The sequence below is a fragment of the Enterobacter sp. BNK-29 genome, from assembly GCF_048684785.1.
In the GTDB taxonomy this organism is placed as follows: domain Bacteria; phylum Pseudomonadota; class Gammaproteobacteria; order Enterobacterales; family Enterobacteriaceae; genus Enterobacter; species Enterobacter cloacae_M.
The window spans coordinates 288,358-400,888 of record NZ_JBLQTU010000001.1; the positions used below are offsets into that span (position 1 = coordinate 288,358).

The 112,531-nt window shown below is 54.0% G+C and carries 117 protein-coding genes, 3 tRNA genes and 3 pseudogenes (2 of these 123 running past the window's edge); 57 read left to right on the forward strand and 66 right to left on the reverse strand.

Annotated elements, in window-relative coordinates:
• On the forward strand, positions 1-725 hold the 3' portion of the coding sequence (gene pyk / locus ACMGGX_RS01345) for a pyruvate kinase (protein WP_008500455.1). Its footprint begins 718 nt before the window's first position; 725 of the gene's 1,443 nt are visible here — the last part of the coding sequence; its start codon lies beyond the left edge, outside the window; the stop codon is at positions 723-725.
• A gap of 46 nt (positions 726-771) precedes the next feature.
• On the opposite strand, the gene lpxM is transcribed toward pyk, so the two are convergent.
• The 3 genes from lpxM to znuA form a co-directional block, all read right to left on the reverse strand.
• A complete protein-coding gene (gene lpxM, locus ACMGGX_RS01350; RefSeq protein ID WP_023312230.1) occupies positions 772-1,743 on the reverse strand; it encodes a lauroyl-Kdo(2)-lipid IV(A) myristoyltransferase in 972 nt (323 codons plus the stop codon).
• Between the two features lie 121 nt (positions 1,744-1,864).
• On the reverse strand, positions 1,865-3,184 hold the full coding sequence (gene mepM, locus ACMGGX_RS01355; RefSeq protein WP_023312231.1) for a murein DD-endopeptidase MepM: 1,320 nt from the start codon (positions 3,182-3,184) through the stop codon (positions 1,865-1,867).
• 15 nt (positions 3,185-3,199) lie between these two features.
• The gene (znuA, locus tag ACMGGX_RS01360; RefSeq protein ID WP_063439346.1) at positions 3,200-4,144 is read right to left on the reverse strand and encodes a zinc ABC transporter substrate-binding protein ZnuA; all 945 of its coding nucleotides are present in this window, start codon (positions 4,142-4,144) and stop codon (positions 3,200-3,202) included.
• A 77-nt stretch (positions 4,145-4,221) separates the two neighbouring features.
• Between znuA and znuC the strand changes: the two genes are divergently transcribed.
• Positions 4,222-4,977 carry a zinc ABC transporter ATP-binding protein ZnuC gene (znuC, locus tag ACMGGX_RS01365; RefSeq protein ID WP_181593354.1) on the forward strand — a complete coding sequence of 252 codons (756 nt, stop codon included), beginning with the start codon at positions 4,222-4,224 and terminating at the stop codon, positions 4,975-4,977.
• Entirely contained in the window at positions 4,974-5,759 is a 786-nt protein-coding gene (gene znuB, locus ACMGGX_RS01370; protein WP_420297934.1) for a zinc ABC transporter permease subunit ZnuB, read from the forward strand. Before znuC ends, znuB begins: the two co-directional genes overlap by 4 nt.
• 70 nt (positions 5,760-5,829) lie before the next feature.
• Here the strand turns inward: znuB and ruvB are convergent, their stop codons facing one another.
• From ruvB to aspS, 6 genes are all read right to left on the reverse strand, one after another.
• The gene (gene ruvB / locus ACMGGX_RS01375) at positions 5,830-6,840 is read right to left on the reverse strand and encodes a Holliday junction branch migration DNA helicase RuvB (RefSeq protein ID WP_023312235.1); all 1,011 of its coding nucleotides are present in this window, start codon (positions 6,838-6,840) and stop codon (positions 5,830-5,832) included.
• An 8-nt stretch (positions 6,841-6,848) separates the two neighbouring features.
• Positions 6,849-7,463 (reverse strand): Holliday junction branch migration protein RuvA, encoded by a 615-nt coding sequence (gene ruvA, locus ACMGGX_RS01380; protein WP_348561377.1) that lies wholly within the window; start codon positions 7,461-7,463, stop codon positions 6,849-6,851.
• Between the two features lie 80 nt (positions 7,464-7,543).
• On the reverse strand, positions 7,544-8,065 hold the full coding sequence (ruvC, locus tag ACMGGX_RS01385; RefSeq protein WP_003859749.1) for a crossover junction endodeoxyribonuclease RuvC: 522 nt from the start codon (positions 8,063-8,065) through the stop codon (positions 7,544-7,546).
• Positions 8,066-8,099: 34 nt separating this feature from the next.
• Positions 8,100-8,840 carry a YebC/PmpR family DNA-binding transcriptional regulator gene (locus tag ACMGGX_RS01390; protein ID WP_008500447.1) on the reverse strand — a complete coding sequence of 247 codons (741 nt, stop codon included), beginning with the start codon at positions 8,838-8,840 and terminating at the stop codon, positions 8,100-8,102.
• A gap of 27 nt (positions 8,841-8,867) precedes the next feature.
• Positions 8,868-9,311 (reverse strand): dihydroneopterin triphosphate diphosphatase, encoded by a 444-nt coding sequence (nudB, locus tag ACMGGX_RS01395; RefSeq protein ID WP_032658557.1) that lies wholly within the window; start codon positions 9,309-9,311, stop codon positions 8,868-8,870.
• Between the two features lies 1 nt (position 9,312).
• Complete coding sequence (gene aspS / locus ACMGGX_RS01400; protein ID WP_023312238.1) at positions 9,313-11,085, reverse strand: aspartate--tRNA ligase; 1,773 nt, start codon at positions 11,083-11,085, stop codon at positions 9,313-9,315.
• A 263-nt stretch (positions 11,086-11,348) separates the two neighbouring features.
• Here aspS and ACMGGX_RS01405 point away from each other — a divergent pair, with 263 nt between their 5' ends.
• The 5 genes from ACMGGX_RS01405 to cmoB are packed head-to-tail and all read left to right on the forward strand — an operon-like array spanning position 11,349 to position 14,929.
• Positions 11,349-11,915: a hydrolase gene (locus ACMGGX_RS01405; protein WP_205916291.1), complete on the forward strand. Its 567-nt coding sequence runs from the start codon at positions 11,349-11,351 to the stop codon at positions 11,913-11,915.
• Complete coding sequence (locus ACMGGX_RS01410; RefSeq protein ID WP_348561378.1) at positions 11,912-12,730, forward strand: DUF72 domain-containing protein; 819 nt, start codon at positions 11,912-11,914, stop codon at positions 12,728-12,730. The genes ACMGGX_RS01405 and ACMGGX_RS01410 overlap by 4 nt, the downstream gene beginning before the upstream one ends.
• 51 nt (positions 12,731-12,781) lie before the next feature.
• Positions 12,782-13,177: an MAPEG family protein gene (locus tag ACMGGX_RS01415; RefSeq protein ID WP_021240443.1), complete on the forward strand. Its 396-nt coding sequence runs from the start codon at positions 12,782-12,784 to the stop codon at positions 13,175-13,177.
• Positions 13,178-13,217: 40 nt separating this feature from the next.
• Complete coding sequence (gene cmoA, locus ACMGGX_RS01420) at positions 13,218-13,961, forward strand: carboxy-S-adenosyl-L-methionine synthase CmoA (RefSeq protein WP_420297935.1); 744 nt, start codon at positions 13,218-13,220, stop codon at positions 13,959-13,961.
• Positions 13,958-14,929 carry a tRNA 5-methoxyuridine(34)/uridine 5-oxyacetic acid(34) synthase CmoB gene (gene cmoB, locus ACMGGX_RS01425; RefSeq protein WP_420297936.1) on the forward strand — a complete coding sequence of 324 codons (972 nt, stop codon included), beginning with the start codon at positions 13,958-13,960 and terminating at the stop codon, positions 14,927-14,929. The genes cmoA and cmoB overlap by 4 nt, the downstream gene beginning before the upstream one ends.
• A 262-nt stretch (positions 14,930-15,191) precedes the next feature.
• Here cmoB and cutC read toward each other — a convergent pair whose 3' ends face one another.
• A complete protein-coding gene (cutC, locus tag ACMGGX_RS01430) occupies positions 15,192-15,935 on the reverse strand; it encodes a copper homeostasis protein CutC (RefSeq protein WP_045355966.1) in 744 nt (247 codons plus the stop codon).
• Between the two features lie 78 nt (positions 15,936-16,013).
• Positions 16,014-16,574 carry a VOC family protein gene (locus ACMGGX_RS01435; RefSeq protein ID WP_181593361.1) on the reverse strand — a complete coding sequence of 187 codons (561 nt, stop codon included), beginning with the start codon at positions 16,572-16,574 and terminating at the stop codon, positions 16,014-16,016.
• A 239-nt stretch (positions 16,575-16,813) separates the two neighbouring features.
• On the opposite strand from ACMGGX_RS01435, the gene argS reads away from it, so the two are divergent.
• On the forward strand, positions 16,814-18,547 hold the full coding sequence (argS, locus tag ACMGGX_RS01440; protein ID WP_047647442.1) for an arginine--tRNA ligase: 1,734 nt from the start codon (positions 16,814-16,816) through the stop codon (positions 18,545-18,547).
• A gap of 57 nt (positions 18,548-18,604) precedes the next feature.
• Here argS and flhE read toward each other — a convergent pair whose 3' ends face one another.
• From flhE to flhB, 3 genes are read right to left on the reverse strand one after another with little or no spacing between them, the layout of a single operon-like run.
• Positions 18,605-18,997, reverse strand: a complete 393-nt coding sequence (flhE, locus tag ACMGGX_RS01445) for a flagellar protein FlhE (protein ID WP_202770794.1) — start codon at positions 18,995-18,997, stop codon at positions 18,605-18,607.
• Positions 18,997-21,075, reverse strand: coding sequence for a flagellar biosynthesis protein FlhA (gene flhA, locus ACMGGX_RS01450; protein WP_023312249.1), 2,079 nt, complete (start codon positions 21,073-21,075; stop codon positions 18,997-18,999). The genes flhE and flhA overlap by 1 nt, the downstream gene beginning before the upstream one ends.
• Complete coding sequence (gene flhB / locus ACMGGX_RS01455; protein WP_223604358.1) at positions 21,068-22,216, reverse strand: flagellar biosynthesis protein FlhB; 1,149 nt, start codon at positions 22,214-22,216, stop codon at positions 21,068-21,070. The genes flhA and flhB overlap by 8 nt, the downstream gene beginning before the upstream one ends.
• A 504-nt stretch (positions 22,217-22,720) precedes the next feature.
• On the opposite strand from flhB, the gene ACMGGX_RS01460 reads away from it, so the two are divergent.
• The 4 genes from ACMGGX_RS01460 (at position 22,721) to ACMGGX_RS01475 (ending at position 27,821) form a co-directional block, all read left to right on the forward strand.
• Positions 22,721-23,296, forward strand: a complete 576-nt coding sequence (locus ACMGGX_RS01460) for a fimbrial protein (protein WP_420297937.1) — start codon at positions 22,721-22,723, stop codon at positions 23,294-23,296.
• A 135-nt stretch (positions 23,297-23,431) separates the two neighbouring features.
• Positions 23,432-24,124 carry a molecular chaperone gene (locus ACMGGX_RS01465; protein ID WP_181593364.1) on the forward strand — a complete coding sequence of 231 codons (693 nt, stop codon included), beginning with the start codon at positions 23,432-23,434 and terminating at the stop codon, positions 24,122-24,124.
• A gap of 93 nt (positions 24,125-24,217) precedes the next feature.
• Positions 24,218-26,674 carry a fimbria/pilus outer membrane usher protein gene (locus ACMGGX_RS01470; RefSeq protein ID WP_420297938.1) on the forward strand — a complete coding sequence of 819 codons (2,457 nt, stop codon included), beginning with the start codon at positions 24,218-24,220 and terminating at the stop codon, positions 26,672-26,674.
• 4 nt (positions 26,675-26,678) lie between these two features.
• Entirely contained in the window at positions 26,679-27,821 is a 1,143-nt protein-coding gene (locus ACMGGX_RS01475; protein ID WP_420297939.1) for a fimbrial protein, read from the forward strand.
• A gap of 71 nt (positions 27,822-27,892) precedes the next feature.
• Here ACMGGX_RS01475 and cheZ read toward each other — a convergent pair whose 3' ends face one another.
• The 11 genes from cheZ to ACMGGX_RS01530 form a co-directional block, all read right to left on the reverse strand.
• Positions 27,893-28,537 (reverse strand): protein phosphatase CheZ, encoded by a 645-nt coding sequence (gene cheZ / locus ACMGGX_RS01480; RefSeq protein WP_023312251.1) that lies wholly within the window; start codon positions 28,535-28,537, stop codon positions 27,893-27,895.
• 10 nt (positions 28,538-28,547) lie between these two features.
• Positions 28,548-28,937 carry a chemotaxis response regulator CheY gene (gene cheY, locus ACMGGX_RS01485; protein ID WP_008500431.1) on the reverse strand — a complete coding sequence of 130 codons (390 nt, stop codon included), beginning with the start codon at positions 28,935-28,937 and terminating at the stop codon, positions 28,548-28,550.
• Between the two features lie 17 nt (positions 28,938-28,954).
• Positions 28,955-30,004, reverse strand: coding sequence for a protein-glutamate methylesterase/protein-glutamine glutaminase (locus ACMGGX_RS01490; protein WP_023312252.1), 1,050 nt, complete (start codon positions 30,002-30,004; stop codon positions 28,955-28,957).
• Positions 30,001-30,867: a protein-glutamate O-methyltransferase CheR gene (gene cheR / locus ACMGGX_RS01495; protein WP_023312253.1), complete on the reverse strand. Its 867-nt coding sequence runs from the start codon at positions 30,865-30,867 to the stop codon at positions 30,001-30,003. The genes ACMGGX_RS01490 and cheR overlap by 4 nt, the downstream gene beginning before the upstream one ends.
• A 19-nt stretch (positions 30,868-30,886) precedes the next feature.
• Positions 30,887-32,488: a methyl-accepting chemotaxis protein IV gene (gene tap, locus ACMGGX_RS01500; protein ID WP_420297940.1), complete on the reverse strand. Its 1,602-nt coding sequence runs from the start codon at positions 32,486-32,488 to the stop codon at positions 30,887-30,889.
• Between the two features lie 44 nt (positions 32,489-32,532).
• Positions 32,533-34,200 (reverse strand): methyl-accepting chemotaxis protein II, encoded by a 1,668-nt coding sequence (gene tar / locus ACMGGX_RS01505; protein WP_063439368.1) that lies wholly within the window; start codon positions 34,198-34,200, stop codon positions 32,533-32,535.
• Between the two features lie 84 nt (positions 34,201-34,284).
• Positions 34,285-35,247: a spore coat U domain-containing protein gene (locus ACMGGX_RS01510; protein ID WP_032658592.1), complete on the reverse strand. Its 963-nt coding sequence runs from the start codon at positions 35,245-35,247 to the stop codon at positions 34,285-34,287.
• Positions 35,244-37,628, reverse strand: coding sequence for a fimbria/pilus outer membrane usher protein (locus ACMGGX_RS01515; protein WP_420297941.1), 2,385 nt, complete (start codon positions 37,626-37,628; stop codon positions 35,244-35,246). Before ACMGGX_RS01515 ends, ACMGGX_RS01510 begins: the two co-directional genes overlap by 4 nt.
• Entirely contained in the window at positions 37,604-38,359 is a 756-nt protein-coding gene (locus tag ACMGGX_RS01520; protein ID WP_181593371.1) for a molecular chaperone, read from the reverse strand. Before ACMGGX_RS01520 ends, ACMGGX_RS01515 begins: the two co-directional genes overlap by 25 nt.
• A 16-nt stretch (positions 38,360-38,375) precedes the next feature.
• A complete protein-coding gene (locus ACMGGX_RS01525; RefSeq protein WP_181593372.1) occupies positions 38,376-38,924 on the reverse strand; it encodes a spore coat U domain-containing protein in 549 nt (182 codons plus the stop codon).
• A gap of 12 nt (positions 38,925-38,936) precedes the next feature.
• Complete coding sequence (locus tag ACMGGX_RS01530) at positions 38,937-39,509, reverse strand: spore coat U domain-containing protein (protein WP_023312260.1); 573 nt, start codon at positions 39,507-39,509, stop codon at positions 38,937-38,939.
• A 429-nt stretch (positions 39,510-39,938) separates the two neighbouring features.
• Between ACMGGX_RS01530 and ACMGGX_RS01535 the strand changes: the two genes are divergently transcribed.
• Complete coding sequence (locus tag ACMGGX_RS01535) at positions 39,939-41,204, forward strand: dicarboxylate/amino acid:cation symporter (RefSeq protein ID WP_039263672.1); 1,266 nt, start codon at positions 39,939-39,941, stop codon at positions 41,202-41,204.
• 104 nt (positions 41,205-41,308) lie between these two features.
• On the opposite strand, the gene cheW is transcribed toward ACMGGX_RS01535, so the two are convergent.
• From cheW to flhD, 6 genes are all read right to left on the reverse strand, one after another.
• Positions 41,309-41,812 (reverse strand): chemotaxis protein CheW, encoded by a 504-nt coding sequence (gene cheW, locus ACMGGX_RS01540; RefSeq protein ID WP_023312262.1) that lies wholly within the window; start codon positions 41,810-41,812, stop codon positions 41,309-41,311.
• A gap of 19 nt (positions 41,813-41,831) precedes the next feature.
• On the reverse strand, positions 41,832-43,868 hold the full coding sequence (gene cheA / locus ACMGGX_RS01545) for a chemotaxis protein CheA (protein WP_087822798.1): 2,037 nt from the start codon (positions 43,866-43,868) through the stop codon (positions 41,832-41,834).
• 4 nt (positions 43,869-43,872) lie between these two features.
• Entirely contained in the window at positions 43,873-44,802 is a 930-nt protein-coding gene (motB, locus tag ACMGGX_RS01550) for a flagellar motor protein MotB (RefSeq protein ID WP_032658606.1), read from the reverse strand.
• Complete coding sequence (gene motA / locus ACMGGX_RS01555) at positions 44,799-45,686, reverse strand: flagellar motor stator protein MotA (RefSeq protein ID WP_008500417.1); 888 nt, start codon at positions 45,684-45,686, stop codon at positions 44,799-44,801. The genes motB and motA overlap by 4 nt, the downstream gene beginning before the upstream one ends.
• A gap of 123 nt (positions 45,687-45,809) precedes the next feature.
• Positions 45,810-46,388 (reverse strand): flagellar transcriptional regulator FlhC, encoded by a 579-nt coding sequence (flhC, locus tag ACMGGX_RS01560; protein ID WP_013096051.1) that lies wholly within the window; start codon positions 46,386-46,388, stop codon positions 45,810-45,812.
• A gap of 2 nt (positions 46,389-46,390) precedes the next feature.
• Positions 46,391-46,741, reverse strand: coding sequence for a flagellar transcriptional regulator FlhD (gene flhD / locus ACMGGX_RS01565; protein WP_023336137.1), 351 nt, complete (start codon positions 46,739-46,741; stop codon positions 46,391-46,393).
• 794 nt (positions 46,742-47,535) lie between these two features.
• Here flhD and uspC point away from each other — a divergent pair.
• Positions 47,536-47,964 carry a universal stress protein UspC gene (gene uspC / locus ACMGGX_RS01570; protein ID WP_023312265.1) on the forward strand — a complete coding sequence of 143 codons (429 nt, stop codon included), beginning with the start codon at positions 47,536-47,538 and terminating at the stop codon, positions 47,962-47,964.
• 15 nt (positions 47,965-47,979) lie between these two features.
• On the opposite strand, the gene otsA is transcribed toward uspC, so the two are convergent.
• The 5 genes from otsA to araF all read right to left on the reverse strand — a co-directional run bounded on the left by otsA (position 47,980) and on the right by araF (position 53,935).
• The gene (otsA, locus tag ACMGGX_RS01575; RefSeq protein WP_029741334.1) at positions 47,980-49,404 is read right to left on the reverse strand and encodes an alpha,alpha-trehalose-phosphate synthase; all 1,425 of its coding nucleotides are present in this window, start codon (positions 49,402-49,404) and stop codon (positions 47,980-47,982) included.
• Positions 49,379-50,182, reverse strand: coding sequence for a trehalose-phosphatase (gene otsB, locus ACMGGX_RS01580; RefSeq protein WP_033145880.1), 804 nt, complete (start codon positions 50,180-50,182; stop codon positions 49,379-49,381). The genes otsA and otsB overlap by 26 nt, the downstream gene beginning before the upstream one ends.
• 176 nt (positions 50,183-50,358) lie before the next feature.
• Complete coding sequence (gene araH / locus ACMGGX_RS01585) at positions 50,359-51,345, reverse strand: L-arabinose ABC transporter permease AraH (protein WP_029742191.1); 987 nt, start codon at positions 51,343-51,345, stop codon at positions 50,359-50,361.
• Between the two features lie 14 nt (positions 51,346-51,359).
• Positions 51,360-52,874: an L-arabinose ABC transporter ATP-binding protein AraG gene (gene araG, locus ACMGGX_RS01590; protein ID WP_420297942.1), complete on the reverse strand. Its 1,515-nt coding sequence runs from the start codon at positions 52,872-52,874 to the stop codon at positions 51,360-51,362.
• A gap of 71 nt (positions 52,875-52,945) precedes the next feature.
• Positions 52,946-53,935 carry an arabinose ABC transporter substrate-binding protein AraF gene (gene araF / locus ACMGGX_RS01595; protein WP_003859687.1) on the reverse strand — a complete coding sequence of 330 codons (990 nt, stop codon included), beginning with the start codon at positions 53,933-53,935 and terminating at the stop codon, positions 52,946-52,948.
• 787 nt (positions 53,936-54,722) lie between these two features.
• On the opposite strand from araF, the gene ACMGGX_RS01600 reads away from it, so the two are divergent.
• On the forward strand, positions 54,723-55,226 hold the full coding sequence (locus tag ACMGGX_RS01600; RefSeq protein WP_023312270.1) for a non-heme ferritin-like protein: 504 nt from the start codon (positions 54,723-54,725) through the stop codon (positions 55,224-55,226).
• Between the two features lie 557 nt (positions 55,227-55,783).
• The gene (locus ACMGGX_RS01605) at positions 55,784-57,127 is read left to right on the forward strand and encodes an anaerobic C4-dicarboxylate transporter (protein WP_420297943.1); all 1,344 of its coding nucleotides are present in this window, start codon (positions 55,784-55,786) and stop codon (positions 57,125-57,127) included.
• A gap of 42 nt (positions 57,128-57,169) precedes the next feature.
• On the opposite strand, the gene ACMGGX_RS01610 is transcribed toward ACMGGX_RS01605, so the two are convergent.
• Positions 57,170-57,421, reverse strand: a complete 252-nt coding sequence (locus ACMGGX_RS01610; protein WP_008500405.1) for a DUF2766 family protein — start codon at positions 57,419-57,421, stop codon at positions 57,170-57,172.
• 110 nt (positions 57,422-57,531) lie between these two features.
• The gene (azuC, locus tag ACMGGX_RS01615; protein WP_014884364.1) at positions 57,532-57,615 is read right to left on the reverse strand and encodes a stress response protein AzuC; all 84 of its coding nucleotides are present in this window, start codon (positions 57,613-57,615) and stop codon (positions 57,532-57,534) included.
• A gap of 234 nt (positions 57,616-57,849) precedes the next feature.
• Here azuC and yecR point away from each other — a divergent pair, with 234 nt between their 5' ends.
• Positions 57,850-58,188: a YecR family lipoprotein gene (gene yecR, locus ACMGGX_RS01620; protein ID WP_023336145.1), complete on the forward strand. Its 339-nt coding sequence runs from the start codon at positions 57,850-57,852 to the stop codon at positions 58,186-58,188.
• Positions 58,189-58,392: 204 nt separating this feature from the next.
• The gene (gene ftnA, locus ACMGGX_RS01625) at positions 58,393-58,890 is read left to right on the forward strand and encodes a non-heme ferritin (RefSeq protein ID WP_014884366.1); all 498 of its coding nucleotides are present in this window, start codon (positions 58,393-58,395) and stop codon (positions 58,888-58,890) included.
• A gap of 35 nt (positions 58,891-58,925) precedes the next feature.
• On the opposite strand, the gene ACMGGX_RS01630 is transcribed toward ftnA, so the two are convergent.
• Positions 58,926-59,267, reverse strand: coding sequence for a hypothetical protein (locus ACMGGX_RS01630; protein ID WP_045404419.1), 342 nt, complete (start codon positions 59,265-59,267; stop codon positions 58,926-58,928).
• 229 nt (positions 59,268-59,496) lie between these two features.
• Between ACMGGX_RS01630 and tyrP the strand changes: the two genes are divergently transcribed.
• Positions 59,497-60,708 carry a tyrosine transporter TyrP gene (gene tyrP / locus ACMGGX_RS01635; protein WP_420297944.1) on the forward strand — a complete coding sequence of 404 codons (1,212 nt, stop codon included), beginning with the start codon at positions 59,497-59,499 and terminating at the stop codon, positions 60,706-60,708.
• Between the two features lie 32 nt (positions 60,709-60,740).
• Here the strand turns inward: tyrP and ACMGGX_RS01640 are convergent, their stop codons facing one another.
• Positions 60,741-61,409: a YecA family protein gene (locus ACMGGX_RS01640; protein WP_029741940.1), complete on the reverse strand. Its 669-nt coding sequence runs from the start codon at positions 61,407-61,409 to the stop codon at positions 60,741-60,743.
• Positions 61,410-61,834: 425 nt separating this feature from the next.
• On the opposite strand from ACMGGX_RS01640, the gene ACMGGX_RS01645 reads away from it, so the two are divergent.
• From ACMGGX_RS01645 to ACMGGX_RS01690, 10 genes and pseudogenes are all read left to right on the forward strand, one after another.
• Positions 61,835-62,956, forward strand: coding sequence for a branched-chain amino acid ABC transporter substrate-binding protein (locus ACMGGX_RS01645; RefSeq protein WP_420297945.1), 1,122 nt, complete (start codon positions 61,835-61,837; stop codon positions 62,954-62,956).
• A gap of 99 nt (positions 62,957-63,055) precedes the next feature.
• Positions 63,056-63,970, forward strand: coding sequence for an ABC transporter permease subunit (locus tag ACMGGX_RS01650; RefSeq protein WP_023312278.1), 915 nt, complete (start codon positions 63,056-63,058; stop codon positions 63,968-63,970).
• Between the two features lie 11 nt (positions 63,971-63,981).
• Positions 63,982-65,256 carry a high-affinity branched-chain amino acid ABC transporter permease LivM gene (gene livM, locus ACMGGX_RS01655; protein ID WP_032666630.1) on the forward strand — a complete coding sequence of 425 codons (1,275 nt, stop codon included), beginning with the start codon at positions 63,982-63,984 and terminating at the stop codon, positions 65,254-65,256.
• Positions 65,253-66,128 (forward strand): ATP-binding cassette domain-containing protein, encoded by an 876-nt coding sequence (locus ACMGGX_RS01660; protein WP_348561393.1) that lies wholly within the window; start codon positions 65,253-65,255, stop codon positions 66,126-66,128. Before livM ends, ACMGGX_RS01660 begins: the two co-directional genes overlap by 4 nt.
• Entirely contained in the window at positions 66,125-66,853 is a 729-nt protein-coding gene (locus tag ACMGGX_RS01665; protein ID WP_420297946.1) for an ABC transporter ATP-binding protein, read from the forward strand. Before ACMGGX_RS01660 ends, ACMGGX_RS01665 begins: the two co-directional genes overlap by 4 nt.
• A gap of 143 nt (positions 66,854-66,996) precedes the next feature.
• Complete coding sequence (locus ACMGGX_RS01670) at positions 66,997-67,479, forward strand: Hcp family type VI secretion system effector (RefSeq protein ID WP_061097831.1); 483 nt, start codon at positions 66,997-66,999, stop codon at positions 67,477-67,479.
• Positions 67,476-67,955, forward strand: a complete 480-nt coding sequence (locus ACMGGX_RS01675; protein ID WP_420297947.1) for a DUF2778 domain-containing protein — start codon at positions 67,476-67,478, stop codon at positions 67,953-67,955. Before ACMGGX_RS01670 ends, ACMGGX_RS01675 begins: the two co-directional genes overlap by 4 nt.
• Before the next feature lie 354 nt (positions 67,956-68,309).
• A pseudogene (locus ACMGGX_RS01680) lies at positions 68,310-68,792 on the forward strand (phage portal protein); the annotation flags it as partial.
• A 463-nt stretch (positions 68,793-69,255) separates the two neighbouring features.
• Positions 69,256-71,157, forward strand: a complete 1,902-nt coding sequence (locus ACMGGX_RS01685; protein WP_420297948.1) for an NACHT domain-containing protein — start codon at positions 69,256-69,258, stop codon at positions 71,155-71,157.
• 265 nt (positions 71,158-71,422) lie between these two features.
• Complete coding sequence (locus ACMGGX_RS01690; protein ID WP_420298740.1) at positions 71,423-71,797, forward strand: helix-turn-helix domain-containing protein; 375 nt, start codon at positions 71,423-71,425, stop codon at positions 71,795-71,797.
• A 115-nt stretch (positions 71,798-71,912) separates the two neighbouring features.
• Here the strand turns inward: ACMGGX_RS01690 and ACMGGX_RS01695 are convergent, their stop codons facing one another.
• From ACMGGX_RS01695 to ACMGGX_RS01725, 7 genes are all read right to left on the reverse strand, one after another.
• Entirely contained in the window at positions 71,913-74,354 is a 2,442-nt protein-coding gene (locus ACMGGX_RS01695; RefSeq protein ID WP_420297949.1) for a replication endonuclease, read from the reverse strand.
• 9 nt (positions 74,355-74,363) lie between these two features.
• Positions 74,364-74,537 (reverse strand): hypothetical protein, encoded by a 174-nt coding sequence (locus ACMGGX_RS01700; RefSeq protein ID WP_171860840.1) that lies wholly within the window; start codon positions 74,535-74,537, stop codon positions 74,364-74,366.
• Complete coding sequence (locus ACMGGX_RS01705) at positions 74,537-75,499, reverse strand: Dam family site-specific DNA-(adenine-N6)-methyltransferase (RefSeq protein ID WP_420297950.1); 963 nt, start codon at positions 75,497-75,499, stop codon at positions 74,537-74,539. The genes ACMGGX_RS01700 and ACMGGX_RS01705 overlap by 1 nt, the downstream gene beginning before the upstream one ends.
• On the reverse strand, positions 75,492-75,659 hold the full coding sequence (locus ACMGGX_RS01710) for a hypothetical protein (protein WP_164712080.1): 168 nt from the start codon (positions 75,657-75,659) through the stop codon (positions 75,492-75,494). Before ACMGGX_RS01710 ends, ACMGGX_RS01705 begins: the two co-directional genes overlap by 8 nt.
• A gap of 80 nt (positions 75,660-75,739) precedes the next feature.
• Complete coding sequence (locus ACMGGX_RS01715; protein ID WP_420297951.1) at positions 75,740-76,021, reverse strand: hypothetical protein; 282 nt, start codon at positions 76,019-76,021, stop codon at positions 75,740-75,742.
• Positions 76,021-76,203, reverse strand: a complete 183-nt coding sequence (locus tag ACMGGX_RS01720) for a hypothetical protein (RefSeq protein ID WP_039268409.1) — start codon at positions 76,201-76,203, stop codon at positions 76,021-76,023. Before ACMGGX_RS01720 ends, ACMGGX_RS01715 begins: the two co-directional genes overlap by 1 nt.
• A gap of 29 nt (positions 76,204-76,232) precedes the next feature.
• Positions 76,233-76,436, reverse strand: coding sequence for a DNA-binding protein (locus tag ACMGGX_RS01725; protein WP_126533636.1), 204 nt, complete (start codon positions 76,434-76,436; stop codon positions 76,233-76,235).
• A 310-nt stretch (positions 76,437-76,746) separates the two neighbouring features.
• Between ACMGGX_RS01725 and ACMGGX_RS01730 the strand changes: the two genes are divergently transcribed.
• From ACMGGX_RS01730 to ACMGGX_RS01750, 5 genes are read left to right on the forward strand one after another with little or no spacing between them, the layout of a single operon-like run.
• Positions 76,747-77,130, forward strand: a complete 384-nt coding sequence (locus ACMGGX_RS01730) for a helix-turn-helix transcriptional regulator (protein ID WP_320732749.1) — start codon at positions 76,747-76,749, stop codon at positions 77,128-77,130.
• A 9-nt stretch (positions 77,131-77,139) separates the two neighbouring features.
• Positions 77,140-77,769, forward strand: coding sequence for a hypothetical protein (locus tag ACMGGX_RS01735; RefSeq protein ID WP_320732750.1), 630 nt, complete (start codon positions 77,140-77,142; stop codon positions 77,767-77,769).
• Between the two features lie 28 nt (positions 77,770-77,797).
• Positions 77,798-78,676: a BRCT domain-containing protein gene (locus ACMGGX_RS01740; RefSeq protein WP_420297952.1), complete on the forward strand. Its 879-nt coding sequence runs from the start codon at positions 77,798-77,800 to the stop codon at positions 78,674-78,676.
• The gene (locus ACMGGX_RS01745; RefSeq protein WP_420297953.1) at positions 78,673-79,704 is read left to right on the forward strand and encodes a phage integrase; all 1,032 of its coding nucleotides are present in this window, start codon (positions 78,673-78,675) and stop codon (positions 79,702-79,704) included. The genes ACMGGX_RS01740 and ACMGGX_RS01745 overlap by 4 nt, the downstream gene beginning before the upstream one ends.
• A complete protein-coding gene (locus ACMGGX_RS01750; RefSeq protein ID WP_420297954.1) occupies positions 79,685-80,416 on the forward strand; it encodes a hypothetical protein in 732 nt (243 codons plus the stop codon). The genes ACMGGX_RS01745 and ACMGGX_RS01750 overlap by 20 nt, the downstream gene beginning before the upstream one ends.
• A gap of 219 nt (positions 80,417-80,635) precedes the next feature.
• Here the strand turns inward: ACMGGX_RS01750 and ACMGGX_RS01755 are convergent.
• From ACMGGX_RS01755 to uvrY, 6 genes are all read right to left on the reverse strand, one after another.
• Positions 80,636-80,722: transfer RNA gene (locus tag ACMGGX_RS01755), tRNA-Leu, on the reverse strand.
• Positions 80,723-80,733: 11 nt separating this feature from the next.
• Positions 80,734-80,807: transfer RNA gene (locus tag ACMGGX_RS01760), tRNA-Cys, on the reverse strand.
• Positions 80,808-80,853: 46 nt separating this feature from the next.
• Positions 80,854-80,929 (reverse strand) — tRNA-Gly (locus ACMGGX_RS01765).
• Positions 80,930-81,081: 152 nt separating this feature from the next.
• Positions 81,082-81,630, reverse strand: coding sequence for a CDP-diacylglycerol--glycerol-3-phosphate 3-phosphatidyltransferase (gene pgsA, locus ACMGGX_RS01770; RefSeq protein WP_023312285.1), 549 nt, complete (start codon positions 81,628-81,630; stop codon positions 81,082-81,084).
• A 56-nt stretch (positions 81,631-81,686) separates the two neighbouring features.
• A complete protein-coding gene (gene uvrC / locus ACMGGX_RS01775) occupies positions 81,687-83,519 on the reverse strand; it encodes an excinuclease ABC subunit UvrC (RefSeq protein WP_085841651.1) in 1,833 nt (610 codons plus the stop codon).
• On the reverse strand, positions 83,516-84,172 hold the full coding sequence (gene uvrY, locus ACMGGX_RS01780) for a UvrY/SirA/GacA family response regulator transcription factor (RefSeq protein WP_013096026.1): 657 nt from the start codon (positions 84,170-84,172) through the stop codon (positions 83,516-83,518). Before uvrY ends, uvrC begins: the two co-directional genes overlap by 4 nt.
• 372 nt (positions 84,173-84,544) lie before the next feature.
• On the opposite strand from uvrY, the pseudogene ACMGGX_RS01785 reads away from it, so the two are divergent.
• Together ACMGGX_RS01785 and ACMGGX_RS01790 are read left to right on the forward strand one after the other, a co-directional pair.
• Positions 84,545-84,613, forward strand: a pseudogene (locus ACMGGX_RS01785) (hypothetical protein); the annotation flags it as partial.
• A 25-nt stretch (positions 84,614-84,638) separates the two neighbouring features.
• On the forward strand, positions 84,639-84,863 hold the full coding sequence (locus tag ACMGGX_RS01790) for a DUF2594 family protein (protein WP_008500345.1): 225 nt from the start codon (positions 84,639-84,641) through the stop codon (positions 84,861-84,863).
• A 66-nt stretch (positions 84,864-84,929) separates the two neighbouring features.
• On the opposite strand, the gene sdiA is transcribed toward ACMGGX_RS01790, so the two are convergent.
• From sdiA to ACMGGX_RS01835, 9 genes are all read right to left on the reverse strand, one after another.
• Positions 84,930-85,652, reverse strand: coding sequence for a transcriptional regulator SdiA (gene sdiA / locus ACMGGX_RS01795; protein WP_045356857.1), 723 nt, complete (start codon positions 85,650-85,652; stop codon positions 84,930-84,932).
• Between the two features lie 221 nt (positions 85,653-85,873).
• Positions 85,874-86,626, reverse strand: a complete 753-nt coding sequence (gene tcyN, locus ACMGGX_RS01800) for an L-cystine ABC transporter ATP-binding protein TcyN (RefSeq protein WP_008500343.1) — start codon at positions 86,624-86,626, stop codon at positions 85,874-85,876.
• Positions 86,623-87,291 (reverse strand): cystine ABC transporter permease, encoded by a 669-nt coding sequence (gene tcyL, locus ACMGGX_RS01805; RefSeq protein ID WP_063439354.1) that lies wholly within the window; start codon positions 87,289-87,291, stop codon positions 86,623-86,625. The genes tcyN and tcyL overlap by 4 nt, the downstream gene beginning before the upstream one ends.
• 21 nt (positions 87,292-87,312) lie before the next feature.
• The gene (dcyD, locus tag ACMGGX_RS01810) at positions 87,313-88,299 is read right to left on the reverse strand and encodes a D-cysteine desulfhydrase (RefSeq protein ID WP_063408389.1); all 987 of its coding nucleotides are present in this window, start codon (positions 88,297-88,299) and stop codon (positions 87,313-87,315) included.
• Positions 88,300-88,405: 106 nt separating this feature from the next.
• Entirely contained in the window at positions 88,406-89,206 is an 801-nt protein-coding gene (tcyJ, locus tag ACMGGX_RS01815; protein ID WP_420297955.1) for a cystine ABC transporter substrate-binding protein, read from the reverse strand.
• Positions 89,207-89,292: 86 nt separating this feature from the next.
• On the reverse strand, positions 89,293-89,844 hold the full coding sequence (fliZ, locus tag ACMGGX_RS01820; RefSeq protein ID WP_023312292.1) for a flagella biosynthesis regulatory protein FliZ: 552 nt from the start codon (positions 89,842-89,844) through the stop codon (positions 89,293-89,295).
• A 54-nt stretch (positions 89,845-89,898) separates the two neighbouring features.
• Entirely contained in the window at positions 89,899-90,618 is a 720-nt protein-coding gene (locus ACMGGX_RS01825) for an RNA polymerase sigma factor FliA (RefSeq protein WP_014170714.1), read from the reverse strand.
• Positions 90,619-90,747: 129 nt separating this feature from the next.
• The gene (gene fliB / locus ACMGGX_RS01830; RefSeq protein ID WP_252046396.1) at positions 90,748-91,953 is read right to left on the reverse strand and encodes a flagellin lysine-N-methylase; all 1,206 of its coding nucleotides are present in this window, start codon (positions 91,951-91,953) and stop codon (positions 90,748-90,750) included.
• 62 nt (positions 91,954-92,015) lie between these two features.
• Positions 92,016-92,840 carry a flagellin gene (locus ACMGGX_RS01835; RefSeq protein ID WP_033145896.1) on the reverse strand — a complete coding sequence of 275 codons (825 nt, stop codon included), beginning with the start codon at positions 92,838-92,840 and terminating at the stop codon, positions 92,016-92,018.
• 401 nt (positions 92,841-93,241) lie between these two features.
• On the opposite strand from ACMGGX_RS01835, the gene fliD reads away from it, so the two are divergent.
• Genes fliD through amyA form a run of 4 tightly spaced genes read left to right on the forward strand, consistent with a single transcriptional unit; the run spans position 93,242 to position 97,011 of the window.
• Positions 93,242-94,666 (forward strand): flagellar filament capping protein FliD, encoded by a 1,425-nt coding sequence (gene fliD, locus ACMGGX_RS01840; protein WP_033145897.1) that lies wholly within the window; start codon positions 93,242-93,244, stop codon positions 94,664-94,666.
• A gap of 21 nt (positions 94,667-94,687) precedes the next feature.
• Positions 94,688-95,092, forward strand: a complete 405-nt coding sequence (fliS, locus tag ACMGGX_RS01845; protein WP_033145898.1) for a flagellar export chaperone FliS — start codon at positions 94,688-94,690, stop codon at positions 95,090-95,092.
• A 5-nt stretch (positions 95,093-95,097) separates the two neighbouring features.
• Positions 95,098-95,472: a flagella biosynthesis regulatory protein FliT gene (gene fliT, locus ACMGGX_RS01850; protein ID WP_033145899.1), complete on the forward strand. Its 375-nt coding sequence runs from the start codon at positions 95,098-95,100 to the stop codon at positions 95,470-95,472.
• Positions 95,473-95,523: 51 nt separating this feature from the next.
• Positions 95,524-97,011 (forward strand): alpha-amylase, encoded by a 1,488-nt coding sequence (amyA, locus tag ACMGGX_RS01855; protein ID WP_048981003.1) that lies wholly within the window; start codon positions 95,524-95,526, stop codon positions 97,009-97,011.
• Positions 97,012-97,113: 102 nt separating this feature from the next.
• On the opposite strand, the gene yedD is transcribed toward amyA, so the two are convergent.
• Positions 97,114-97,527 (reverse strand): lipoprotein YedD, encoded by a 414-nt coding sequence (gene yedD / locus ACMGGX_RS01860; protein WP_023312299.1) that lies wholly within the window; start codon positions 97,525-97,527, stop codon positions 97,114-97,116.
• A 74-nt stretch (positions 97,528-97,601) separates the two neighbouring features.
• Positions 97,602-97,916, reverse strand: coding sequence for a flagellar hook-basal body complex protein FliE (fliE, locus tag ACMGGX_RS01865; RefSeq protein WP_008500329.1), 315 nt, complete (start codon positions 97,914-97,916; stop codon positions 97,602-97,604).
• Between the two features lie 228 nt (positions 97,917-98,144).
• On the opposite strand from fliE, the gene fliF reads away from it, so the two are divergent.
• The 14 genes and pseudogenes from fliF to rcsA all read left to right on the forward strand — a co-directional run bounded on the left by fliF (position 98,145) and on the right by rcsA (position 109,682).
• The gene (gene fliF / locus ACMGGX_RS01870; RefSeq protein ID WP_202770778.1) at positions 98,145-99,824 is read left to right on the forward strand and encodes a flagellar basal-body MS-ring/collar protein FliF; all 1,680 of its coding nucleotides are present in this window, start codon (positions 98,145-98,147) and stop codon (positions 99,822-99,824) included.
• Entirely contained in the window at positions 99,817-100,815 is a 999-nt protein-coding gene (fliG, locus tag ACMGGX_RS01875) for a flagellar motor switch protein FliG (RefSeq protein ID WP_023312301.1), read from the forward strand. The genes fliF and fliG overlap by 8 nt, the downstream gene beginning before the upstream one ends.
• Positions 100,808-101,515 (forward strand): flagellar assembly protein FliH, encoded by a 708-nt coding sequence (gene fliH / locus ACMGGX_RS01880; protein ID WP_023312302.1) that lies wholly within the window; start codon positions 100,808-100,810, stop codon positions 101,513-101,515. The genes fliG and fliH overlap by 8 nt, the downstream gene beginning before the upstream one ends.
• Positions 101,515-102,885, forward strand: coding sequence for a flagellar protein export ATPase FliI (fliI, locus tag ACMGGX_RS01885; protein WP_023312303.1), 1,371 nt, complete (start codon positions 101,515-101,517; stop codon positions 102,883-102,885). Before fliH ends, fliI begins: the two co-directional genes overlap by 1 nt.
• Positions 102,886-102,906: 21 nt before the next feature.
• Positions 102,907-103,350, forward strand: coding sequence for a flagellar export protein FliJ (gene fliJ, locus ACMGGX_RS01890; protein ID WP_420297956.1), 444 nt, complete (start codon positions 102,907-102,909; stop codon positions 103,348-103,350).
• Positions 103,347-104,582 (forward strand): flagellar hook length control protein FliK, encoded by a 1,236-nt coding sequence (gene fliK, locus ACMGGX_RS01895; RefSeq protein WP_420297957.1) that lies wholly within the window; start codon positions 103,347-103,349, stop codon positions 104,580-104,582. The genes fliJ and fliK overlap by 4 nt, the downstream gene beginning before the upstream one ends.
• Before the next feature lie 106 nt (positions 104,583-104,688).
• Positions 104,689-105,159, forward strand: coding sequence for a flagellar basal body-associated protein FliL (gene fliL / locus ACMGGX_RS01900; RefSeq protein ID WP_023312306.1), 471 nt, complete (start codon positions 104,689-104,691; stop codon positions 105,157-105,159).
• 4 nt (positions 105,160-105,163) lie between these two features.
• Positions 105,164-106,168: a flagellar motor switch protein FliM gene (fliM, locus tag ACMGGX_RS01905; protein WP_023336184.1), complete on the forward strand. Its 1,005-nt coding sequence runs from the start codon at positions 105,164-105,166 to the stop codon at positions 106,166-106,168.
• On the forward strand, positions 106,165-106,578 hold the full coding sequence (gene fliN, locus ACMGGX_RS01910) for a flagellar motor switch protein FliN (protein WP_023312308.1): 414 nt from the start codon (positions 106,165-106,167) through the stop codon (positions 106,576-106,578). The genes fliM and fliN overlap by 4 nt, the downstream gene beginning before the upstream one ends.
• A gap of 2 nt (positions 106,579-106,580) precedes the next feature.
• A complete protein-coding gene (gene fliO / locus ACMGGX_RS01915) occupies positions 106,581-106,955 on the forward strand; it encodes a flagellar biosynthetic protein FliO (protein WP_202770776.1) in 375 nt (124 codons plus the stop codon).
• Positions 106,955-107,692, forward strand: coding sequence for a flagellar type III secretion system pore protein FliP (gene fliP, locus ACMGGX_RS01920; RefSeq protein WP_008500316.1), 738 nt, complete (start codon positions 106,955-106,957; stop codon positions 107,690-107,692). Before fliO ends, fliP begins: the two co-directional genes overlap by 1 nt.
• Before the next feature lie 9 nt (positions 107,693-107,701).
• On the forward strand, positions 107,702-107,971 hold the full coding sequence (gene fliQ, locus ACMGGX_RS01925; RefSeq protein WP_008500315.1) for a flagellar biosynthesis protein FliQ: 270 nt from the start codon (positions 107,702-107,704) through the stop codon (positions 107,969-107,971).
• Positions 107,972-107,978: 7 nt separating this feature from the next.
• Positions 107,979-108,771 (forward strand): annotated as a pseudogene (fliR, locus tag ACMGGX_RS01930) (flagellar biosynthetic protein FliR); the annotation flags it as partial.
• A gap of 287 nt (positions 108,772-109,058) precedes the next feature.
• Positions 109,059-109,682 carry a transcriptional regulator RcsA gene (rcsA, locus tag ACMGGX_RS01935; protein WP_008500313.1) on the forward strand — a complete coding sequence of 208 codons (624 nt, stop codon included), beginning with the start codon at positions 109,059-109,061 and terminating at the stop codon, positions 109,680-109,682.
• A gap of 101 nt (positions 109,683-109,783) precedes the next feature.
• Here the strand turns inward: rcsA and dsrB are convergent, their stop codons facing one another.
• The gene (gene dsrB / locus ACMGGX_RS01940) at positions 109,784-109,972 is read right to left on the reverse strand and encodes a protein DsrB (protein ID WP_013097741.1); all 189 of its coding nucleotides are present in this window, start codon (positions 109,970-109,972) and stop codon (positions 109,784-109,786) included.
• Positions 109,973-110,101: 129 nt separating this feature from the next.
• Here dsrB and yodD point away from each other — a divergent pair, with 129 nt between their 5' ends.
• Together yodD and ACMGGX_RS01950 are read left to right on the forward strand one after the other, a co-directional pair.
• Positions 110,102-110,329 (forward strand): YodD family peroxide/acid resistance protein, encoded by a 228-nt coding sequence (gene yodD / locus ACMGGX_RS01945; RefSeq protein WP_008500310.1) that lies wholly within the window; start codon positions 110,102-110,104, stop codon positions 110,327-110,329.
• Positions 110,330-110,630: 301 nt separating this feature from the next.
• Complete coding sequence (locus tag ACMGGX_RS01950; RefSeq protein WP_420297958.1) at positions 110,631-111,431, forward strand: mannosyl-3-phosphoglycerate phosphatase-related protein; 801 nt, start codon at positions 110,631-110,633, stop codon at positions 111,429-111,431.
• On the opposite strand, the gene dgcQ is transcribed toward ACMGGX_RS01950, so the two are convergent.
• A protein-coding gene (gene dgcQ, locus ACMGGX_RS01955) for a cellulose biosynthesis regulator diguanylate cyclase DgcQ (RefSeq protein ID WP_420297959.1) crosses the window boundary here: on the reverse strand, positions 111,428-112,531 show its 3' portion. 585 nt of this gene lie beyond the right edge of the window; only the last 1,104 of its 1,689 coding nucleotides appear in the window; its start codon lies off the right edge, out of view — the gene reads right to left on this strand; it ends in the stop codon at positions 111,428-111,430. The genes ACMGGX_RS01950 and dgcQ overlap by 4 nt on opposite strands.

Genomic DNA, 112,531 nt, shown 5'->3' on the forward strand with positions numbered 1-112,531 from the left:
TCCTCGCGTCCGACGTGGTGATGGTTGCGCGTGGTGACCTGGGCGTGGAAATTGGCGACCCTGAGCTGGTAGGGATCCAGAAAGCGCTGATCCGTCGCGCACGTCAGCTGAACCGCGCGGTGATCACAGCCACTCAGATGATGGAATCGATGATCACCAACCCAATGCCAACCCGTGCAGAAGTCATGGACGTGGCTAACGCCGTGCTGGACGGTACCGATGCGGTGATGCTCTCTGCTGAAACCGCTGCAGGCCAGTATCCGGCAGAAACCGTGGCCGCCATGGCGCGCGTCTGCCTGGGCGCTGAAAAGATCCCAAGCATCAACGTCTCTAAACACCGTCTGGACGTGCAGTTTGACAACGTGGAAGAAGCGATTGCGATGTCAGCGATGTACGCGGCAAACCATCTGAAGGGCGTTACCGCGATCATCACCATGACCGAATCTGGCCGCACCGCGCTGATGACCTCTCGTATCAGCTCTGGTCTGCCGATCTTCGCCATGTCCCGTCACGAACGTACGCTGAACCTGACCGCGCTGTACCGCGGCGTGACGCCGGTTCACTTCGACAGCACCAATGACGGCGTAGCTGCGGCGCACGATGCCGTAAACCTGCTGCGCGACAAAGGCTATCTGGTATCCGGTGATATCGTCATTGTGACCCAGGGCGACGTGATGAGCACCATCGGCTCAACCAACACCACGCGCGTTATGACCGTCGAGTAATAACGGCTGTGTTAAAAAGCCCTCTCCATATGGAGAGGGCTTTTTTTTATTTCCTCGGATAAAGCTCTTTGCGTTTATAGGGCTCTGTTTCACCCGGCTTACGCGTTTTAAGCAGCTTCAGGATCCACGTGTACTGTTCGGCATGCGGCCCCACCAGGATTTCCACCTCTTCGTTCATCCGACGCGCGATCGTGTGGTCGTCAGCGGTCAGCAGATCATCCATCGGCGGACGGACCTCAATGCTCAGACGATGCGTTTTGCCATCATAGACCGGGAATAGCGGGATCACGCGGGCACGACAGACTTTCATCAGGCGGCCAATCGCGGGGAGCGTCGCTTTATAGGTCGCAAAGAAGTCGACAAACTCGCTGTGCTCGGGGCCGTGGTCCTGATCCGGCAGATAGTATCCCCAGTACCCCTGACGCACCGACTGAATGAAGGGTTTAATGCCATCGTTACGCGCATGCAAACGTCCGCCAAAACGACGACGCACCGTATTCCAGACAAAATCGTAGATTTTGTTTCCCTGGTTATGGAACATCGCCGCCATTTTCTGGCCCTGAGACGCCATCAGCATCGCCGGAATATCAACACCCCAGCCGTGGGGGACAAGGAAAATGACTTTCTCGTCATTGCGGCGCATCTCCTCGATAATGTCCAGACCTTTCCAGTCAACGCGATCGACGATTTTATCCGGCCCTTTCAGCGCCAGTTCAGCCATCATAGCCATTGCCTGCGGGGCGGTGGTATACATCTCATCAATGATTGCCTCGCGCTCGGCGTCGCTTTTCTCAGGAAAACAGTAGTAAAGGTTGATCTGCGCGCGGCGGCGGGCGCTCTTGCCCAAACGCCCGGCCAGACGGCCAATTTTCCCCAGAACGGGATCGCGAACAGAGGCAGGCAGCATCGCCATCCCCGCAAAAGCGTAAACACCAAGCCAGGCGCCCCAGTTGCGCGGATGGCGGAAGGATTTTTCAAACTCAGGAATGTATTCAATATTGTTTTTTTTGGTTTCCATGCTGGATCCAGGGTCTGATGACGCAAAATTTTATTCAGATAGTGTAGCGAGGCAGTCGTCCACGCACAAAAGAAAAAGCCGGCGTCAGTATGCGCCGGCTTTTTTAACAAAAACAGAGGGCTTAGTTTAAGCTCAGCTGCGGCATCACCTCTTTCACCTGCGCCAGATAATCAGTACGATCTTTACCTGTCAGGCCTTCGGTGCGCGGCAGTTTCGCCGTCAGCGGGTTCACGGCCTGTTGGTTGATCCACACTTCATAGTGCAGGTGCGGGCCGGTAGAGCGTCCGGTATTGCCGGAGATCGCGATACGGTCACCACGCTTCACCTTCTGGCCCGGTTTGACCAGCAGCTTACGCAGGTGCATGTAGCGGGTCGTATAAGTGCGGCCATGACGTACCGCGACATAATATCCGGCGGCACCGCTACGCTTGGCCACCACCACTTCGCCATCCCCTACCGCCAGTACCGGCGTGCCCTGCGGCATGGCAAAGTCAACGCCACGGTGCGGCGCGACGCGGCCGGTTACCGGGTTCAGACGACGCGGATTAAAGTTAGAGGAGACGCGGAACTGTTTTGCCGTCGGGAAGCGCAGGAAGCCTTTTGCAAGGCCCGTACCGGTGCGGTCATAGAACTTACCGTCTTCGGCACGAATCGCGTAGTAATCTTTGCCCTCGGAGCGCAGACGTACGCCCAGCAGCTGGCTTTGCTCGCGCTTGCCGTCCAGCATTTCGCGGGACATCAGGACGGAGAACTCATCGCCCTTCTTCAGCTTGCGGAAATCCATCTGCCACTGCATGGCTTTGATCACCGAGCTGATTTCAGCGCTGGTCAAGCCTGCATCGCGCGCGCTGGAGACAAAGCTCGCGCCCACGGTGCCTTTCAGAACGCTGTTAACCCAGTCGCCCTTCTGCATTTCGCTGGTCATCTTGAAACCGTTTGCAGTGCGATCGTAGGTACGGGTTTCGCGGCGGGACATTTCCCAGGTCAGACGCTGGAGATCGCCATCCGCCGTTAGTGTCCAGGAGAGCTGTTGTCCGATTTTCAGGTTGCGAAGATCTTTATCCGCAGCCGCCAGCTGGCTGATATTGCCCATGTCGATGCCGTACTGGTTCAGCACGCTGCTCAGCGTATCCCCGGTAGAGACAACATATTCGTGGATACCCGCCTCGTTCTCGGTTTTATCGTCCAGCTCATCCTGCGGGATAGCTTCATCTTCCTGAGCCGCCTGGTCGATAGGCTCACTGGCTTCAGGCAGCAAAGAACGGATTTCGCTCTTTTCAAGCTCAATGGTTTTAATGATAGGGGCAGAACTCGGGTGGTAAACATAGGGCCGCCAGACGGCGACCGCTAAGGTGAGAACTGTAAGCGACCCCAGCATAACGCGGTGGGGTCGTGGCAGATTGTTAAATGCCAGGGCGACAGAGCGGGCTATCTGTTGCACGTATTCACTTCCTCGTTAATCTCCTTTCAGGCAGCTCGCATACTGGTTCGCCAGTTGGCTGAGGAACTGCGAGTAGCTCGCTTTGCTCAACTGGATATTCGTACCTAGCGGGTCAAGGGTTCCCATGCGCACGGATGTTCCCCTGGCCACGGCTTCTACGACCGCTGGCCTGAACTGTGGCTCAGCAAAAACGCATGTCGCTTTCTGCTCAACCAACTGTGTTCTGATTTCATGTAAACGCTGCGCACCAGGCTGAATTTCAGGGTTGACGGTGAAGTGGCCCAGTGGGGTCAAACCGTAGTGTTTTTCGTAATAGCCGTAGGCGTCATGAAAAACGAAATACCCTTTACCTTTCAACGGTGCGAGCTCATTACCAACCTGCTTATCGGTTGCGGCTAATTGTGCCTCAAAATCCTTCAGGTTGGCGTCTAGTTTGGCTCGACTTTGCGGCATAAGTTCCACTAATTTGTCGTGGATTGCAACCGCTGAAAGCCGCGCTATCTCTGGGGATAACCAAAGATGCATGTTGTACTCGCCGTGATGGTGATCTCCATCACCTTTTTCGCCGTCTGCGGCATGATGGTCATGTTCGTCGCCGTCGTCATCCGCCCCTTTCATGAGCAACGGTTTCACGCCGGCGAGTTCGGCAATCGCGACCTGTTTTTCGCCAGCAACCTGTTTTGCTGACTTCTGCATGAACGCTTCCATTTCCGGACCAATCCAGACAACTAAGTCCGCGTTTTGTAAGCGTTTTACATCTGACGGACGCAGGGAATAGTCATGCTCGGATGCACCATCAGGGAGCAGAACCTGGGTTTCCGTTACCCCGTCGGCAATGGCGGACGCGATGAAACCGAGTGGTTTAAGCGAAGCGACAACCGCAGCGTTAACATCTTGTGCGGTTGTACCCCAAAGGGCAGCGGATAATGCTGCGAAAAGAAGCGTATTTTTATGTAACATAATGCGACTAATCATCGTAGTGAATGCGTGGAATGTGATATTATAACATTCGTTGACTTCTTCAAGCTTAAAATGACATGACGACATTGGTTTCTCTTGAAAATATTTCGGTCTCATTCGGGCAGCGCCGCGTCCTCTCTGACGTGTCGCTCGATCTGAAGCCCGGCAAAATTCTGACGCTGCTCGGCCCCAATGGCGCAGGCAAATCCACCCTGGTGCGCGTGGTGCTGGGTCTGGTCGCACCCGATGAAGGCGTGATTAAGCGCGAGGAAAAATTGCGTGTTGGCTATGTGCCGCAAAAACTTCACCTCGACGCCACGCTGCCGCTGACAGTCAGCCGTTTCCTGCGTCTGCGCCCCGGCACCCGTAAAGCCGATATTCTCCCGGCGCTGAAACGCGTGCAGGCGGGCCATCTTGTCGATGCGCCACTGCAAAAACTGTCCGGCGGTGAAACTCAGCGTGTTTTACTTGCCCGCGCGCTGCTGAGCAGCCCGCAGCTGCTGGTACTGGATGAGCCAACTCAGGGTGTGGATGTGAATGGTCAGGTAGCGCTTTATGATTTGATCGACCAGCTACGTCGGGAGCTTGATTGCGCCGTGCTGATGGTGTCTCACGATCTCCATCTGGTGATGGCAAAAACCGACGAAGTGCTGTGTCTTAACCACCATATCTGCTGCTCCGGTACGCCTGAAGTGGTGTCAATGCACCCGGAATTTATCTCCATGTTCGGCCCCCGCGGCGCTGAACAGCTGGGTATTTACCGTCATCATCATAATCATCGCCATGATTTACAGGGACGAATCGTACTGCGCCGGGGAAATGGACACTCATGATTGAACTGTTACTGCCCGGCTGGCTGGCCGGGATTATGCTTGCCTGCGCCGCGGGTCCACTCGGCTCGTTTGTTGTCTGGCGCAGAATGTCCTATTTTGGCGATACCCTGGCGCACGCGTCTCTGCTGGGCGTTGCCTTTGGTCTGCTGCTGGATGTAAACCCCTTCTACGCGGTGATTGTGGTCACGTTGCTGCTGGCCGCCGGTCTGGTCTGGCTGGAAAAGCGCCCTCACCTCGCCATTGATACGCTGCTTGGCATTATGGCGCACAGTGCCCTGTCTCTGGGCCTTGTGGTGGTCAGCCTGATGTCGAAAATCCGCGTGGATCTGATGGCCTACCTCTTCGGCGACCTGCTGGCCGTGACGCCGGAAGATCTTATCGCTATCGCCGTTGGCGTGGTGGTGGTGCTCGCTATACTGCTCTGGCAGTGGCGGAATTTACTGGCCATGACCGTCAGTCCTGATCTGGCCTTTGTCGACGGCGTGAAGCTGCAGCGCGTAAAACTGCTGCTGATGCTGGTGACGGCGTTAACGATTGGTGTCGCAATGAAGTTTGTCGGCGCGCTGATTATTACGTCGCTGCTGATCATCCCTGCTGCCACGGCGCGTCGTTTTGCCCGTACGCCGGAGCAGATGGCCGGCATAGCCGTGATTATCGGAATGATTGCGGTAACGGGTGGGTTAACCTTCTCGGCGTTCTATGACACGCCTGCGGGGCCGTCAGTGGTGCTAAGTGCAGCGGTATTGTTTATCTTCAGTATGATGAAGAAGACCGCACAGTAGCGGGTATGTCCCCGGTGGCGCTTCGCTTACCGGGGCTACAAAACCATCCGAAACCGTCATCCGGCACGATTTACGGCATTGCCGGTGGCGTAATGCCGAAATGATTCCACGCCCTCACCGTTGCCATACGTCCACGCGGGGTGCGTTGCAGAAAGCCCTGCTGAATCAGATACGGCTCCAGCACATCTTCAATCGTCTCACGCTCTTCCCCAATAGCCGCAGCCAGGTTATCCAGCCCGACCGGGCCGCCAAAGAACTTATCCAGCACCGCCAGCAGCAGTTTACGGTCCATATAGTCAAAGCCTTCGGCATCAACGTTCAGCATATCCAGCGCCTGAGCGGCGATCTCCGCGGAAATCGAGCCATCGTGCTTCACCTCGGCAAAGTCACGCACGCGGCGCAGCAGGCGGTTGGCGATACGCGGCGTACCGCGGGAACGCTTCGCCACTTCAAACGCGCCCTCTTCGCTCATTTCGAGCCCCATATAGCGGGCGCTACGGCCAACGATGTGCTGGAGATCCGCCACCTGGTAAAACTCGAGACGCTGCACGATGCCGAAACGGTCGCGCAGCGGAGAGGTCAACGAGCCGGCGCGGGTGGTGGCGCCAATCAGGGTAAACGGCGGCAGATCGATTTTGATAGAGCGCGCGGCCGGGCCTTCACCGATCATGATATCCAGCTGGTAATCTTCCATCGCCGGATAGAGCACTTCCTCCACCACCGGTGACAGGCGGTGGATCTCATCGATAAACAGCACGTCATGCGGTTCGAGGTTGGTCAGCATCGCCGCGAGATCGCCCGCCTTCTCCAGCACGGGGCCGGAGGTGGTGCGCAGGTTGACGCCCATCTCATTGGCGACGATATTCGCCAGCGTGGTTTTGCCTAAACCGGGAGGGCCAAAAATCAGCAGGTGATCGAGCGCATCGCCGCGCAGCTTTGCCGCCTGGATGAAAATCTCCATCTGGGAACGAACCTGCGGCTGGCCGATATACTCATCAAGCAGTTTTGGGCGGATCGCGCGGTCCACCACGTCATCTGCCTGAATAGTGCCTGCCGACACCAGGCGGTCTGCTTCAATCATCCTTTACCTCACAATGCAGCGCGCAGCGCTTCACGAATCAGGGTTTCACTGCTGGCGTCCGGCCTGGCAATTTTGCTCACCATACGGCTGGCCTCCTGAGGTTTATAGCCCAGCGCCACCAGCGCGGCAACCGCTTCCTGCTCGGCGTCATCATCGGTCGCAGGGCCGCCAGGAGAGGTCAGTACCAAATCGGCAGCCGGAGTGAACAGATCGCCATGCAGACCTTTAAAGCGGTCTTTCATCTCGACAATCAGGCGCTCGGCGGTTTTCTTACCAATGCCCGGGAGCTTAATCAGCGCCGCAGGATCTTCGCGCTCAACGGCATTCACAAACTGTGGTGCCGACATGCCGGACAAAATCGCCAGCGCCAGCTTCGGACCAACGCCGTTGGTTTTAATCAGCTCGCGGAACAGGGTCCGTTCCTGTTTGTTATTGAAGCCGTACAGCAGCTGGGCATCTTCACGCACCACAAACTGGGTAAAGACAATCGCCTCTTTGCCCGCGTCCGGCAGCTCGTAGAAGCAGGTCATCGGCATATGGACTTCATAGCCCACGCCACCCACTTCCAGCAGCACTAACGGGGGTTGTTTTTCAATGATGATGCCTCTGAGTCTGCCTATCACGTGACGCTCCTGCGTTCTGGGAGAAATTAACTGCCGACATAATAAAAAAAGGCTGGATGTTTATCCAGCCTGATTTCTGATTATCGTAACCTGCCTCGCGCCAGATTGAGCCGCGACTCGCTCATTTGCATCGCATTCTGGCTGACGTGACAGTGGGTAATCGCAATAGCCAGCGCATCGGCGGCATCGGCCTGCGGGTTCGCGGGAAGCTTCAGCAAGGTACGCACCATATGCTGCACCTGGCTTTTCTCCGCGCTCCCAATGCCCACCACCGTCTGCTTGACCTGACGTGCCGCGTATTCGAATACCGGCAAATCCTGGTTCACGGCAGCGACGATGGCGACACCGCGCGCCTGACCGAGCTTTAGCGCTGAATCGGCGTTTTTCGCCATAAAGACCTGCTCGATGGCGAAATAGTCCGGCTGAAACTGGGTGATGATTTCCGACACGCCCGCATAAATGAGCTTCAGGCGCGAAGGAAGATCGTCCACTTTGGTGCGAATACAGCCGCTGCCCAGGTAGGTTAACTGGCGTCCCACCTGACGGATAACGCCATAACCGGTGACGCGTGAGCCTGGGTCAATCCCGAGAATAATCGACATCACGCGTCTCCCGTAAACGATTTACAGGCTCTCATCAGAGAGTCGCTGCAACCTCATCAGAGATTTCACCGTTGTGGTACACTTCCTGCACGTCGTCGCAGTCTTCGAGCATGTCGATCAGACGCAGCAGTTTCGGTGCCGTTTCCGCATCCATGTCCGCTTTGGTAGACGGGATCATGGACACTTCAGCGTTGTCCGCTTTCAGGCCAGCCGCTTCCAGCGCGTCGCGCACGGCACCCATCTCTTCCCACGCGGTATAAACGTCGATAGCGCCGTCATCGAAGGTCACTACGTCTTCCGCACCGGCTTCCAGCGCCGCTTCCATGATCGCATCTTCGTCGCCTTTCTCGAAGGAGATGACGCCTTTTTTGCTGAACAGGTAAGCCACGGAACCGTCGGTGCCCAGGTTGCCACCGGTTTTGGTGAACGCGTGGCGCACTTCCGCAACGGTACGGTTACGGTTGTCGGACAGACACTCAACCATCACCGCAGTACCACCAGGGCCGTAACCTTCATAAATGATGGTTTCCATGTTCGCGTCTTCATCACCGCCGACGCCACGTGCGATAGCACGGTTCAGGGTGTCACGCGTCATGTTGTTTGACAGCGCTTTATCTACCGCCGCGCGCAGACGCGGGTTAGAAGCCGGGTCGCCGCCGCCCAGACGCGCTGCCGTCACCAGCTCGCGAATGATTTTGGTAAAGATCTTACCGCGCTTGGCATCCTGTGCCGCTTTGCGGTGTTTGGTGTTGGCCCACTTACTATGACCTGCCATAAAAAGTTCTCCAAAAATCGCGCCTTCTCAGGCTGCGTTAATTACAAATTCTTCAATCGCCTGCCGGTTGCTCCACGACTTGGTCAGTGCGGCGGCGTCCGCCGCATTCACCCAGCGGTAGGTCAGGTGTTCGGTAAACACGATCTCCCGTTCATGGGGGAGCGCGAGACAGAACCACGACTCCGTATTGCGCTCGGTACCCGGCGCGTAGCGATGACGTAAATGGCTAAAAATTTCAAACTCCACCGTGCGCTGGCAGTCCTTCAGGGTCAGTTGCTCGCGGGCAACGTCAATGGTGACCTCTTCCTTTACTTCGCGCGCGGCGGCCTGCAACGCGGTTTCCCCCTCTTCCAGACTGCCTGTTACCGACTGCCAGAAATCAGGGTCATCGCGCCGCTGCAACATCAGCACCCGCTTCGTGTCTTCTGCATAAATGACCACCAGGACCGAAACGGGAAGCTTATATGCCATATCAGTTTTTCTCTTCCTTCTTCACCACTTCAATGCCCAGCTCGGCCAGAGAGGCCGGGTTGGCAAAGCTTGGCGCTTCGGTCATCAGACACGCTGCGGCAGTGGTTTTCGGGAAGGCAATAACATCACGAATGTTATCGGTGCCGGTCAGCAGCATGGTCAGTCGGTCAAGACCGAAGGCCAGACCCGCGTGCGGCGGCGTACCGTATTTCAGGGCGTCCAGCAGGAAGCCAAACTTCTCGCGCTGCTCCTGCTCGTTGATGCCCAGAATGCCGAACACGGTCTGCTGCATTTCGCCGCTGTGAATACGCACGGAACCACCGCCCACTTCGTAGCCGTTGATAACCATGTCATAAGCGTTCGCGACCGCATCTTCCGGTGCCGCTTTCAGCTCTGCCGCCGTCATGTCTTTTGGCGAGGTGAACGGGTGATGCATTGCGGTCAGGCCGCCTTCACCGTCGTCTTCAAACATTGGGAAGTCGATAACCCACAGCGGCGCCCATTTGTTTTCGTCGGTCAGGCTCAGGTCTTTGCCGAGCTTCAGACGCAGCGCGCCCATCGCATCCGCCACGACTTTCTTGTTGTCTGCGCCGAAGAAGATCATGTCGCCGTCCTGCGCGCCGGTGCGCTCAAGGATCGCTTCCACGATGTCCGCGTTCAGGAATTTCGCTACCGGGCTGGTGATGCCTTCCAGACCTTTCGCGCGCTCGGTCACTTTAATATAGGCCAGACCTTTCGCGCCGTAGATCTTGATGAAGTTGCCGTAGTCGTCGATCTGCTTGCGGCTCAGGGCAGCACCACCCGGTACACGCAGCGCTGCTACGCGGCCTTTAGGATCGTTAGCCGGGCCAGCGAAGACAGCAAACTCAACGCCTTTCACCAGGTCTGCTACGTCCACCAGCTCCATCGGGTTACGCAGGTCTGGTTTGTCGGAGCCGTAACGACGCTCGGCTTCAGCGAAGGTCATGATAGGGAAATCGCCCAGCTCAACGCCTTTCACGTCGTTCCACAGGCTACGCACCAGGGCTTCCATCACTTCACGCACCTGCTCGGCGGTCATGAAGGAGGTTTCCACATCGATCTGGGTAAATTCTGGCTGGCGGTCAGCGCGCAGGTCTTCGTCGCGGAAGCATTTAACAATCTGATAGTAGCGATCGAAGCCGGACATCATCAGCAGCTGTTTGAACAGCTGTGGAGACTGCGGCAGCGCGTAGAATTTGCCTTTATGAACGCGGGATGGGACCAGGTAATCGCGCGCGCCTTCCGGCGTGGCTTTGGTCAGCATCGGGGTTTCGATGTCGAGGAAACCGTGGTCATCCATAAAGCGACGCACCAGGCTGGTGATTTTCGCACGGGTTTTCAGGCGCTGAGCCATTTCCGGACGACGCAGATCCAGGTAGCGGTATTTCAGACGCGCTTCTTCAGTGTTGACGTGGTTGGAGTCCAGCGGCAGCGCTTCTGCACGGTTGATGATCACCAGATCGGACGCCAGCACTTCGATGGCACCCGTCGCCATGTCGGCGTTGACGTTTTTCTCGTCACGCGCGCGCACGGTGCCGGTAACCTGAATGCAGAACTCATTACGCAGCTCGGAGGCCAGCTTCAACGCATCTGCGCGATCCGGATCGAAGAACACCTGAACGATACCTTCGCGGTCGCGCATATCGATGAAGATAAGGCTACCAAGATCACGACGACGATTGACCCAACCACACAGGGTTACCTGCTGTCCGACGTGGGACTGACGCAGCTGCCCGCAATATTCTGTACGCATGAGATATCCCTTAATTAGCCGCAGGCTAAATGTCGCCTGGTATGCAGGCTACTATGTCGCAGCTTTCTGTATGTCACAACTGGATGAAAAAAGGCGGCTATTATACTGGAAATTCCGCCGGACGATAAGAGCGAACCACGGCCAGGCGGTCGTTTGCTGCACTCTTATTGCGCATTCTCACAAAAATTAACAAAATTATCCGCCCAGGAACAGGCCATCACGTCGTAAGGTGTCTGGAAGTGATTCATTTAACGGGAGTAACGATGTTAACACTTGATGCCAGTAAAACCGCACTTGTTGTGATTGATTTACAGGAAGGCATTCTGCCCTTCGCCGGTGGCCCGCATACTGCGGATGATGTGGTCAGCCGCGCTGCTCGCCTGGCGGAAACATGTCGTGCCAGCGGTGCGCCTGTTGTCATGGTGCGCGTCGGCTGGTCCGCTGATTACGCCGAAGCGTTAAAACAGCCCGTTGATGCCCAGGTCCCTGCACGCGCCCTGCCGGAAAACTGGTGGACGTACCCGGCCGCACTCGGCAAACGCGACAGCGATATTGAAGTGACCAAACGCCAGTGGGGCGCATTTTACGGTACCGATCTCGAGCTACAGCTCCGCCGTCGCGGCATCGACACCATTGTCCTGTGCGGCATTTCCACCAACATCGGCGTGGAGTCTACCGCCCGCAACGCGTGGGAGCTGGGCTTTAACCTGGTGATTGCCGAAGATGCCTGCAGCGCGGCCTCCGCGGAACAGCACCAGGGCAGCATGACCCATATCTTCCCGCGCATCGGCCGCGTGCGCAGCACGGATGAGATTGTCAGCGCGCTATGATGTATGTCGGCCTGCCCCAGTGGTCGCACCCGAAATGGGTGCGCCTTGGCATCACCAGCCTTGAGGAGTATGCCCGGCACTTCAACTGTGTCGAGGGTAACACCACCCTGTATGCGCTCCCCAAAGCCGAGATTGTTGCGCGCTGGCGGGAACAAACGACCGACGACTTCCGCTTCTGCTTCAAGTTTCCGGCCACCATTTCCCACCAGGCCGCGCTGCGCAACTGCGGGGATTTGACCGAAGAATTTTTTACGCGCATGTCGCCGCTGGCGAACCGCATCGGTCAGTACTGGATCCAGCTACCCGCCACGTTTGGCCCGCGCGATTTGCCTGCGCTCTGGCAGTTCCTGGATGCCCTGCCCCGCGAATTCACCTACGGCGTTGAAGTCAGGCATCCTGAATTTTTTGCGAAGGGCGAAGCAGAAAAAGCGCTCAACCGCGGCCTGCTTGAGCGTTCCGTTAACCGGGTGATCCTCGATAGCCGGCCGGTGCACAGCGCTGTCCCCCATAGCGAAGCCATCGTTGAAGCTCAGCGTAAAAAACCGAAAGTGCCGGTCCACGCCATCGTGACCGCGCATAACCCAATGGTCAGGTATATCGGCAGCGATAACATGCAGCAAAATCAGGCGATGTTCGCCGTCTGGCTGCAAACGTTAGCGAAGTGGGAACACACCACCACGCCGTATCTCTTTTTGCATACGCCGGATATCGCCCAGGCGCCCGAACTGGTCGATGCTCTGTGGCAGGCCTTGCAGGCTGCGGTGCCGTCCGTGGGCAGCGCCCCTTCCATCCCACAACAATCTTCTCTTTTCTGATATCACCCCCTATCATAGTGAAGTGCCATCTGCCAAAAACAGGGAGTTTGTATGGTCAGCGCGCTGTATGCGGTGTTAGGTGCATTACTGCTGATTAAGTTTTCATTTGATGTTGTGCGCCTCAGAACGCTGTACCGCGTCTCTTACGGTGACGGCGGATTTTCCGAGCTACAAAGCGCTATCCGTATTCATGGCAACGCGGTCGAATACATCCCCGCAGCCTTAATCCTGCTGCTGTTTATGGAGATGAATGGCGCAGAAACCTGGATGGTGCACATCTGTGGCCTGCTTCTTATTGCTGGCCGCCTGATGCACTATTATGGTTTTCACCACCGCTTAATCCGCTGGCGTCGTTCCGGCATGAGTGCGACCTGGTGTTCGCTTTTGCTGATGGTGCTGGCTAACCTGTGGTATATGCCGTGGGAGTTGGTTTTCTCCCTCCATTAGCGCACAATACGCCACTTTATTTTTCCCGGATTTTTACGTTATGTCAGATCGCGACACGCTTTTTTCCGCGCCTATCGCCAGCCTGGGCGACTGGACCTTCGATGAACGGGTAGCCGAAGTCTTCCCGGATATGATCCAGCGCTCTGTTCCCGGTTATTCCAATATTATCTCTATGATCGGCATGCTGGCTGAGCGCTTCGTTCAACCCGGCACGCAGGTCTATGACCTGGGCTGCTCGCTCGGCGCGGCAACGCTGTCGGTTCGTCGTAACATTCACCACGAAGGCTGCCGAATCATTGCCGTCGATAACTCCCCGGCGATGGTTGAGCGCTGCCGTCGCCATATTGATGCGTATAAAGCCCCTGTTCCGGTAGACGTGGTGGAAGGCGATATCCGCGAGATTGAGATCAATAACGCGTCGATGGTGGTGCTGAATTTCACCCTGCAGTTCCTGGTGCCTGAAGACCGTCAGCTGCTGCTGGACAAAATTTATCAGGGGCTGAATCCCGGCGGCGCGCTGGTGCTCTCGGAGAAATTCAGCTTCGAAGATGCCGAGGTTGGCGAACTGCTGTTCAATATGCACCACGATTTCAAACGCGCGAACGGCTACAGCGAGCTGGAGATCAGCCAGAAGCGCAGCATGCTTGAAAACGTAATGCTGACGGATTCCGTAGAAACCCACAAAGCGCGCCTGCGCAAAGCCGGGTTTGAGCACAGCGAACTGTGGTTCCAGTGCTTTAACTTTGGCTCTCTGGTGGCGCTGAAAGCGGGAGAATCCGCATGATCGAATTCAGCAACTTCTATCAGCTGATTGCCAAAAACCAGCTCTCCCACTGGCTGGAAACCTTGCCCGCGCAGATTGCCGCCTGGCAGCGCGATCAGCAGCACGGCCTGTTAAAGCAGTGGTCAAATGCGGTGGAGTTTCTGCCCGAACTGACCCCGCATCGTCTGGATCTTCTCCACAGCGTAACCGCCGAGAGCGAAGAGCCGCTTCCGGCCGGACAGATCAACCGCATCGAAACGCTGATGCGTAACCTGATGCCGTGGCGCAAAGGGCCGTTTTCACTTTACGGCGTGAACATCAATACCGAATGGCGCTCGGACTGGAAATGGGATCGCGTTCTGCCCCACCTTTCCGACCTGACCGGACGTACCATACTGGACGTGGGCTGCGGCAGTGGTTACCACATGTGGCGCATGATTGGCGCGGGGGCGCATCTGGCGGTCGGTATTGACCCGATGCAGCTGTTCCTGTGCCAGTTTGAAGCGGTGCGCAAGCTGCTGGGTAACGACCAGCGCGCGCAACTGTTGCCGCTGGGCATTGAACAACTCCCTGCCCTGAAAGCCTTTGATACCGTCTTCTCCATGGGCGTGCTGTACCACCGTCGTTCCCCGCTTGAACACCTGTGGCAACTGAAGGATCAGTTGGTCAGCGGCGGCGAGCTGGTGCTGGAAACGCTGGTGATTGAAGGCGATGAACATGCCGTTCTGGTCCCGGGCGATCGCTACGCGCAGATGCGCAACGTTTACTTCATCCCTTCCGCGCTGGCGCTGAAGAACTGGCTGGAGAAGTGCGGGTTTGTGGATGTGCGGATTGCCGACGTCAGCGTGACCTCGCTCGAGGAACAGCGCCGCACCGACTGGATGATCACCGAATCGCTGGAGCAGTTCCTCGACCCGGCCGACCACAGCAAAACCATCGAAGGCTATCCGGCCCCGATGCGTGCGGTGTTGGTTGCGACTAAGCCGTAGCCTTTTAGCCGGGTGGCGGCTACGCCTTACCCGGCCTACTCGTAGCACGTTTTCTCAGAAATAGTTCAAGTTGCAGCAAGGCGGCAACGCAGCGAATCCCCGGGAGCTTACATCAGTAAGTGAACGGGGTGAGCGAGGCGGCTAACGCAGCTGCGGCTTGAAACATGAAAGACAAAAAAAGGCCCCTGTTGAAATTGCAGGGGCCTGGTACAAGCAAGCATCATATTGGGCGACATGATGCGCGGTAAAAATCGGTACGTTGCTACACGTGATGGCGCTCAATCAGCGACTTCATTTCCGCAACCGACTCTCCCTCTACGCCATAGCGTGAATACTCATCCGCTTCAGCATCCGTCGACATTGACAATCCTGTATTGCGATAACGCATGGGCGAAGGTATCCATTTACCCGCGGAGCTGTGCAGCTCTTCTACCCCGGCGTTTAAAAACCGTTCCAGATTGCTGGCGCGGACTCCCGCACCCGCCATTATTATTGGAACACCGGAATGTGCTTTTAGTTCCGTAATTAATTGCAGTCCTTTTTCAGCTGACGCCTGCTGACCCGATGTCAGGATGCGCGCCACGCCAAGTTCTCCAAGCGTTTCAAAGGCCTGAAGCGGATCTTTACACATATCAAATGCGCGATGAAAAGTGACGGCCAGCCCCTGCGCGGCGCTCATAATCTGACGCATGCGCGGTATATCGATGTTGCCGTCTTCATCCAGCAGGCCGGTCACCAGCCCTGGAAACCCGAGGTCCCGAACGAGCGCGATATCATCAAGCATGGCACTGAACTCGCCCGCCGTGTAACAAAAATCACCGCCGCGCGGACGAATAATCGGGTGAACGGGAATGGTGACGGCCTGACGGGCAGACTTCAACACGCCGTAAGACGGCGTCAGGCCGCCCTCTTTGGGTGCCGCGCACAGTTCAATGCGGTCAGCACCGTGCTTTTGCGCGGTCACGGCACACTCCACGCTGTAACAACAAATCTCCAGCAGCGCCATTTAATCCTCCTGAAATTCCACTAAACGAAACATCATGACACGCCGTCCGTTTTCAGTCCCGGCGTGAACTCACATCTCTTACGCTTCGCTGGCAACGATCTGCTCAATGGTCCACGGATGAAACTTCACCGTGACCTGTCCGTCAGTGACGGCCAGCGTCGGGTTAGGTAACCGCTCGCGCTCGCCTTTGGGTGAACTCGTCTTCACAAAAATTCCCGGCTTGCTTAAGCCTTCGTCGGAAAGGAGGGCCAGCGCGCGCGCGTTCAACGTTTCCGGCTCACCCGGCAGGACAATTTCGATATGCTCCCAGCCTTCGTGCGGATAGCGTTTCTCGCCCGGCCACGGCAGTTCAACCACGCTGAACTGCCAGTGCGCCACGTTCACCGGATCATGCAACTTAAACAGGCAAATCGGGCGACCATTAATGATGTTCTCGGAGAGCAACTCGCCGCACCGTTCGAACCCGCGACGCCAGCGCTCGGCCGTGGCATTCTGATGACAGCGCAAAGAGATGTGATCGGCCTCAAGCGGCGCGATATCCAGACCGAGACGGGTGGCAAGATCTGTGAACGCCTGGGTGAAGCGCGGTATATCTGCGGAAATATCATGCAGTTCGTCAATGGATTGCCAGTTCGCCATAGGTCACTCTCTTTTCATGTCGCAAAGCCGCTAATTTACTCTGTTGCCCTGTTTTGACCAACCGCAGAATCTGGCTTTTTGCGACTGCATGATTATGCACACCTTCACCGCCTGGATTCTGAGCAATCTTCAGGCCCCGCAATGCTGACGCCAGAGGGCATTTGCAGTATACTCCCGCCCTAAATTCTTTAACTGGCGCGGGCGGTTGTAAGCCCGCATCAAAAACGTAAGGTATCCAGGTGAATATTCAGGCTCTTCTCTCCGAAAAAGTCAGTCAGGCACTGATTGCCGCAGGCGCGCCTGCGGATTGCGAACCGCAGGTTCGTCAGTCAGCAAAAGTACAGTTTGGCGACTATCAGGCTAATGGCGTGATGGCAGTGGCTAAAAAACTGGGCATGCCGCCGCGACAGCTCGCTGAGCAGGTACTGACGCATCTGGATCTTTCCGGCATTGCCAGCAAAACCGAAATCGCCGGTCCGGGCTTTATCAACATCTTCCTTGAGCCTGCATTCCTGGCAAGCCACGTTGACGCGGCGCTGAAATCTGACCGTCTGGGCGTTTCCCAGCCGGAGGCGCAGACCGTCGTGATCGACTACTCTGCCCCGAACGTGGCGAAAGAGATGCACGTTGGCCACCTGCGCTCCACCATCATCGGTGATGCCGCGGTGCGCACGCTCGAGTTCCTCGGCCACAAGGTGATCCGCGCGAACCACGTGGGCGACTGGGGTACCCAGTTCGGCATGCTGATTGCTTACCTGGAAAAACAGCAGCAGGAAAACGCCGGTGAAATGGCGCTAGCGGACCTGGAAGGGTTCTACCGCGAAGCTAAAAAGCACTACGACGAAGACGAAGCCTTTGCCGAGCGCGCGCGCAGCTATGTGGTAAAACTGCAGGGCGGCGACCAATACTTCCTCGAAATGTGGCGCAAGCTGGTCGACATCACCATGTCTCAGAACCAGCTGACCTATAACCGTCTGAACGTCACCCTGACCCGTGACGACGTGATGGGTGAAAGCCTCTACAACCCAATGCTGCCCGGCATTGTGGCTGACCTGAAAGCGAAAAACCTGGCGGTAGAGAGCGAAGGCGCAACGGTGGTGTTCCTTGATGAGTATAAAAACAAGGAAGGCGAACCGATGGGCGTGATCATCCAGAAAAAGGATGGCGGCTACCTCTACACCACCACTGACATCGCCTGTGCGAAATACCGTTACGAGACGCTGCATGCTGACCGCGTGCTGTACTACATCGACTCCCGTCAGCACCAGCACCTGATGCAGGCGTGGACCATCGTGCGTAAAGCCGGTTACGTGCCAGATTGCGTGCCGCTGGAACACCACATGTTCGGCATGATGCTGGGTAAAGACGGCAAGCCGTTCAAAACCCGTGCTGGCGGTACCGTGAAGCTGTCCGACCTGCTGGACGAAGCGCTGGAACGCGCCCGCCGTCTGGTGGCCGAGAAGAACCCGGACATGCCTGCCGATGAGCTGGAAAAACTGGCCAACGCCGTGGGTATCGGTGCGGTGAAATACGCGGATCTCTCCAAGAACCGCACCACCGACTATATCTTCGACTGGGATAACATGCTGGCGTTTGAAGGCAACACGGCGCCTTACATGCAGTACGCCTACACCCGCGTGCTCTCGGTGTTCCGTAAGGCGAACATTGATGAAAGCGTGCTGGCGAATGCGGCAGTGACCATCACGGAAGATCGTGAAGCACAGCTGGCGGCGCGCCTGCTGCAGTTTGAAGAGACGCTGACGGTTGTCGCGCGTGACGGCACGCCGCACGTGATGTGTGCTTACCTGTACGATCTGGCGGGTCTGTTCTCCGGCTTCTACGAACACTGCCCTATTCTGTCTGCGGAAAACGAATCGGTCCGCAACAGCCGCCTGAAGCTGGCGCAGCTCACGGCGAAGACCCTGAAGCTGGGTCTGGATACCCTGGGTATCGAAACAGTAGAACGCATGTAATACAAAAAACCCGGCAATCGCCGGGTTTTATTTTTTGCCATCCTGCTCATTCAAGCGTCAGCGGTAGTTCACGATGACAGAATTACTCTGCACTTTCAGCGCCGGGATTAAGCGTCCCCCGCCCGGCACTTCCCAGATGAAACGCAAAGGTTCAATAGCCGGTACGCCGTTGAATGCCTGCGTCGTGCCATTTTCGCCGTCGATTTCCGTGCAGCGCGTCTGAGAACAAAGGCGCACCCGCAGCCCTGCGGGCGTTGGGCCAATCAGCCGGTAATTCCAGACCACAAGACCCATCTGACCGGAAACGCCTTCAGAAGGCGACAGCGGGTTAGATGACATGGCGACGCCCCGGTTGCTGAGGGTCACCCCCATGCTGCTTGCCTGCCAGGTGCCCTCCCCGGCCGCGTGCGCCACCAGCGGGAAGAGCAAAATCCAGAGCCATTTACGCATTATTTTCCTCCAATCGTCGCGGTCATGCGGATATGACGGTTATCCGACAGCTCCATATTCGACAGCACGACCAGCTGATTCAGGCTACGACGCAGGAAACGCGACAGCAGCGGACGCAGCGCATGGTTAACCAGCAGCACCGGCGGTGCACCCAGCATCTCCTGGCGCGCCAGCGCCTCCTGCGTTTGCGCCAGCAGACGGTCCGCCAGCCCCGGCTCCAGGCCGCCTCCGCCCTGCAGGGCCTGCAGCAGCAGACGTTCAAGCGGAGTATCGAGGCCAATGACCTGAACTTCTCCGGTTCCCGGGAACCACTGCTGGGTGATCGCACGCCCCAGCGCCACGCGTACCACCGCCGTTAGCTCGTGCGGATCGTTTTGTATCGGCGCATGCTCGGCAAGGGTTTCCAGAATAGTGCGCATATCGCGGATCGGCACTTTCTCTTCGAGCAGGTTTTGCAGCACCTTGTGCAGCGTGGTTAATGTCACCACGCCCGGGACCAGATCTTCCGTCAGCTTCGGCATCTCCTGCGTGACGCGGTCCAGCAGCTGCTGCGCTTCCTGACGGCCAAACAGCTCTGCCGAGAATTGCCCAATCAGGTGATTAAGATGGGTCGCCACCACGGTACTGGCTTCAACAACCGTATACCCCTGGATTTGCGCCTGCTCTTTCAGAGCACTTTCAATCCAGATAGCGGCCAGGCCAAAGGCCGGGTCGATAGTTTGCTCGCCCGGCAGCGTGCCTGCGGCGGTGCCCGGGTTAATCGCCAGCCAGCGGCCCGGATAGGCATCACCGCTGCCGATTTCGACCCCTTTCATCAGAATGCGATAGCGCGCGGGCGGCAGGTCCATATTGTCGCGGATGTGTACAACCGGCGGCAGGAAGCCCATATCCTGCGCGAATTTTTTACGAATACTGCGGATACGGCCAAGCAGCTCGCCATCCTGCTGGAAATCGACCATCGGAATCAGGCGATAGCCCACTTCCATTCCCAGGGAATCTTCCAGCTGAACGTCGTTCCAGGTCGCTTCGACGGCCTGGGTATTCTCCGGCATTTTTACCTGAACAGGCTCCGCTGCCGGTTTGGTTTCACGGCCACGCATCCACCAGGCAAGCCCCAGCAGACCCGCCGTAAACAGCAAGAAGACGAGGTTTGGCATCCCCGGCACCAGACCGAGCAAACCCAGAACGGCAGCGGCCAGCAGCATCACGCGCGGGTTGCTGAAGAGCTGGCCCACCATCTGCTCGCCAACGTCCTGATCGGTACTCACGCGGGTCACAATCACACCCGCCGCCGTGGAGATAACCAGCGCCGGGATCTGCGCGACCAGACCGTCACCAATGGTCAGCAGCGTATAGCTTTCCGCCGCGTGGCCCATGTCCATCCCGTGCTGCAATACGCCCACCAGCAGGCCGCCGACCACGTTAATCACCATGATCAGAATGCCCGCGATGGCGTCACCGCGCACAAACTTACTTGCACCGTCCATGGAGCCGTAGAAGTCCGCTTCCTGCGTCACTTCCGAACGGCGTTTTTTGGCTTCATCTTCGGCAATAAGACCGGCGTTCAGGTCGGCATCGATCGCCATCTGTTTGCCCGGCATCCCGTCCAGCACAAAACGCGCGCCCACTTCCGCGATACGCCCTGCACCTTTAGTGATAACCATAAAGTTGATAATAACGAGGATAACGAACACCACGATACCGATAGCGAAATTGCCGCCCACCAGGAAGTGGCCGAACGCTTCAACCACTTTACCTGCCGCTGCCGCACCGGTATGACCTTCCATCAGGATGATACGCGTGGACGCTACGTTCAGCGCCAGACGGAGCAAGGTGGTAAACAGCAGAATGGTCGGGAACGCGGCAAACTCCAGGGTACGCTGGGTGAACATCGCTACCAGCAGCACCATAATGGACAGCGCAATATTGAAAGTGAAAAGCAGATCGAGGATGAATGCCGGGAGCGGCAGTACCATCATCGACAGAATTAGCAGGATCAGAATCGGCCCGGCAAGGATTTGCCATTGGGTCGATTTCAGGTTGCCGGGCAGGCGCAACATTGCCACCAGATTAGCCATCAGTGTCCTTCTCGTTCATAAAATCCAGCGCGGCAGGCACCGGAAGGTTTTCAGGTTTCACAGGCCGCTGACCGCCAGCCAGACGCCAGCGCTTCAACTGCCACACCCAGGCCAGCACTTCCGCCACGGCGGCGTAGAGTTGTCCCGGGATCTGTTGTCCGATATCCGCATGGCGGTACAGGGCACGCGCCAGCGGAGGGGCTTCCAGGATCGGCACGCGGTGCTCAGTGCCAATTTCCCGGATACGCAGTGCGATCAGCCCCGCCCCTTTCGCAACGACTTTCGGCGCGCTCATTTTGTTTTCGTCATAGCGCAGCGCAACGGAATAGTGCGTCGGGTTGGTAACAATGACGTCGGCCTTCGGCACATCGTCCATCATGCGGCGACGGGCGGCGGCACGCTGCATCTGGCGGATACGCCCTTTTACGTGCGGGTCACCTTCCATCTGCTTATATTCGTCACGGATATCCTGACGCGACATGCGCAGCTTTTTGAAGTGGGTATAAAGCTGGAAGATCACGTCAAAACCCACCATCGGGATAATGCTGAGCACCACCAGCAGCGCGCAAAGCCCAACCAGATTCAGCGCGTTGCTCATCGCGGTGAGCGGCGATTCGCTGATAAGACGCATCATTTCCGGCCAGTGGTACCAGAGGTAAAAGCCTGCGGAACTGCCCATCAGCACCGATTTGAGAACGGCTTTGAGCAGCTCAGCCCCGGTCTGGGCAGAGAACATTTTCGCAATACCCGGCAGCGGATTCAGTTTGGAAAATTTCGGTTGCAGCGATTTGGCACTAAAAACCAGACCGCCGAGCATCACCGGAGAGACCAGCGCGACCAGCACGACCCCGGTTATCAGGGGCAGCAGCGCGACCATGGCCCCTTTAATAAGCTGAATAATCTGGCTGAGGATCAGATTCGGATCGTTGACCATGCTGTGGTCAAAACGTAAGCCGGTGGACAACATTCCCGCCAGCTTTCGGGCGAGCGACTCCCCGCCCCACCAGATAATGCAAACCCCTACGATAAGGATCAGCAGGGAGGTTAATTCTCGGGATCGGGGGATCTGCCCTTCCTCACGCGCTTTTTCTAGTCGGTGGGGTGTGGGGGCTTCCGTTTTGTCGTCGTTCTCTTCTGCCACAGTGCATACTCAGCCCATTACGTCACGGGTATCATGCCAGCACCGCCTTTCATCAATGGGCTGATAAACCCCTATAACCGGGTCTTTTTATCCAGTTTAAAACTTTACTCCGTACGTTGAGCAAGCGAAGAGAGGACGCGTAATGTTCAAACAAACATTGTTCCGACTTTTGTGATGCGCTTCATATCACAAAATGAATTAAGCGAAGTTTTAAAATGTTTATTCAAAAATATCCTGAAAGAAAATTAACATAGTCGTCGATTTTAAACACTTAATATTGCAGGAATGATATAAGTATGTAAATTCAATAATTCAGACCGATTAAAAATCCATTTAGCCATTACCGGAGAAAATCCAAAAATGGATTAATCAATATAACATTACCCCTGAAGCTCACTTACCAGAAGAAATTTAAATGTTATAATTTAGCGTGACATAATTTACTTCTCACGAGAAAGCAAATTACATGCCAGATATTTCTTTTTACTTAAAGGAACATTTAAGATGAAATTGAAAAAGAATATTATTGCGGGCTTAACCCTTGCAACACTGTCGATGAATGGTTTCGCCGCAGAAATGAATGCTGGCACTATTCATTTCACGGGTGAAATTATCGAATCGAGCTGTACGATTCAGGGCGACGATGGCACGGACAGTACTATCCCACTGGGTACCTATCCTGTATCGTTGTTTACTGATGTTGGAACGGAGACCGCACTTATGCCATTCTCCGTTACGCTGGCGAATTGCCCGTTGAAAAGCGATGGGCTTCCGGCTGTACAGCTGACCTTTAACGGCCCAACAACCCTGACCGAGACCAATACGCTGCTGGACGTCAGTAAAATTACCACCACGGGCGAAACTGCGGCCACCGGTATTGGCGTTGCCGTCAGCCTGGCGGGTAAAGATGATAAACTCATCACTATGGACGGCGCTGAAGGGCAGGTCTATATCGAACTGGCGACAAAATCCGAAGATACGATTAAAGCTGATTTTAATGCTCGCTATAAATCATTTGCAGAAGCGGTTACTGCCGGTCCGGCAGATGCTGATATGACGGTAAATATTCTTTATCGTTAATAAATGCACCACTGATATTCACAATATATATATTTAGGCGTCATGACGTTTAAGGAGTCATGCTCTGATAATAGTCCGAATCCGGATTCGGACTATTATCATTCCCCCTCAACGTCCTTTATTAAAGGTTTCACCATGCGCATATCACTCCAGGTCTTATTATGTATTCCTGTCATTGCGAGTACCTTTTGTCACGCAGCAGGTGTTCAGATAGGTCGCACACGCATAATCTACGATGCCGCGAAAAAGGAAGTTGCCCTGCCCTTACAAAATAATGATAAAGAGCTTCCCTGGTTAATACAGTCATGGACGGATACGGGTGATGGTAAAACGCATGGACCGTTTATCGTGACACCCCCTCTATTTCGGCTCGATCCGCAAAAAGAGCAAAGCCTGCGCATTACCTGGAACGGGACAGCCTTAACAGGGGATAAAGAGTCGCTGTTCTATATGAACGTGCGAACCGTTCCTGCCACGGCTACAGATGAGGGTGACAGAAACGTCCTGCGGTTAATCTATAAAACGCGTCTGAAACTGTTCTGGCGCCCTGGCGGACTGAGCGGAACACCCTCTGAAACCTGCAAAAACCTGCGCTTCGCTCGTCATGGTCAGCAGCTCACTGTCATCAACGCGGGGGCGTTCTACAGCGTCTTTGATTCACTTGCGCTGGGCTCGCACAAAGTGGAGAAAGCAGATATGGCTGCCCCTAAATCCCGCGTTGACATTCCTCTCCCTGACAATGCTCAGGGGACAAGCGTCACCTGGCGCTGCATCACCGATTACGGCAATGCTTCAGAAAAATACACTTCCACACTTGCGCAGGATTAAAAGACCGCGATGATGACAGGACGTAATGATTTGTCATACGGGCGGCTCTTTAAACTGAATCCGCTTCTTCGCTGCCTTGGCGGTGTCTTACTCATGGCTAGCTTCTCGTCGCTAGCCCGTGAGTATCGTTTCTCTCCCTCATCGCTGGAAGGAGACATGCTGGCACAGCAGGATATCGACCTTTCACTCTTTTCAAAGTCGAATGCTCAGCTACCCGGCACCTATTCTTCACGAGTGCAGGTGAACGAACGCCGCCTGAGCACCACCAATATTGCTTACGTCAGCTCGCCGGAAGGGTCACTGATACCGCAGCTCACACCGGATATGCTGCGGGCATGGGGGATAGCTATCGACCGGTATCCCGCCTTGCTTACGTTACCCGCCAATAAGGCTTTGCCCAAAGATATCAGCAACTATATCCCCCAGGCCTCCGCGCGGCTTGATTTTTCAACCATGACATTAGCGTTAAGTATTCCTCAGGCCGCGTTAAGTGGGACCGGTCACGATTACATCGATCCCTCGCGCTGGGACGACGGTGTTCCCGTGTTGTTCAGTGACTACGCTTTTTCAGGATCAAAAAATAAGGACAGCGGCGACAGCAGCGCCACCAGTCAGTATCTGAATTTGCGCACCGGCGCCAACCTGGGTGGCTGGCGAGTGCGCAACTATTCTACGTGGAGCAATTCAGAGAGTGAAAACCAGTGGGAAAATATCAATACCTTCCTGCAGCATGACGTTGACGCCCTCAAGGCGCAGTTCACGGCCGGGGAAAGCAGCACGCGTGGCGAGGTATTTGATAGCTTACAGTACCGGGGCGTCAACCTTGCGTCAGATGAAGAGATGCTTCCCTATAGCCAACGCGGCTATGCCCCTGTCATACGCGGCATCGCCAGTTCAAATGCAGAAGTCTCGGTGCGCCAGAACGGCTATCTCATCTATCAGCAAAATGTCGCGCCGGGCGCGTTCGAAATCAACGATCTCTACTCCACGACCAACAGCGGCGATCTGGACGTTACGGTGAAAGAGGCTGACGGCACCGAGCATCGCTTTACGCAGCCCTACTCCAGTATCGCGGTTATGCTGCGGCCAGGGCGTATGAAGTATGAAATGACAGCAGGCCGTTATCGTGCTGAAAGCGGGAGCGACCAAAAGGAACCCGACTTTTGCCAGGGAAGCATGATTTACGGTTTAAATAACCTTCTCACCTGGTTTGGAGGGCTGACCCTCTCGAAAGACTATAACGCAGCCAATACCGGTGCCGGTCTGGCGCTCGGGCCGCTGGGCTCGCTGTCGGCTGACGTTACCCTGGCCGACACCCGGCTAGACGATAACAGCCAGCATACCGGCCAGTCATGGCGTCTGCTTTATACCGGTAAACTGGATTCGACCAATACCAACTTCAGCCTCGGCAGCTACCGATACACCAGCCGCGGGTATTACAGCTTTACCGACGCCAACCAAAGGCGTGACGGTCACGAAGACGATCTGCTGTTTCGTTACAATAAACGCAACCGCATTCAGGCCAGCGTGAGCCAAACCGTTGCTGGGGTGAGCCTGTATCTTAACGGTTATCAGCAGGATTACTGGGGCACCTCTAAAAAAGAGCGCAGCCTGTCGGTTGGATTAAATACCGTTGTTGCCGGCACGAGTTATCACATTGCCTATACGTACAGCAAAACCAACGACGAAGAGGCTGACAGAATGGTCTCTTTAGGGTTTAGCATTCCTCTCGCCAGATGGCTGCCACGCGCCTGGAGTAGCTATAACATCAGCAATACTAAAAATGGCTATACGCGGCAAAACGTGGGCCTCAGCGGCACGCTGCTGGACGACGAGCGTCTGAGCTACTCGTTACAGCAGAGCCATTCCAACCACGACGGGGAAGATATCAGCAGCGTCTACGGCAGCTACCGCTCGCAATACGCCAACCTGACCGCAGGCTATTACGCCTCCACTGATGACTCTCAGCAGCTTAACTACGGCATTAGCGGCGGTATTGTTGCCCATCCTCAGGGCGTCACGCTGGCTCAACCTTTAGGCAGCCAGTTTGCTATCGTCAACGCCAACGACGCGTCCGGCGTCCGTTTCCTGAACCAGCGGGGTATTCAGACCGACTGGCAGGGTAACGCAGTCATTCCATCGCTCACTCCGTACCAGGAGAACAATATTCGTATTGATACCGCGAGCCTGCCGGAAAATGTGGACAGCAGCGATACCGCCATCACCGTCATTCCCTCGCGCAACGCGGCGGTGCTGGCCAAATTTGACGCCCACACAGGCTATCGGATGCTGGTTACCCTGAAGCGTCCAAATGGCCTCCCCGTTCCGTTCGGCGCAATCGCGACCAGTAGCGACCCGGTGATGAGCGGCATTGTCGATGAAACCGGCACCGTCTATCTGGCAGGCATTGGAGAGACCGCGCAGATCAGCGTGAAATGGGGCAACGGCACGGGCCAGCAGTGCCGCGCCAGCATTACGCAACAGTCAGCCAACCAAACCGAAAGCCCTAACGGTATTCGCTCGGTTAGCGAGCTTTGTCAGCAGGATTAAGCACATGAAAACTATACTCACGAAACGGGCCGTCTGGGCTTTATTGGCTACGGCATTGAGCCTGACCGCAACCAGCCCGTGCAGGGCTGCCGTGACTTTACTTCGTAACTGCTTCGGTGCGCCGCAAGCCTACACCACGTCGTTCGATCATGAGTTTTCGTCCAGCGAAAATATTGCCAATCATGACTATGATGTGCCAAATCATCTGGTCGGCAATGGACCGGTGATAGTGGCCAACTGCAGCTGTCCCGGAAATATGTTTTCTTCGAGCATGGTCTATGAAAAAACGTTTGCCGGGAGCCCGCTGAATCCGGGAACAAACGGATACGGCTATTTGACCGATAAGATCGATGCCGATATCACCGCCTACGCTGATGCAATCAACTCTCCGGACGGTACTTCTCTGAACCCGTTAGCTATCAATGAATACCCGACGTCCAGAGCTAATATGCGTAACACTACCGAGAATGCACTCGCCAAAACGGAGGGAGATGCCAACGTTTGCAGTAGTGGCACCCAGCCGAGCAACGCCGCTACAGTAAAGCGTAATTTCCGCTGGAACGTCGTTGCGATACTGCTTCACGTTAAAAAACCTATCCTGGGTCAAGAGGTTATCCCTTCGACGATCGTCGCGCAAAACTATGCCTGTCTTTATTTCGGCTCGGGGGGAGGCTGCGATTCAGGGCTGGCAGAACAGGTCTCTGATATCTGGTTTAGCGGCACGCTTTCTGCGCCGCTAAGCTGCGTTATCAACGAAGGCAGCACCATAGAGGTTGAGTTCGGCAGCATCGTCAGCAAGCAATTCGTCATCAAGGGGCAACCGCCAAAACGTTATGCCATCAAAAACGTTGATATTGCCTACCACTGTGATGATAACGCAGTGGGAAACACGGACCGGATAAAGCTCACGCTGACAGCAGATCAGGGCGTCGCGGATAGCAGTACGCCGTACATTGCAAAACTTCTGGACAGGGACGATCTCGGGGTGCGCGTATATGATGAAAACAGTCAGAACGTTGCGCTGGATGGTACCTATGAGTTTCCGGTAACAATGGACGCGCAGGGAAACGGTGTGGTCAAAATTCAGGCTGTGCCGGTCAGCACGACGAATGCCCCCCGGCCCCGGGCCGCTTTGAAGGTAACGTGACGGTGAAGATGGATCTTCGCTAACCGAAATACCCTCAGGCTGACGCCGCAGCCTGAGGGTAATCAGAACAATCAGAAGCCGAGGCTGTCCAGCAGATCGTCGACCTGATCCTGGCTTGCCACAACGCCCGCCTTGCTGGCGTCGAGCTGTGGACCATTGAGCAGGCTTTCGTTCTCGCGTTTTGGACGGGCTGCCGGTTCCGGAATGTTCTCCAGCAGAACCATCAGCAGCTGACGCTCAATCTCCTGGATAACATCCATCATGCGCTTGATCACCTGACCGGTCAGGTCCTGAAAATCCTGCGCCATCATGATGTCCAGCAGCTGGGCGTTGGTGAAGCTGGTGTGGCCCGGCACATCACCCAGGTACTGACGGGTATCCGTCACCAGTTCGCGGGCATCCGCCAGCTCGATAGGATTTTCAAACCACTCATCCCAGCGTTTGCTCAGCGCTTTCGCCCCCTTTTCCATCGCATCCTGGTGCGGCTGTGACGCTTCAACGCTGTTCAGCGCACGTTCCGCGGCCTGAGCGGTCATCTGCACAACATAGTCCAGACGATCGCGGGCATCAGGAATGGCTTCCGCCGCTTCGGCAATCGCCTGATCCAGACCCAGCTCGCGCAGGCTGTCACGCAGCATGCGCGTCAGGCTGCCGATGCGGACGATGATATCGCTCGGCGAGTGTTCTTCAACGGGTTTCATAGCAGGTTGCAACATTTCCATCACCTCACATGCCGAGTTTCTCGAAGATCTTACCGAGCTTCTCTTCCAGGGTTGCCGCGGTGAATGGCTTCACCACATAGCCGCTTGCGCCCGCCTGTGCAGCGGCAATGATGTTCTCTTTTTTCGCTTCTGCAGTAACCATCAGAACCGGCATAGACGCCATTCCCGCATCGGCACGAATGGTTTTCAGCAGTTCCAGACCGTCCATGTTAGGCATGTTCCAGTCGGAGATAACAAAACCAAACCCGCCAGCCTGCAGTTTGTTCAGCGCATCAACGCCGTCTTCTGCTTCTTCAACGTTGTTGAAGCCCAGCTCTTTCAGCAGGTTGCGCACGATGCGACGCATGGTGGAAAAGTCATCCACAACCAAAAACTTAAGCTCTTTATCCGCCATAAAATAATACTCCTGAGTCAAATACGTATTGCCTGTCCGGCACTGATTTTCGCCAGCATCTGCTGGCTTACCTGGCTAAGATCGACCACTTCGCTCACGCCACCCATATTGATGGCCTCGCGCGGCATGCCGAACACCACACAACTTGCTTCATTCTGCGCAATCGTCCAGGCGCCAGCCTGGTGCATTGCAAGCATTCCGGCGGCACCATCGTTGCCCATCCCCGTCAGGATCACCCCAACGGCGTTGCGCCCCGCATGTTTCGCCACCGAATGAAACAGCACATCCACCGACGGACGGTGCCGGTTGACCGGCGGTCCGTCATGAATTTTGATTTGATAGTTAGCGCCGCTGCGCGCCAGCTCCATATGCTTGTCGCCCGGGGCGATATAGGCATGTCCCGGGAGCACGCGCTCGCCGTCTTCCGCCTCCTTCACGCTGATCTGGCACAGCTTGTTCAGGCGTTCGGCGAACGAACGGGTAAAGCCCGGTGGCATATGCTGAGTGATCAGAATACCCGGACTTGAAAGCGGCAATGGCTGGAGTACATGACGAATTGCCTCTGTTCCTCCGGTTGACGCCCCAATGACCAGCAGTTTTTCCGAGCTGAGTAAGGGGCCGGCCTTCAGGGTCGCAGGCGCGGCCAATGGCGTATGGGCAGCAAGCTTCGCACGCGACGCGGTGCGGATCTTCTCCGCGATCATTTCGCTGTAGGCCAGCATCCCTTCGCGTATGCCGAGCTGCGGTTTGGTGACAAAATCCACCGCCCCCAGCTCCAGCGCGCGCAGGGTGATTTCCGATCCTTTTCCGGTCAGGGAGGAGACCATCACCACCGGCATGGGCCGAAGCCGCATTAATTTTTCGAGGAAATCTATGCCATCCATGCGCGGCATCTCGACATCCAGCGTTAGCACGTCGGGGTTATATTTTTTAATTAAATCCCGCGCTACCAGAGGATCGGGCGCAGTGGCCACCATCTCCATGTCGCTGTGGCTATTGATAATTTCAGTCATGATCTGACGCATCAGCGCTGAATCATCGACAGACAACACCCTGATTTTACTCATGCTTTTTCCTTACTCAGCGCATATACCGTTTGCCCACGCAGGCTAAACTCACGCGCGAGGTTGCTGAAGTTTTCCGAGTGCCCGGCAAATAGTAAACCGTCAGGCTTGAGCAACGGAACAAACCGACGCAGAATGTCCTGTTGCGTCGTTTTATCAAAATAGATCATAACGTTACGGCAAAAAATGGCGTCGAACGGCCCCGGCACGTTGTACTGCTTATCCAGCAGGTTAACGGGCGCGAATTCGACGCAGTTCGCCAGCTCCTGGCGTACGCGCACCAGGCCTTCATGCGGGCCCGTGCCGCGCATGAAATAACGCTGCAGCTGCTGCGGCGACAGCGTTTTCAGTTCATCCTGGCGATACACGCCGTTACGCGCCTTCTCCAGCACCTCGGTATCGATATCGCTGGCGTAGACTTTCCAGCGTCCGGGCGTCATGCCCAGGGTGTCGGCAAGGGTGATCGCCAGCGAGTACGGCTCTTCACCCGTCGAGGCGGCCGCACTCCATACGCGATATTCCCCGGTGCGACGGCGGGCGTGCTCGGCCAGAACCGGGAAGTGGTGAGCTTCACGGAAAAACGCCGTCAGGTTGGTGGTTAACGAGTTAATAAAAGCCTGCCACTCTGCGCTGTTCTGGTTCGCCTCGAGCATGCTCAGATAGCGTCCAAAATCATCCAGCCCCAGCGTACGCAAGCGCCGCACCAGACGGTTGTAGACCATGTCCCGCTTATGATCCGCAAGCACGATCCCCGCACGCTGGTAGATTAACTGACATATCCGACGAAAATGCGCGTCGGACAGCGCGAGGCGCTGTGTCATCTGCAACAATAATGACGTTTGCCCAGGGGGCATTGGTGATGTCATAGCGCCTTCTTAATTACATTCAGGATACAACTGGCACGGCCTGCGACCGCCCGACTTCTGTTACTGCTTCAACGTGCTCTTTCACATTAAATACCGCGACCAGTCCGGTCAGACGATCCGCCTGGCTTGCCAGCTGATCGGTTGCCGCTGCCGCTTCCTCAACTAACGAGGCGTTCTGTTGCGTCACCTGATCCATCTGGCTGACGGCCTGGGCAACCTGTTCAATCCCGCGGCGCTGTTCGTCCGACGCAGAGGCAATTTCGCCCATGATGTCGTTCACCCGCGTCACGGAGGTGACGATCTCGTGCATGGTTTTCGCCGCCGTATCCACCAGCGTTGAGCCCTGCTGAACGCGCGAGACCGACTCTTCGATCAGCACCTTAATTTCTTTCGCCGCGTTGGCGCTGCGGCTCGCCAGGTTACGTACTTCCCCCGCCACCACCGCAAATCCACGCCCTTGCTCACCGGCGCGCGCCGCTTCCACGGCGGCATTCAGCGCCAGAATGTTGGTCTGGAACGCGATACCGTCAATCACGCTGATGATGTCGCCAATTTTCTGCGAGCTGGTGGCAATCTCCTGCATGGTGCTGGCGACATGGGACGCCTGGTCGCCGCCTTTCTTCGCCGTCATCGCCGCCTGTTTTGACAGGTCAGACGCCTGACGTGCGTTATCGGCGTTCTGGCTTACCGTCGCGGTTAACTGCTCCATGCTGGCCGCCGTCTGCGCCAGCGAGGCCGCCTGCTGCTCGGTGCGGGACGAGAGATCGTTGTTACCCGCCGCAATCTCAGAAATCCCGGTGTGCATGGCATAGCTGCCCTGCCGCACGTCGCTCACCGTTTCCCGCAGCGATCCCTGCATCGCCTTCAGGCTGGCAAAGATCGCCGAAATTTCGTTCTTGCCGAACACCGCTACCGGACGCGCCAGGTCCCCTTTCGCAATACTGTCGAAGTGGCTGCTGATGATTGCCAACGGCTGCACAATCATTCTGCGCGACCAGAGCAGCGCCCCGCCGGTCAGCAGCCCTGCCAGGATCACCACCACGGCAAAGATGACGCCCGACATGTGATAGCTTTGACGGCTCTGGTCGCCGGCACGCTGAACAGACTGGTTAATATCCTGCTGCCACGCGTTAAAGCTGCCGTCAAACGCCGCCTGAGACGCCTGAACCGGTGCGGTCATAAAATCCGAAAGCTGGTTGTTCTCTAGCCACGTCGCCTGGTGGTCCAGATCGCTGTACCACTGCTCAAAGTTCGTCTTCATGGCGGCCTTCAGCGCTTTCTCTTTCTCGCTGTCGGCGGCCTGCGCCGTAAAGGCTTTAAACTGTGCGTCAGCCTGCTTCAGGCTGTCGCGCGCGGTCGCCATCAGCGCCTTAATCTCATCCGGTGGATAGCTCAGCGCGGTTAAGGTTCCCGCCTTGTTCAGCGCAGTGCTTGCCTGCAACAGCACGGCACGCGTTTGCGCCAGTGCGGAGCGCTGCTGATTACTCGCCTCAACTTCCTGCAAATTCTGATAGCCATCGCGAAACGCCCAAAAAGACAACCCGTTACTGCCAACCTGCAACACACCGCAAAGGATCAGAATCAAAAACAGTGTGGTCGAGATACGAATACGATTTAACATCCACGCTCCCATCAAGCGGCAAGCAGCCGCGGTTTAATTGTCAGTCAAAATGTTTCCCAGTTTTCATCTTGTCCGGTCGTCGCGGTGCGCGTACGGTTTGCAGCCGATTCAGCGGCTGGCGCGCGATACGTCGCCTGCGGGGTGACCGAGTTTCCAGCGAGTGAAGCGAGACGAAACGCCGAGACGGCCATCTTCAGACGGCTCGCCTGGTCTTCCAGAGCAGCGGCCGCCGCAGCGGACTCCTGCACCAGCGCGGCGTTTTGCTGTGTCACGCGATCCATTTCCGATACCGCCAGGGCAACCTGGTCGATACCACGACTCTGCTCATCGGACGCAGAGGCGATTTCACCCATGATGTCCGTCACGCGGGTGACGGCATTCACGATGTCATTCATTGTCTCCCCGGCGCTTTCCACCAGCACGGAGCCGGTATCCACGCGGGAGACGGAATCTTCAATCAGGGACTTGATCTCTTTTGCCGCGTTGGCGCTGCGGCTGGCCAGGTTGCGTACTTCCCCGGCTACCACGGCAAACCCGCGCCCCTGTTCGCCCGCGCGCGCCGCTTCCACGGCGGCGTTCAGCGCCAGAATGTTGGTCTGGAAGGCAATGCCGTCGATGACGCTGATGATGTCGGCGATTTTCTTCGAGCTGTCGGCGATTTCGTGCATGGTTTTCACCACGCCATCCACCACGCGTCCGCCGCGCTGCGCCGTCTCGGAGGCGCTTTCCGCCAGCTGAGACGCCTGGCGGGCGTTATCGGCGTTCTGCTTCACGGTCGCGGTGAGCTGCTCCATGCTGGCGGCCGTCTCTTCCAGGGCGGAAGCCTGCTGCTCGGTTCGGGATGAGAGATCGTTATTCCCCATCGCAATTTCGCTGGTGCCGGTATAGATAGCCTCCGACCCGTTGCGCACGTTGGCGACGGTTTCGATTAACGAACGCTGCATATGGTCAACGCTGTTTGCCAGCTCGGTGATCTCATTGCGCCCGGAAACGGTCAGCGTTTTGGTCAGGTCACCGCCGGCAATTTCACGGATGTGGGCAATGACGCGGCCGAGAGGGTTCAGCAGGATGTGGCGAATGCCGTACCAGACCGCGATCAGCACAATGACCAGCGCCAGCGCCATCACGGCCATCTGCCATTTTGCAAAGCGGTAGTCATTCTGGCTTGCCGTAAAGGCCGAGTGATAGAGATCGCCACTGACCTTCGCGTATTCCCCCAGCGCCGCGCCGAGTGCGTTTTGCATCCCCTGCGTTGGCTGCGCGAAATAGGCGTCCATATTGCCGCTCTCCAGGAACTGAATCAGCTCTGTCAGGCCGGTATGGTAGGCATTGTATTTTTCATCGATATTCTGGCTCACCTGCTCCATAGCAGGCTGCGGGGCGATCTTTTTGAAGGCGTCGTAATGTTTCGCGGCGTCAGCGAGGGTGGCACGGGCATTTTTCAACAGATCCGTTTTCGCGCTGCTCTGCTGATTGTTGGGGTCCATCATCATGCGCGCGGACGAGCGGCTCAGGTTGATACGCGTTTGCAGCATCAGATCCCACGTCGACGTGAGTTCACTCTGCTGCAGGCGGAGATCGTTCGAGGCCGCGAAGCTGTCCTGGTTCTGTTTTAATGACGAGAAAAAAAGCCCGCCGGAGATAAGCTGAAGAAGTGCGAAAATGACCAGCACCATCATGAGCATTGTGACAACGCGGATACGGTTCAACATACAACACCTTCTCATAGATTTATTAACGGTGTTATCGGCACAGCCCACAGGAACTTTACATTTGCGAAAGGGAAAAGCGCGGGGTTAAAACGCCACGTCGACAATCAGCGTGTCTGTGTAGGTTCCGGCGGGCGGCGTGGCCTGATTGGTCAGGACTTTAGCGGTGTAGTTGTAGGTGCGCAGTAAACCGTCGGTACTGACCTGGGACGATACCGCGCTGGACCAGCGCTCGCTGCCGCTGCCGCCCCAGCGGTTACCGGTGGCTTCCTTATAGATGTCGTAGCTCATGGCGTTGCTGCCGCTCACCATCCGCCGCACGTTGTTCAGCGCGTTGGCCCCGTTATTAATGCCGATGGTATACGAACTTCCTTTGGTACAGGTGACGGCAATCGCCTGTGAGACAGTGGGGAAACTTTGTACCAGCGGCGCGCTGTTGAAGTTCACATCTGGCGTGGTCATGGCGCTGCAGTCGTTGGTGACGGTCATATCCAGCAGGATGGTGGTTGTCGCGGTTCCCGTCTGATTGATTGTGCAAACGCCAAGCGCGCCCACGGAGCAGACGCTGTAGTTAATGCTGAAGGTTAACTGCACCTGATATGGCCCGGCAGTGACGTTTTGCCCGGCGACGGTGCGGAAATAGAGCGGAATGTTGTACTGCTTTGATCCCAGCAATCCCAGCAGGGTATTCCCGCTCCAGGTATACGATTTACTTATCTGTACCTCGCTGCTGCTCGCGCATCCCGATAACCCGCACAGCCGGGTGGGGATCACGTCGGTGATGGCCGCATTATCCGTGCGTTTCATCGTGGCCCGGCTGCTGCCCGAAACCGATGCCGCGGTGTAGGTCAGCGTTACCGAGTCGCTGGTCAGCAGATTCAGCACGGCATCGCAGGCCACCACCAGCGTGCCGGTGGTTTGAACTTCCCCGGTTCCGCTGAGCGCGAACGAGGTGACGCTGCCAAACGATGCATTAACCGTGCTGACGGTACACGCCGCCCAGCCGCCGCCGGAGAACAGCAGCAGGATCAACAGCAGCAGGCGCGTCATGGCGCCTCCCGGCAAATCAGCGGCCCGTAGGTTTTCAGCTTGTGCTCCGGATTGGCCCCCACGGTCAGGGTAGTCTTACAGCGCCTCCCGTCAGGTGCGATCACCTCCAGCGGGTTCACATCGCTGAGATTTTCCAGCCAGGCGATGCCGTCATACCCCACCACCGCATTGCTGCGCGAGGCGCGTCGAACCTGGCTACCCACCGGCAACGCCTTCCCGCGCGCGTCATGCAGAATAACGCTTGCCACCCGCTCCTGCTCCATCGGGAAATCGACCAGATAGCCGCTGTGGCGCCGAATCGCGATCCGCCGCTCGGTCTCTTTCAGACGGGTATCCGCCGGCAGATTCAAAGTATCAATCCGGTAGCTTGCCGGGTAATACGCCGACACCCCGCTGACCAGCAGGTAGCCGTTGTTATTGGTTTTACCGACGGGCTGGTTCTCATAGCTGACGGGCACGTCCGGGTGGCCGTCGGTACTGATGACCACAAAAGCATCGTTGATCTTATTCGCCGCGAACAGCTCGCCGTCCATCAGCACAACGGCGCCCATCGCCTCGCCCCACCAGGTCATGGTATCCCTTTCGCCATAGCCGCCGCCCTGCAGCTCGATGTTGTTATTGCGCCAGCCCAGCGTACCCTGTTGATAATCACTGGATCTCGACTGGTTGGCCCAGGCCATGTTCCAGCTGAACCCACCGTCAGAAGGCATGGAGTGGTTGTAGTTAATGCGCTGGGTGCTGCCTGCATCCGGAGTGTTTTCGACGGTGACGGCAGCGCTGTCGCGCGCCCCCAGCGGCACCTGCAGCGACAGCGCGACCGTCCAGTCTCCCCGCTGCCGATCCCGGCTGCCGGCCAGGTAGATGCTGCTCGCTCCCCACAGGTTGCGGCTCCAGGAGAGATTAAGCAGCTCGGTTTTTTGGCTGTCAAAACTCTCCACGCCGATCCAGGCTGCACCGATGTTGCCGTACCGTCCCAGATTGAAGGTCAGCGAATACTGGTCCGTATTACGGCTAAAGCTGGCGATGGGCTTATCGTTTTCGTCATACACCGTCGGCTGGTCGTAGAGGGCGAGATTGCCAAAGCCGCGGTCGCGACGCGTGTGCTGGGTGGCGACGCTAAACTCGCTGGTACTGTACTGGTAACCCCAGTTGATTTGCCCGCCCGCATCACCGCGCATGCGGCTTTGCGAGTAAGAGGTATTCACCACGCCAAACTGGCCGAGTTTTATCACCGTCCCCGCGCCGCCCAGCGCCAGCTCCTGCGCCCCTTCCGCGTGGCCCTCGAGGGTTAGCCAGTCCGTCATCCCGTAGCGATACGAGCCGCTGCCGGCTGCCGGACCGTAGTCAAAATTCTTGATACCGTAATTGCGCCGCAGGCTGCCGAGCGTGACGGCGCCGTCGCTCAGCCCTTGCTTAAGCAGGTCGCTGGTGACGTAAAACGGTAGCGTGGTGCTTACCTGGCGCCCCAGCGCATCCGTCGTGACCAGCACCGCATCCCCGGCGCCGTTGATATAGGGCAGATTAGTCAGGGTGAAGGGGCCCGGCTGAAGCTGGGTTGAACCGGAGCGATAGCCGTTGATAAAGAGATCGACCGAGGTGGGTACCGCGGCTTCCCCCGCGAACTCGGGCAGCGGCCATGTCACCAGGTCAGGACGTAGGGAGAAATCCCGCCCGACGCTTATCCCCCCCATCCGCACGCTGGAGCTCCAGCTCAGGGCATCGCTGATGACATCCCCGGCGCTCCAGCTCATCGCGTCATCTTCGTTAGTGAACAGCAGGGTCGTGTCATAGCGGACATACCCTTCCTGCTGGCCGTGGTTGCCGGTGAAATTTTCCCGCGCGTAACCGGTCGAGGAAAACGAGCCGTTCTCGTTGAAGTAGCGGAACTCATGCCAGATCGACGCCTGACCGCCGATATGTTCCGTGTGGTTGGTGTAGAGATCGTAATTCAGCAGCGCCCCGCGCCCATAGTGAGGTTTGGCCTGCGCCGCTTGCGCGCTGAAAGGCGTCACGCGGGCCGTCACCCAGTCGCGAGGAACGGTCAGCAGCAGGCGCTGCGCGGCGCTGTCGTACTCCACCCGAACCTGAGCAAGCGAGGAGAGATTTACCTCGCCGGTGGGAACGTGCGCCGGGGGCAGCCCCGCGCGCAGCAAATCGGCGCTGGAGATAAAGAAAGCGCCTTTACGCTGCGTCACGGGCACGACCAGGCCGGTATCGTAGTGATTCACCACGATGGCCAGCTGGAAAACCGCCTCATCATTTACCGCCTGTGCGTGGGGAGGCGGCGGTAAACTGTCGTCGCCGGGCTCGGCCAGGGTCGCGGAACTGACGCATAGCAGTAACATCATCGCCGGCTTCAGTTGACGGGCGTCGACTGCCATTGTTCGTCCCTGGCATTAATCTGCGCGCTCATCCGCTCTGGCTGACGAACGCCAGCGGGTATAGGCCAGCTGCGGGTGCTGCCCGGCAGGACGTAACCCAGCAATCCATCCGCCACCGTGCGTTTCTGACCTCCCTGCTCCAGCGCCACCTGGCTCAGCCTGACGTGGACATCCCCCCGATTTTTGACCTCCAGCGCAGGCTTACCTTCAGCCTGCGTCACCCGCCAGCTCAGGTTGTGGGTCTCCGCCAGCGCGTGATGCGCGCCCTCTTTGATGGTCGGGATCCCCTGTCCATATACGAACAGAGGGATGGAGTAACGCATCTGCAATTTCAGGCCGATAGCGGGTTCGGCTTTGGCATCCGGCTGGGGGATTTCATCGACGATAATGCGATATGCCTGTTCGACCCCTGCAGGAACCGTAGCCTGTTTGATAAGGCGAATGAGCTGCTTGCTGCCCGTGCCAATCGTGACGATGGGCGGGCTGGCGACCACGTCCTGCTGCGCGGTATAGCGCTCGTGTCCGTCCTCCTGCTTCCAGCGCACGATGCGAACCTGCATCGTCGTGGCGCTGTTTCCCTGGTTCTGGATCCACAGCTCCGTGGCGTTGGCGTCCGCAGCAAGCCACGGATCGATGGGCCATAGCAGGATGGTGGCCGCCGCCTGCGCCTGGCCAGCAACCGCCATTCCCAACGCGCCCGCCAGACAAACCGGTCTGAAAAATGGCTTCATCAACACTCTCCCTTTATTACCATGACAAGGTCACGGTGAGCTGATCGGAATAGGTTCCCGCCGGGCTAAACCCGGTCAGTAGCGCCACGCCAAAAAGCGGCAGCGCGATGTTATTGCTGTTGGTATAGGTCACCGCTATCGCCTGGTTGACGCCAATTTCGCTGTTCGCGGCCAGCGAGCTGCTGCTGTAGAGCCGGTATGGCACCATATCGACGCCGTTCGCGCGCTTCATGCGGCGAACGGATGAATAATTTTGACCGCCATTAATGCTCATGCTCAGCGCCACGCCTGGCGTACAGGCAATAGACAACGCCCCGTTTGGCACAAAGCTGGTGCTGACCGGCGCGCTCTCGACGCCGTTATGGCTGCCAAAATCCAGCGTACCGAGAAGCCCTCCGCTACCGGTAGCCACCGCGCATCCCGGGACAATCGTCGCGCTGACCTTAAACGACTGGGATGTCACCGCATCCGCCGTGGGCATCATGAGCAATCCGACGATCAGCGTAAAAAAAGGCTGCACGCGTCCCTCTGCGCGTTTGCGCAGACCTGTGAGAGATGCCTTCATGGCGGTTCGGGACTAGTAGGTGACGCTGACGTTAATCGTGTCGGTGTAGGTTCCCGGAACGACCGTCACGCTGTTACCGCCGCCGGTAATTCGCCCGTACAGGGTGTAGCTGTCCACCCCGCCTGCCGTGGACGCGATCGGCAGCGCGGCGTTATTGGCAATCACGGTGTTAAACCCGCTGTCGCTGTAAAGGCTGTAGGCCACGCCCTGTGCCGCGTTGGCCGTATTCACCAGATAGCGTTCAGGCGTGCCCGGCGAACCGACAACCGAGCCGGGCGCGGTGGAGTGGGTATTACCGGTGATCGCGACCGTATAGCTGGCGGTCGTACATTGGATGGTGAAGGTGTTTCCGCCGCTGGCGCCGCTCAGCTGCGTCGTAAGCGTGGAAAAGGTTGCCGGATGGGTACCGAAATCGAGCGTACCAAAGTTAATGCCACTTTGTGCGGGCGAGCCGTTTATCAGACACCCGTTTGTCAGCGTCAGCGTTGCACCGATGGTGCCGCTGCTGGTGACGGCCAGCGCCTGATGAGCCGTTGTCGCAGCCAGTAAGGTGCCTGCGCAGATCAAAAGAAGTTTTCTTTTCATTTACCACCCTCCAGAAGACGTCTCCGTTCCCTTGCCACATTTTATTTTTGTCGTTCAAGATGTTAGCCCCGCTTAACGTTCCTCTGAGGGGGTTATTGAGAATTTAGTTTACGGATATCGCTTCGACCACCTGACCGTTAACGCATAAGGCATATGTCTTATTGACTCAATTTTCTTATAAATAACAGAAAGTTAAATTAATTCAGGCAGCAATTTTATTCTATTCGGGGAGAATATATCCATTAAAGTGTGACATTGATCACAATATATCGTCGGCGCATTAACAACAAAATTAATAAAACTTAAAAAGGAGTTGTATCCCCCTACACTTTGCGTCAATTTATGTGCCGAATAATTTCCCGCATCGTAATAAAAAATTTATATGTATCGACGCGGGCTACATCTGAAGCGCATAGAGGGTCTTTTTTCGTGGCAAGTGCAAACAAACTCACACTCTTCATCGTGATATTCATGCTGGCGGGTATTCTTTCAGGGGCAGCAATTCATGAGTATGCATCTGCGGATGCCATCACAGCCTGGTCGGATAATATTACGCTTCTGACCGATATTTTCCTCCGTTTAATCAAAATGGTCATTGCACCGTTGGTCTTCAGCACGCTCACCGTCGGCATTATGAAGCTGGGCGAAACCTCCACCATTGGCCGCGTTGGCGGCAAAGCGATGGTGTGGTTTATCAGCTCATCCGTGCTCTCAATTCTGGTTGGCCTGTTCATCGTCACGCTGGAGCATCCGGGAAGCGGTCTGAACCTGACGGTCCCGACAGAAGCGGTGGATACCGGCCTGGCCGTTGGCGGTATGACGCTGAAAGCGTTCCTGTCGCACACCATTCCGACCAGCATCGCGGGGGCGATGTCGAACAATGAGATCCTGCAGATTGTGGTGTTCTCGATGTTCTTCGGCATCGGCGGCGCGTCGCTGGGGCAGAAATTCAACGCGCCGCTGGTGGCCGCGCTGGATGTGGTTTCCCATATCATGCTGAAGGTAACGGGTTACGTGATGTACGTTGCTCCGCTGGCCATTTTCGCGGCGATTTCATCCGTCATTGCCACGCAGGGTCTGGGCATTCTGCTGAACTACGCCTCCTTTATTGGCGGCTACTATGTTGCCATTCTTCTCACCTGCATGGTGCTGCTGGCCGTGGGCTACATGGTGCTGAAAAAAGAGGTGTTTCGCCTGGTCAGCATGCTGAAAGATCCGGTCCTGGTGGCGTTTACCACCAGCAGCTCTGAAGCCGCCTATCCGAAAACGCTGGAGCAGCTGGAGCGCTTCGGCTGCTCGCGCAACATCGCCTCTTTCGTTCTGCCGATTGGCTACTCCTTCAACCTGGTGGGTTCGATGGTGTACTGCTCTTTCGCCTCGATGTTTATCGCTCAGGCGTACAACATTCACCTGAGCTTCTCTGAAGTGACGGTGCTGATGCTGACTCTGATGCTGGCGTCGAAAGGGATTGCGGGCGTACCGCGTTCATCCCTGGTGGTGCTGGCAGCGACAATCCCAAGCTTTAATATTCCGGTGGCGGGTATTCTGCTGCTGATGGGGATCGACCACTTCCTGGATATGGGCCGTTCCGCAATTAACGTGCTGGGGAATGGTATTGCGACCGCGATGCTGTCGCAGAATGAAGGCGCGCGGGAAGCGGAAGCGGAAGCTGAGCTGGTAAAGCAGGAAGCGTAAGGTGAAAAAAAGGGTGAGGCCTGATGCCCTCACCCCATCCCTCTCCCACAGGGAGAGGGAGCAAACACAAAAAACGGCAACCTGGGTTGCCGTTTTGCATTTACCTACGCTACGTGACTCGCGGCGATATCCAGCAGCGCCATCTCATCGCTGTTCAGCAGCTTCTCAATGTTCACCAGGATCAGCATACGCTCGCCGAGCGCGCCCAGGCCGGTCAGGTATTCGGTCGACAGCGTGACCGCAAACTCCGGCGCAGGACGAATTTGGTCAGAGGTCAGGGAAAGCACATCAGATACGCCATCCACCACGATACCTACCACGCGCTGCCCCAGATTCAGAACGATCACCACGGTGTTGTCGTCGTAGTCAACGTCGCCCTGGCTGAACTTCACGCGCAGGTCCACGATTGGCACAATGACGCCACGCAGGTTGGTGACACCTTTAATAAAAGCAGGCGTGTTAGCGATGCGGGTAACCTGGTCGTAACCACGGATTTCCTGCACTTTCAGGATATCGATGCCGTACTCCTCATCGCCTAAAGTGAATACCAGGAATTCCTGCCCTGATGGCTCGCCCGCCAGTTTCGTTACATTACTCATACCGGTCATGTTATTACCTTCTACTTAATCAGGCGGCTGTGTACGCCACACGTTGTTCACGATTTAATCCCTGAAGCGCCGACACATCGACGATCAGCGCCACGCTACCATCACCCAGAATGGTGGCGGCAGAAATACCCGGCACTTTGCGGTAGTTGCTTTCGAGGTTCTTCACTACCACCTGGTGCTGACCAATCAGCTGATCGACCAGCAGCGCGTAGCGACGGCCCGCGCTTTGCAGGATCACAACGATGCCCTGCGTGGCCTCTGTCTTCGCCCCGTCCACTTCGAACACTTTCCACAGTTCCACCAGCGGCAGGTATTCACCGCGCACTTCGAGCACGCGCTCGCCGCCCGCCAGAGGATGCAGATCTTCTTCACGCGGCTGCAGGGATTCCATCACGGCGTTCAGCGGCAGGATAAAGACTTCGTCCGCCACTTTGACAGACATGCCGTCGAGGATCGCCAGCGTCAGCGGCAGCAGGATGCGAATGGTGGTGCCGGAACCCTGTTTAGACTGGATCTCAACGTGGCCGCCCATCTCCTGGATGTTACGTTTCACCACGTCCATGCCTACGCCGCGCCCGGACACGTCGGTCACCTGCTCTGCGGTAGAGAAGCCCGGCGCGAAGATGAGCATGCCCACTTCTTCGTCGGTCATGTTTTCATTGACCGCCATCCCCTGCGAAATCGCTTTTGCAAGGATGCGCTCGCGGTTAAGACCCGCGCCGTCGTCGGTCACTTCAATGCAGATGTTCCCGCCCTGGTGTTCTGCAGAGAGGATCAGGTTACCGACCGGGGATTTTCCGGCGGCAATACGGTTTTCCGGCAGTTCGATACCGTGGTCGAGGCTGTTACGCACCAGGTGCGTTAACGGGTCGATAATGCGCTCGATCAGGCTCTTATCCAGTTCGGTTGAGCTGCCCATCAGGGTCAGTTCAATCTGTTTATTCAGCTTGCTGGCAAGGTCGCGGACCAGACGCGGGAAGCGGCTGAAGACATATTCCATCGGCATCATACGGATGGACATGACCGATTCCTGCAGGTCGCGGGCGTTACGCTGCAGCTGGCCCATGCTGGTGATCAGATCGCCGTGCGTGACCGGGTCCAGTTCGTTAGAACGCTGGGCCAGCATCGACTGGGTGATCACCAGTTCACCCACCAGGTTAATCAGCTGGTCGACCTTCTCAACGGCAACGCGGATACTGGTTGACTCGCTGGAGCGCGCGGCAGGTTTCTCACCACGGCCAGGTGCCGCGGCCTCTTTTGGCACGGCCTTCAGCGCCGGAGCCGCAGGAGCCACAGCCGGTGCGGCGGCCTGAGCGACAGCGGCCACCTCTTCCGCAGCGGCAGGGACGTCAACCGCGGCCGTTTCGGTTTCGAAGGCGATCTGGTCAGCTTCGATCACAAAGCACAGTACCGCCACGATATCGTCCTGCCCAATACCGTCATCAAGCGTCGCGGCAAGGCTGTCTTTGCCTTTTACCACGTTGCTTAATTTCGCAAGGTTACCCAGCTCTTCTTCCAGCAGGTTAACTTCACTCTCTTTAAGGCGAGACAGCACAACGCGCAGTTTGCCCGCTTGTGCAGCGGCTGGCGCGGCCTCGTCGGCAGCAACCGCATCGACAACGCTCAGTTTCGCCGCAGGGACAACGGCTGCAGCGACCTCACCTTTTGCTTCCAGGGCGAGCTGGCGCAGCGCGTTGCAGATGTATTCAAAGCTGGCGGCATCAGGCTCTGCCGAACTTTTATAGGCGTCGAGCTGTTCCTGCATAATATCTTTGGTTTCCAAAAACAGGTTGATAATGTCGGTATTGAGCTGCATCTCACCGCGTCGTGCTTCATCAAGCAGGTTTTCCATTAAATGGGTCGTTTCCTGCAGGATGGTAAATCCAAACGTTCCGGCTCCGCCTTTAATAGAGTGCGCCGCACGGAAGATGGCATTGAGCTGCTCGGAGTCCGGTGCTTCGGGCACCAAATCGAGCAAGTGTTGCTCCATATCGGCCAACAATTCGTCGGCTTCATCAAAGAATGTCTGGTAAAAATCGCTAATATCCATGCTCACGCTATCACCTCGGATTGGCTGGTGGCGATGTTGGAACGGCAGCCGAAGGAACGGCCCCAGGCTGTTTTAAATCGTCCAGTGACTCATTCTGACTTTCGGCGTTTTCATGCAGGATGGCCTGCTCCGCCTGCTGGTTCAGCACTAAAAGACTGATACGACGGTTGATGGCATCATCCGGCCCGCGGTCGGAAACGCGCATGGTTGCGGCCATGCCGACTACGCGCAGTACCTTGCCATCATCAAGCCCACCTACCACCAGCTCGCGACGCGAGGCGTTGGCACGATCGGCAGAAAGCTCCCAGTTGCTGTATCCCTTCTCCCCACTGGCGTACGGGAAATCATCCGTGTGTCCTGACAGGCTGATTCGGTTAGGAATGCCGTTCAGCACCGGTGCAATGGCACGCAGAATGTCGCGCATGTACGGTTCGACTTCCGCACTCCCGGTTTTAAACATTGGGCGGTTCTGGCTGTCGATAATCTGAATACGCAGCCCTTCCTGCACCAGGTCGATCTTCAGATGCGGGCGCAGCGCGCGCAGCTTCGGATCCGCCTCAATCAGCTGATCGAGATCGCCACGCAGTTTCTTCAGACGCGCCTGCTCCATCTTTCTTTTCAGCTCGTCGATGTTCGGCTCTTTTTTCACCTCACCCTTCTGCTGGGTGTAATCATCGCCGCCGCCCGGGATCGGGCTTTCGCTGTTAGAGATACGCGGCCCGCCGGCCACCGCCGTTGCCAGCGGCGTACGGAAATATTCGGCAATCTGGATCAGTTCTTTTGGGCTGGAGATGGAGATCAGCCACATCACCAGAAAGAATGCCATCATTGCGGTCATAAAGTCGGCGTACGCAATTTTCCACGAGCCGTGTGCGCCATGCCCGCCGCCCTTGTGCTTGCGTTTTTTTACGATGACGATCGGATGGGACTGGTTTTTCATGCGTCCTCAGTTGTCGTCTGTTGGTTTGGGTTTTTCACCGCACGCACGTGTTCTTCAAGCTCGATAAACGACGGACGCTCGCTGGAGTAAAGCGTTTTACGGCCAAACTCAACCGCGATCGGTGGCGCGTAACCGTTGAGGTTAGAGAGCAGCGTGATCTTCACGCACTGCATCATTTTGGTGGTTTCCGCGCTCTTCTGGCGCAGAACGCTCGCCAGCGGAGAGATGAAGCCGTACGCCAGCAAAATACCGAGGAAAGTACCCACCATCGCGTGGGCAATCAGCGCGCCCAGCTCGGCTGCCGGACGGTCCGCCGAGGCCAGGGCGTGAACCACGCCCATTACCGCGGCAACGATACCGAATGCCGGAAGCGAGTCGCCGACCAGCGCCAGGCTGTTGGCCGGCACTTCAGATTCGCTTTCGTGGGTTTCAATCTCTTCGTCCATCAGCGCTTCGATTTCGAAGGTATTCATGTTGCCGCTGATGATGAGTCGCAGATAGTCGACGATGAAATCCAGCATCATGGCGTCAGCAAGAATTCGCGGATAGCTGGCAAAAATTTCGCTCTCTTTCGGGTTTTCAATATCCCGTTCAAGCGAGAACATGCCCTGCTGACGCGACTTCGCCATCAGGCGATAGAGCAGTGCCAGCAGATCCATATACATACTTTTGGTGTATTTCGAGCGACGGAACAGCAACGGAATCGCTTTCAGCGTGCCCTTGATCGATTTACCGTTGTTACCAACGATAAAAGCCCCTACCCCTGCGCCGCCGATGATAATAAGTTCAGCCGGTTGATAGAGTGCTCCAAGGTGCCCGCCGGTCATCATGTAACCGCCGAAAACTGTACCGAGAACTACCAGGTAACCTAATAAGATAAGCACGACATCATCCTTCCGCTAGTGACTATGGCAAGGACGTTCAGCTCGCAGCGTTTACCGTTTGCGGGGTAAAAAAAAGCAGCGGTAATTGCTTACCGCTGCTGGAATCTTTCCCACACGTTCGGGTTAAACAGCTTGTTCGATCTGTTCATCCAGCAGTTGTGGAATAATATCGGCAGCATCCCGGGAAAGTTTACGTCTTTTTACTGCGCGGGATGGAGGCTGACATAAACTACAGGCGAAGCTGCCTGCAGGCTGATGAGCATGGGTAATAAAATTGCCGTCGCAGCAGTTGCAGCGCGACAGTTCAAGCATTCCGCTCTCAACAAAACGCACCAGCGTCCATGCGCGGGTCAGCGCCAGCAGAGGGCCTTCTTCCTGCTGTGGGCATTGTTCAAGGTAAAGTTTGTACGCTTTGATCACGGCGTCAACGCCGCTACACAAACCGGTTTTGAGAAGATACTGCCAGGCATTACAGAACATGGAAGCATGAATATTCTGTTCCCACGTCATAAACCAGTCGGTAGAAAACGGCAGCATGCCTTTCGGCGGGGGACTACCACGTAACTCTTTGTACAGTTTGATGAGACGACCACGGCTCAGCTGAGTCTCGCTTTCCAGCATTTGTAAACGAGCACCCAGTGTAATCAGCTCCATGGCCAACTGTATGTCACGCGCTTCCTGAACAATGCTTTTCTCGCTCATTGCTAGGCCCTTTTCTTACGGGCTGCGTCATCAGGCTGGCTGATTTCGTTAAGCAAGCGAGTGGAAAGAAGAATACCGGTATGGATCTGTTGAAGATCGTCCACACGGGAATCCTGCGTCAGACGCGTTATTGTCTGCGAATCATCGAAACGGAACTGGCAAACCAGTTGATTCGTTTCAGCCAGTTTAACCATTTGCGGGAGGGTTAATCCGCCCAGCATGGTTGCCATCTCTTCGTTAATACCCAGACGAAACATCGCGGACGCCTTGTCCTGACTAATCAAACGCTGCGCGAGCAGTAAATACGACAAATTGATGTCATAGATATGTTTTAGCAACTCGGATGTATGCATTGTTCCCATCCCGAATAACCAACTATTATTTTTATGCGGAAAGACCGCACCCCGTGATGTCGCCGGGAAATCACCCGGTATAAAAAAGAAAAGGCTAAATGCATAGTTGAATTTAGGTTTGTATTCACTAAAACCGTAAGAGAGAAACCGCGAATGCGTCTCTTACATGATTTATCATTTCTTACAAATAACTAAGATTTTTCCTAATTCGACGCAAACTCTACTCGTCAGTTTTGCCACATACAATCCAGCCACCCTCAAATTTAAAAAAAATGTGATCCACGTCACACAATTTAAGTGAATATGACCCATAAATCCATCAGTATGACTTGTAATTTGTTCAAAATTCATCCAATCGGTACTGTTTTGTATTCTTAATTGACGAATACTCATGCAGAAGGGTGATCCAAACTGGCATACAACGTGCTTTTCCTGCCGTAAGCGCCGCGCGGAAACATTTACATCAAGCTCCTCTCCTGGAAACATTTTTCTTACCGTGAAAAAACATATAGTTATGCAGGTAGCACAAAAAAGATGTTTCAGGACGTGATCATTCGAAATGAGTTTGTAACGCATCAAAACGATTTAACAGTCAAAGCGTGGATTTGTGTGATTTACGTTAAGTTGTTAATTTTTTTCATTTAGGCGCATTTTTCAGTTATTCTTCTTATAAGAATAATTAATGAATAATTATGATAAGCTTCACACTAATGTCGTAATCTGCTCTTGCAGAACCGGAGATTTCGCGGTAAAGGTGGTTAAACGCTGTCTTTCAGACATCTAAGGAGTGCGCCATGAGTTACTCCCATCTTCTTGTTTCCGTTGCAGTTTCCCCCGAAAGCCATCAGCTCGTCGCCCGGGCAGTTTCCATTGCCAGACCCCACAATGCCCGCATCAGCCTCATCACGCTCGCCGCAGAGCCAGAGATGTATAATCAGCTGGCCGCGCCCATGCTGGAGGATATTCGCGAGGTTCTACAGGAAGAAACGCAGCAATTTCTGCGCGAACTAGTGGAAAAGGCACAATATCCTGTTTATGAGACCGTTATTGCGACCGGGGAACTTAACGCCCATATTCTCGATATGTGTCGTAAACAAAATATTGATTTAGTGATTTGCGGGAACCATAACCACAGCTTTTTATCGCGGGCAGCCTGCGCGGCGAAATCTATTGTCGCGTCGAGCCAGGTCGATGTGCTATTAGTGCCGCTTGGGGGGCATTAACCCCCCAGCAGTAAATCAGGCGAGTTTAGGGAAGGTCGCGATCTTTTTTTGCAGATCGCCTTCATGACTTTGCGGAGCGATATCCCGGAGATCCTGAATAAAACGCGCCTGCCAGTGGTTAATATCGTTCTTCCGGATTGTTTCCATCATGTCAGCATGGCGGGAAATACGTTCCGTTAGCGGCATTGTCAGGGCGCGATTCAGCGCGTTAGCCACGTCATCCCTGTCGTAAGGGTTAACGATGAGTGCCGACGTGAGCTCATTTGCGGCCCCGGCAAACTGGGAAAGCACCAGGACACCCGGGTCGGCAGGATCCTGGGCCGCCACATACTCTTTCGCCACCAGGTTCATCCCGTCGCGCAGCGGCGTGACCAGCCCAACGTCCGCATAGCGGAAGACCTTCATCAGGATCTTACGGTCAAAGTGTTGATTCAGGTAAAAGAGCGGCGTCCAGCCCAGCTGGCCGTAGCGGCCATTAATGCGCCCTGCTTCTGTCTCCAGCTGATGGCGAATATCCTGGTAGGCCTGAACCTCACCGCGCGACGTCGGCGCAATCTGGGTATAGCGAATTTTCCCGTGATGCTGCGGGTATTTATCCAGCAGCGTTTCATACGCCAGGAATCGTTCCGGCAGCCCTTTGGAATAATCAAGACGTTCAACCGAGAAGATATTTTTCACGTGCTTGAGTTCATTCTTAAGCTGCGCCAGCTTCGGCGGCAGCGGGCCGGAAGCCTGCTCCGCGATTTCGTCAGGTTCAATCCCTATTGGATAGACCTCGGTGTGGAAGGTTTTCCCCCACGCCGTATGGGTTTTCCCGCCTTTGGTCACCAGACGCGCTTTGCCAGACACGGAGTCAAGGAACGCGAGGCGGTCATTTTCGGTCTGGAAGCCCAGCAAATCGTAATCGCACAGCGCCTCCAGCAGCTCTTCATGCGGCGGCAGCGCGGTAAAAATTTCCGGCGTCGGGAAAGGAATGTGCAGGAAGAAGCCAATCCGGTTATTCACCCCCCTCTTTCGCAGCTCGCGCGCGAAGGGCAACAGGTGATAGTCGTGGATCCATAAAATATCGTCTTCTTCGATTAATGGCAGCAGTTTATCCGCCAGGAGCGCATTCACGCGCGAGTAGCCTTCGAAGGATTCACGCTGGAATTTGACCAGGTCAAGACGATAGTGAAACGCAGGCCACAGGACGGCATTTGAGAACTGCGAGTAATACTCGTCATAGTCTTTCTCTTTCAATGCAAATGAAGCCCACGTAATGTTTCCGCGCGTCACCTTTTTGAGCGGTTTCTCTTCTTCACTGATTTCTCCACTCCAGCCAAACCACAGCCCGCCAGCGGCTTTTAAGGCACCTAACACCCCTACCGCCAGGCCACCTGCACTGGCTTTTTTATCGTCAGGCGGTGCGATTCGGTTAGAGACGACGACTAAGCGACCCATAATGGTTTCCCCCTTTGCTTTGCGCTATTTGTTGTTGTTGCTGGTTAGCGATGTCAGATATCCACTGCCAGACGCTGGCGACATCCGCCAGTCGCCATTCGGCAACGGTGTCACCAGGCCCCACCTTGACGGCGATCCCTCCGGCCTGATTCACCACGCGAAACCCGGCCTCGTCGGTCAGGTCATCCCCAATGAAAACGGGTGTTCGCCCTTTGAAAGGCGGCGACGCCATAAACGCGGCGATGGCCGCGCCTTTATTAATCCCTTTCGGTTTTAACTCCACGACGCATTTGCCGGGCTGCAACGCCAGCTGTGGATGGGCATCCGCTACCGTCTGAGCCAGCGCAAGCACGGCCTCCTCATGCTGCGGCGCCTGACGATAATGCAGGGCAAAGGCCATGCCTTTGGCTTCCAGCTCGGTGCCAGGCAGTGCTTCCAGCGCAGCAGAAAGCTGCTTCTGGAGCGTTTGCGTGAGTGCGTCAGGGAGTGAAACGATATGCGTGTGATCATGGATGTCGCGGCGCTCCGCTCCGTGTACACCGGCCAGCGGAAAGTGGTAAGGACTGGCGAGCGTATCCAGCTCGGCCATTGAGCGCCCTGATATCAATGCCAGTGCTCCCTCATTCATGAGCGAGAGCTGATGCAAATCCTGTAACACCGCATCCGGAATAGACACCTGGTCAGGGTGCGGTTTTATCCCGGCGAGCGTGCCGTCGAGATCGAAAAAGAAAGCATAGTGTCCGGGCAGTACAGGCGGTGCGGTTAACATGTCAGCCACCCTTTTCCTCCTTACGGTTTACGAGAGGTAAACGCCTTTACCTCTTTCATAGCCATGTAAGTATAGACAGTGTGACGTCGCTCGCCATTTGACAACCGCCCCGCCAGTTTTACTGGCGGGGCGGTTAAGGGGTCAACTATGGTTATAAGTTGAGCAATAAAAGATTGGAAAATGGGTTACAGGGTACGCTTCGCTTTTTGCTTGTAACGGTCGAAAATCACGGCTGCAAGCAGGATCAGACCACGCACGACGTACTGCGAGAACGGCGAAATATTCAGCAGGTTCATGGCGTTCTCTACGGTGCCCAAAATCAGGATACCGGCTACCACATATGAGATTTTTCCGATGCCGCCCTTGAGGGAAACGCCCCCTAAAACGCAGGCCGAAATGACGATCAGCTCGTAACCAATAGAGGTCATCGGCTGGCCGCTGGTCATACGCGAGGCCAGAATAATTCCCGCAGCGGCAGAAACCAGCCCTGAGAGCACAAAGATAATAATCTTGGTTCGCACCACCGGCACACCGGCCAGACGAGCGGCCTCCTCGTTACCGCCAATCGCCAGCGTATTGCGGCCAAAGGTGGTCCGGTTGAGCAGGAAGCCGAACAGGATCAGGCAGGCCACGGTCAGCCAGATTGGCGCAGGCAGACCCAGCCAGTTGGCGTAACCCAGGGTAAAGAAGCGCTCGTCTTCAATCCCCACCGCTTTACCGTCGGAGATGATATAGGCCAGCCCGCGGACAATTTGCATTGTCGCAAGCGTGGTGATCAGGGCGTTAATCTTCAGGCGTGCGATAACAAACCCGTTCACCAGACCGCTGATGACGCCGAGTAGCAGACCGGCCAGAACGCCAATCCACAGGCTCTCCGTCATGTTGATCACCACTGCCGTCGTGACGCCCGCACAGGCAATCACCGACGCTACCGACAGGTCAAAATCGCCGGAGGCCAGACAGAACAGCATCCCGCAGGCCACCATCCCGGACATGGAAATGGCCAGCCCCAGCCCCTTCATATTAATGAAGGTGGCAAAGTTAGGAACAAATATCGCGCAGGCGAGGAACAGCGCGGCAAAGACCACCAGCATGCCGTACTGATCCCAGATACGTCCAAAACTCAGCGCCGACTTCGACTTCGGCGCTCCGGATGTAGTAACAGAGGACATCATTAACTCCTTACTCAGGCGACAGCCTGGCTGACTTTAGGCATGGCGAGGTTCAACGCCTGTTGTTCATTCGCCTGTTCATGAAGTAATTCACCGGCAATTTCGCCTTCACGCATCACCACAATGCGGTCGGCCACGCCAAGCACCTCCGGCAGATCGCTGGAGGCGAAGAGCACCGCCACGCCGCGTTTTGCCAGTTCATAGATCACGTTATAAATCTCGTGTTTTGCCCCCACATCGATACCGCGCGTCGGCTCGTCGAGCAAAATGACCTTCATATCTTCCGACAGCCAGCGGCCTAAAATCGCCTTCTGCTGGTTTCCGCCTGACAGATTCATGATCAGCTGTTCCGGGCCCGGCGTTTTAATATTCAGCGAGCGAATATGGTGGTCGGCGTTGCTCGACTCCCAGCCATCGTTTATCAGGCAGCCTGCGCGAATAAACTTGCGGCGAGCGGAAATATTGATGTTGTCGCGTACCGAATGCACCGGAATAATCCCCTCTGCTTTACGGTCTTCCGGGCAGAGCATCATGCCCGCCCTGATCGCGTGGGCCGGTTTCTGGATATCGACCCGCTCGCCGTCAATAGAAACCTGCCCTTCGGTAATGCGGGTACCGCCGAACAGGCCTTTCATTAATTCACTGCGCCCCGCCCCCACCAGACCAAACAGGCCGACAATTTCGCCGCTGCGAACGGATAACGAAATCGGCGTGCGCACGCCCGGCGCTTTGACGCTGTCCAGGCGCAGACGTTCAGGGCCGTACTGACGCGGCTGCCAGTGATAAATATCACCCAGCTCGCGTCCGACCATCGCCTGAACAAGCTGGTCATGGTTAACCTGCCGCATGTCGGTAAAGGTGCGCACATAGCGCCCATCTTTAAAGACGGTGATGGCGTCGCTCAGGGCAAATATCTCTTCCATGCGGTGCGAGACATACAAAATCGTACGGCCTTCCTGACGCAATTCGCGGATCACGCGGAACAGATTTTCTATTTCACGCGCAGAGAGCGAACTGGTGGGCTCATCGAAGGCGATAATTCTGGCGTTACGCGCCAGCGCCTTGGCAATTTCAACCATCTGCCACTGGCCGATGGAGAGATATTTCAGCGGCGTCTGGGGATCGACGTCCAGACCCAGGTGTTTAAGCTGCAGCCCCGCTTCATAATTAAGTAGCGAACGATTTACCACGCCGCCTTTGTGCGGGAGCTGTCCTAAATAGATGTTTTCCGCCACGGTCATCTCAGGAATGAGGTGCAGCTCCTGATAGATGATCGCAACCCCGGCATTGAGCGCCGCCGTGGTATCGGCAAACGCCACCTCCTCGCCGCGAATGGCCAGCGTGCCGGTCGTAGGCGCGTAGTTGCCGCTGAGGATCTTCAACAGCGTGGATTTCCCCGCGCCGTTTTCCCCCATCAGGGCGTGAACCTGGCCGGCATAGCAGTCGAAGCTGATATCGGTCAGCGCGTTAACACCGGGGAAAGTTTTCCCGATGCCGCGAAAAGAGAGATACGGATCAGACTGTCGCATAACGTCTCCGTGATTCCTGTAGAGTGTACGTCTGGCCCCTCACGAAGCATGAGGGGCACAATCACAGCGTATTACTTACCGCCCAGCCCTTTTTTCGCCAGCTCCTCTTTGAAGTTGTCGCGGGTAATCAGCACCACGTCGGTCACTTCGGTAAATTTCGGCGGTTCGGCCCCTTTGGTTACCCAGTTGTAGAGCATCTCACTGGATTTGTATCCGTGAACGTCCGGGCTCGGCAGCAGAGAACCGTAGAAGCCGGTAGCCTGCGCTTTGGACAGCTCGCTGACGGCGTCAACGCCGTTGATGCCAATCCCGATCACGTCTGGTGCCTTGAAGCCCTGGCCTTCCGTCGCGCGTACCCCGCCCAGCACGGTGTTGTCGTTCATGCCGACCACCAGCCAGTGTTTGACCTCCGGATGCTGGACCAGCATAGAGTTCGCGGCGTCGAAAGCGCCCGGGATATCGTTGGATTTGGTTGGGACTTTATAGATCTGTTTTTCCGGGAAGCCGGCCGCTTTCAGCGCATCCATTGAACCGGTTGTACGACGACGCGCGGTGTCCAGCTCGTCAGCCGTGATTGCCATTACCGCGGTCTCTTTGACATCCCAGCCGCGCTTTTGCATCTCTTTATAGAGTTCCTGGCCCTGGCGTTCGCCGATTTTGGTCGCCGCCATCATGACCAGCGGGACGGTGTCCATCGGCTTGCCTTTGGCGTTAACGAACTGATCGTCAACCGCGATGACCTTCATATCGTAACCGCGCGCTTTCGCCGCGATTGCCGACCCCAGCTTTGGATCCGGGGTACAGATAACGAAACCTTTTGCACCGCTGGCCGCCAGGCTGTCGATGGCGTTCAGGGTTTTTTCGCCGTCAGGCACGGCGATTTTAATGACTTCAAAACCTAAATCTTTCCCGGCTTTATCTGCGAATTTCCACTCAGTCTGGAACCAGGGCTCTTCGGGCTGTTTTACCAAAAAACCGAGTTTTAAATTCTCAGCGATAGCGGATTGTGACATAACGGCAGCCAGACCGATGGCCGCCAGCGCTTTAGTAAATTTGTGCATGGTAAACTCCAGCTTTAGCATTCTTTTCTGTAGGGAATAAGTGCGTGCTTCTTATTTAATCGGACTTAAAACAAGGCATTAGCGCTTACCTCGTCATAAGCGTTATTGCTGGTGATAGTTTTAGCGGGAAATTAATCATCCATAAGAGAGCCCCATCACACCGCAGAATTACAGTAATTGCGTACATAAATTCAGCGAAAAATGACATAAAAAAGGCAGGATTTGTCAGACAAATAGAAAGGGGTTAAGCAGAATTATCCATAAGATTAGCCAAGATATCCCTGATGCCCCTCAGCGGGCAAAAACGCACCTGGCGTTAAAGGGGTTCAACATGTTTTTCATCAAGAATGTACAACGCACCTGTAAAAACGTTATTTCGCAGAATTTGATTTAGCGCAATTTTATTGACACATCATATATTCGAAACGATTAAACCGTATTTCTCTTTTTCCCGGAGTAATATTCCAACTTAATATTTCCGAAAGCGTAACAGTGTGCCTTAACGGTAAAAACCCTTAATTATTAGCTCATTAAGTCACATCCCATTCATGGCGAGCTAATTGTATTTCTGTACTATATTAAACTTTGTAATGTATGGTAAATACAGCCTGATTAAGAGTTTTCTTAGACTCAAGACAAGGGTATGCTTATTTATATCGAACACAGGAAGTGAATTTCGGTCGACTTCGGTAGCGGCAGAATGTCTATTTCTGCTCTTTTCTTCGTATTTGCCTGGCGCTCAGGTAAGCAACGGACATCACGTCCCACAGTCAATAAGGATATGAGTATGGCTACCCAAACGATGATGCAAAAACTTAACGCGCAGATGAACCTTGAGTTCTACGCCTCGAACCTGCACCTTCACTTAAGCGCGTGGTGTGCCGAGAATAGTCTTACGGGGTCTGCTACATTCTTTCGCTCGCAGGCGCAAAGTAACGTCACCCATATGATGCGTGTCTTTAATTTTCTGAAAGCCGCAGGGGCAAATCCTGTCGTTAAAGCCCTTGATGGGATCAACGAAAACTACTCCTGCCTGGAAGAACTGTTTCAGAAAACGCTTGAAGAGTACGAGCAACGCTGCAGCACGCTCAGCAAACTGGCCGATGAAGCCAAAGCGCAGCAGGACATTACGACGCTCAAATTCTTACGTGATATGGACAAAGAACAGCAGCAGGATGGCATGCTGCTGAAGACGCTGGCGGATGAGATCCATAATGCGCAGCAGGCGGGTTTATGTCCTGAGCAAACCGACCGTCATCTGCTCGACATTGTGGCGGTACAGCACCACTGAGTTTTTAATTTGCTCCTGCATGGGGTAAGGCACGAAATAATCCCCTCGCCCCTCTGGGGAGAGGGTTAGGGTGAGGGGAACATACGGCTGTAGTGGTCATTCCGTTCACTTTATGTTCCTTGCTACTCTGTAACGACATAACCGGTGAACGTGCCAGGGTGGCTCAATCGCCACCACTCTGGCAACCCGGGCTCCCGGCGGTAAATCGCCGCTTCGCGGTACCCTCAGCTTATTCCTTCAGGCTTTCGGGTCGGGCATGAGCCTGCATCCCTGCAGGCCACGCCCTCTCGGCGCATCCCTGCGCCTCGCCCCGGCCTTAAGGAAACGCTTCAGCGATTTACAGCCGGACCAGTACGTCGCTGTTAGTTTTTAATATGATTAAAACACCTTGGATTGCTGTTGAATGTGAATTTACGTCCCATAGGAGATGAAGTCCCCTTCCCATCTCCAACCTTCTGCTTTTCCTGAAATTTAACAAATCAGATCTGGCTCCCAATGATTAACCACACAACGTGTGATGATTTATTTAGTTACATAATCATTGACGAGGGAGCATCATGATCACCATTGAGTTTGTTGTCATTCTCCTCTGCCTGCTGACGGGTACGCGTTTCGGCGGTATGGGGCTTGGGTTAATCAGCGGTATTGGTCTTTTTATTTTATGTTTTGTCTTTGGACTGCAACCGGGTAAACCGCCGGTTGACGTTATGCTGACCATCCTTGCCGTGATAGGTTGTGCGGCTACGCTGCAGACTGCGGGCGGCCTCAACGTCATGATGCAGTTTGCTGAACGCCTGCTGCGCAAACACCCGCAGCACATCACCCTGCTCGCCCCTTTCACCACCTGGATGCTGACCTTTCTGTGCGGCACCGGGCACGTGGTATACACCATGTTCCCCATCATTGCGGATATCGCCCTGAAAAAAGGGATCCGCCCGGAGCGCCCCATGGCCGTGGCCTCGGTCGCGTCGCAGATGGCAATCACGGCATCCCCCGTTTCCGTTGCCGTAGTGTCGCTGGTCTCCATCCTGGCGGCCCAGCATGGGATCGGCCACGCGTGGGGGATCCTGGAAATTCTTGCGGTGTCGGTTCCCGCTTCGCTTTTCGGCGTCGCTATTGCGGCCCTGTGGAGTTTACGCCGTGGTAAAGATCTGGCTGACGACATGGAGTTTCAGGAAAAGCTGAAAGATCCTAAACAGCGCGAGTTTATCTACGGTGGAACGGAGACGTTAATGAATCAGCGTTTCCCTAAACAGGCCTACTGGTCCACGTGGATTTTCTTTGCCGGTATTGCCGTGGTCGTTTTGCTGGGGGCGTTCCCTGACCTGCGCCCCGCCTTTGAGCTGAAAGGCAAAATGACGGCGCTGTCGATGAACCTCGTCATTCAGATGATGATGTTAATTGCGGGCGCCGTGATGCTGATGGCCTGTAAGGTCAACGCGTCGGCGATTTCCAACGGCGCGGTGTTCAAGGCCGGTATGGTGGCGATCTTCGCGGTGTTCGGCGTGGCGTGGATGAGCGATACCTTCTTCCAGGCGCATCTCGACGAGTTGAAGCTGGCGCTGGAAGGCGTGGTGAAAAGCCACCCGTGGACGTATGCCATCGTGCTGTTTCTGGTGTCAAAACTGGTGAACAGCCAGGCGGCTGCGCTGACGGCCGTTGCGCCTATGGGCCTGATGCTCGGCATCGACCCGAAAATGCTGATCGCCTTTTTCCCGGCGTCATACGGCTATTTTGTCCTGCCGACCTATCCAAGCGATTTGGCCTGCATCGGCTTTGACCGTTCAGGCACCACACGCATCGGCAAATTTATCATCAACCACAGCTTTATTCTGCCGGGGCTGATTGGGGTAAGCTGCGCGTGCGCGGCGAGCTACCTGCTGGTCCAGACGTTCTTCTAACCGCATCAAAGGGCGACACGTGCCGTCGCCCATTTCCCTGCTTTAGTGGGACTCACCCTGCGGCGTGAATCGCAGCTCAATCAGCGCGATGGCTTTCTGGATCGCACGAAGCGTAACCGGGTCAGCGGCAGCAGGATGGCTGGCGAAATCGATGTTTTTCAGCTGCGTAGACATCTTCTCGCGCACTTCAACCGGCGCAATCACGTCCAGAACATCGAGGATTTGTTTGATAACCAGCTGACAGGCGACAACGTCAGAGACCAGTTCCTGATCGGCGCTCAGGTTTTGTGACATGGGGGCTTTCTCCTTATTTAAAGGCCGCCATAGTATCAAAACACACCCCCTGACATCTTCCCTTCATCATCAGCAGGTACAAAAAAACCCGCCGAAGCAGGTTTTTTTTATCAGAACATGGCGCCCGGCGGCACGTCTTTGAACGTGCGGCAGTAATTGGCCCACATACTTTTCAGGATTTTGCGCAGTTTCACGATGATGCTCCATTAACTTGTTATACAACTTTATTATCAACGTGCCTATAATATGACCACCATCACAAAAATCAACACTTTTGTGACTCATATCACACTTTTCTTGCGGTATGGACTGAAAGCGCTCAACGCTGACCCGTTGCGAAGAGTGAGGGCAGATTGTTCGGCTATTCCAGGCATTGCAGCGGGCATCTGCGGGTACGATAACGTATTTCCATCCACTCAGAGCGAACCATGAAAAGAGTCATTGTAGCCGGCACAATCCTGCTGCTCGCGGGGTGTAGCATTAATCGCCAGGCTGAAGTTAGCAGCCTCGACGCGCCGAACGGCATCGTCCGCCTCGACTACGGCCAGGCAGCGCTGCAAAATGCGTATTCCGATGAGTATGTAAATAACGGCACGGCGGCAAAAGCGTGTCAGAGCATGGGGTATGCCACTGCCTCAGCCTATGGTCAGCCCATTAAAACCTGCACCCTGACGAGCGGCTCTTTGTGCCTGAACGAGAGCGTGACCATCCAGTATAAATGTATGGGTTACGCCGTTAATCCTAAGTCAAATAATCCGTGGTATTAATCGAAGCTGCCAGCGCGTGCTGGCAGTTTATTTCATTACGAACAAAAATAATTCTCATTAATAAGTTTTAAAAATTGCCAATGCGTTTTATTCCCATTCGTATTTTAAATAAATAAAATAAAAATTTTACGTTTTGCAAATAATTAAATAACAAATTATAGTGTCGCTCATTGTGAACCAGAAATAATAATCCGGAGCGTCACCATGCTGAAAACTGAAATGATCGACAAGCTCAACGCGCAAATGAACCTTGAGCTTTTTTCATCCCTGCTCTACCAGCAGATGAGCGCCTGGTGCAGCTATCACAGCTTCGAAGGTGCGGCCGCGTTTCTGCGTCGTCACGCTCAGGAAGAGATGACCCACATGCAGCGTCTGTTTGATTATCTTACGGATACGGGCAGCCTGCCGCGCATTGAAACCGTGGCTTCACCTTTCGCTGAGTATAATTCTCTCGATGAACTGTTCCGCGCCACCTACGAGCACGAGCAGCTGATCACGCAGAAAATTAACGAACTGGTTCATGCCGCAATGACCAGCCAGGATTATCCAACCTTTAATTTCCTGCAGTGGTACGTCGCTGAACAACACGAAGAAGAGAAGCTATTTAAATCCGTACTGGATAAATTGTCTCTGGTGGGGAAATCCGGCGAAGGTCTTTACTTTATTGATAAAGAACTTTCCACTCTCGATACCCAGAATTAATTTCAGCGCGGTGCCGTTTCTGGCACCGCGCTAATTTACATACACCCCGCACAGCTGGTGCAGCGCCAGTCATGAGGATTCACCGCCTGGTAAAAATAGCGGTAGCTGGACGTCTCCAGCGGAATACCCACCTCGAAGAACATATCCGTTAACCAGTCGACATTCTCAACGATCCACTCATCTTCCTGTAAGCCTTGTGCAAAGGTTTCATCTTCAGGATCGATAACCGAATAGATTGCCCAGGTGCCCATATCCTTTTCGCGGCGGGACTCGGGAAGTATCAGGGGTTGGTTCTGCCAGCTGATTATCCAGTGCCCATGGCACAACAGGTTACCTCCCCGGCTCCATGCCGCGGTGAAGGGATTCTCCCCAGCCATAAAACCCTCACTTAATTTGATAATTTATATTTATTGTTTACGTTACGCCGGAATGTCGCGCAGCAACATTGCTCTTATGAAGTAGGCATCCACCTAAAAAGGATCAGATCGCCAATAATCCGTAAATTATTCATTACACTACTTGTAACGGTGATTTGACGAATTACGGCTTTTCCCTTACTCTGCGCCGCAGATTTTGTCGCGGTTAAGCATCGTTGTAGAGGAAAGCGTGAAAAACAGAACCCTGGGAAGTATTTTTATCGTCGCCGGAACGACGATTGGCGCAGGAATGCTGGCAATGCCCCTGGCAGCCGCGGGCGTGGGATTTGGCATGACTCTGCTGCTGCTGGGCACGCTCTGGGCGCTGATGTGTTACACCGCGCTATTACTGCTTGAGGTTTACCAGCACGTGCCCGCCGACACCGGTCTGGGTTCGCTTGCGGCGCGCTATCTGGGACGCTACGGCCAGTGGATAACCGGCTTTAGCATGATGTTCCTGATGTACGCCCTGACCGCCGCCTATATCAGCGGCGCCGGGGAACTCATCGCCTCCAGCGTCAACGACTGGTTTGGCTCTGACATTACCCCGGCGACGGGGGCTATCTTCTTTGCGCTCATCGGCGGCGGCGTGGTCTGCGTGGGGACATCGCTGGTCGATTTGTTTAACCGCTTTCTGTTCAGCGCCAAAATTCTCTTCCTGATTATCATGCTGGTGCTGCTGGCCCCGCACGTGCACAAGGTCAACCTGCTGACGCTGCCGCTGGAAAAAGGGCTGGCGCTTTCCGCGATCCCGGTCATTTTCACCTCGTTTGGCTTCCACGGCAGCGTGCCGAGCATCGTCAGCTATATGAACGGCGATATCCGCAAGCTGCGTCGCGTCTTTGTAATCGGCAGCGCGATCCCGCTGATCGCCTATATTTTCTGGCAGCTGGTGACGCTGGGCAGCATTGACTCTTCGACCTTTATTGGGCTGATGGCGCAACACGCTGGCCTGAACGGTTTTCTGCTGGCGCTGCGCGAGGTTGTTACCTCCCCGCACGTGGAGCTGGCGGTACATCTGTTTGCCGACCTGGCGCTGGCAACCTCGTTCCTGGGCGTGGCGCTCGGCCTGTTTGATTATCTGGCCGACCTGTTCCAGCGTCGCAATACCGCGGCTGGACGGTTGCAGACGGGGGCCATCACCTTCCTGCCGCCGCTCGCTTTTGCGCTGTTTTACCCACGCGGGTTTGTGATGGCGCTGGGCTATGCGGGGGTGGCGCTCTCTATCCTGGCCCTGCTGCTCCCTTCCCTGCTGGCGTGGAAAAGCCGCCAGCAGCATCCTCAGCAAGGATATCGCGTGGCGGGAGGGAAACCGCTGCTGTGCGTTATGTTTGGCTGTGGGGTGGTGATTATTCTGGTGCAGGCGCTGATTGCAGCCGGGATGCTGCCGGAAGTGGGTTAAATAAAAAAGGGGCTATCATCAGCCCCTTTTTATCAGTGCAAACAGCAGCTCTTAAACTTCTTCCCGCTGCCGCAAGGACACGGATCGTTACGCCCGACCTTCGTGCCGTTCACCGTCGGCTTCTTCACTTCAGGCTGCTGCGGGTTGTTAACCCAGTATTGATATAAACGCAGTGCCGCAGGCTGGATGCTTTCGATGCTGGCGATATATTCCTCTTCGGACAGTTCATCCAGCTTTTCGCTGTTCTCTTCCGTTCCGTGCAGGGCAATCACGTCAAGATCGGCCTTCAGGGCTTCCGGCAAGGCTGACCAGTCCGTCAGCGCCACGCCGCGCATATAGCCATAGCACCACTCTTCCACCACGGTATAGCTCTCACCGTCAACGTCGTTATAACCGAACATTGGTTCAAACTGATCCGGGTACTCGCTCAGGCGCTCGGCAATATCGTTCATATGCTTAAAGCAGAGATCGATAAAACGGTTCATCTCACGATCGTTTTTCCAGCGTGGAATGTACTTCTCGCCGCCCCACACCGCCACCAGCCAGGCGTCTGGCTCAACGACAACAGGACCGGAAAGCACTGCGGTAAGCATGCCGTCCAGTTCGGACACGTCAATCACGGACGCGTCATCATGACCGTAAGACATTAACGTCTCTTCAAGCCACGCCATTTCGCTTTCATTCAATGGGCCTTCAGTCATCGCTGATACTCCTGCAAAAAAGGAAACGATCCTAACACATAACTCACGCCTCTCCGGGCTGAAGTTTAGGTCTTTATTGCTGCAAAAACGTGCAAATCGTGACCTTTGCACAACTTATGGGCTTTATTGTTAACGATATGTGATCTCCGCTGTAATTTCTTCTCCTCCCGCAAGGCGGCATAACGCGGCGCTCTATACTCAAACATGTCGCATGCTCGTCAATGGGTTAACCATTCTGGCAACGTTTTTGCTAAACGTTCTTCGCGCGCCTCTGCGCAGGGAAATCTCGCCGTAATATGCAGGATGCCGTCTGTATCTTGTTCGTTTAGTGCATTTTGTTCTTGCTCGTGTTTCGGATTGGCTGCGCCGTCGGGCGTTCGGGTTTACGCCGTGGTGCAAAAACCTCTTTGCTAAGGAACATAATAATGTCGCTGAAATTAATCAGAACTCCTCTTTCTCTTGTGTTGGCCGGTTGCCTGGTGACGGCGTTTTCCGCCCGGGCAGATATTGTGATTGGCGTGGCCGGGCCGTTCACGGGTCCGAATGCCACCTATGGCGATCAGTACTGGCACGGCGCAACGCAGGCCGCTGAAGACATTAATGCCGCAGGCGGCATTAACGGCGAGAAGATCAAACTGGTTCAGGGAGATGATGCCTGCGAGCCTAAGCAGGCCGTGGCCGTTGCCAACCGTTTAGTTGACCAGGATAAAGTTAACGCCGTGGTCGGCCATTTCTGCTCCTCTTCCACAATGCCCGCCTCCGAGGTGTATAGCGACGCGGGCATTATTGCGATTACCCCCGGCTCAACTAACCCACTGATCACCGAACGCGGCATGAGCGATGTGTTCCGCATGTGCGGACGCGACGATCAGCAGGGTCAGGTTGCCAGCGACTTCATCATCGACAAGCTGAAAGCCAAGCGCGTGGTGATTATTCACGATAAAGACACCTATGGTCAGGGTCTTGCTGACGCCACCAAAGCGGCGCTGGCGAAACGCGGGGTTCAGGACGTGATGTATGAGGGGTTATCCCGCGGTGAAAAAGACTTTAACGCGCTGGTGACCAAGATCGGCGCGCAAAAACCGGACGTCGTGTTCTTCGGTGGCTGTCACCCGGAAGCCGGTCCGCTGGTTCGCCAGATGCGCGAACAGGGCGTGCAGGCGAAATTCTTCTCCGGCGACTGTATTGTCAACGAAGAGATGGTGACCGCCGCGGGGGGCCCGCAATACACCAACGGTATTTACATGACCTTCGGTAAAGATCCGCGTCTTATCCCCGACGGTAAAGCGGTTATCGAGAAATTCCGCGCCGGTAAATTCGAGCCGGAAGGTTACACCCTTTACTCCTATGCCTCCGTACAGGCCATTGCCGCGGCCTTCGAGGCCACCGGCGGCAAGGACTCCGCCAAAGCCAGCGAGTGGCTGAAAGCCAATTCCGTCGACACGGTGATGGGCAAAAAAGCCTGGGACAGCAAAGGCGATCTGAAAGTGTCTGACTACGTGGTTTATCAGTGGGACGACAAAGGCAAATATAAGGAAGTGCAGTAACGGGACGGAGTCACGCTCAACGTCGGCGGGCCTGCCCGTCGGCGCGTAATAAACATCAGGCTGCGCGCATCGCGCAGCCTATAAAACGAGCGCGCTAAGATGAGTACATTCTTCCTGCAACAGTTAATCAATGGCTTAACGCTGGGCTCCGTCTACGGTTTAATCGCCATCGGCTACACCATGGTGTACGGCATTATTGGGATGATCAATTTTGCCCACGGCGAAGTGTATATGATTTCCGCCTATCTCTGCGCCATCGGCCTGGCGCTGCTCTCGTTCTTCGGTCTGCAGTCGTTCCCGCTGCTCATTCTCGGGACGCTGGTGTTCACCATTGTGGTAACCGGTGTGTACGGCTGGACCATCGAGCGTATCGCCTACAAGCCGCTGCGCAACTCCACGCGCCTGGCGCCGCTGATCTCCGCCATCGGCATGTCGCTTATCCTGCAAAACTACGCGCAGCTGAGCCAGGGTCCGCGCCAGCAAGGGGTGCCGACCATGCTGGACGGCGTGATTCGCCTGCATCTGGGCGACGGGTTCGTACAGATAACCTACACCAAAGTGTTTATTCTGGTTGCCTCGTTTGCCGGCATGCTGGTGCTCACCTGGATTATCAACCATACCCGGCTGGGCCGGATGTGCCGCGCGGTACAGCAGGATCGTAAGATGGCCTCCATTCTGGGCATTAACACCGACCGGATTATTTCGCTGGTCTTTGTGATCGGTGCGGCGATGGCCGGTCTGGCGGGGGTGTTGATCACCATGAATTACGGCACCTTTGATTTCTACGTCGGGTTCGTGATCGGCATTAAAGCCTTCACTGCGGCGGTACTCGGCGGCATCGGCTCCCTTCCCGGCGCCATGCTCGGTGGCCTTATCCTGGGCGTGGCGGAAGCCCAGTTCTCGGGCATGGTGAATTCGGACTATAAAGACGTCTTCTCGTTCGGCCTGCTGGTCATGATCCTGATTTTCCGTCCCCAGGGCCTGCTTGGGCGCCCGATTGTGGCCAAAGTGTGAGGGAGAGAATGATGACATCACACGGTTTTTCACTTAAACGCTGCATGCTGGACGCGATTTTTTCCGGGCTGATAGCGCTGATTATTTTCGGCCCCATAGCGGGCGTGGTGCTGGACGGGTACAGCTTTAACTTTGCCGGGCAGCGGCTGGCCTGGATGGTCGGCATCGTCATGCTCGGGCGTTTTCTGTTGAGCGCCTTTTTAGGTACCGCCGCGGGCGCCCGTTTCCAGGCGCGCTTCGAAGCCGATAGCGCGGGCGTATATGTCCGGCCACCGGAATATAAAAGCCGCATGCGCTGGATTATTCCTCTGGTGATTACCCTTGCGATTTGCTTTCCGTTTGTCGCCACGAAATATGTGCTGACCGTCGCCATTCTCGGGCTGATCTACGTGCTTCTCGGTCTGGGGCTGAATATCGTCGTGGGTCTGGCCGGCCTGCTGGATCTGGGATATGTCGCGTTCTACGCAATTGGGGCGTACGGTCTGGCGCTGGGATACCAGTATCTCGGCTTAGGCTTCTGGAGCATGCTGCCGCTGGCGGCAATCATGGCCGCCGCCGCAGGCGCCCTGCTCGGTTTCCCGGTACTGCGCATGCACGGTGACTATCTGGCCATCGTCACCCTCGGGTTCGGGGAGATCATTCGCCTGATACTAAACAACTGGCTGACCTTTACCGGCGGCCCAAACGGCGTGTCGGCCCCTCCCCCCACCTTTTTCGGTCTGGAATTTGGGCGACGCGCGAAAGAAGGCGGCGTGCCCTTCCACGAATTTTTCCACCTGACCTACAACCCGAACATGAAGTTTATTTTTATCTACGCGGTTCTGTTCCTGGTGGTGATGCTGGTGCTCTACATCAAGCACCGCCTGACGCGGATGCCGATTGGTCGGGCGTGGGAAGCCCTGCGTGAAGACGAAATTGCCTGCCGCTCGATGGGGCTGAATCATGTTCTGGTTAAGCTCTCCGCCTTTACGCTGGGCGCGTCGACCGCGGGCATTGCCGGGGTGTTCTTCGCCACCTATCAGGGGTTCGTGAATCCCACCTCCTTTACCTTCTTTGAATCGGCGCTGATCCTCGCCATTGTGGTGCTGGGCGGGATGGGATCTACGCTTGGCGTGGTGCTGGCCGCCTTTGTGCTCACGGTAACGCCGGAACTGCTGCGCAGTTTTGCCGAGTACCGCGTCCTGCTGTTTGGCATGCTCATGGTGGTGATGATGATCTGGCGTCCGCGCGGTTTGATCCGCATTAACCGCAGCGGGTTTGCCGTGCGTAAGGGCGTCGCGCCATGAACGGAACGATATTACGCGTTGAACATCTGATGATGCACTTCGGCGGGATTAAGGCGCTAAACGACGTCAACCTGGACGTGCAGCGTGGCTCAATTACCGCCCTGATTGGGCCAAACGGGGCGGGAAAAACTACCGTGTTTAACTGCCTGACGGGCTTTTACAGAGCCTCCGGCGGCAATATTTTATTTAATACCCGCCATAAAACGACCAACGTTATTCAGGTGCTCGGACAAAAATTCCAGCCGGGAGACTGGATTAACCCCGCGCAGTTCGGGCAGCGTCTTTTCTACAAAATGTTCGGCGGAACGCATCTGGTCAACCGTGCAGGGCTGGCGCGCACGTTTCAAAATATCCGTCTTTTTCGCGAGATGTCTGTCGTGGAAAACCTGCTGGTTGCGCAGCATATGCGCGTTAACCGCAGTCTGCTAGCCGGGATCTTAAATACGCCGGCATACCGGCGGGCGGAAAGCGACGCCCTGGACAGGGCCTTCTACTGGCTGGAAGTGGTGGATCTGGTGGAGTGCGCCAATCGCCTGGCGGGAGAGATGTCGTACGGCCAGCAGCGGCGTCTGGAAATTGCGCGAGCAATGTGCACCGGGCCGGAAATGATCTGTCTGGATGAACCCGCCGCCGGGCTTAACCCGGTTGAAACGCATAAGCTCAGCAGTATTATTCGCTTTCTGCGGGATCATCATGACATCACGGTACTACTGATTGAGCATGATATGGGGATGGTGATGGAGATTTCGGACGACATTATCGTGCTCGACCACGGGGATGTTATTGCCAGGGGAAAACCCGAGCAGATCCAGCATGATGAAAAGGTCATTGCCGCCTACCTGGGTACGGATGAAAGCGAGGTCAACCTATGAGCGAACCGCTGCTGGCATTTCGCGAGGTGGATGTGTTTTACGGCGTTATTCAGGCGCTGAAGCAGGTCTCCCTCGAGGTCAATAAGGGTGAAACCGTGGCGCTGATTGGCGCAAACGGCGCGGGTAAATCGACATTGCTGATGTCCATCTTTGGCCAGCCCTGTATTCGCAGCGGACAGATCCTTTTCGGCGGTGAAGATATCAGCCATAAATCTACCCACTACGTCGCATCCGGAGGCATTGCGCAGGCGCCGGAAGGCAGACGAATCTTCCCGGATATGACCGTTGAAGAGAATCTGCTGATGGGTACCATCCCCATCGGCAGCCAGTTTGCCGCTGAGGATATGCAAACAATGTTCGACCTGTTCCCTCGCCTCAAGGAGCGGCGCAAGCAGCGCGCGATGACCATGTCCGGCGGAGAGCAGCAGATGCTGGCGATCGCCCGGGCGCTGATGAGCCGTCCGAAGCTGCTGCTGCTGGATGAACCGAGCCTCGGTCTGGCGCCGATTGTGGTGAAGCAGATCTTCCAGACGCTGCGCGAGCTGGCCCGCAACGGCATGACCATCTTTCTGGTGGAGCAGAATGCGCATCACGCGCTGAAGCTTTCCGACCGTGGGTATGTGATGGTTAACGGACAGATCCGGCTGAGCGGCAGCGGCGAGGAGCTGCTGGGAAATCAGGAGGTCAGGAAGGCGTATCTGGGCGGGGGGGGTGATTTGAAATAAAAGGAATCATTAAAATATTTTCATATAAATAACAACGAGATATTCATGGAAGGTATAGCACGCAATGCCTTGAGATAGCCTGAGTTTGTTGATTTATTAATCTCTGACAATCACGTCAAACTCACTGAAAAGGAGCGTTCAGAATGGCTATACCTGCATATCTTTGGCTTAAAGATGACGGTGGTACAGACCTCAAAGGGTCTGTTGATGTTGAGTACCGCGAAGGCAGTATTGAGGTTCTTGGATTTGGGCATGGTTTACATCTTCCGACTGACAGCGCAAACGGCAAAATTACAGGTACGCGTGTTCACTCCGCATTAAACTTTGAAAAGGAATTTGATTCATCAAGCCCTTACCTTTATAAGGCAGTGGCGCAAGGGCAGACGTTACAATCAGCGGAATTTAAGTGGTACAGGATTAACGACGCTGGGCAGGAAGTTGAATACTTCAATATGTTTCTAGAAGGAGTAAAAGTAGTTTCTGTGTGCCCCACCATGCATGATGTGAAAGACCCTGCGACTGAAAAGCACAATCATCTTGAAAGCATATCTTTGCGTTATGAGCGCATCACCTGGAAACACTGCGACGGTAACATACTATTTTCTGATTCGTGGGCTGACAGATGATTCGTTGTTATTTTCATATCAATAATGGACAACTCTCTTCTCTGAGCTGCCCAGGAGTCGGTTTTTTCGCTGCCTACTCAGGCAATAAAGGGAAACACAGAAACAATCCTGATTCGATCGCAATACCCAAAAGGGGGCCACTGCCGCCGGGGAAGTACTACATCGTCACCCGATCGCGCGGTGGATGGAAAACCAGACTGAATGATTTCTATAAATCACTGGAAAGTGGTTCAGATCGCAAGCTGTGGTTTGCCCTGTATCGTGAAGACGATCGGATTGATGATACTTCGTTTATTGGAGATGTCGAACGAGGATCATTTCGTCTACATCCCGCAGGCCATAACGGAAACAGTGATGGATGTATTTCAATTGTTTCGTTGTCAGACTATATGATCCTCTGGAGGGCGCTCGTTAAATCGCCACCAGTCATGGTTACAGCCCAGCTGAGGGCGTTTGGCACAATACAGGTATATTGATGAAACCTCTTTCACTGGTATTTGTCTGGTTAGCAGAGCTCGCAACTCTTTTCATCTCTTATTCGGTGCTTTGTTTCTTTTTGCCGGATTTGGAAATATACGATTGGTATGTAAAAAGATATAGCTATGTTATGGAAGAAGATTTCCTTGATTACTACACGCTGATTCTGTTTACCATTTCGATTATGTTTACCACTGTATTGATATGGATAGCAGCGATAGTGCATCAAAGCGCTCGAAGAAAACACGTTTAACAGCAGACTCAAAAATCATGTTTTAGCGATTATAAGAGCAAAAGATAAAAAGTCTTCTGGGCTTGCTCAGAAGACTTTTTTGTCAAAAAAAATACTGTAGGCTGATTTGGCCGATTCTGCTGACAAGTTCAGAAAGCTCTACTACGACAACGGCTCACACGCTGGCTGCATCGTCTACGTTAACAGCGCGATGGCCGACCAGGAGAGCCTTGATAAGCTCAAAAAGACGCTGACGGATACCCGGCGCGGCGGTGCGTTTAAGAACATCCTTCTGCACGCACCTAACGGCGGCAAAGACTCAGTGCAAATACTGCCATTCAGCCAGATATCGGCTAAGGATGAATTTGTGGGGGTGAAGTCTTCCACCCGCGATGACATGCTGGCAGCGCACCGGGTACCGCCGCAACTGATGGGCGCCATTCCGGAAGGGAACGGTTCATTCGGTGATATTGAGAAAGCGGCCCGCGTGTTCGCCGTCAACGAGCTGACACCCTGCATGGAAGCCATGAAGCATGTTAACGACTGGCTGGGTGAGGAGGTGATTCGCTTCAACCCTTACGCATTGCTTGAACCCACGAAGTGATCTCCTGGCCGCATCGTCATTTCTGGCGGTGCGGTACCACCCGCAGCACCATCATTTCCGGCCATATCGGCCACTCACTAAACACAAATAAATCACACCCTCTGCCAGACGCAGCCTGCGGGCTTCTGGCGCGACTTCTCTCGCGCTGCCGCTTCGCTCAACCATCAACATGAGCGCCCAGGAGGCGGCGAATGGCGAAGGATATGACCCCCTGCCAGCCCCCTTTGCGCGCCCTTGCTCCCCCGCCTCGCCTGCGCGCTAAACCGACCTCTTTTTGTGCACTTTGTGAAGTCCATCTAAGTCCCGCCAGTGCTGGGTTGGCCTGGATAAATCGTAGGGTTAAAAATCGTGCAAAATCATGCACAATTATGCGATATTGCTATCTGATTTCTTTTGGAATTATCAAAAACGGGTAGTGCATCCGTCTTGGTTTCTTTTAATTTAGAACTCACGAGGAAAGGGAATGACTTCTTTAGTAGAACTTAGTTTACCAGTAGTTATCAAGGCTATCGTAACAAGTTTAATATCAATTGGCGGTGAAGAGCTCAAAAAAAAGAAAAACAATATCCTCTTGTCATTCAACTCAGACAAGATAGTAGATAAATACATCCAGAACTCGATAAGTAAAGTTTTTGTATTTAGGACGTTGCTGCACGGTGATCGGAATGTATACTTGCATGAAGTATATTATCCATTAAACATTAGAAATACATCAAACAATAATATTACCTTAGTTGAAGATAACACTATACTTCCGGCTCACAGTCCTATATGCATAGTTGGTATAGCAGGGCAAGGCAAAACGACAATAATGAGGAAGCTATTCCTGGAGGAGTTATCAATCCAAGACAAATTTCCCGTCTTTATTAGTCTGAGGCAAGTAGAAGATTTTCATAACTTAAGCTGCGCTCAACTTTTATTAAATCATTTAAACTCTAAAGGTGTTGATGGAACTATTGAAGATGCAAAATACTTATGCGAAAAAGGTATGATCAGTTTCTTTTTCGATGGGTTTGATGAAATCCCCTTCAACCAAAGAATGAATGCTTTAAAAACTATTGGCGAGGCCCATGAGAAATATGGTTGCAAAGTAGTGGTTACTACTCGCCCTGACACAGAAATAACTAGAATACCCGGATATGATATATATAGTGTCGAATATTTAAAGCAAGGCATGCTGTATAGTGTCATTAATAATACAATAGACGATGTCGATACCGCAGTAAATTTGACAAACATGCTTAAAAATAAAGAGTTCATTCGTGATAGTATAAAAACCCCCATTCTATTGGATATATTCATTGTTACATCGCGAAATTTCACCAATGATCCAAAATCAATTACGGATTATTACAGCGGATTGTTTTCAGCCTTGCTTTACAGGCATGATTTAATTAAAAACCTGACTCGTGAGAAAAGATCTGGACTTGTCGATAGAGAATTGGAAAGATGTTTTTCACTTTTCAGTTTCTTATCATACTTCAATGAAAAAAGTGATTTCACGCGTAATGACTTACTTGGTTTATTTGATAAATCCATTAAGGGAAACAAGATTTCTTCAACTGCGGAAAAAGTTTCTGATGATATAGTAGATGGTACAAATCTAATTGTTAAAGACGGTTATGATCATTTCGTTTATATTCACAGATCAATACAAGAGTATTTTTCAGCTAAGTTCATATCTACAATGAAAAAAGATATGAAGCAAAGCATTTACGATAAATTAATAAAAAGAGATTCGAGTTACGAAAACACAAACTTATTGGTTATGTCTAGCTATTTAGATCCATTCTGCTTTTCTGAATTATATGTAATCAGACGTTTGCGCAATGCTGGTATTTTTGAAATGAATCAAATAAAAATTATCCCTTATGATTCCTACATTAATTCAGTATTAGAATGGTTTTTAATTTACCAAGAGACAGATGGTAATTATTCTTGTAATTCAATGATCTCTGGAGGAGGAGATATATGGTCTGATATACACTTGGTTTACTCTATTAACTCAATAATAACGAATGGTGAGAATCGAAACTACGCTACGGTTTTTGCAGAAAATTTCATGATGAAATTTTCTTCAAGAATACAACGAAAATTGAAAAGCGGTGAATTACAGCCAGATCATGATTCTGCGAAACTTGTAGCGGAATACTCATCAAAAGAAGAGAACGAAAATACATTCACCATAAAGTTCTCTTCTCTATTCCCTCACATTAAAGAGTCTGAAGCCATTACTAAAAAAGCATATAAAAGCTATATTGCACGCGTTGAAAACATAAATAAATTCTTAACTGACAATTACTTCAATAAAATTGAGGCTGAAGGAATTCTGGGTGAAATGGTTAATGATTTAGGCTTTGAATAATAAATACATTGTGGTTGTGATATTGCTTCACCATGTGGGTGCCACTTTCAATATCCAACCTGAACGTCCACGATATACTGATGTGTGGCGGGGGAAACCCCGCCCCGTCAACTCAAACGATAGATATTAAAGAGAAAAAATTTTTAATTTCAATCAACTACGGAGTAATCAAATGTCCAAAATCGTATCAGGTAGAGCCCTTAATTGCAGACAAATACGTTAAAAATCATTATTTTTTAACAACCTACATTAGGACTAAATAATGATGGCTAACATTCAATTCATCACAGACAGTAGAGGCCAAAGAATTTCTGCTGTCGTGCCGATTGAACTGTTCGAAAAATTGACCCGCGATAGTAATATTGCAGAGTTATACGAGCCTGTTCAAAGCGAAACCGGCAAATCTGATAACGTTCGACACCCAAACGAAGTTATCAACATTCTTTCTGAGAAGGGTTGCACCATGCAGGCTGCATGGCGTGTTTACAGAGGCTTGACGCAAAAACAAGTCGCTGAGGCATTGGGAATTAAGCAATCTACAGTTTCCGAGTTCGAAAGGTCTGAGCGTCCTCGCAAAGACAACCTTGAAAGGTTAGCTTCACTGTACAAATGTAGTCCCGAGCAACTAACGCTCGAGTAGGAAGTAAAAATGCCCCGGCAACGGGACATTACTATTTATCCTTTCAAACTCCATTGAACTGCCGAATCGCTCTTACCTCCGCCACCGCACAGACAACACTAACCTATTTCAAAACTCACTTAAACGCCTGAAGCCAGCGGCTAACTAATGTCTCTGCCTTGTGTCGTGCCAGCATCTTACGCCAGTGCATATCTGCACCGGTCACAATCAATTCACCCGTTACAGGGTTAGCCCGATATGTTGTATCAAGTGCCGTCACTTCTCCCCCTTGAGCCAGCTTCATCGCCTGTACCGGATTGATTGAGATTTTTCTCAACTTCGCCCACCCCATAATTTCCTTGGCCAGGAATTTAACTTCCTCGGTCACCGCGCTTTCTTCCTGGCGAAGAGCATGTGCTGCCTTCATATAGCTTTCAGCCCTAGCCCGGTCATAGTCGGTGCAATCACCGGCAGTAACGCTTAATGCGAGCTCCTCAAACTGATCAGCAGGTGAAACACGCTGATTTGATTTGTGGTTTCTGATGTCCTCCTCAATTTGTTTTCTCTGATCTCGACTTAAATGACCGATTTCAAATTGCTCTGGCTGCATTACGCCAGCTGGCACAGTCAGATCTGGCGGATAGACAGGCGGTGAATCTGTGTATTTTTTGTACTCAGTACAGTTATTGACACGAGTCCAAGAGGTCGCGGACGCGCCCTTAAGGTCAAAACCCGGATCGGCGCGGTCTGAAGATTTAGGCTTCATCTTCACAATGCGATAAGAATGGAGGCGCGTTTCTACGGGCGGAATGCTGGATGCTGGCATAACCAAACCCTTAATAGCTTTCCGATATTCGCCGTAGCTGGTCGGCTCGTTTTTGTATTGATACCAGGCGCGGAGGACAAGCCTGGAACGGGAAACAAAAGGGCCACCCTGTAAGGTGATGTAACCCTGCCAATCTCCTGCGTGAGCCGCGCGGTGCAGCTCACCAAAAACAGGACTAACCCTGTCGGCTAAATCCTGATTTTTCAGGCGGCGAAGTTCACGCCAGACTGATACCGGCGCTCCCCCTAAAAACTGAAATTGGCGTATCCCCCAGCATGACGCCCAGGCTGTTGCGTGCTTAGCGGTTTCCTTCAGAGGTCGTCCACTTTCATGATCGCTCTCGCCGTCCAGAGCGTAACCATCAATGTTTTTTGAGATGTATTTGACGACATAACCCGTAGCGCTACCCAAAGCCGGATCAATCGGCTTAAGTTCAAAGCGGGGCTGCTTACCAGACTTGCCAGTTAACTCTTCCGCATCCTCACGCGTTGCGTAGTCTTCCATGACCTCTTTCAACTCATCAGTGTGCTCTGGGGCTGTAAACAGCAGTCCATGCCAGTGCGGAGTACCGTCATGATGGGATTCAGCAACGCGAAGGCCGAATACAGGAATTTCGCGGCGTGCGAGTTCAGCGCGAATCTGTTGCCATATTTGATTGAGATACCGCTGTGATCGGCGTGGGCTTGCCCCATTCCACTTGTGGTTGCGGTGTCCAAACGCGGTATAGGCATGATATTTAGACGGGGCGGTGAGCGTGAAGAAACTTCCGGCATAACCGCTTTCCGTTGCCACCTTCTCAAAGCCACCAATACGCGTCATAAGTTCTACGCGGCGCTTTTCAGGGTTCGATACGCTTCTATCAATCTGCTCTATCAGCGACATGCGCTCACCCGTAACCTGATCTTCAAGTTCCAGGCGGCTCATGATTGCCCTGCTACGTTTGCGACGCGCATCCCACTGTTTAACGTGATTTTTGCTGCAATAGGGGGAAACATCGCGACGCACATCACCAAAGGCAATATGCAGATGTTCACGCCAGCGGCGCGCGTACTTTCGCAGCAGGCGTGACCAAAAACGATCATCAAGAATTTTTCGAATTGAAGCAGCCATTTCATCAAGTGGCATTTTGCGCCGTGAAGCCCAGGGCGCGATTAGCCCGAAGTAAGCAATCAGCCTTGAGCCTTCCCGCAGCATTCGTTTGCTGTACTCCACAGGGCTAAGTACAGCATAGGCTTCACTCACTTCAGCTAAGGCAGCATTTGCATAAATAGCGATATCCTGAGCAAGTAAATCAATATCTTCGTCCGTGCAGTCAGCCAACTGATTGAACCGGCGCGTTAGTTCGCGAAGGTTATCAAACGTATGAAAAAGTGGGTTTAATTCGGAAGAAATGATCCAGTCACTACCAACAGGCGCGGCATATTGCTCTGTAACTGCTCGCACGTATGGAAGGTCACGCGCCACGATATTGCGAAGAGTTAACTTTGCAATATGACGCCCTTTGTCAGCGTGTACGGCATTTATGCGGGATGAAACGCGGCGGCGAATAAATGTAGGTAATGGCTTGAGAGTATCTTCAACCCACGCGAAAAACTCCTGCTCTTGACCCAATTCATATAGATCAACAGCGGGAGTCTTATCAACGGCGATGGCCTGTTTTGGTTCATTCCACGGATAGGCGTACCGGGCCGACTCGTCAAAGTTGCCCGGTTTATCCGTAGTCATTGAGTGAACACGACGCGCCTGAGTCACCGGTTCACCTTAGATTGTCACAGTGTCGCCGAGCCTTACTTCCCGCGCGTCACGTTCGGTATAACTGATTATCTCGGTGTTGCTGTAACCACCCTCGCTGAGAACCTCAACGCGCGTGATCCAGAAATTACGGTAAGGGCGAACATCCAGAACCTTTGTTACTACCGCCTCAACTGTATTCATCAGAACACCTCCTGATCTTCAAAAGCACCAGAAGCGACCATTTCTGAATAAGTCGCATCGCCCATCACTGCCCCACAATCAGGACAGCCACCGCCCACACTCCCACAGTAATCGCAGACACGCAGAGTACCTATAACCTCGCCAGCAAGGTTGCGAGTTTTGGCCCCCACTGAGCGCCGAACGTCGAAGGCTTTTAGGTTGAACGGGTAATAGATTTGGTGTGTCTCTGGTGTGTCACTGCCAGATATGACAGATGGTATTTTTGCGTTGTTGTAGAGGCGTGAAAGCATCGCGACCAGGGTGCGGTGATCTTCATCAGTAAATGGCTTGCCGTAAGCCGTAAAATTCGCAGTTTCGCTGGCTGGAAGGTATGGCGGATCGCAATAAACCACGCAGCCCGAATGACCAATCGCCAGCGGGATTGTTGCTCTGAAATCACCATGCAGGAACATAGCACCCTTTTCCCACGCTCTTTTAGCAAAATGCTGAATGTCAGCCACAGGGAAAATTGGCTTCTTACGAAAACCAAAAGGAACGTTGAATTCATTTTTCAAATTAACGCGATATACACCGTTATAGCAATGGCGGTTTAAATAAAGGAACAGCGCCGCATATCTAACCAACGTTTCATCATTATATTTTTGGCGGTCATAATTAAAATCACGATTGATTACATTAAATTCGTCGCGATATTCATAATATATAGCCTCATTATTACCCTTCTCGAATATCTTTGCGGAAGCAGTTAAAAGCGCCTCAGTATTACGCTTAACCATTGAAAAGAAATTAATCAATGCTGCATTGCTATCGCAGAGAAAATAGGTTTTGTAATCAGTGTTCAGGAAGACGCTACCGCTTCCCACGAAAGGCTCAACCAGGCATTCACCTTGGGGCAAAGCATCAAGCACATGCGACATAGCGCGAGACTTGCCGCCCACCCAGATAAGAGGGGAGTTAACCATTTTTATGCTCCTTGTTTACTGCTACCTGTTCTCTATTGCCGATCCAATCTTCCAGGCTGCGGTAAATTTCATTAGTGGAAAGCTTTTCTTTCTTCATCAGGTTTAATTTGATACGCAACAACCCAAGCAGGTGCGCGCGGTCATTTGTTTGAATTGTCATGTTCAATCCTCTGAAAAAAGATAAAGCGAAGCCCCGGCAAAAATGCCGTATATAAATCAGTTCATAGTGCCGTTATTAAATCAGCGCGCGCCGCTATTCCAGTACGCTTCTAATTCTGCGGTGAATAATTCGCAAATTGAGCCACCTGGAAGAATTGAAAATTTAATGCCTGTTTCTTTACAACACACCTCAAAACCATTTCGCGCAATATCGGAAAGAGCCATCCCCTGAACAACATTACGCGATCTGCTGTATTGATGGTCGGGGCCGTAACCGCCACGCGATAAAGTGCGCGCACCATCTTGCCTGTTAGCATTCAAACGGTTTCGCGCTTCCATAACTGCTGCTGTTGAAGTTGTCATTAATGCCCCCGATGTAGCTGATCGATAGTCTGTCGAGCCTGAGACAATCCGAAGTCCAGCCCCAGATAATTACCATCTTTGGTGATTTGGTAACGCTGGCGCGAATACGGTTTTTTGCGTGGCAGCTTCAGGATTGTGAAGCCGCGATAGATTGCTGTTTTGCTGTTGAGTTGAACAAGCATGCGCCCTGCCCCACTGAATAATTGAACTGTTAGCTATTGGCTATTGCATCTTTGAGCATGGCGATCATGTTTACTTCCACCTTGCCCCCCGCCAGCTCTTTAGGTCTGACAATTATTCTTCCGTCACGAACCATTAATCGGCATGTTTCGAATGGAATTCCGGTTATTCTGGAATACTCCTTCAGAGATATATAAGGAGCTGCAACATTCATATTGATGGTTACGCCCGTCATTTTTACCTCGGTGTCCGATGTTAATTATCAGAATGCTGTTTCGGCTCATATTTCATGGATTCAAGGCCACGCAAAAAGACGATGCGTACCATGTTTGATGCTGAACGGCACTCAGCCTCTGCCATGGCCTCAATTTCTGAGCGTTCTTCAGGGGACAAACGCAGTGGCAGAGAACCGCCAGCTACGCTGTTTTTGGGCGTACGCGCCCGCTGTGTGTTTTGTACTTGTGTCATAGTGGTATATTGTGATCTGCTAAGTGTCTGTGATTTACATTCTGGTACTCAAATGAGTACCTGTCAAGGATTATTGAATGCAAACGAGTACAGGAGAACGTCTCAAAGAAGAGCGCATACGCTTGGGACTGAGTCAGGCTGCGCTTGGCGAGATAGGTGGTGTTAGAAAACAAGCTCAGCTTAATTATGAAAAAGGAGAGCGAAATCCTGATTCCACATACCTTTCCGCGATAGCAAAATTTGGTGCGGATATCCAGTACATCGTTACAGGGATAAGGTCTGCGGAGAGCCTTTCTCCAGATGAGCAGGAGTTGATTAATCTATTTAGACAAGCTCCGCTAGCGGTCAAAGCAGCGGCGCTGGCAGCGTTAAACGCAGGCAATGCCGCTTCGGATTCAATAACTGTTTCTGGTAGTGGTAACCGAGTGGCTGGCAGGGATTACAACGAAAACAATAAATAGGGAAGCAGTATGGAAGTGAATTCCTCAGGAGATCAAAACCGGACAGCTGGACGCGACTTCACAGAAAACCGCGTTCAAATAGATAAATTTGATGGTCGTCACACCATCAACATCGCGATCCCCTCAGATGCTCATGACGAGCGACCGCTCGTCAAGGCGCAAAGAAAAGAACTGAATGCCCTTGTCGCGGCAGTCTCTGAGACCTCTAATTCTGAAGCATATGAAGTCTGGCAAAAAGTACATGCTGAGATTGGTGTTTCAAGTATCGAAGAGATGACCGTTAATCAATATCAGACCGCTGTTAGCTACCTGCAAGCAATGGCTGATCGCGGTAAAGACAAAGATGCGAGCAAGGCTCTTGTTAGTTTACTACTGCGCAACAGCACAGATAACGATTTGCGCCAAAAGTTAATCCGTTTCTGTCACGTGAATTTCGGGACCGGCAGACTGAATGATCTTACCCGGCCACAACTTCAAATGACTCTTTCCTGGCTCGATCAACAAACTCAAGCGGCAACGCAAGTTACTGATGAGCTAACCACATCGAAGCTCAATTTCATTGAGTTTTTAAAAACTTATCCAAAAGAAATTGCTGCCTGCTTTATTGCTGGCTTCCTTGTGGGTTCCTTTTTCTTTTAATTTTCTACACATGCATAGAGGTCTTGATATGAGTGAGCACTCTAGTTTCCATTACTTCAGTAACAGGGATAAAGCTTTCACTAATCTCATCAGTATCATTGATGGAATACTTAGTGATGGCGAAGTGACCCAAAAAGAAATGCTTTATCTCGATACCTGGCTACTTGAATCACAGGAAATAAGTGATAACTACTGCGTTAAAGCCATACGGCATCGCATAGCTGATGTTCTCTCTGACGGTGTCATCGATCCGACAGAAATGAAATTCCTCAAAGCGGACCTCATTAAAATACAGAAAGACTTAATCGACCTCCCTTTCCTTCAACTCGACTCCATTGAATCAGACAGGCACTTGCTTGAAGGGTTATGCAAGGGGATCTTGGCTGATGCTCAGCTTAATGACGAGGAGATCAAATATCTTCGATGGTTTTTATCAGTCAATGGAGCGCTCAAAAACAACTACCCTGGCAAAGAGCTCTACACCCTCGTAGAAGATATCCTTCGTGACGGCGTTATCACCGAAGATGAAAGATCCCACCTCCGCCAGGCTCTTATCTCATTTACTGGATGCGATCTGGAATCAGGTATTGTGGATGGTCTATCGACTCAGCTCCCCATAGATACGATTGAATCTTTAAATCTTGCCGGAGCTAACGTTTGTCTGACGGGAGAATTTCTGCATGGTAAGCGCTCCGTTTGTGCTGAGGAGATCCGAAGTCATGGAGCTACTGTGATTGACAATATCACTCAAAAATTGGATTTCCTGATTGTAGGCACTCTGAGTTCAAAAGACTGGAGATACAAAGCACACGGTCGAAAAATTGAAAAGGCGGTGTCTTACAGGGATGAGAAAGGTATTCCATTGAAGATAATCAGCGAGGAGCAATGGAAGAGCTTTTATAAATGACCGTACGTAAACTTCCGTCTGGCAAATGGCTGTTGCAATGCTTCCCATACGGACGTGATGGGAAACGCATACGTAAGCAATTTGCTACCAAAGGCGAGGCGCTCTCCTATGAGCGCCGTTTAATGAATAACGCTACAAACCAGCCTGTAAATGACAATGCTGTGACTCTTTCGGCATTTGTGGAACGCTGGTACGAAATGCATGGCAAAACGCTCTCTTCAGGTGATGAGCGAAAAGTTAAGCTGTTGGCTATTTGTGAGCGACTTGGTGACCCCCTTGCCTCTCACTTCGATAAGAACACTTTCGCTGTATACCGGGAACGGCGTTTAAGCGGGGAATGGAATCCGAAAGGCAAGAAAAAACTGAGTGAGGCGACAGTTAACCGCGAGCAGTCATATCTGCATGCCGTATTCTCGGAAATGAAACGACTGGGTGAGTGGGAGGGAGATAACCCGCTTTCAGGTATCAGGCAGTTTAAGGAAGGAGATCAGGAGCTAGCTTTCCTTTACGAGGAGGAGATTGATCGGCTACTTGAAGCTTGTGACCAGTCAGCAAACAAAGATTTGGGAATTATCGTGCGTATCTGCCTGGCCACTGGTGCACGCTGGAGTGAAGCACAGGATTTAAAACAATCTCAAATTCTTCCCGGGCGTCTTACCTTTACGCAGACTAAAAGCAAAAAGAACCGAACAATTCCTATTTCACCACAGTTACAAGAAATGCTCCCCAAAAAACGCGGTTCACTCTTCGCCCCTGCATATGAGGCATTCAAAACAGCGCTTACACGGGCCGGGATAGAGCTGCCTAAAGGTCAGCGCACCCATGTGCTCAGACATACCTTTGCCAGCCACTTTATGATGCGTGGAGGAAACATTCTGGTATTGCAGCAAATTCTCGGGCACAGCACGATCATGATGACGATGAGATACGCTCACTTCGCTCCTAGCCATTTAGAAGCAGCAGTTTCTTTAAATCCCTTCGATAACAAAACAAATCACGAGTGTGACTATGGAATGTGTAAAAATTGAGCATAGCAATGGAATTGAAATAAGAACAATCCGTGATATAAATGGCAATTTTTCAAGACTTTACAGAGAAAAAGGGAAACTTCTACCTCGGCTAATACTCGAAGGGTACTACATTGAGCAAATGAAGGCTTTTCGCTCTCTTGATAAAGACTTAAGAAACATACTCTCTTGGGTGAAGATACTCAATGACCTGAACGACAGAAACGGCTTCAGAGAAAATCTTTATCCAGGTATGGATAATGAAGATGCAGTGATTTCTAAAGCTCTGTACTTCGCAATTTTAACTTTATATGGGAGATGCTTCACAGGCGCTCAGAGTCGCAAGTTTACTTTTGATAAAAAGCACGTCCCAGAAAAGTACCGAGAGCTTCATGAAGAACTGATGTACTCACGCCACAATTTTGCAGCCCACAAAGGTGATTTTGATGTCGAAGATTGTCAAATAGCGCTTGTTGTAAATATCAATAAGCATCAATTACGGCCTACTTTCTTCTCAGAGCTACAGCAACCCTACATAGCTCATAGCCTCTTAGGCACTGAAGATGGAAATGCTGTGGTCAATCTATGCGATGCCTTACGTAACATAGCCACAGAGAAATACTCAGATATATGTGACAAAATCTCTGAAGGATTTGTTCGTAAAACTCCGCTGGCGTTTTGGAAGCATGCAAATGGTAAAACTGTGAACATCGATTCGTATTTTAAAAAGTGAGCTTTACTGGATGACATCAAAGTAAATCCTTCAATGTCTGGTTGATACAGTCATCGACTTGAAACCAAGCAATACTGAAGAGGATAAGAGAACAGAGGTGTCAGTGCTGCCAGCATGCTGCCATTTTGCTGCCACTGCCCTAAATTTATGGAATAAAAAAACCACCTTTCGGTGGTTTATACGACACTGCTTATCATTGATTTTATTCTACTTTTCCCATGGTAGCCGGAGTGGGACTTGAACCCACACAGCGCGAACGCCGAGGGATTTTAAATCCCTTGTGTCTACCGATTCCACCATCCGGCCAGGGAAGAAAGTGGAGGCGCGTTCCGGAGTCGAACCGGACTAGACGGATTTGCAATCCGCTACATAACCGCTTTGCTAACGCGCCGTAAAACTTTTTAAACTGACACCCGCAACTGCGCATGTCTTTTATCTGGAGCGGGAAACGAGACTCGAACTCGCGACCCCGACCTTGGCAAGGTCGTGCTCTACCAACTGAGCTATTCCCGCATGTCATCAAGTAAACGTCTAACCACTTGATTTCACTATCGTCCGGCTTGCTGTGCCGCCGTTCGATGCGTTGCATTCTACTGATATGACGTTATGAGTCAACGTTATTTTTTGCATCCCCGGATCGTTTGCTGAAAATTACGGCGAAACGATCACTGATCAAGCAAATCCCCGCGCGCAGCGTTCAAATATTGCAGCATGGACCACAGCGTCAGCACTGCCGCCACCCAAAGCAGACCAATTCCCGCCCATTCAACCCAGGCGTTCGGACGCCAGAGCATCCAGACCAGCGCCGCCATCTGCGCCGTCGTTTTGACTTTACCAATCCACGAGACCGCCACGCTGCTGCGTTTACCCAGTTCCGCCATCCACTCGCGCAGCGCAGAGATAATGATCTCGCGGCCGATCATGGTTGCTGCGGGCAGCGTTACCCACCAGGTGTGATAGTGCTCGGCTACCAGCACCATGGCGATAGCGACCATCACTTTGTCTGCCACCGGATCGAGGAAGGCACCGAAACGGGTGCTTTGATTCCAGCGACGGGCCAGATAGCCATCAAACCAGTCGGTGACCGCCGCGATCAGAAAGAGCAATGCGCAGGCGAAAGGTGCCCAGACGACCGGCAGATAAAACGCCAGTACAAAGAACGGAATGAGTACAACACGAAAGAGAGTGAGCAACGTAGGGATATTAAATTGCATAATAACGGTAACTGTTTGTTGTCAGTAAAATTTAGCTCTATGTTGCTACAGAGCCCTCAATGTTTCAACGAGTAGTAGATCTTTTCTGCCAGCCCTTGCGAAATACCCGGCACTTTTGCAATTTCCTCCATGCTGGCGTTGAGTAATCCTTGCAATCCTCCCATATATTTCAGCAGCATCTGGCGACGTTTTGGACCCACGCCTTCGATCGTTTCCAGGCTACTGGTGTTTTTCACCTTCGCCCTTTTTTTGCGGTGACCGCTGATGGCATGATCGTGTGATTCATCGCGAATATGCTGGATGACGTGCAGCGCCGGGGAGTCCGGCGGCAGGCTGAAGCCCTCGCCTTCCGGCTCGAAGAACAATGTCTCCAGACCGGCCTTACGATCGGCCCCTTTTGCAACGCCCAGCAGCAGCGGATGGTTTTTATCCCAGCTGACATCAAGCGACTCAAATACCGCTTTTGCCTGGCCGAGCTGCCCTTTCCCGCCGTCAATCAGGATCACATCCGGGATTTTGCTCTCTTCTATGGCTTTACCATAGCGACGACGCAGCACCTGATTCATGGCCGCATAGTCATCGCCCGGCGTGATCCCAGTGATGTTGTAGCGGCGATACTCGGCGCGCAGTGGGCCATTCGCATCAAACACCACGCACGACGCCACCGTCTGTTCCCCCATCGTGTGACTGATGTCGAAACACTCCATCCGTTTCACTTCCGGAAGCTTCAGCAGCGTCGCCAGGGCAGTTAAGCGCTGGTGCACCGTCGACTGCTGCGACAGCTTAGTGGTGAGTGCCGTCGCCGCGTTGGTGCGCGCCAGCTTCAGATAACGGGCACGATCGCCGCGCGGTTTGGTTTGTACATTCACCCGACGGCCCGCCAGTTCAGAGAGCGAATCGGCCAGCAGGGTTTTATCGTCAAGATTAAAGTCGAGCAGGATCTCAGAAGGAAGCGTGCGCATCTGGCTTCCCTGCAGATAGAACTGGCCGACAAAGGTTTCTACCACTTCACCCAGTTCAGTACCGCCGGGCACTTTCGGGAAATAGCTGCGGCTGCCGAGCACTTTGCCCTGGCGAATAAACAGCACGTGCACGCAGGCCATTCCGGCGTCAAAGGCTACGCCGATGACGTCGAGATCGTCACCGGTATTCGAGACAAACTGTTTCTCAGTGACTCTGCGCACCGCCTGGATTTGGTCGCGGATACGCGCGGCCTCTTCGAACTCGAGTGCGGCGCTGGCTTTTTCCATGCGCGCGATCAGCTGCGTTAAGACCTGATCGTCTTTTCCGGCTAAGAACAGGCGCACATAATCCACCTGCTGGGCATACTCTTCTTCACTTACCAGCCCTTCCACGCAGGGCCCCAGGCAGCGTCCAATCTGGTACTGCAGGCACGGGCGCGAGCGGTTACGGTAAACGCTGTTTTCACACTGGCGGATCGGGAAGATTTTTTGCAGCAGCGCCAGCGTTTCACGCACGGCATAGCCGTTAGGGAACGGCCCGAAGTATTCGCCCTTGGCGTGTTTTGCACCGCGGTGCATGGCGAGGCGCGGATGGGTGTCGCCGCTCAGAAAAATAAACGGGTAGGATTTATCATCACGCAGCAGGACGTTATAGCGCGGCTGGTAGAGCTTTATATAGTTGTGCTCAAGCAGCAGCGCTTCTGTCTCGGTGTGCGTGACGGTGACATCAATATTCTGAATGAGTGAGACCAGCGCTTCGGTCTTACGGGAGGCCAGGTTGCTGCGAAAATAGCTGGAGAGACGTTTTTTAAGATCTTTTGCCTTCCCCACGTAGATAACCGTACCGCCAGCGTCATACATGCGATAGACGCCAGGCTGGCTGGTTACGGTTTTCAGAAATGCTTTTGAATCGAACACATCACTCACTGACTTAACAACGTCTCCGCATTACACAAACCGTGCCGGATGGCCAGGTGCGTCAGTTCGACGTCACCATGAATGTTCAGTTTACTGAACATCCGGTAACGATAGCTGTTCACCGTTTTCGGGCTGAGATTCAGCTGTTCCGAGATCTCATTCACCTTCTGACCTTTGGTGATCATCAGCATAATCTGCAATTCACGCTCGGACAAACTGGCAAACGGTGATTCGGTTTTCTCGGGCTCGATCTGACTCAGCGCCATCTGCTGGGCAATGTCGGACGCTATGTAGCGCTGTCCGGCAAACACGGAACGGATCGCATTGACGACTTCCTGCGGCGCAGCACCTTTACTCAGGTAGCCCGCTGCGCCCGCCTGCATCACTTTCGCGGGCAGTGGGTTTTCGGTATGCACGGTCAGCATGATGACTTTTGTATCAACAAAGGTACGTGCGATTTTGCGTGTTGCTTCAAGACCACCGATACCGGGCATATTCATATCCATCAGTACCACATCGGCCGAGTTTGTGCGGCACCATTTTACCGCATCTTCGCCGCAGCACGCCTCACCGGCAACTTTAATACCTTTAATATCTTCAAGAATGCGTCGTATCCCTGCGCGCACCAGTTCGTGGTCATCAACAAGAAGGACGTTGATCAAAGGAAATGTCTCCAGAATAGGGATAACGCTACTGAGTGATAATTTGGTTTATATTAACGGTTTTCCTCACAAGATTAAAACGTTAAAAAACCGGCTATTCGATTTTGCTCTCGTTTTTGGAAATTAGGCTGTACAGTCCGTGGAAAGAGAGACCATGCATTCAGGGCTTCTGCAGCTTTTTTTAAGCATCTGTATTCAAAAAGTTACAAAAAACTTGCAGGCTTTTCCTGCAAAAAAACAGATCTCAAATTTTTGTAACAATAATTAACGACAAGCGAACCGGGCACAAACAATTAATAGCCTTTCACGACGGTTCAGTTTACCGGTACGTTCTGTTTACGCAATTAAACACCCACGTAAAAGTACGAAAAACAACCGCTGCATTTTTTGCTGCAGCTTGTGGTATACTCCGCCGCCTTGACTTTCGTCGTCGCGCTTTAGCGCCGTTAAATAATGAGGAAAATAAATGAGCACACCTGAATTTGCCACTGCGGAGAATAACCAGGAACTGGCACAGGAAGTAAACTGCCTGAAAGCACTGCTGACGCTGATGCTGCAGGCGATGGGCCAGGCGGATGCCGGTCGTGTGATCATTAAAATGGAAAAACAAATCGCGGAGATGGAAGACCAGGCTGAATCTGCGGTATTTGCTAACACCGTTAAGCAAATCAAACAAGCCTACCGCCAGTAACAAAAAACGGCTGGATGCAGTGCATTCAGCCGTTTGTTCGTCTGTCACGCAGAACGTATTATCCTGTCAGATCAGTCCCGTTGCCGCCGCGTAGCACGCAATCTGGGTTTTGTTGGGCGCGTTGAATTTCTTCTGCATATTTTTCTGATGGAAGTTAACGGTATTCTCAGAGATAGAGAGAATGATCGCTATTTCCGCTGACGTCTTCCCTTCTGCAGTCCATTTCAGAATTTCGCGCTCGCGTTTGCTGAATTTCATTTCGGGTGGCATAACCATCCCATCTTCAAAACGCATCAGAGAAGTTAAGGCCATTTGCACCAGCATTTGCAGCCGCAGTTCTATTTCCTCACGGGCAAAAGGCCCTTCCTGTACACTAGTACGAGAAACAGACAGGAAGCCAAGCGCATGATTAGGCAGCATCAGGCACTGCGTTATTCCCGCGCGTAAACCGTGGTCCTGGGCGCTATGCCATAATTCCTGCGCCTCGGCAAATAATGCGTCTGTCCAGGGCAAATGACCCTGGATGAAATTTTCCGCTTTTAAAACAGGATCGATAGCGAAATAGTTCGCGGATTGATATTGCGCCATCCACGGCTTTGGATAAGTGGTCTGCAAAGAGATTTTAGGGCGCGTAAAGGGCACGGGATGTCGCACACAGAGCGCGTAATAATCGAATTCCAGCGCCTGAGTTTGCCGCTCTAGCTCTCGATATACCTCATCGGTATTCGTCAATTCCTGAAACCGGAGGGAGCAATCCCGTCGCCAGGTGAAAAAGTCTGAATCCTTCATACTTACTAAATGAAGCCTCTGAAAAGATAATCATTATTATGGTGAATATAACCTAACACATAAAACTTTTTTCTAACTACAAAATATTGGCATTAGCACAATTAACTTTACTATTGATAAGGTTTATCCGGGCCGGATGGAATAAAAAAACAAACGACTGCCCCCGAAGGGAGAATAATTTGCTCCAGCCTAACTTTCTGGAGCAAATTAGTGCAAAAATTCTACTGCATAAGGAATTTTTCAAGGAACTGACGGGTTCTCGGCTGTTGAGGGTTAGCGAACAGGCTTTTCGCCGGCCCCTGCTCCACAATCCGCCCCTGATCCATGAAGATGGCTCTGTCAGCAACATCGCGTGCAAAGCTCATTTCATGCGTCACGATCACCATCGTCCGTTTTTCCTGCGCCAGCTGGCGAATGGTGTTCAGCACCTCACCCACCAGTTCCGGATCGAGCGCAGAGGTCGGTTCATCAAACAGGATCACGTCAGGACGCATCGCCAGCGCGCGCGCTATCGCCACGCGCTGCTGTTGGCCGCCCGACAGACGGCGCGGATAGCTGGTCTCTTTCCCCGCCAGCCCGACTTTGGCGAGCAGTTCGCGCGCGCGCGCCGTCGCTTCCTCTTTTGGCTCACCTTTAACGATAACCGGCCCTTCGATAATGTTCTCCAGCACCGTACGGTGCGGGAAGAGATTAAAGTTCTGGAAAACGAAACCGACATGCTGGCGCAGGCGGCGAATTAACCCTTTCTGCTGGCTAATGGATTTCCCGGTATCAATCGTTATCTCCCCTACCCGAATGGTGCCGCCTTCCGGCTGTTCAAGCAGGTTAATACTGCGCAGCAGCGTCGTTTTTCCCGAACCGCTTGGTCCGATAATCGCCACCACTTCACCCTGCTCTACTTCAAGATCGATCCCGTGGAGCACCGTTTGACCGTGGAATTTTTTCACCAGGTTTTTGACGTCGATAGCACTCATTTTGGATCACGCTCCTGGCGGTTAAGCTGGTTTTCGAAGTAGTTTTGCAGAGCAGAAAGCACCGTTGCCATCACCCAGTAAATCAGCGAAGCGGCCAGATACATGGTAAAGACTTCAAGCGTGCGCGAAGTAATGAGCTGCGCCTGACGGAACAGTTCCGGTACCTGAATCGTTGCCGCCAGGGACGTATCTTTCACCAGGCTAATGAAGCTGTTGCTGAGCGGTGGAAGCGCCACGCGCGCCGCCTGCGGCAGAATGGCCCGACGCAGCGTCTGCCATGGCGTCATCCCGATACTGGCTGCCGCCTCCCACTGCCCTTTGTCAATGGAGGAGATAGCCGCTCGCAGGGTTTCTGACGTGTACGCCGCGGTATTGAGCGACAGACCAATCATCGCTGCGGGGATCGGATCCAGCTCGATACCAAACTGCGGCAAGCCGTAGTAGATCATAAAGAGCTGGGCGATAAGCGGCGTGCCGCGAAATACGGAAATATAAAAGCGCGCCAGCCAGCGTACCGGCAGGATGGGTGACATGCGCATTAATGCCAGCACAAATCCCAGCACCAGGCCGAAGAACATCCCGCCGATACTGAGCTGTAACGTAAATACCGCACCTTTCAGCAGATACGGCATAGAATCAATAACCAGTTGAATACTTTCTTGCATTATTATTTTTCGACCTGATTTTTAGACATGAGGATGGTAGGCAAACAGCGCAGGCGCCCCGCCGGTATGGACAAATAAAATCGGCCCTTCATCCTTAAAGCGTTTCTGCGCAATGCCGTCAATCAGTCCGGCCATCGCTTTGCCGGTATAGACCGGATCGAGCAGTATCCCCTCGAGGCGCGCCAGCAGCTTCACCGCTTCCATGCCCTCTTCGTTAGGCGTACCGTAACCCGGTGCAAAATAGTCATCCCAGAGCAGAATGTCGGCCCTGGCCTTCAGCTCCAGCTGCTCGGCTACCGCCTGCTGTAAGGTGACCACTTTCGGCTTCTGATCCGCGACGCTGCGGGACACCGTCACGCCAATCAGCTCGACGTCCGGCAGCAGTTGTTCCAGCCCCACCGCCAGCCCGGCATGCGTGCCCGCGCTTCCGGACGCGACAACCACGGAGGAGAGGCTTACCGCGCCCTCGCACTGCTGCGCAATTTCCAGCGCACTCTCCACATACCCCAGCGCGCCCAGCGCGTTCGAACCGCCGACGGGGATAACGTAGGGGCGGAACCCCTGCGCTTCCAGACGCGTCGCCAGCTCGTCGAGCTGGGCGGCCGGATCGGTCAACGCATCCACCATTTCGACCTGCACGTTAAACAGGTCCAGCAGCAGACGGTTGCCGTTGGTGAGATAGTTTTCTGCCCGCGTGCCAATCGGGTTTTCCAGCAATGCCACGCAGTGGAGCCCGAGCTTTGCCGCCACTGCCGCCGTCTGACGAACGTGGTTGGACTGGATAGCCCCGGCGGTAATGAGCGTATCCGCGCCTTCGCGCAGTGCATCAGCCGCCAGAAACTCCAGCTTGCGCAGCTTATTGCCCCCCATCGCCATTGGCGTCACGTCGTCACGCTTGATAAAAATATCGCGCCCTAAATAATCAGAAAATCGCGGCAGATACTCCAGCGGCGTCGGCGCGCCGATGAACTCCAGGCGGGGAAAGCGCGTTAAATTCTGTAGTGACATGGGTTCTCCGGTAACTCTGACAAAATGTGATATTTTTCATTATGCACGCAGACGCGAAAGAAATAAAAAAGGCGCTTTTAAAAGCGCCTTTTTTTACGGCAGAAGCTTATTTCGTGACGTCTGCACCGAACCACTTCTCGGAGAGCGCCTTCAGGCTGCCGTCTTTTTGCATGTCAGCAATCGCGGAATCAATCGCTTTGACCAGGTCTTCGTTACCTTTACGAACGGCAACGCCTGATTCCTGACGAGAGAACGCATCACCCGCTACCGCCAGGGTATTGTTGGTTTTCTTCACCAGATCCAGCGCGGCCAGGCGGTCAACCAGAATGGCGTCGATACGGCCCACGCGCAGATCCTGGTATTTCGTCGGGTCATCATCATAGGTACGGATATCCACGCCCTGCACGTTCTGGCGCAGCCACTCTTCGTAGTTGGTACCCAGACCGACACCGACTTTCTTGCCTTTCAGGTCCGCGGAAGTTTTAATTCCGCCTTCGTTGCCTTTCTTCACCAGCGCCTGAATACCGGACACGGTGTACGGCGTAGAGAAGTCATATTTCTTCTTACGCTCGTCAGAAATGGTCACCTGATTAATCACCACATCAATACGTTTGGAGTCCAGCGACGCCAGCATACCGTCCCATTTGGTCGGTTTCAGCGACGCTTTAACGCCGAGGTGCTTCGCCAGCTCTTCAGCAAACTCCACTTCAAAACCGGTCAGCTTACCGTCATCGCCCTGGAAGCTGAACGGAGGATAGGTTCCTTCCAGCCCGACCAGCAGCGTACCGCGCTCTTTTACTTTATTCAGCAGGTTTTCTGCGGCGAACGTTTTCACGCTCATGCCCGCAACCAGCGCAACGGCCATAACACCCATCAGCGCCTGACGACCCAGAAGTGCAAATTTCATAAATACCCCGATATAGTGGAATTTTTACGTAGTGTAGAGAAATCGCCTGCAACGTCAAAGGCGACTGCGCTACATCTTATTCTTTTTTAATATATATCAGAAGTTGTTCCGGCGTGGGCTTTCTGCTTTATGGCACCCGGCATTTGTACCTTGTATTGAGCATACTTCCGCAGCGCAATTCGGTAGTTGTTGGTGCTGGTCGCAGGCAGCCACGGCTCGAGATTTTCATCCAGATAACCGGTTTTCAGCAGATCGCGAGAAATATTGTTTACGGACAGATGTTGCCCAAGGCGGCGCAGGCGAACGACATATTCGCGAACGGTGCCGTGGCTCATCTCCGTTTGTTCAAACAGGAACTGCTTGAAGCCGATAATATCGAAGAAGTCGCTTTGCTCTTTGCAGTGGAGATCCCCACAGAAACGGCAAAGCGCCACCCACTCTTTTTGCTCTTCGAGCCATGCTGCTTCGTCCATCAACGTGTCGAGACGCGAAATCGCAATCTTATTGACGATTTCGCCCCGGCGAACCAGCGTGATACGATCGAGTAACTTGTTACAGTGGGCGCAATGCGTCTGGCTGTGTTTAAAGTCTTTCAGGTAGCGGCTTAAAGGCCGTCTTTTAGATTGCTGCACCGTCATGATAACTCCTGGTTGTCAATACGTTGTGCGGCATTTTTAAGGTGAATCAATCACCTATAACTTACCCAGCTTGGTTCGTAAGCGTTTAATGGCCTGGCTGTGCAGCTGGCTCACCCGCGACTCTCCCACCTCCAGAACAGCGCCAATCTCTTTGAGGTTAAGCTCTTCCTGGTAATAAAGGGTCAATACCAGCTGTTCGCGTTCAGGCAGAGCTTCAATAGCCTCCATGACGCGCTGGCGTAAATTCCCTTCCATTAAATGGTGTAACGGGTTTTCCTGCTGGTGCTCGTCCGTCACCAGCTCGATGCTATCGCCATGCTCTTCTCGCCACTCGTCATATGAGAAGAGTTGGCTATTATTGGTATCGAGCAACATCTGACGATACTCTTCAACAGCAATGCCAAGACGTTCCGCCACTTCGGTTTCCGTTGCGTTACGTCCCAGTTCCTGTTCCAGCTGCCCCATCGCATGCGCCACTTCGCGCGCGTTGCGGCGAACACTGCGCGGCACCCAGTCGCGGCTGCGCAGCTCGTCCAGCATCGCACCACGAATACGCTGAACTGCGTAAGTCGTAAATGCCGTTCCTTGCAGAGCGTCGTATCGGTCAACTGCATTCAATAACCCGATACCGCCCGCCTGTAGCAGATCGTCGAGTTCCACGCTCGCCGGCAAGCGCACCTGGAGGCGCAATGCTTCGTGACGCACCAGCGGGACATAACGCTGCCACAGCGAGTGTTTATCCATTACACCTTCAGCGGTATAGAGTGAATTCACGATAAACAGCCCTGCGTTAGTTGAGTTATCGGCATGATTATCCGATTCTGCAGGGCGTTCAATTGGATGAAAAAGGGGGATAAAGTGAGGTTATTCTGAGGTTGCCCACAACAGGGGCAACTTTTCTGGCTAAATTAACAGTTGTAACAATGAAAGATCGTCGCCCAGTTTGACGCTATCTATATGTTGATGAAAGAGCTTTCCCGCTTCCTGATTATGCTGGCTAAGGGAGTGGAAGCTGTAAATAACATCAATAATATTATCTTGTTCAATTTTCCCCGCCACGATCGCCTGACCGGCAAGTAATGTTTTAAGGAAATAGAACTCCGCGACGATTAAATAAAGATTATTCAACATGCTGCGGCCATTGTTCTGCGGGAAGCCCTGCTCCCAGAGTTTGTATTTAAAAAAGTTCTTGAATAAATGGTCATGGGTCGCCAGGTAACTTCCCGCCACATCGCGCCAGACGGACTCGATGTTCTCCATGACCTTCTCTGCCGGTACGGTGTCACCCGCAGTCTCAAATTGTTGATAAAGCTGAGTAAAATAACGGTTTAATACCGCACCGCCGCGGGCTGTCGCTTTCTTCGTGAAGTAGCTCTGGATGAGCGAAATTAACGCGAATTTCAGGCTGTAGTTCTGATTAAATCCGCCTAATTCCGTTTTGATTTTACCGCTCACCAGTTCGTTAACCAGCGAGAAATAGACCGTTTCGAGCGTGCCGATATTCTCTTCGAGATTATCGAGCTTTTCCGCCACCATGAGGAATTTCACCACGGCGTAAACCTGTTCTTCAACGCTGACGCCCTCAACGCTGAAAATATTCTGGCAGAAGAGATTGATGACCTTTGCCTTCAAATCAATCATCGGCGCATTATTGACGTCCTGCTGAACAATGACAGATTCCATCAACGACATAGACTCCCGATCGTTCAACAGAAGTCGGGTCACTTCCGGACACGAGAGGTTCAGCGATTTTTCGATTTCATTTTTATAGACCCGGTTTGTCCGCGGAAACGACGTACAGGTTGGGCTTAAGGCCTGGATGCCCATGGCGCTATGAACAGAACAGAGTTTTTCCGTATCCATAAACGGGCAGTTTTTACTTTCCGTATGGAAAATCACTTCACCCCAGTGGTCATAGTTTTTTTTGGTGACTTTTATCGCCGTTTTCGCCGTCTGACGAATGGCGGCATTTTTACTGTTCAGATAGCGATTAACGGAGGATTTATCAAACGCGATGGTCCAGCCCTGACAACAATGTTCACGGCATTCCCCACCGACACATGAAAAATCTGCGACCAGCTTTGGTTGAGTGACACTGATTTGTTTCACAGGCGGATTCTCAAATAGCAGAGATAAAAAAACCCCGCCGAAGCGGGGTTTCACGCGTAAAATTAACGCAGCAGAGACAGAACGGTCTGTGGAACCTGGTTTGCCTGAGACAGAACAGAAGTACCAGCCTGCTGCAGGATCTGCGCGCGGGACATGTTGGAAACTTCAGTTGCGTAGTCAGCGTCCTGGATACGGGACTGAGCAGCAGACAGGTTAGTTGAGGTGTTGTTCAGGTTGTTGATTGCAGAAGTGAAACGGTTCTGCACAGCACCCAGACCAGAACGTGCTTTATCAACTTTAGCGATAGCTGCGTCGATGGTGCCCAGGTCGGTAGCGGTCATAGTTTTCAGGTCGATAGCAGCAACACCCAGAGTCGTGGTGTCAGCTTTTGCACCGCTCAGGTCCAGATCGATGGTGTCGCCGTCGTTCACGCCAACCTGAATTTTAACCACACCAGCAGTACCTGCAGTGCCGTCCAGCAGTTTGATGCCGTTGAAATCAGTTTTGCCCGCAACGCGGTTGATTTCATTCAGACGCGCGGTAACTTCATCCTGCAGAGAGGCCAGGTCAGAGGTGCTGTTGGTGCCGTTGCTTGCCTGAACAGCCAGTTCACGAACGCGCTGCAAGTTGTTGTTGATTTCGTTCAGAGAACCTTCAGCAGTCTGCGCCATGGAGATACCGTCGTTGGCGTTACGCGCAGCCTGGTTCATGCCTTTAATCTGAGCGGTCATGCGGTTTGCAATCGCCTGGCCAGCAGCATCGTCTTTCGCGCTGTTAATACGCAGACCGGAAGACAGACGCTCGATAGCAGTGCCCAGAGAAGACTGAGATTTGTTCAGGTTGTTCTGAGTGGTCAGGGACAACAGGTTAGTATTGATAACTGCCATAATTTTGTTTCCTTCAAAAATTGGGTTTTAGGTCCGGTGCCTAACACTCACAGCGTCTCTCACCGTCAACAAGGTTATCGACGGGTCCCCAAAAGACTTTAGAATCAATTTCGAAAAAATTACAAAACATTGATTTTTAATCATTTTATTTTTAAAAAATCAATTAAGGTCCATCAGAGCGTTATTATTTATGCTTTTTTAACGCGCAAAGAGATGACAAAAAAGGCACACACTTATTCGTGTTTTCAATGCACGGATAATGACCCTAAAGTGCAATCCTTTCATTTACCCCGCCAGGACGTGCCTATTCTTTGGATTATTTTTTTCTCACCATCGTAAACTTTTACGTTGAGAGGCCGATAAGAGTCCTGAACTACTTTCGTATTTTAAGGAAAATATGCATGGCTACTATCAGTAACCTCGGGATAGGTTCTGCAGGACTCGGGGATTTATATAATCAGTTGGATGCAGCAGAAAGAACCAAGCTGACGACGATTACTTCCCAGCAATCAACGTATAACGCACAGTTAAGCGCTTACGGCAAACTGCAGAGCGCCATGACATCGCTGCAGACTGCGACCGCTGCGCTGGGTAAAGCAACCACCTGGAACTCAACGTCCGTTAGCAGCACCAACACGGCCTTTACCGCCACGACAACGGCTGACGCGTCCGTGGGTTCCTTTGTTGTCAACGTCAACCAGGTTGCAAAAGCACAGGCACTGACTACCGGCTCCTATGCAAACAACACGGATTTGCTGGGCGATACGACAGGTACGACGCGTAAAATCACCATCACCCAGCCGGGCACGAAAACGCCTTTAGAGGTCACCCTGGCGGATGGCGATACGTCTCTGGCCGGGATTGCGAGCGCCATTAATAAAGCGAACGGCAACGTCACCGCCAGCGTCATTAAAGCGAAAGACGGTGATTACCGCCTGATGCTGTCATCTAAAACCACCGGTACGGATGGTGAAATGACGATCAGCGTCACTGGCGACGATAAGCTGCAAAACGCAATTGGTTACAACTCCACCACAAAAACGGGCGCACTGACGGTTAACACCGGAGCTCAAAACGCAATTGTGGTAGTGAACAGCATTTCGATTGAGCGCCAGACGAATACCATTACCGATGCCCTGCCTGGCGTGACTTTCTCGCTGAAAGCAGAAAGCAAGGCAGATGAAACATTAGAGGTGACTCGCGCAACGGATGCTAACCAGAAGGCGATCACCGACTGGGTCACGGCGTATAACTCGCTGCAGTCCACCATTAACAGCCTGACGAAGTATGTTCCGGTTGATGCAGGCGCCGGCAGCCAGTCAGCCAGCAACGGGGCACTTGTTGGTGATGCAAACGTGCGCGGGATCCAGTCTCAGCTGCGCGGCCTGCTGACCGAAGTGCAGAGCGGCTCGGTACAGATCATGGCCCAGCTGGGAATTACCCAGGACCCGGTAAAAGGTTCTGACGGTACCGTCGGTAACCTGAAAGTCGATACCGATAAGCTGAAAAAAGCGCTGACCGAGAACCCGAACGCCGTACAGCAGTATTTTGTCGGTGACGGCAAGAAAACCGGTATGGCGACCCAGATGAACAACACGCTGACCACCATGCTCAGCACCAGTACCGGCAGCGCCGGGGTGATCCAGAACGCGAAAGACGGGATCAACAAAACGCTAAAAACTCTGGGTGAGCGTTACGATGCTATGGAAGCCACTATTGATGCCACCATGGCTCGTTACAAAACCCAGTTCACCAGTCTGGACGTATTAGTCACCAAAATGACCAATACAGCCAACTACCTGACCCAACAGTTCTCACAAAAATAGTCGTAGCCTTCAGGAGTGGATATGTATAAGACCTCTGGTGTTCAATCCTATCAGCAGATAGGAGTCGAAAGCGCAGTCATGAATGCCAGTCCACACCAGCTGATTGTCATGTTATTCGACGGGGCGCATAGCGCCCTTGTTCGCGCGCGTTTGTTCATGGAAGCCGGACAAATTCGCGAGAAAGGCGAAGCGTTAACGAAAGCCATCAATATCATCGACAACGGTTTAAAAGCAGGACTGAACATGGAGGTTGAGAGCGAGTTGTCCGGTAATCTTGCCTCCTTGTACGAATATATGGTTCGACGTTTGTTGCTGGCGAATGTCAGTAACGACGTAGACGCAATTGTTGAAGTCGAGGGTTTATTAAACAACATTGCGGATGCGTGGAAGCAAATCGGCCCCAATGCGTCCTCTATTTCAGGATAATTTTGATGAATAATCCCAGCGCAGCGCTTAGCCACTGGCAGGCGTTACATGCTCAGAGCATTGCTATGCTAAATCTCGCACATTCTGGTCAATGGGATGCGCTTATCGAGCAGGAAATGCATTACGTTCAACTGGTGGAAAAGATATCTCAAACGCCCATCATGTCATGCCCTCCGGCTCAGGTTGAGCAAGCGCGTGCGCTGCTGGAAATGATCCTTGAAAACGAGAATGCGCTAAAGGCACTGCTGAAGGTCCGCATGGACGAACTGCGCAATCTGATTGATCAAACCGGCAAACAGCAATCCATCACGTCTACCTATGGAAAGCTGTCAGGGAATATTCTTTATCCAGAAAGTTTGACCCGCGACACACAACTATGATTTCTTCATCCATACTCCAGAAGTCTGCCAATGGCTTCTGGAGCAAGGATGATGAAAAACCCCACCCTGTTACAATGTTTTCACTGGTACTACCCTGCTGGCGGTGAATTGTGGCGAGAGGTCACGGCGTTAGCTCCCAATCTTAACGAAATCGGCATCAACATGATCTGGCTGCCGCCTGCCTGTAAAGGGGCATCCGGCGGGTATTCTGTCGGCTATGACACCTATGACCTGTTCGATCTTGGCGAGTTTGACCAGAAAGGCAGTATCGCCACGAAATACGGCGACAAGGCGCAGCTGCTGGAGGCTATTGATGCCCTTAAAAGCAACGACATTGCCGTTCTGCTGGACGTGGTGGTCAACCACAAAATGGGCGCCGATGAAAAAGAACCCGTGCGCGTTCAGCGCGTGAACGAACAGGACCGCACGCAAATCGATGACGAGGTCATTGAATGCGAAGCCTGGACTCGCTACACCTTCCCTGCCCGGGCCGGGCAGTACTCACAGTTCATCTGGGACTACAAATGCTTCAGCGGCGTCGACCACATTGAAAACCCCGATGAAGACGGCATCTTTAAAATCGTCAACGACTACACCGGCGAAGGCTGGAACGATCAGGTTGATGATGAGATGGGCAACTTCGATTACCTGATGGGCGAAAATATCGACTTTCGCAATCACGCCGTGACCGAGGAGATCAAATACTGGGCCCGCTGGGTCATGGAACAGACGCGCTGCGACGGTTTTCGTCTGGACGCCGTCAAGCATATTCCCGCCTGGTTTTACAAAGAGTGGATTGAGCACGTCCAGGAAGTCGCCGACCAGCCGCTGTTTATCGTGGCGGAATACTGGTCCCATGAGGTGGATAAACTTCAGGCCTATATTGACCAGGTCGAAGGCAAAACCATGCTGTTTGATGCCCCTCTGCAGATGAAATTCCACGAGGCGTCACGTCAGGGCCGGGATTACGACATGAGCCAAATCTTCACCGGCACCCTGGTAGAAGCCGATCCGTTTCATGCGGTCACCCTCGTCGCGAACCATGACACCCAGCCTTTGCAGGCGCTTGAAGCACCGGTCGAAGCCTGGTTTAAACCACTGGCCTACGCGCTGATCCTGCTGCGGGAAAATGGCGTGCCGAGCGTCTTTTATCCGGATCTCTTCGGCGCAAGCTATGACGACGCGGGAGGAGACGGTGAAACGTACCATATTGATATGCCGGTGATTGAGCAGCTTCACGAGCTGATCCTCGCGCGCCAGCGTTTTGCCCACGGCGTGCAAACGCTGTTTTTCGACCATCCAAACTGCATCGCCTTCAGCCGCAGCGGCACCGATGACGATCCCGGCTGCGTGGTGGTGATGTCGAACGGGGACGACGGCGAGAAGGTGATTTGCCTGGGGGAAAACTACGGCAACAAAACGTGGCGGGATTTTCTCGGCAATCGCGAAGAAACCATCACCACGGCGGCGGATGGCGAAGGGACGTTTACCTGTAATGGGGGAAGCGTCAGCGTTTGGGTAATAGAGGATGCGTTGTAGTACTGGCAAAGTGCGGCCTGATGCCCTCACCCCGTCCCTCTCCCACGGGGAGAGGGCGCAAACACCAAAAACGGCAACGAGGTTGCCGTTTTGCGTTTACCCTCAGGGCAGCTTACTCTCGAGCGGATTCTTGCTCAGGTAATCGGCACACTCAACCGTTGGGCGATCGACTTTCTGCAGCTCCAGCCCGTCATACTCAAGCGTCGAGCCATCGCGCTCCAGCGGGTAGATATCCAGCTTACGCGTCACGTTGTAATAACTGTCTGAACGCAGCATGATTTTACCCGGCACGGCAATCACGCGCTGCCACTGACGGCAGTCCAGCGTATCGCCCTCTTCCGTCACCACCAGCGTGGCAATCGCCTTCGGGCTGACCATGTTGCTTTGCGGCCCTTTCGACTGCCAGTATCCCGCCAGATGCGCCGGGACAGGATGCTTGATCACGTCGTTATAGTTATCGACCTGAACGCACCCGGTCAGTGCCAGCAGCGCGCCAGCAATTGCTATTTTTTTCATCATCTTTCCTGCATTCGAAGAAAAAAATATTGTGGCATTAAAGCGCTGCGGCTGCCAGCGAAGATCGACAGGTGTTAAACCTGCATCCCCATCACTTCCTGATACGCCGACACCAGCTTGTTACGCACCTGGATCCCCATCTGCAGGGAAACCGAGGCTTTTTGCAAATCGGTCATCACATCATTCAGCGCTACGCCCGGCTCACCGAGGGTGAACTTTTCCGCCTGAGTGCGCGCGGCGGTCTGGGTATCACTGATACGGTCAAGAGCGGCATGCAGTTGCCCCGCGAAGCTGATGCTCGGCTGCTGATCTGCCACATTCTGATTACGGGCCGTCATCGCCGTTGCCTGCAACTGACTGATTACCCCTTCAATGCCCTGTATAGCCATGACTCTCCCCTGGATGGTTTTTTACGCGGTCAAGACTAACAGCTTGTCAATAAGATAATGGCGGTAAATAGCATGAAAAAACCAGGTTATTTGACGCATAGAAAATCACGAATCATCAAATAATGGCAGGGCCATCAATATGGAACTTTTGTCGTGTTTGCCGACCCGGGAGTCAGTTTTGTTTCTCTACACGAATAACGTAAACCACCAGGATTTAAGAGGTGCGCAATGAGTGCAACAGCATCGACAGCGCCGCAGAATAAATCACTCGAGTGGATGAACCGCCTTCGCGCGAATCCTAAAATCCCGTTGATCGTGGCAGGCGCTGCCGCAATTGCGATCCTTGTAGCGATGGTCCTGTGGGCGAAAAGCCCTGATTACCGGACGCTCTACAGCAACCTTTCCGATCAGGATGGCGGCGCCATCGTCACCCAGTTGACCCAGATGAACATCCCTTATCGCTTTGCCGATAATGGCGGTGCGCTTGAAGTACCGGCAGATAAGGTGCACGAGCTGCGTCTGCGTCTGGCTCAGCAGGGGCTGCCGAAAGGCGGTGCGGTTGGCTTTGAGCTTCTGGATCAGGAAAAATTCGGTATCAGCCAGTTCAGCGAGCAGGTGAACTATCAGCGTGCGCTGGAAGGTGAACTGGCCCGCACCATTGAAACATTAGGCCCGGTTAAGAGCGCCCGCGTGCACCTGGCGATGCCTAAACCTTCTTTATTTGTCCGCGAACAGAAATCACCTTCAGCGTCCGTTACCGTGAACCTCGAACCCGGCCGCGCGCTGGACGAAGGGCAAATCAGCGCGGTGACGCACCTCGTCTCCAGCGCCGTCGCCGGTCTGCCGCCGGGTAACGTGACGCTGGTTGACCAAAGCGGTCACCTGCTGACGCAGTCCAATACCGCCGGTCGCGATCTGAATGACGCGCAGCTGAAGTATGCCGCCGATGTCGAAAACCGTCTGCAGCGCCGTATTGAAGCGATCCTCGGCCCGGTCGTGGGTAACAGCAACGTGCACGCGCAGGTAACCGCGCAGATCGACTTCGCGAATAAAGAACAAACTGAAGAGCAGTACAGCCCGAACGGCGATGCGGCTCAGGCGGTGATGCGTTCACGCCAGATCAATTCGAACGAGCAGGTCGGCGGTGCCTACCCAGGCGGCGTGCCGGGCGCGCTGTCTAACCAGCCTGCCCCGGCTAACGCGGCACCGATCTCTACGCCGCCGGCCAATCAGCAGAACGGTCAGCAAAATAATCAGCAGACCACCTCAACGACCAGTAACGCCGGTCCGCGCACCAGCAGCCGTAACGAAACCACGAACTACGAAGTGGATCGGACGATTCGCCACACTAAACTGAACGTGGGCGATATTCAGCGTCTTTCCGTTGCGGTAGTGGTGAACTACAAAACGCTGGCGGACGGCAAACCGCTGCCGTTGACCGCCGAGCAGATGAAGCAGATTGAAAACCTGACCCGTGAAGCGATGGGTTACTCCGAGAAGCGCGGCGATACCCTCAACGTGGTGAACTCACCGTTCAACTCGGTTGATGAGACCGGCGGTGAACTGCCGTTCTGGCAACAGCAGGCGTTTATCGATCAGCTGATGTCCGCAGGACGCTGGCTGCTGGTGCTGATTGTCGCGTGGCTGCTGTGGCGTAAGGGCGTTCGTCCGCAGCTCCAGCGCCGTGCTGAAGCCGAGAAAGCGGCTCGCGAGCAGATGAATGCGCGTCAGGAAACGGAAGAAGCGGTTGAAGTGCGCCTCAGCAAAGATGAACAGTTGCAGCAGCGTCGTGCTAACCAGCGCATGGGCGCTGAGGTGATGAGCCAGCGCATTCGCGAAATGTCAGATAACGATCCGCGCGTCGTGGCGCTGGTCATCCGCCAGTGGATGGGTAACGAACATGAGTAATACGCTTACGGGCACCGATAAAAGCGTCATCCTGCTGATGACCATTGGCGAAGATCGTGCGGCAGAGGTGTTTAAACACCTCTCCCAGCGAGAAGTGCAAATTCTCAGTGCGGCCATGGCCAACGTGCGTCAGATCTCCAACAAGCAGCTGACCGAAGTGCTGGCAGAGTTTGAACAGGAAGCCGAACAGTTTGCCGCGCTGAACATCAACGCCAACGACTACCTGCGCTCCGTGCTGGTCAAGGCGCTGGGCGAAGAGCGTGCCTCCAGCCTGCTGGAAGACATTCTGGAAACGCGCGATACCGCCAGCGGTATCGAAACGCTCAACTTTATGGAGCCGCAGAGTGCCGCCGACCTTATCCGCGACGAGCACCCGCAGATTATCGCCACCATCCTTGTCCACCTCAAACGTGGTCAGGCGGCCGATATTCTGGCGCTGTTCGAAGAACGCCTGCGTCACGATGTGATGCTGCGTATCGCGACCTTCGGCGGCGTCCAGCCGGCCGCGCTGGCGGAGCTGACCGAAGTGCTGAACAACCTGCTCGACGGTCAGAACCTCAAGCGCAGCAAAATGGGCGGCGTGAGAACGGCGGCGGAAATCATCAACCTGATGAAAACGCAGCAGGAAGAGGCCGTCATTACGGCGGTTCGCGAATTCGACGGCGAGCTGGCACAGAAAATCATCGACGAGATGTTCCTGTTCGAAAACCTCGTCGAAGTGGACGACCGCAGCATCCAGCGCCTGCTCCAGGAAGTGGACTCCGAGTCGCTGCTTATCGCCCTCAAAGGCGCCGAGCAGCCGCTGCGCGAGAAGTTCCTGCGCAACATGTCTCAGCGTGCGGCCGATATCCTTCGCGACGACCTTGCCAACCGCGGCCCGGTTCGTCTGTCTCAGGTGGAAAACGAACAGAAAGCCATTCTGCTTATTGTTCGTCGTCTGGCGGAAACCGGCGAGATGGTGATTGGCAGCGGAGACGACACCTATGTCTAATGAGCTGCCCTGGAAGCGCTGGACGCCGGACGATCTGGCGCCTCCCCTCTCCGAGTTCACGCCGGCCGTCATCGCAACCGAAGAGCTTGACCCGGACGTCGAGCAGCCCGAGCTGACCGAAGAGGAGCAGCAGGCCCAGATGCTAGCGCAGCTGCAAATGCAGGCGCACGAGCAGGGCTATAACGCCGGTCTGAACGAAGGCCGTCAGAAAGGCCACGAGCAGGGGTATCAGGAAGGTCTGGCGAAAGGGTTAGAACACGGTATCGATCAGGCGCGCCAGCAGCAGGCGCCGATCCATGCCCGCATGCAGCAGCTGGTCAGCGAGTTTCAGCACACGCTGGACGCGCTGGACAGCGTGATTGCCTCGCGACTGATGCAGATGGCGCTGGAAGCCGCGCGTCAGGTCATCGGCCAGACGCCCGTGGTGGATAACACCGCGCTTATCAAACAAATTCAGGGGCTGCTTCAGCAGGAGCCGCTGTTCAGCGGGAAACCTCAGCTGCGCGTCCATCCGGACGACCTGCAGCGCGTTGAAGAGAGCCTGGGCGCGACGCTTAACCTGCACGGCTGGCGTCTGCGCGGCGATCCGTCGCTTCATCACGGCGGCTGCAAAGTCTCTGCCGATGAAGGCGATCTGGATGCCAGCGTCGCCACCCGCTGGCAGGAACTGTGCCGCCTGGCGGCACCGGGAGTCGTCTGATGACCGCGCGCCTCACCCGCTGGCTCACCACGCTCGACAACTTTGAGACGAAGATGGCGCTACTGCCATCCGTTCGTCGTTATGGGCGACTGACGCGCGCCACCGGCCTGGTTCTCGAAGCCACCGGCCTGCAGCTTCCGCTGGGCGCGACCTGCGTCATTGAGCGTCAGGATGGTCTGGAAACGCGTGAAGTTGAAAGCGAAGTGGTCGGATTTAACGGCCAGCGCCTGTTCCTGATGCCGCTTGAAGAGGTGGAAGGCATTCTGCCCGGCGCGCGCGTGTATGCCAAAAATATTTCTGGCGACGGGCTGCAAAGCGGGAAACAGCTGCCGCTAGGCCCTGCCCTGCTGGGCCGCGTGCTGGACGGCAGCGGGAAACCGCTCGACGGACTGCCCTCCCCCGACACCACCGAAACCGGCGCGCTGATCACCCAGCCGTTTAACCCCCTGCAGCGTACCCCTATCGAGCATGTGCTGGATACCGGCGTGCGCCCGATTAACGCCCTGCTGACCGTGGGACGTGGACAGCGTATGGGCCTGTTCGCCGGCTCAGGCGTTGGCAAATCCGTCCTGCTCGGCATGATGGCGCGCTACACCCAGGCCGACGTGATCGTCGTGGGGCTGATCGGCGAACGTGGTCGTGAAGTAAAAGACTTTATTGAAAACATTCTGGGTGCGGAAGGCCGCGCCCGCTCGGTGGTAATCGCCGCACCGGCAGACGTGTCGCCGCTGCTGCGCATGCAGGGTGCCGCCTATGCCACCCGTATCGCCGAAGATTTTCGTGACCGCGGCAAGCACGTGCTGCTGATCATGGATTCCCTGACCCGTTACGCGATGGCGCAGCGTGAAATCGCGCTGGCCATCGGTGAGCCACCGGCGACCAAAGGCTACCCGCCTTCGGTCTTCGCCAAACTCCCTGCGCTGGTGGAACGCGCGGGGAACGGCATCAGCGGCGGCGGGTCCATCACCGCGTTCTATACGGTACTAACGGAAGGCGATGACCAGCAGGACCCGATTGCCGACTCCGCGCGCGCGATCCTTGACGGTCATATTGTGCTGTCGCGTCGTCTGGCCGAAGCCGGGCACTACCCGGCCATTGATATTGAAGCCTCAATCAGCCGCGCAATGACGGCGCTGATAACCGAGAAGCACTACGCCCGCGTGCGTAACTTCAAACAACTGCTTTCCAGCTTCCAGCGCAACCGCGATCTGGTCAGCGTGGGGGCGTATGCCAAAGGCAGCGACCCGATGCTCGACAAGGCGATTAGCCTGTGGCCGCAGCTGGAGGCATTTTTGCAACAAGGCATTTTTGAACGCGCCGACTGGGAAGATTCAATTCAGGCACTGGAGCTGATTTTCCCGCAGGTGTAACACAGGTGGAGGGCGAAGGTCATGGCGCAAAACAGCGCGTTATCAACGCTGAAAGATCTGGCTGAAAGAGAAGTTGATAATGCCGCATTGCAGCTTGGCGCAATGCGACGCGGGTGCCAGCAGGCTGAAGAACAGTTGAAGATGTTGATCGACTATCAGCATGAATATCGCACCAACCTCAATACCGATATGACACAGGGCATTGGCAGCCAGCGCTGGATTAACTATCAGCAGTTTATCCAGACGCTGGAGAAGGCGATAGATCAGCATCGCCAGCAGCTTAACCAGTGGACCCAGAAAGTCGATACCGCGCTCAATTTCTGGCGCGAGAAGAAGCAGCGGCTGCAGGCCTGGCAGACTTTACAGGACCGACAGATCGCGGCAACGACCCTGGCGGAAAACCGTCTGGATCAGAAGAAAATGGATGAGTTTGCCCAGCGCGCATCAATGAGGAAACCGGAATGATCACACTGCAACAACTGCTGATGAGCGACAGCGACCTGTCAGGCGGCACGCAAACGGGGAAAGGCGCCGACGGTGCACAGGACTTTCTCTCTCTGCTGGCGGGCGCCCTCTCGGACGCAACGGGCAAGGGCAAAGATGCGCCGCTAACCCTGGCTGACCTGAAAGCCGCCGGCAGTAAGCTGTCGAAAGTGGCTCAGGACGCCAAAGGGGATACCACCCTGCAGGCAAAAATTGCCGACCTGCTCTCGCGCCAGCCCGCGCTGAACGGCGATGAAACGTCGCCCGTCACGTCGCTTGATACGCTGGTTTCCGGGCTGGTGCCGCTGTCTAAGAGCGACGCGCTGAAGACGCTCAATGCGGCAAACGGCAAAGATGACGGTAAGAGCGAGCTGAGCGAAGAAGAGCTGGCCGGATTAAGCGCGCTAATGGCGATGCTGCCGCACCAGCAGCAAACTACCGCCTCTCGCGTGGCAGGAAACGAGAGCGTTTCCGCCACCTCAAAGCTGAATTCCACGACGCTTTCGCAAAACGGCGCGGGCCAACCGTCCCTGAACGCGCCTCTGGGTAGCCATGATAAAGCGCAGAGTTCTACGCCTTATCAGAGCCAGGTGAAAAATAACGAGCCGGCCATGCAGGGCAACGCGCCTGCTACACCGGCCGTGGCCGCGGCGACAGAGAAGCAGGAACTCGCCAGTTCGTCCTCTTCATCATCACCAACGGCCACTCTGGCACCGATTATGTCCAGCCATGCGACCAGTCAGACGGCCGCCACCGTCCCCCCCGCGGCGGTGTTAAGCCAGCCTCTGGGGACTCACGAATGGCAGCAGTCCCTGAGCCAGCACATCACCCTGTTCACTAAGCAGGGCCAGCAGACGGCAGAGCTGCGCCTGCACCCGGAAGATCTGGGTCAGGTGCAAATTTCGCTTAAGCTGGATGATAACCAGGCCCAGCTGCAGATGGTCTCTGCGCACAGCCATGTTCGTGCAGCACTGGAAGCCGCGCTGCCGGTACTGCGGACCTCACTGGCGGAAAACGGCATTCAGCTTGCGCAGAGCAGCGTCAGCAGCGAGAGCTTCGCCGGGCAGCAGCAGTCCTCATCCCAGCAGCAGCACCAGGCTTCGCGTTCCGGCAACACCGGCGGTTTTAATGAAGAGAGCGATGAGTTACTGCCGACCCCAGCCGCCCTGCAGTCCGCAGCGCGCGGTAACAGTGCCGTAGACATCTTCGCCTAAACGCCAGAGGTAGCGTGATTATCCCCGTCTTTTCCACGCTTTGACGACAGCAGGACACGGGATAATCACCTTATTAAGCTGTACCGAAACAGGAAGCTCGTATCAGATGACTGACTCCGCTATCACCAAAAAAAGTAAGCGTTCCATCTGGATCCCGCTGCTGGTGTTGATCACGCTCGCCGCCTGCGCTACCGCGGGCTATAGTTACTGGCGTATGCAGCAGGAACCGACCACCGCTGCAGCCAAAGCTGAAGCACCTCCTCCGCCGGCTCCAGTGTTCTTCCCGCTGGATACCTTCACCGTCAACCTGGGTGATGCGGATCGCGTGCTTTACGTTGGCATTACGCTGCGCCTGAAAGATGAAGCCACCCGTTCACGTCTGAACGATTACCTTCCTGAAGTGCGTAGCCGCCTTCTGCTGCTGTTCTCTCGTCAGGACGCTTCGGCGCTGGCTACCGATGTGGGTAAGCAAAAGCTGGTCGACGCCATTAAACAAACGCTGGCGACCCCGCTGGTAAACGGCCAACCTAAGCAGGAAGTCACTGACGTTCTGTATACAGCATTCATTCTGCGGTAACGACATGGGCGACAGTATTCTTTCTCAGGCAGAAATCGATGCGCTGCTCAACGGCGACAGCGATAACAATGATGATCCTAAACCGGGTATCGGCGGCGATAGCGATATTCGTCCCTATGACCCGAATACCCAGCGTCGCGTGGTACGTGAACGTCTGCAGGCGCTGGAGATCATTAACGAACGTTTTGCACGTCAGTTCCGTATGGGGCTGTTTAACCTGCTGCGTCGTAGCCCGGATATTACGGTCGGTGCGATCCGCATTCAGCCGTATCATGAGTTTGCCCGCAACCTGCCGGTGCCGACCAACCTTAACCTGATTCATCTGAAGCCGCTGCGCGGCACCGGCCTGGTGGTGTTTTCGCCAAGCCTGGTGTTCATCGCAGTGGATAACCTGTTCGGCGGCGACGGGCGTTTCCCGACCAAAGTAGAAGGTCGTGAATTCACCCACACCGAACAGCGCGTCATTAACCGCATGCTGAAGCTGGCGCTGGAGTCTTACAGCGACGCGTGGAAAGCGATTAACCCGCTGGAAGTGGAGTACGTCCGTTCTGAGATGCAGGTGAAATTTACCAATATCACCACCTCCCCGAACGATATCGTCGTTAACACGCCGTTCCACGTGGAGATCGGTAACCTGACCGGCGAGTTCAACATCTGCCTGCCGTTCAGCATGATCGAACCGCTGCGCGAGCTGCTGGTTAATCCGCCGCTGGAGAACTCCCGCAACGAAGACCAGAACTGGCGTGAAAACCTGGTCCGCCAGGTCCAGCATTCACAGCTTGAGCTGGTGGCGAGCTTCGCCGATATCCCGCTGCGGTTATCTCAGATCCTGAAATTACAACCCGGCGATGTTTTGCCGATAGAAAAACCCGACCGCATTATTGCCCATGTGGATGGTGTCCCCGTGCTGACAAGCCAGTACGGCACGATTAACGGTCAGTATGCGTTACGCGTTGAGCACTTGATCAACCCGATTTTGAATTCGCTGAATGAGGAACAGCCCAAATGAGTGACATGAACAATCCGTCCGATGAGAACAGCGGAGCACTGGACGATCTGTGGGCTGACGCGTTAAACGAGCAAAAAGCACCCCCGGCCAAAAGTGCAGCGGATGCCGTATTCCAGCAGCTCGGCGGCGGTGACGTCAGCGGCACGCTGCAGGACATCGACCTGATTATGGATATCCCGGTTAAGCTGACCGTTGAGCTGGGACGCACCCGCATGACCATCAAAGAACTGCTGCGCCTGACGCAGGGTTCCGTCGTGGCCCTTGACGGTCTGGCCGGCGAGCCGCTGGATATTCTGATCAACGGCTATCTGATTGCCCAGGGTGAAGTGGTGGTGGTTGCCGATAAATACGGCGTACGCATCACCGACATCATTACCCCGTCTGAACGTATGCGTCGTCTGAGCCGTTAAGCATGAAAACCCAGGCAACAATATCACAGCCTTCTGCCGTTCCCGGCTCGCCTCTGCTCCAGGTGAGCGGGGCATTGTTCGGTATTATTGCCTTTATTCTTATCGCCGCCTGGCTGGCGAAGCGCTTTGGCCTGGCGGGTAAAACCGCCGGAGCCCGGGGCCTGAAGGTCAGCGCCAGCACCACGCTGGGTCCACGCGAGCGCGTGGTCATCGTCGAGGTGGACGATGCGCGCCTGGTCCTGGGCGTCACGGCCTCAAACATCAGCGTATTACATAAGCTGCCGCCCGCCCCTCTTGTGGTGGACGAGCGCGCAGACGCCCCTGCGGATTTTCAGTCCGTCATGAAGAGTTTGCTTAAGCGTTCCGGGAGATCCTGATGCGCCGTTTGTTATCCCTGACGCTTGCGGGCGTTGGCCTGTTTGCTCCCGCGGTCTATGCACAGCTGCCCGGCCTGGTCTCCACCCCTCTCGCAGGGGGCGGACAAAGCTGGTCGCTTCCGGTGCAGACGCTGGTGTTCATCACCTCGCTGACGTTTATTCCGGCCATCCTGCTGATGATGACCAGCTTCACCCGCATCATCATCGTCTTTGGTCTGCTGCGAAACGCGCTGGGAACCCCTTCCGCCCCACCAAACCAGGTTCTGCTGGGGCTGGCGCTGTTTTTGACCTTTTTCATTATGTCGCCGGTTATCGACAAGATTTATACCGACGCCTACCAGCCGTTCAGCGAAGACAAAATCTCCATGCAGGAGGCGCTGGATAAAGGCGCTCAGCCGCTGCGAGAATTTATGCTGCGCCAGACGCGAGAAGCCGACCTGGCCCTCTTTGCCCGCCTGTCCAACACCGGCGAGCTGCAGGGACCGGAAGCGGTGCCAATGCGTATTCTTCTGCCTGCCTACGTCACCAGCGAGCTGAAAACCGCGTTCCAGATTGGCTTTACCATCTTTATTCCGTTCCTGATTATCGACCTGGTGATCGCCAGCGTCCTGATGGCGCTCGGGATGATGATGGTGCCGCCCGCGACCATTGCCCTGCCCTTTAAGATCATGCTCTTTGTACTGGTCGACGGCTGGCAGCTGCTGGTCAGTTCGCTGGCGCAGAGTTTCTACAGTTAAGGAACGGCAATGACACCCGAATCGGTCATGATGATGGGCACGGAAGCGATGAAAATCGCGATTGCCGTTGCCGCGCCGCTGCTGCTTGTCGCGCTGGTTACCGGTCTGATTATCAGTATCCTGCAGGCCGCAACGCAGATTAACGAAATGACGCTGTCGTTCATCCCGAAAATCATCGCCGTGTTCGTGGCGATTATCGTGGCCGGGCCGTGGATGCTGAACCTGTTGCTGGACTATATGCGCAACCTGTTTACCAATCTGCCGTACATCATCGGCTGACCTGACGATGCTGCACTTCACCAGCGACCAGTGGGTTCAGTGGCTCGGCGTCTATTTCTGGCCGATGCTGCGCATCATGGCGCTGATATCCACCGCCCCCATTCTCAGTGAGAAATCGATACCCAAGCGGGTCAAGGTGGGGCTGGGCATCATCATCTCCATTATCGTTGCGCCCTCTCTTCCCCCCGTGGATATTCCGATCTTCTCGGCGAATGCGGTATGGGTGGCCCTGCAGCAGGTGATGATTGGCGTCGCCGTCGGCTTTACCATGCAGCTCGCCTTTGCCGCGGTGCGTACCGCTGGGGAACTGATCGGCCTGCAGATGGGGCTATCGTTCGCCACGTTTGTCGATCCCGGTAGTCATCTCAACATGCCCGTGCTGGCGCGCATTATCGATCTGCTCGCCATGCTGCTGTTCCTGTCGTTCAACGGCCATCTCTGGCTTATCTCCATGCTGGTGGATACGTTCCATACGCTGCCGATTGGCGAAAATCTTGTGAACAGCAACGCTTTCCTCGCGCTTACTCGCGCTGCTGGGCTGATTTTCCTCAACGGGCTGATGCTGGCGCTGCCGATCATCACCCTGCTGCTGACCGTCAACCTGGCGTTAGGTTTACTCAACCGAATGGCACCGCAGCTTTCAGTGTTTGTCATTGGTTTTCCGCTGACGCTGACGGTTGGGATTTTATTAATGTCATTACTGATGCCACTTATCGCTCCCTTCTGTGAACATTTATTCGGCGAGATATTCAACCTGTTAGCGGATATTGTCAGCGAGCTGCCACGTAAATAATAGCCCTCACTGTTGCTATTGTCTTTCTGAGGATATTCCTAAAATAAAACGCGTAAAACATCTTCCAGGATATATCTGACGCGGTTTAATTGTTTCTAACCATCTCACAATACTTAATATTTACTTTACTTTAAGAAGATTCCTGGCAAATTATACGTAACTTTACGGGATAGTGAGTCCGCCTGAAAGTCTTTGTCATGCTCACAGGTTTATTATTTTTTTCCATCCCGTATGGCTGTTTTGAGCTCTCAGGCAGATGGTGAATTATCGTTACGCATTGAGTGAGGGTATGCCATGTCAACGATCATTATGGATTTATGCAGCTACACCCGGCTAGGGTTAACCGGGTACCTGGCAAGCAGAGGGGTAAGAAAGAGAGACATCAACGATGCACACACCGTTGACGAACTCGCAGCCGCTTGTGACGAACTAAAACCAGGCGTGGTGTTTATTAATGAGGACTGTTTCATTCACGATCCAGCCAACAGTCAGCACATTAAGCAAATCATTAATCAGCATCCAAAAACCCTGTTTATTGTTTTTATGGCGATCGCGAATATCCATTTCGATGAGTATTTGTTGGTCCGTAAAAATTTATTGATCAGTTCTAAATCGATTAAACCCGAGTCGCTGGATGACATTCTGGGTGATTATTTGAATAAAGAAGTTAAAAATGTAGGAGCGGTTAACTTACCCACCCTATCATTAAGCAGGACTGAATCAAGTATGCTGCGAATGTGGATGGCGGGACAAGGAACTATTCAGATCTCTGACCAGATGAATATTAAAGCGAAAACCGTTTCATCACACAAAGGAAATATTAAAAGGAAAATTAAAACGCATAATAAGCAAGTGATCTACCACGTGGTACGCCTGACCGATAATGTGACGAACGGGATTTTCGTCAACATGCGTTAGTCGCTTAAGACCTGTGCACCCTACCTTTGATCTCTGGCCTGGCCAGAGATTTTTGCTTCTGAAGAGGTTGTCGGGCACGCGATGTGCTACCCGACGCCGTGCTACTCCGCCTTCTCGACAAAAATACCGTCCGGATGCCCCAGTTCGTTAAAAAACCAGATGCCGAGCGGGTAGTCTTCAAGCGATACCAGGTACATTGTGCCTTCGCTAAACTCTTCAATTGCCAGCACCACGCCCGGGCGGCGCGGCCCACCGTCCGTTTTAACGGTTACCCGATCGTTGACCTTCATACATTCCTCCTCTGGTTTTGAGCCAGTGTAGAACAAAACGCAAAAACGCACATCGCCGCCCGGTGTGAATGGCGTTTTTATGCACAGTCTATACTTACCGTTGGACACGGTTGAAAGAGGAACCCCGTAATGAAGACCGATAAAGAGTACAGCGACACCATCAAGCGCGAAGTCGAGGTGGATGTCGATGCCCTGCTGGCCGCCATCAATGAGATCAGTGAGTCAGAAGTCCGCCGGTCGGACGACAATTCGGACCGCGTCATTGTCAACGGAAGGGATTATCACACCTATCGCGAGCTGGCGGAGGCCTTCGAGCTTGATATTCACGACTTTAGCGTGTCTGAAGCCAATCGGTAGGGCGAAAAAAATCCCGGTCATGGGGATGACCGGGATCAAAACTTGCTTATGCAAGAAGCACTTGAAAATTCGTTACACCAGGAAATCTGATGTACATGCCACACTATCCCCAACGAATTTGGCTGACAAGCATATATTCTTACGATGAATATAATATTTTTAACATAATGCTTTTTGTTATGAGCAATAACACACGCCGAATGCGGGTTTGCCAGGGGCATCCCTCTTATCTCCGGTTTTCGCCTCAATCATTTTTTAGGAATTTTCTTAGGGCGAAACGCATCTGTTACCAGGAGTCGCTATGCCTTCACTGCGGGATACATTGCTGATTTTCTCTGACCTGGATGGTTCACTGCTGGATATTCACACCTATGAGTGGCAACCCGCCATGCCCTGGCTGGACAGGCTGCTGGATAATCAAGTTCCGGTCATTCTTTGCAGCAGCAAGACCGCGGCAGAGATGCTCGATCTCCAGCTGGATCTGGGGCTGGAAGGCTTGCCTTTTATTGCCGAGAACGGCGCGGTGATTCAGCCTGACGTACGCTGGGATAAGGTTCAGCGCCAGATCAGGGGGATGACACACCGGGATATTCGCCCGCGAATCGAGCAAATTCGCCTGCAGACGGGCTATAAATTCACTACCTTTGACGACGTGGATGAGCATGTTATTAGCGAGTGGACCGGACTGTCGCGCTACCGTTCGGCGCTTGCCCGCAAGCATGAAGCGTCCGTCACGCTCATCTGGCGCGATACCGACGAGAAAATGGTTCAGTTTGAAGAGGAGCTGGCGAATGTCGGACTGAAATGCCTGCAGGGCGCGCGCTTCTGGCATGTGCTGGACGCCCGCTGCGGCAAAGACGTTGCGGTAAACTGGCTGATTGAGCAATACCGCGAACTGGAAGAGATTGAACCCACCACGCTAGGGCTCGGCGACGGTCCCAATGATGCGCCGCTGCTCGACAGCGTTGACTTCGCGGTAGTGATTAAGGGCATTAACCGTGAGGGCATCACGCTACGGGACGATAACCCCGCCCGGGTTTATCACACCCGACAGCCCGGCCCGGAGGGCTGGCAGGAGGGGCTGGATCACTTTCTCTCTTAATCGCGCCAGACGACCCGGTTACGCCCGCTCTGTTTGGCCTGATACAGCCGTACGTCCGCCACGGACTGGAGCTGTTCAAACTCGTAGTTACCCGCTTCATCCGCGCTGCTGACCCCCAGCGACGCGCTGACGCGCAGGGTCGTGCTCTTCTTCACCAGGATCTCCTTACTGTTGATCCGGCAGCGAATACGGTCCGCGACGCTTCTCGCCTCCTCCAGACCGATCCCAGGCAGGACGACGCAAAACTCTTCCCCGCCTACGCGCCCTGCCACATCATTCTTGCGTAACGCGCTGGCAATCAGTCCTGCCGTGTGGGAGAGCACCTTATCCCCGGCCTGATGGCCGAAGCGGTCGTTGATGTTTTTAAAATGGTCGAGATCGATCTGAATCACCGAGAACGGCAGCGACTGCTGGCGACAGGTTTCCGCCAGCAATTTTGCGCGGTCGAACAGCGCACCGCGGTTATTCAGCCGGGTAAGCGGGTCATGCCAGGCCTGCCACTGGAGCGAGTGCTGAAGCGTGTACATGTTACTCACCATGCGGCGGATCACCAGCCACGAGATCAACAGCATGGCGGTAAAGAGCGCCCACATCAGCGCCAGCACAATGCTGATGCTGCCGAAGTCGTCCTGTACCCCTTCGTGCAGGGTGTGGATCCGCAGGACAACGCCGTCGAAGTGATCGAGCCGCTCCCAGCTCACAAAACGGCTTCCGAGGCGGATCCCGCCGCCGGTAGCGTGCTCAATCGCCTGCGCAATCTGCGCCGTTTCGCGTTCGTCAAAATGATTAACCACATTTTCCGTATGGGCAGAGGTGGCAATCATATTGAGCCGGGTATCGTACAGCTGATACTCCCCTTCCGTTCGGTCTTCCGTCGCATCGGCCAGCAGACGCTGCATGGTGCCCAACGTAAAATCCATCGCCACGACGCCATACCAGTAATGATCGAAATAGATGGGGACGCTGGCGGTGATCATTCGTTCATCATTGGTCCAGGATGAGGGGGTGGAGATGAACCAGCGCACCGCGCGAGCGCGATTGTTCCGCTCTGACTGCTGGGTAAACCAGGACTGCGTGACAAGATGGTAATAGCGGGAGGT

Bases quoted from the DNA above. Each gene is read 5' to 3' on its own strand.
- lpxM (WP_023312230.1), bottom strand. From the start codon at position 1,743: ATGGAAACCAAAAAAAACAATATTGAATACATTCCTGAGTTTGAAAAA.
- znuA (WP_063439346.1), bottom strand. From the start codon at position 4,144: ATGTTACATAAAAATACGCTTCTTTTCGCAGCATTATCCGCTGCCCTT.
- znuC (WP_181593354.1), top strand. From the start codon at position 4,222: ATGACGACATTGGTTTCTCTTGAAAATATTTCGGTCTCATTCGGGCAG.
- znuB (WP_420297934.1), top strand. From the start codon at position 4,974: ATGATTGAACTGTTACTGCCCGGCTGGCTGGCCGGGATTATGCTTGCC.
- ruvB (WP_023312235.1), bottom strand. From the start codon at position 6,840: ATGATTGAAGCAGACCGCCTGGTGTCGGCAGGCACTATTCAGGCAGAT.
- ruvC (WP_003859749.1), bottom strand. From the start codon at position 8,065: ATGTCGATTATTCTCGGGATTGACCCAGGCTCACGCGTCACCGGTTAT.
- ACMGGX_RS01390 (WP_008500447.1), bottom strand. From the start codon at position 8,840: ATGGCAGGTCATAGTAAGTGGGCCAACACCAAACACCGCAAAGCGGCA.
- nudB (WP_032658557.1), bottom strand. From the start codon at position 9,311: ATGGCATATAAGCTTCCCGTTTCGGTCCTGGTGGTCATTTATGCAGAA.
- aspS (WP_023312238.1), bottom strand. From the start codon at position 11,085: ATGCGTACAGAATATTGCGGGCAGCTGCGTCAGTCCCACGTCGGACAG.
- ACMGGX_RS01405 (WP_205916291.1), top strand. From the start codon at position 11,349: ATGTTAACACTTGATGCCAGTAAAACCGCACTTGTTGTGATTGATTTA.
- ACMGGX_RS01410 (WP_348561378.1), top strand. From the start codon at position 11,912: ATGATGTATGTCGGCCTGCCCCAGTGGTCGCACCCGAAATGGGTGCGC.
- ACMGGX_RS01415 (WP_021240443.1), top strand. From the start codon at position 12,782: ATGGTCAGCGCGCTGTATGCGGTGTTAGGTGCATTACTGCTGATTAAG.
- cmoA (WP_420297935.1), top strand. From the start codon at position 13,218: ATGTCAGATCGCGACACGCTTTTTTCCGCGCCTATCGCCAGCCTGGGC.
- cmoB (WP_420297936.1), top strand. From the start codon at position 13,958: ATGATCGAATTCAGCAACTTCTATCAGCTGATTGCCAAAAACCAGCTC.
- cutC (WP_045355966.1), bottom strand. From the start codon at position 15,935: ATGGCGCTGCTGGAGATTTGTTGTTACAGCGTGGAGTGTGCCGTGACC.
- ACMGGX_RS01435 (WP_181593361.1), bottom strand. From the start codon at position 16,574: ATGGCGAACTGGCAATCCATTGACGAACTGCATGATATTTCCGCAGAT.
- flhE (WP_202770794.1), bottom strand. From the start codon at position 18,997: ATGCGTAAATGGCTCTGGATTTTGCTCTTCCCGCTGGTGGCGCACGCG.
- flhA (WP_023312249.1), bottom strand. From the start codon at position 21,075: ATGGCTAATCTGGTGGCAATGTTGCGCCTGCCCGGCAACCTGAAATCG.
- ACMGGX_RS01460 (WP_420297937.1), top strand. From the start codon at position 22,721: ATGAAATTGAAAAAGAATATTATTGCGGGCTTAACCCTTGCAACACTG.
- ACMGGX_RS01465 (WP_181593364.1), top strand. From the start codon at position 23,432: ATGCGCATATCACTCCAGGTCTTATTATGTATTCCTGTCATTGCGAGT.
- ACMGGX_RS01470 (WP_420297938.1), top strand. From the start codon at position 24,218: ATGGCTAGCTTCTCGTCGCTAGCCCGTGAGTATCGTTTCTCTCCCTCA.
- ACMGGX_RS01475 (WP_420297939.1), top strand. From the start codon at position 26,679: ATGAAAACTATACTCACGAAACGGGCCGTCTGGGCTTTATTGGCTACG.
- cheZ (WP_023312251.1), bottom strand. From the start codon at position 28,537: ATGTTGCAACCTGCTATGAAACCCGTTGAAGAACACTCGCCGAGCGAT.
- cheY (WP_008500431.1), bottom strand. From the start codon at position 28,937: ATGGCGGATAAAGAGCTTAAGTTTTTGGTTGTGGATGACTTTTCCACC.
- ACMGGX_RS01490 (WP_023312252.1), bottom strand. From the start codon at position 30,004: ATGAGTAAAATCAGGGTGTTGTCTGTCGATGATTCAGCGCTGATGCGT.
- cheR (WP_023312253.1), bottom strand. From the start codon at position 30,867: ATGACATCACCAATGCCCCCTGGGCAAACGTCATTATTGTTGCAGATG.
- tap (WP_420297940.1), bottom strand. From the start codon at position 32,488: ATGTTAAATCGTATTCGTATCTCGACCACACTGTTTTTGATTCTGATC.
- tar (WP_063439368.1), bottom strand. From the start codon at position 34,200: ATGTTGAACCGTATCCGCGTTGTCACAATGCTCATGATGGTGCTGGTC.
- ACMGGX_RS01510 (WP_032658592.1), bottom strand. From the start codon at position 35,247: ATGACGCGCCTGCTGCTGTTGATCCTGCTGCTGTTCTCCGGCGGCGGC.
- ACMGGX_RS01515 (WP_420297941.1), bottom strand. From the start codon at position 37,628: ATGGCAGTCGACGCCCGTCAACTGAAGCCGGCGATGATGTTACTGCTA.
- ACMGGX_RS01520 (WP_181593371.1), bottom strand. From the start codon at position 38,359: ATGAAGCCATTTTTCAGACCGGTTTGTCTGGCGGGCGCGTTGGGAATG.
- ACMGGX_RS01525 (WP_181593372.1), bottom strand. From the start codon at position 38,924: ATGAAGGCATCTCTCACAGGTCTGCGCAAACGCGCAGAGGGACGCGTG.
- ACMGGX_RS01530 (WP_023312260.1), bottom strand. From the start codon at position 39,509: ATGAAAAGAAAACTTCTTTTGATCTGCGCAGGCACCTTACTGGCTGCG.
- cheW (WP_023312262.1), bottom strand. From the start codon at position 41,812: ATGACCGGTATGAGTAATGTAACGAAACTGGCGGGCGAGCCATCAGGG.
- motB (WP_032658606.1), bottom strand. From the start codon at position 44,802: ATGAAAAACCAGTCCCATCCGATCGTCATCGTAAAAAAACGCAAGCAC.
- flhC (WP_013096051.1), bottom strand. From the start codon at position 46,388: ATGAGCGAGAAAAGCATTGTTCAGGAAGCGCGTGACATACAGTTGGCC.
- flhD (WP_023336137.1), bottom strand. From the start codon at position 46,741: ATGCATACATCCGAGTTGCTAAAACATATCTATGACATCAATTTGTCG.
- uspC (WP_023312265.1), top strand. From the start codon at position 47,536: ATGAGTTACTCCCATCTTCTTGTTTCCGTTGCAGTTTCCCCCGAAAGC.
- otsA (WP_029741334.1), bottom strand. From the start codon at position 49,404: ATGGGTCGCTTAGTCGTCGTCTCTAACCGAATCGCACCGCCTGACGAT.
- araH (WP_029742191.1), bottom strand. From the start codon at position 51,345: ATGTCCTCTGTTACTACATCCGGAGCGCCGAAGTCGAAGTCGGCGCTG.
- araG (WP_420297942.1), bottom strand. From the start codon at position 52,874: ATGCGACAGTCTGATCCGTATCTCTCTTTTCGCGGCATCGGGAAAACT.
- araF (WP_003859687.1), bottom strand. From the start codon at position 53,935: ATGCACAAATTTACTAAAGCGCTGGCGGCCATCGGTCTGGCTGCCGTT.
- ACMGGX_RS01600 (WP_023312270.1), top strand. From the start codon at position 54,723: ATGGCTACCCAAACGATGATGCAAAAACTTAACGCGCAGATGAACCTT.
- ACMGGX_RS01605 (WP_420297943.1), top strand. From the start codon at position 55,784: ATGATCACCATTGAGTTTGTTGTCATTCTCCTCTGCCTGCTGACGGGT.
- ACMGGX_RS01610 (WP_008500405.1), bottom strand. From the start codon at position 57,421: ATGTCACAAAACCTGAGCGCCGATCAGGAACTGGTCTCTGACGTTGTC.
- yecR (WP_023336145.1), top strand. From the start codon at position 57,850: ATGAAAAGAGTCATTGTAGCCGGCACAATCCTGCTGCTCGCGGGGTGT.
- ftnA (WP_014884366.1), top strand. From the start codon at position 58,393: ATGCTGAAAACTGAAATGATCGACAAGCTCAACGCGCAAATGAACCTT.
- ACMGGX_RS01630 (WP_045404419.1), bottom strand. From the start codon at position 59,267: ATGGCTGGGGAGAATCCCTTCACCGCGGCATGGAGCCGGGGAGGTAAC.
- ACMGGX_RS01640 (WP_029741940.1), bottom strand. From the start codon at position 61,409: ATGACTGAAGGCCCATTGAATGAAAGCGAAATGGCGTGGCTTGAAGAG.
- ACMGGX_RS01645 (WP_420297945.1), top strand. From the start codon at position 61,835: ATGTCGCTGAAATTAATCAGAACTCCTCTTTCTCTTGTGTTGGCCGGT.
- ACMGGX_RS01650 (WP_023312278.1), top strand. From the start codon at position 63,056: ATGAGTACATTCTTCCTGCAACAGTTAATCAATGGCTTAACGCTGGGC.
- livM (WP_032666630.1), top strand. From the start codon at position 63,982: ATGACATCACACGGTTTTTCACTTAAACGCTGCATGCTGGACGCGATT.
- ACMGGX_RS01660 (WP_348561393.1), top strand. From the start codon at position 65,253: ATGAACGGAACGATATTACGCGTTGAACATCTGATGATGCACTTCGGC.
- ACMGGX_RS01665 (WP_420297946.1), top strand. From the start codon at position 66,125: ATGAGCGAACCGCTGCTGGCATTTCGCGAGGTGGATGTGTTTTACGGC.
- ACMGGX_RS01670 (WP_061097831.1), top strand. From the start codon at position 66,997: ATGGCTATACCTGCATATCTTTGGCTTAAAGATGACGGTGGTACAGAC.
- ACMGGX_RS01675 (WP_420297947.1), top strand. From the start codon at position 67,476: ATGATTCGTTGTTATTTTCATATCAATAATGGACAACTCTCTTCTCTG.
- ACMGGX_RS01685 (WP_420297948.1), top strand. From the start codon at position 69,256: ATGACTTCTTTAGTAGAACTTAGTTTACCAGTAGTTATCAAGGCTATC.
- ACMGGX_RS01690 (WP_420298740.1), top strand. From the start codon at position 71,423: ATGGCTAACATTCAATTCATCACAGACAGTAGAGGCCAAAGAATTTCT.
- ACMGGX_RS01700 (WP_171860840.1), bottom strand. From the start codon at position 74,537: ATGAATACAGTTGAGGCGGTAGTAACAAAGGTTCTGGATGTTCGCCCT.
- ACMGGX_RS01705 (WP_420297950.1), bottom strand. From the start codon at position 75,499: ATGGTTAACTCCCCTCTTATCTGGGTGGGCGGCAAGTCTCGCGCTATG.
- ACMGGX_RS01710 (WP_164712080.1), bottom strand. From the start codon at position 75,659: ATGACAATTCAAACAAATGACCGCGCGCACCTGCTTGGGTTGTTGCGT.
- ACMGGX_RS01715 (WP_420297951.1), bottom strand. From the start codon at position 76,021: ATGACAACTTCAACAGCAGCAGTTATGGAAGCGCGAAACCGTTTGAAT.
- ACMGGX_RS01720 (WP_039268409.1), bottom strand. From the start codon at position 76,203: ATGCTTGTTCAACTCAACAGCAAAACAGCAATCTATCGCGGCTTCACA.
- ACMGGX_RS01725 (WP_126533636.1), bottom strand. From the start codon at position 76,436: ATGACGGGCGTAACCATCAATATGAATGTTGCAGCTCCTTATATATCT.
- ACMGGX_RS01730 (WP_320732749.1), top strand. From the start codon at position 76,747: ATGCAAACGAGTACAGGAGAACGTCTCAAAGAAGAGCGCATACGCTTG.
- ACMGGX_RS01735 (WP_320732750.1), top strand. From the start codon at position 77,140: ATGGAAGTGAATTCCTCAGGAGATCAAAACCGGACAGCTGGACGCGAC.
- ACMGGX_RS01740 (WP_420297952.1), top strand. From the start codon at position 77,798: ATGAGTGAGCACTCTAGTTTCCATTACTTCAGTAACAGGGATAAAGCT.
- ACMGGX_RS01745 (WP_420297953.1), top strand. From the start codon at position 78,673: ATGACCGTACGTAAACTTCCGTCTGGCAAATGGCTGTTGCAATGCTTC.
- ACMGGX_RS01750 (WP_420297954.1), top strand. From the start codon at position 79,685: ATGGAATGTGTAAAAATTGAGCATAGCAATGGAATTGAAATAAGAACA.
- pgsA (WP_023312285.1), bottom strand. From the start codon at position 81,630: ATGCAATTTAATATCCCTACGTTGCTCACTCTCTTTCGTGTTGTACTC.
- ACMGGX_RS01790 (WP_008500345.1), top strand. From the start codon at position 84,639: ATGAGCACACCTGAATTTGCCACTGCGGAGAATAACCAGGAACTGGCA.
- sdiA (WP_045356857.1), bottom strand. From the start codon at position 85,652: ATGAAGGATTCAGACTTTTTCACCTGGCGACGGGATTGCTCCCTCCGG.
- tcyN (WP_008500343.1), bottom strand. From the start codon at position 86,626: ATGAGTGCTATCGACGTCAAAAACCTGGTGAAAAAATTCCACGGTCAA.
- tcyL (WP_063439354.1), bottom strand. From the start codon at position 87,291: ATGCAAGAAAGTATTCAACTGGTTATTGATTCTATGCCGTATCTGCTG.
- dcyD (WP_063408389.1), bottom strand. From the start codon at position 88,299: ATGTCACTACAGAATTTAACGCGCTTTCCCCGCCTGGAGTTCATCGGC.
- tcyJ (WP_420297955.1), bottom strand. From the start codon at position 89,206: ATGAAATTTGCACTTCTGGGTCGTCAGGCGCTGATGGGTGTTATGGCC.
- fliZ (WP_023312292.1), bottom strand. From the start codon at position 89,844: ATGACGGTGCAGCAATCTAAAAGACGGCCTTTAAGCCGCTACCTGAAA.
- ACMGGX_RS01835 (WP_033145896.1), bottom strand. From the start codon at position 92,840: ATGGCAGTTATCAATACTAACCTGTTGTCCCTGACCACTCAGAACAAC.
- fliD (WP_033145897.1), top strand. From the start codon at position 93,242: ATGGCTACTATCAGTAACCTCGGGATAGGTTCTGCAGGACTCGGGGAT.
- fliS (WP_033145898.1), top strand. From the start codon at position 94,688: ATGTATAAGACCTCTGGTGTTCAATCCTATCAGCAGATAGGAGTCGAA.
- fliT (WP_033145899.1), top strand. From the start codon at position 95,098: ATGAATAATCCCAGCGCAGCGCTTAGCCACTGGCAGGCGTTACATGCT.
- amyA (WP_048981003.1), top strand. From the start codon at position 95,524: ATGAAAAACCCCACCCTGTTACAATGTTTTCACTGGTACTACCCTGCT.
- yedD (WP_023312299.1), bottom strand. From the start codon at position 97,527: ATGAAAAAAATAGCAATTGCTGGCGCGCTGCTGGCACTGACCGGGTGC.
- fliE (WP_008500329.1), bottom strand. From the start codon at position 97,916: ATGGCTATACAGGGCATTGAAGGGGTAATCAGTCAGTTGCAGGCAACG.
- fliF (WP_202770778.1), top strand. From the start codon at position 98,145: ATGAGTGCAACAGCATCGACAGCGCCGCAGAATAAATCACTCGAGTGG.
- fliG (WP_023312301.1), top strand. From the start codon at position 99,817: ATGAGTAATACGCTTACGGGCACCGATAAAAGCGTCATCCTGCTGATG.
- fliH (WP_023312302.1), top strand. From the start codon at position 100,808: ATGTCTAATGAGCTGCCCTGGAAGCGCTGGACGCCGGACGATCTGGCG.
- fliI (WP_023312303.1), top strand. From the start codon at position 101,515: ATGACCGCGCGCCTCACCCGCTGGCTCACCACGCTCGACAACTTTGAG.
- fliJ (WP_420297956.1), top strand. From the start codon at position 102,907: ATGGCGCAAAACAGCGCGTTATCAACGCTGAAAGATCTGGCTGAAAGA.
- fliK (WP_420297957.1), top strand. From the start codon at position 103,347: ATGATCACACTGCAACAACTGCTGATGAGCGACAGCGACCTGTCAGGC.
- fliL (WP_023312306.1), top strand. From the start codon at position 104,689: ATGACTGACTCCGCTATCACCAAAAAAAGTAAGCGTTCCATCTGGATC.
- fliM (WP_023336184.1), top strand. From the start codon at position 105,164: ATGGGCGACAGTATTCTTTCTCAGGCAGAAATCGATGCGCTGCTCAAC.
- fliN (WP_023312308.1), top strand. From the start codon at position 106,165: ATGAGTGACATGAACAATCCGTCCGATGAGAACAGCGGAGCACTGGAC.
- fliO (WP_202770776.1), top strand. From the start codon at position 106,581: ATGAAAACCCAGGCAACAATATCACAGCCTTCTGCCGTTCCCGGCTCG.
- fliP (WP_008500316.1), top strand. From the start codon at position 106,955: ATGCGCCGTTTGTTATCCCTGACGCTTGCGGGCGTTGGCCTGTTTGCT.
- fliQ (WP_008500315.1), top strand. From the start codon at position 107,702: ATGACACCCGAATCGGTCATGATGATGGGCACGGAAGCGATGAAAATC.
- rcsA (WP_008500313.1), top strand. From the start codon at position 109,059: ATGTCAACGATCATTATGGATTTATGCAGCTACACCCGGCTAGGGTTA.
- dsrB (WP_013097741.1), bottom strand. From the start codon at position 109,972: ATGAAGGTCAACGATCGGGTAACCGTTAAAACGGACGGTGGGCCGCGC.
- yodD (WP_008500310.1), top strand. From the start codon at position 110,102: ATGAAGACCGATAAAGAGTACAGCGACACCATCAAGCGCGAAGTCGAG.
- ACMGGX_RS01950 (WP_420297958.1), top strand. From the start codon at position 110,631: ATGCCTTCACTGCGGGATACATTGCTGATTTTCTCTGACCTGGATGGT.